This is a genomic window from Cupriavidus laharis (assembly GCF_914271435.1).
Classification (GTDB): Bacteria; Pseudomonadota; Gammaproteobacteria; order Burkholderiales; family Burkholderiaceae; genus Cupriavidus; species Cupriavidus laharis.
The window spans coordinates 282,737-398,079 of sequence record NZ_CAJZAI010000001.1 but is presented as its reverse complement, the minus strand read 5'-3'; the positions used below and the strand labels follow the sequence as shown (position 1 = coordinate 398,079).

Here is a 115,343-nt window from a genome sequence, read left to right as displayed (position 1 = left end):
TCTTCTCATCGGCGTATAGCGGCATCCTGGCGGATTCGACAGGCGTTGCCGATTCACGGGGCCAGCAGCAACCTTGCTGCAAAGTATGTAGAACGCTTGCGCAGTAGTTGCATCATGCAGTGCAATACAAATTGCGTTGCGATAGAGTTGGTGAGGGCGGTATATCAAGGAACAAGAATGCTTCATCCCGACCTGTCTCAGCAGCTTCTCGCTAGTCTTCGTATCGGCATCCAGGAACGGCGGCTCGCGCCCATGTGCCGGCTCTACCGCCGGTGGCTCAACAGCGCGCAGCCAGGTGATGTGGAGACGCTGATTTCCCGATGCCCCGGCGAGCTTCGCAACAACCTCTTGGTACTGCTTCATGACCTGTTGATGCACTTCCCGCGGGCGGTTTTCGGGGTTCCATGCCTGGTCCAGCACAGTTGGTCGGACCCACTTGAAGGTGACCTGTTTGCCGAAGGCATCATCGCTTTGCCGGTGGCCACCAGCGAAACTGCCGAGCCGGTTCCGGGGCTCGAATTTATCGGGTGGGCGAAGCCCGGCTCGAATTTCACATCGACTGGCCGGCAGCCTGTGCTCGATGCGGTTTCAGTGATGCCGGGCGGAGTAATTGGAGTTATCGCGCTCTTCAAGGCAAGCGATGAAGGCCTTGTGTATGACGAGAACGCGAGCTTGACGGATGGCGAGCAATGGCTCAGCTTACCTGACCTCTGGTGGGCGCGATTGATGGCTCAGGTACCGGGCAATCTGCTGCTGCAGACTCACCGTCTGATGCCTTACCCCGAAGCGGTCGAGGCTGCGCGCATCATGTGCGATGCTGCGGGCGTGGAACAGTTCGGCATCGGCCGACCCAACTTCGTGCGACAGCTCGAAATCGAGCAAGTTATAGACAAAGCTCGGCACTTCAACCATCTGCAAGCCCAAACCTGAACACCTGGCGCAGGCAAAAAAGAGGGCCCCACGTAGGGGCCCAACAGTACCACCGAGAGGAAAATCGGTCAGTGCAGGACTAGCGCGACTGGGACGTGTTCGCCGGCATGCCCAGGCGAGCGACTCGCCCGCGGGCACTGGGCCGGAGTTTGCTGCTCAAACTGTTCGTCATAGTCGCCGAGGTAGTCTTCGATAGTTGCCTCGAACTCTATTTCCTCGTCCCGGGACGTTTCAATGCAAGGGCTGCAGGGTTTCTGGCTCATGACTTGTTCCTTCACGTCGACTGATTCGCACAATGCGCCTAACAATGTATAGCGCTGGCTGATGATAAATATCAGTAAAGCAGGATGGCCCACAGTGATGTACCGGTGAGACGTCGGAGAGCCGTGACACCCTGCATGACTATTCTCTAACGTCGGAGAGCCCGGACACCCTACCCAATTCTGAGCCCTTCGCCACTCCTGCGTAACGCACCCAATCGGACAAGCCAGACCGCATTGCGTCCCCGAACCCTCTCCCCTGCAAGCACCTCCCGCGGCTCGCGGGCGCTGCGCCACGCCCGCTGCCATGGCTTCCCGCAGGTGTGCCGGCCTAGTGTGCGCCCCGGAGTATGACCGGGAGAAGGAGCGCTTCGCAGGCAGTGCCCCGGCCATCCCGGTTCGGGCCCTTCGCGGGAGCATGCCTATCTGCTGGCGCAGCGCCACATGGGTTTGCGGCCGGAGGTTTCGCGATGCGCCTAGGAGTGTGCGGGATTACCTCCCCTTCGGGGGTATGGAGCCGCGCCGGAGAGCAGCCTTCGAATGCCATGCTGGGCAAGGCTGGTGTCGCGTGGGCCGGGCTCAGGCCAGGCATGACCGACTCGGGTAGAGCGGTGCAGGTATGGCGACCAACAGCGTTGCTTGTGGGAGGCGCGCGCAGTGCTTTGATGGTGGCCGCCGGGCGGGCTGGCGCTGCCTGCTGGAAGCTCGCGCGGAGCCCCTAAGGCGGACATGTTCACTGCCGGCTAGCGGTAGCTCGTCCCTGGCTGCCGGCGCCGCAGACGCAACCCCGAAGGGCTGGGGGATGGATAGCGTCGCGCGCGCTGGAGCCGCTGGTGGAGCGCCCAGAGCTGTTGCCGGTCAGCACTTCGCAAGCGGACATGTCCAGGCTATGCCGGTACGGCAGCATGCACACCGGCGTGGCGCAAAGGAAGGCGGCTCGCGAGTCGGCTGGCGAGAATCCGAAATGTCATCTCGGAAGTCACCTGGAGAGACGCCGGTATGGAAGCTGAGCCGGCGAGCGCACCGCAGGCTGCAGGCTGGCGCTGAGCTGCAGCCTACACAGGAGCATCGCGTTGCGACCCCATGGCAGCCTGGTGCAGCGCTCTCAAGTGGCATCTGGCGCTGGTCTCGCTTCGCATTCGTGGGGCGCCTGGGATGGCGCTCAGGCAGCAGCACGCGCAGAGCCACGGCGGCGCTCACTTGAGCAACACTCCCGCCTTGCGTCGAGCAGCTTGGTAGGTGACTTGCCTGTTGTGCAGCGCCGTGCCAGCAAGGGGGCTTCGGCAATCCCGGCTCGGGAGCCACCCTGAACGGGGAGGCTGACGTCCCGGAATCTCGTACCACACACTATTGTGAGAGGTGTGGCGCCGCATAAATGAATCGAGCTGGGGGCGGATACCCCCGCCGCTTCGCTAACTTCGCCGCGTGGCGGCTGGTGGAGTTCAGCAATGAGTCGGTAACCATTCGGTAGGCTAAAGGCGGAATTGTGGTCAACTACACAGTGACTCAGCAATCAACTCTGGCGGCATCACCTCCCAATAGTTGTGCAGCGAGAACAACTGAGAGAATTTTTCGAGATGGGGCCAACGTGCGAGCACTTCTAGGCCATGCGGGTCCGTAAGCCGTGCTCTACATCCGCCTAGAGGATGCAACGCGTGACTGCGAGCAATTGCTTCATAGCGCTCTATGACAGCTTTCTCATCCTCAAGGACTTTGGACTGCTCTTCGACTGGGGTACTTAACGTCACCGCAAGCAACCCCATGTGACGTTTTTCGAGTTCGACCAACAGCTCGCCTACAGTATCTGGGTCGCCCTTGTCCGTGCCAGCTATAGGGGAGTGCCAGATTATTCGAATCAGTGCTGGAGCGTATTTGACGACCAACTCTTTCTCTGCTGATGTGATTTTTATGGCGCCCCGGGTTCTACGTCCAGGCCTGCGGCCCTTGTGGGGAATTACTTCTGGCGGCGGCGCATATATCTGAGCGTCAAAGAGAGTTCTGCCCACCTTTACAGTGCCCAACCAATCTGGGTCAAGGGTTCCCAGTGACGCCCTCCCAGAATACCCAAGAAAATGGCGTGGCTTTGTTGTGGCAGTATAGGTATTGGCGCTCTTCGTGGAAAAACCAGTACCGCCGACGAGCGTGAATGGATTTTTTGGTTTCATGGAAATTATTGCAGCCTGTTCTGCTGAATTTTCAATTGTGCTGCAGCATAACGGTGTGTAGCAACTTGCTGTCTTTGTAGCGGATGACCGCCACGTCGTAGGCCTAAATCCAAATTGTGTCCACGACACATGTCAGTTTTGGGTGAAGTTCCCTCCGGCGCCCGATTCGGGTCTGACATAGTTTCTGCTTGGCGCAAAAAGTCCTTTTGCCGGCACGGCAATCCTCTGTGCCATACGTTTGGTAGCTCGTTTTCCTGGCCTGCCGCCCCGGAATCTCGCACCACACAATTGCGAGAGGTGTGGCGCCGCATAAACGAATCGGGCCGGGGGCGGCTACCCCCGCCGCTTCACGAACTTCGCCGCATGGCGGCGTCACCAGAACGTCAGGCCTAGGCCAAGTGCTTTTTCAATGAGCGACCCATCGGAATCGACCAGGCTGTCATCGTCTGTTTGCCGAAAATGACGTAGCAGCGAGCCGAAATCAACCACAGGCTGCGTTCCCGGACGATGTATTGTTATTCCCATGGAGCCTTGGTTGCCAAAAGTGCAATGGGCCTCCGCCTCTCCTGGTTTGGGGCGCGTATAGACGGCGTCAACCTCTGCTACCGTCTTCGGCGGATTGCTCTCTGCAAAGCGGAACCAATGTTCATACTGCTCCCGCAGCGTCTCTGACGATGAGTCCACCGGCGTATCCATGACGATGCGCTTAACTTCTTCCCAGCGCTTCGCTTCTGCCGCAGTCAGCCCTACCGTACTCGACGGCCGAGCCCCCTTCGCGCGGCCGGTGCCAACGGCCATTAAATGTTCGATTGCAGAGCGCCCCCGGGCAGACGCAGACCACGTAGCACCTCTCAGTTCCACTAGGTCCCCCAGTGCTGATAAGTAGTCTTGCATCCGCGTTTCATCGAAACCCGTAGCACTGGCCAGGTCGCCGATTGTCTGGCCAGGATACGCAAGCAGATACGTCATCACAGCCTGCACTCCAGCATCTGTCTTCAAACTTGATTCATCAAACACCTGTAGCATTGTCTCTGCATAGGCGCTAAGCGTCATACACGCACCGACTGCCATAAGCTAACCCTCTTATCTCTTATAAGTAAAACTCATAGGCTAGCTTACCAAAGTTGGCCTAACTGCGCTTACTCGCGCGCGGACATCTGTACTTTGCACTTTGGGCTCCCTCGTAGCATTGCCCTTCGGCAAGCTCATCCTCCACGCGGAATTGTGAGAGGTGTGGTGCGGGGAAAATGAATCGTGCTGGGAGCGATAGCCCCCTTTTGCTTCGCGACAACCGCCGCGTGGCGGCGATGGTCCATCGGTAATGTTGCTACGACGATTCGGCAATCTATGCGCAGGGCTTGCGGCGAATCCGTCTAATGGGCTAATCCGTTGACACCCCCTCATCCACAGGTTCAGGCTACGCGAGAACCGCGGCACAGGCTTCACGGGATATTCGTAATACATAGAGAGCATGCGCGCGCCACCATCAATCTGCATGAGCACCAACGGCTAGTCGCCGCGCCATTCACACTGCCGAAGCCGGTCGGGCCCGGGCGGAGCATGTAAATGGCGGAGAGGAGCAGGGCAAGGTCGCCCTGTGGGGCCTGGGAAGACTTTAGAGAAACTCAGCTCGATGAGGTACCTGAATGCGCGAAGAAGTTGATTCTCTGGCGCTCATTTGGAGAGCGCATCGCGAAGTCTCTGTACGTCCGGCCGCCCTCTGAAGAGGCTACGGTGATGTTCGCTCTCGACAGGTACTGTGCTGACGCCGGCGGGTAGTGAGGCTTCAAGGGTTTGCCGTTGCGCTATGTCCATCTCCTCACCAAGCGCCACAAACGCAAGGGCTTCTGGCTCGATGACGTCCAAAACCATTACTTCAGACTGAATAAAGGTGGGTTGATTCGGTGCCAAGTTCCAGGGAATCCGAACAGCCTTCTCACCAATGAACATGCTGTCGAATGCGCTCACTGATGCCAGATTACGAAAGTTTCTCTCCCCAAGTCCGATGCCCATTCCCTTCGCCGCATTCTCTTGCAGGAACAAGGTAGGTTTCCTGATAACTGCCTCGGCGTGGAAACCAAGCACTGCCCAGCCTGAGCTCTCCCATTTGCGTTTGGAATCGAACATCGAGCTGTTTGGCGTCGTCACACTGAGGCAACTCGCCTCATATAGGCCGTCCCGACGTTGGAAATCCGTTCCCTGAATGGGGATGGGCAGGCTTTTTGCCTTCGGATGTAGCCAAGGAATCAGCCCATGCTCCAGGATTGAGGGCAGATTGGAAGCGCGGGTGAAATGTACGAAATGCTCAATGTTCCGAGCCTTAACACGGGCCAACAGCTCATCCAAGTTTCCCTGACGGACCTCCTGAACAACGGCGCAGAGCTTCTCTACTACTTCCGCCCGTGTTTGCGGCCGGGTCACCGCGGCAGTCGGCTCGGGATTATCCATCGCGTGTACTCCTGCTGTCCCCAGGCTGTGAATCTGACCGTTTAATTTGGACGGTCTCAGAAGCTCGCCCGGATGTCAACTTCGGCCGGCTATACGGGGCAGGAAGCCGTACCGCTCCCAGAAACGCGGCGGCAACAGCTAAGTGCAAGCGGCGCACCGACGCCCAACTGCTTACGCTGATTCGGCCTATCTACGCCAAGCTCAAAGGCGCCTCTGGCCCCCTTCGCATGGCCGAGGACTCGCGCACGTGAGCTCCCGGCAGCAAGACGCACGTGCGGCGTCTGATGAGCCTGAACGGCGTCGACGCGGGCGGCCTTCCTAAAGTCTCAAACGCTCATCCGTAGCAGCGACGGACTTTCACTTTCAATTGCCTCACTTCCTAGCCCTTTGCCTGTCAGGGAGCACCCTTCGCACAGTATTGTGAGAGGTATTGCTGCCGCAACTGAAAATTGCTCTCGCCGCATACGCCGCCCCGCTCCGCGACATCGACGCATAGCGGCAAGGATTCTGCAGCCCTGCCGCAAACAATACGGATACATTGTCTCAAGTCGTCTCAATCCGCCATCGCGCATCCCGCCCATCCTGGTAGAACCCGATGTCCAGCTTGGTCGCCATGGCAGTCTTCCATCGCCCGGACGGAAAGGAGAAGCGCTTCGCAGGCAACGACCCGGCTATCCCAGTTCGGGACTCTTCGCGGGGGCATGTCAATCTGCTGCGCAGCGCCACCTGGGTTTGCGGCTGGCGGTTTGGCAACGCGCCTGGGAGTGTGCGGGATTGCCCTCCCCTGCGGGGATGTAGAGCTGCGCCGGGATGGAGCCTTCGAATGCCATGCCGGAAAAACTGGTCTAGCGCTGGCCAGGCGCCAGACCAGGCATGACCGGCTCGCCTAGAGCGATGACCGATGGCGCTGCCTCATTGGAAGCTGGGCGGTGCGCTTTGGTGCGTGTTGCAGTGCTTGCAGGCACTGCTTGTGGGAAGGCTCGCGCGGCGCCACTTACGCGGACATATGCGCTGCCGACGAGCGGCATCTCGTCACTGGTTGCCGGCGGCGTCAGCCGACCACACGGACGGCTGGTACTGAACACGTCGAAGCTTCCATTGTGCATGCTTGCAATGCAGACCGAAGACGCTTCGCCGGAGCGCAATGGCCAGGATAGGCCGGCACCGCGGTATGCTGGCGCGGAAGCTTGGTGGGATGCTGGTTTGGAATTGTGGTACATGCTCGGCAAGCCGAAGGCGATGTTTCAGCAGCCGCCATGCTCCAGCGGGAGGCGGCTACGCGAGAGTATTGCGAGACGCGAAGCGGTGCCCCTCTCAAGGTTTTCGCAATGGCGTCTGGGCCCGCGTAGGCGGGCCTCCTAGAGTCCATCGCTGCACCGGCAAGAAGGTCTCGGCAATCCCGGCTTCGCTGCCATCCTGGAGGGAAGCACGGACGTGTGGCTGTCTACTCACTCAGATGGCACTGAGCATACGTTGACAGACCGGCGGCCCGCGCCCACGGCAGACTTTCAGTTGCCTCGCATCCCGGCCGTTGGCCTGTCAGTGAGCGCCCTTCACACGGAATTGTGCGAGGTGTTGTGCAGGCTACGAACCGCTATCGTCGCTTACACCACTGCCCCGCTTCGCAACATCCACGCGTAGCGACAATGACTCTGTAGCCCTGCTGCAAACTATGCGGATACCCTACAGCAAGCTTGCCATGAACTGCAAGCTGAAGGCAACGCCGCAATGGCGACATCGAACAGCAGCGCCCTTACGAGGAGCAAGTAAAGGCAGGTAGGAAAGCGGGTGCTATCCTGCAGGAAGACTCGCTCCTGCAGTCAATCACACAAACAGGGACAGGTGGGACCGGTTATGGTAAGGGCCTACCCTTCATAGCTAGCGTCCGAGGTACTCAGCAGAACCACAGACCCAGCCCAGGTGCAGCGTGACCTTACCAACCCTCTTCGCGCGATGCACGCGATTCAACTCGGCTTCGATGCCAAATAACGCAGCGAACGCTTGGTAGTCTTCAAACCAGTCATGCGTTTGACTAAATGAGTGTACGAGCATGAGTGCGTGGGCGGCATTAAAGCGCTCCGCCTCGAGAATGGCCGAAGCAGTCCTGTGCAGCAGTTGATACCGTATTGTCGACGGCATTTCACTCAAGCCGAGTGTCTTGCCGAGAAATTGAAGCCGGACATGTTTTCCAGGCGTTTCCCGCTCCAGCCACTCCGCCACCGTGCGGTCAAACGGTTCGGCTACTTTTCCCTCTACTGCGATAGAAACCAGTTCGCCATCCCGCTTGCCTAACACCCAGACGTCGTTCTGCGACTTGGTACTGCCTCCAGGAAGGGCGACTTGATGCTCGGGGATGCCAAGCAACATTGACGTTCCGCGGAGAGCTTCGCTAGTGTTCAAGACCTCGGAAACCTCTGGCGGAAACCCTTCGGCCTCTTGCCAGCAGTGGGCAAGACTTCGAGCCGAATACCCAGTTCGCCAATGCTTTACGGGTTCGGCAAGAAATTGAGCCCAGTCATCGGCACCATTGGCCGGGATATAGATTCTCTTCATTGGTTGACCGTTTTACGGAATTTACCGCTATCACCCAATAGCGAACCCCAGGTTCTGGGCGAGCATTAGAGCAACATGCTTGCAGCATGCGCCGCCAGTTCTGCAAGGTAAGTTGGGCACTCACCCTGGCAAACTGGCCGATTCGTGTACGCGCGCCACATAACCTGCCCCAAGAGCCTGCACTACCGACGGCGGCGTAATCAGTCTGACGTCTGACGTCATGAGCCAACCCGCATCGGCTGCTGCGTAGCCCGCCGGCGTCCACTTGAGAAGGAAGCTTCCGCTCCACAGGTGAGGCGTCCCTCCCCATAACACCAACACCCCAGATGGCAGGGTCCGGACTTCCCGCATGCGCGTATGGTCTTCTTCGGCCCTCGTCCGCTCTGCGTGCATCGCGAAATCAATATCGGCAATGGTCGTATTGTTCGGCCGCTTGTTGCCAAGCACCCAGGCGCGCTTGAAATTGTTGTAATCGTCCCTTCGGCACTCACCACAGGGCCGATGTCCAGCAGCGAGTGCAGTTGCCTCATCCAAGAAGAAGAGCTCCGTATAACGGCCTGGCTGCATCAGGGGCTTACGGTTGCGCCCCTTATAGGACAGTAGGCACGTTACCCAAGCCTTCCGCTGCCACGGCCGAACGATAATGCCATTTGCGTCGTGGAGTGCACCTCGATTGCCCAACCATCCTGCGGATGGGCAGATGGACTGAATCTCACCTGTCGGTAAGACACCGTTTGGCAGTGACATATGCCTCCTAGAACATTTTATATATGTTCCGCAAATTCAAAATTCTCGACTCCGAGAAAAAGCTCCTAACGAACATTTTTACGTGGTGGCATCGGGAGCAGGCTATCAGAGATAGGCGGTAACTCTATTTCACTCATATCCGAGTATAGCAGCCGCACCTCCAGTGGCAGGGTTAGGCTTTCCGAATCCCTATTACTTTTATCCCCGCAGTGTCTGCCGATAAGGCCCCGAACTTTCTGCTGAAGCAATGGGTCGGTTGGGAACCGTGATTCTTGTCGCAATACGTATTTTAGAAATTCAATTTTAGGTTGGGTATCGGCGCCCTCCCGCTGATTTCTTAACCCTATGCGACCAGTTGGGACTACGCAAGGCCAGATGAAGCCTTTTTCGAGACACCGTGACGGTACTTATGGCGCAGCGCGTATTCAAGAAAATCAAGCGCAGGGTTGTTCACGAGGTCATGCACGAGCCGGTCAGTAGCAATGATGCGCGCATCGTTCGTTCCGTCAAACACGACGGCTTCAGTCGGGATGTTCATGAAGGTCACAATATCCTCAAGCGGCGTTCCCGTACCAGTGCGAATCGCCTCGACGGCAGCAAGAACCTTAACCACCGAGCCATAGTTGACCCCCGACAGCAAGGCGATAACGTCTGCTGCGGTTGCGTCAGAGCCCGGCATGGGGCGCCCCTGCGGGATGCGTTTTCGCTTGAACATGGCAGTCTCCCATCTCCGTGAAATTAGATTTCCCAACCCTTGAAAGAAACCCAGCATTTCATAAAGAATCGCAGTGCGATTCAGGTGTTGGATGGTTAATACCCTTTTACCCCTTCTTTACACGACACGCCACGACTCTTACAGCGGACGCTCTCTTCGCAGTGAAATACGGGGATTTCTCACAATCTCATGAATCATGTCGTCAGTCGCGGCAATACGCGCTTCATGATGGCCGTCGAACTCCACAGGTTCCATTGACGCATTCTTGAATCTGACCACTTCTTCCGGCTGCTTATTCAAATGAATGCACATCGCTTCGATTGCAGCAATTATTTTTATTACACTTCCAAAATTAACACCGGAAAGCAGGGCAATCACATCAACCGCAACCACGTCTGTGCCATCCATGGGACGGCCATTTGGAATGCGCTTCTGACGCCACATAATTTCCCCGCAGGATGAACTATGAGACTACAAGGTAGCCGAGCCGCAGCGTGCAGCGAATCCACCTAATGGCCTAATCCACTGGTACCCTGCCGTGGGCTCGGCACCTGCAAATGGAGTTGGAATTCGCAAAAAAAGGGGTGACGGCGTTCTTCGCAAAAAAACTCAATGTGAAATGCCCTTGGAATGACGAGCAGTGCCGGCATTTTTCCGTTGTCGGCGCTGCGCGAACTCCTTTGCGTCAGCGTCAAAAGCTATCGCTCCTGGAAACTGGGGCGGCGCTAGCGGGCTACCTGAGTCTCAACCGTTCATCCGCAGCAGCGGCGGACTTTCATTTCCGGCTGCCTCACTTCCTGGCCTTTGTCCTGTCAGTGAGCACCTTCGCACAGAACGGTGAGAGGTGTGGTGCAACTCTCGCCGCATACACCACCGCCCCGCTTCGCGACATCGACGCGTAGCGGCAAGGATTCTGCACCCCTGCCGCAAACTATACGGATACATTATCTCAAGTCGTCGTCAATCCGCCATCGCCTTCAGCAGCGCATCCCGCCCATCCTGGTCGATGTCCAGTTTGGTCGCCATGGCAGTCTTCCATCGCCCGGACGGAAAGGAGAAGCGCTTCGCAGGCAACGACCCGGCTATCCCGGTTCGGGCCCTTCGCGGGAGCATGTCAATCTGCTGGCGCAGCGCCACATGGGTTTGTGGCTGGCGGTTTCGCGACGAGCCTGGGAGTGTGCGGGATTGCCCTCCCCTGCGGGGATGTGGAGCTGCGCCGGCGAGGCACCTTCGAATGCCATGCCGGAAAAACTGGTCTAGCGCTGGCAAGGCGCCAGACCAGGCATGACCGGCTCGCCTAGAGCGATGACCGATGGCGCTGCCTCATTGGAAGCTGGGCGGCGCGCTTTGGTGCGTGTTGCAGGGCTTGCTGGCACCGCTGACTTACGCGGACATGTGCGCTGCCGTCGAGCGGCAGTTCGTCCCTGATTGCCGGCGGCGTCAAACCTTCACTTTCGGTTGCTTCTCTGCATGACCTCTGGCTGTCAGTGAGCGCACACGGAATAGTGGGAGGTGTCGTGCAGGGCTACGAACTGTCGTCGTCGCTTATACCTCCGCCCCGCTTCGCGACATCAACGCGTAGCGGCAAGGATTCTGTAGCCCTGCTACAAATTATGTGGAGACCTTACGCGAAGATTGACCGCACCGTAAGCTGAAGGCAACGACGCAGTGGCGCGAGACATTGAACAGCGCTCTTGCGAGGAACAAGTGGAGGCGAGAGGGAATGGTGGCTTTGCTGCCGGCATTAATCGACGCGACAAAGACGCTGCAACAGCAAATGAACGGTGGCTCGCTGCATATCCCGCAGATTTGCCCCTGGACCGTTGTGTAGAACTACCGCATTGTTGAACAACACAAAGAAGAATGACATTTTCTCGTTGTGGCCGTCGGCACCCACTACCGCTGCCGTGACGGACCAGATATGAGAGGAGTAATGAACGGCGGCCCCGGAAGGGGCCTGCCTCCCGTGTTCGAATGGCTAAACTGGGACCTCGACAGTCCAACGGATACCCCGGATAATCATTCACATCATTTCGGTGGATGCCTACTTAGGACGGAGCGAAAGACTGAAAATGATTGAAATTCTCAATAATTCGGCCTCAGAGTTCTGCGCTTGGCTTCAGAAACATCTCCCAAACCTCGGCCCTGCCTGGTGGGATGAAAACGTCGTACAGCGCCTAACGTTTCAGCAACAACGTTCCGTCCAAGCTCAACGAATCACAAATCTCCAAGGTTTGGACTTAGCCGCGCTCCTTCGTGTCCTTGACCAGAACTGGCATGAATTGGCAGCGTACATACACCTGCCGAAGGAGGCGCGAACCTGGCTTAAAGAACTCCAAGCCGTGCGCAATCGGTGGGCCCATACACCTAGCGGCGGTCTTCCTCCGCAGGATGCATTTCGCGATGCGGACACGCTCAGTCGTGTGCTACAAGTAATTGGAGCCTCCGACGAAGTGTTCAGCGCCGTAGAGCGTTACAAGCAACTGGCGCTAGTCCGAATTGCCCCCTCTCCGCAGCAACCAACTTCAAGCAAGCCGTCGCCAGCAGCTGACGCAACGCCGAAATTTGCCGCTGGACAGCTCGTTCGCCTGAGGTCCAATGCAGCAGCAATCTTCCCAATTCTTGAGGTCTTGAGCTCAGCTGCTGGGGAGACGCGCTATCGTGTCTTTGAAAACGGGGTGCGTAACGTTTACTACGAGAGTCAACTGAAAGCTTTTGAGGAAAGCAGTCCAGAAAGGAAGGTCCTCGAGAAAACCGAACTCAGCGCGCTGCTGACCGCGATTCAACTCGCCTCGCCCTCGGCCTCAGCCCTGTACTCCTTTAACTCTGGCCGCATCGAGTTTGTACCGTACCAGTATCGACCGGTATTCAAGCTCATTCGCGCTGACCAGCCGCGGCTACTTGTGGCCGATGAGGTCGGCGTTGGCAAGACAATCGAAGCTGGCCTCATCCTCAAGGAGCTCCAGGCCAGAAGCGACGTTAAGTCGGTACTCATCATCTGCCCTAAACCGCTCGTCGCCGAACGAAAATGGGAGCTCGAGATGAAGCGTTTCGATGAACACTTCAGCCCCCTGGATGGGCGCCTGCTGCGACACTGCATCAACGAGACGCATTTGGACGGAGAGTGGCCTTTGCAGCACTCAAAAGCCATCCTGCCCTTCTCATTGGTTGACGCGGACCTCCTGTTCGGTAGACAGGGACGAGGGCGGGCCAGAGACATTGGGCTACTGGAACTTGGCCCACCGCCACGATTTGACCTTGTCATCGTTGACGAGGCCCACCACATCCGAAATACGGAGACTTTGCTTCACCAGGCAGTGCGCTACTTCTGCGACCACGCCGAAGCCGTGGTGTTTCTATCAGCTACCCCCGTGCAGCTTGGCCGAGAGGACCTCTTCACACTCCTCAATACACTGCGGCCTGACCTCATCATTGACCAGGCGAGCTTCAATCAGATGGCAGAGCCCAACCGCCCGATTAATGAAGCCATCAGAGTCTGCAGACGAGGCAAGGAGGGCTGGGCGGATGAGGTTCGAGGCTCCCTGCAGGAAGTCGCAGAAACGGATTGGGGCAGGAACGTCCTATCGATAAATCCGGGCTTCCAGCATATTTACGATGCGTTGGGAGCAGACGCCGGGGATGGGATTTCCCGTATCAAGACTATACAGGCGTTGGAAGACCTCTACACGTTCAGTTCACTCATCAATCGCACCCGCCGTCGGGATATTGGCGATTTCACTATCAGAAAACCAGAAACCGTTACCACCGAGTTTACTGATGGGCAGAAGAAACTACACGACGACTTGCTGGATGTGATTCAACGCATCCTACTCCGGCTCCACGGAAACGTGAACGTGCGCTTCATGATGACGACCATTAGCCGTCAGGCGGCGAGCAGCCTTTACGGCCTTGCGCCGCTGCTTGAGGACATGCTCAACGGGAAGCTTGACCGGCTAGAAGCGCTGGAGCTCTCGGATGCCGATGACCAAAATATTGACTTCGACTTCTTGGACGCGGTCAGTGAGGATATTCGGTCGCTCATTACGCGCGTAAAGACACTGGATGAGCCCGACCCCAAGGCAGAGGCGTTCGTCAAACTAGTCAAGGACAAGCAGTCTCTGCCGAATAACAAGGTGCTGGCCTTTAGCACCTTCCGGCACACGCTTGACTACCTTGTAAAGAAGTTGGATGCGGCGGGCGTGCGGTATGGTCTCGTTCACGGCGGTGTGCCAGACGAGGAGCGGGCGGAGCTGCGGCGGCGATTCCGCCTTTCCCAGGACTTGGAGGAGGCCATCGACATACTGTTGTCGTCCGAGGTCGGCTGCGAAGGCCTGGACTTCCAGTTCTGTGACTGCCTCATCAATTATGACCTGCCATGGAATCCCATGCGCATCGAGCAACGCATCGGTCGTATCGACCGTTATGGTCAGCAAAGCCCGACGGTTGCCATTTTCAACTTGGTAACGCCAGGAACTATCGATGCGGACATCTATAACCGTTGCCTCATGCGAATCGGGGTTTTCCAGCATGCGATAGGAAGCAGCGAGGAAATCCTTGGCGAAATAACAAAGGAGATTCACAGCATCTCTGAGAGCTTCAAGCTCACGGACGATGAAAGGGCAGAGCGCCTGCAGCAGCTCGCCGACAACAAGATTCGTCAGATTCAGGAAGAGCAGCAGCTCGAGGAGAAGCAAGGTGAGCTCTTCGGCCTCAATCTACCGGCTACGAGTTGGGCGGACAAACTTAACCAGGCCCGAAGCTACTGGCTCGAACCTGAAGCATTGGCAAGGGCGGCATCGACGTATCTAACTCGGCGGCTTGGTAAGGAGCAAGAATACCTGTTGGGGGACAAGGCTTTGAAGACCCTGCGCATTAACCAGGATGGCCGAAATCACCTACTCGAAGACTTCCGGAAGTTACCGAAATCAAATGATATTTCATTCCGCAATTGGGAGCGGTGGCTCAAGGGGAATGTTCCGACCCTCACTGTCACGTTCGACCAGGGCTGCGCTGTTGAAAGCCCGTCAGCGGTCCTCCTGTCCCTGGGACATCCCTTGTTGCGGCAGGCGGCTCAGTTCCTGCAAGAACCGGAGACCGTCTATACCGCTTTGATGGTTGAGGACCCGGAAATTCCACCTGGCGATTACCCGTTCGCTGTCTACCGCTGGCTCAGGCAGGGAATGAAGCAAGATGAGGAGCTTGTCGCGGTAGCCACAGAGGCTAAGGTGTCAGAGAACCTGTTTGACCTTCTCAAGACTCTCTCGCCGGGGAGCCAAAACAGCTTGCCAGAGCAGGAGGTTTTCGATGACCTCGATGCGCTTCATCACCGTCGCTGGCTTGAAGCAATTGCGGAGCACGCTGAAGCCAACCGACAGCTCGTGGGCGCTCGGGTTCAAAGCCTGACCGCTAGTCACCAAGCTCGTAGGACACTACTTGAAGGCCAACTGCGAAAAGCCAGCAACGAGAAGATTCGCATCATGAAGCGGGCGGAGCTTGACCGAGCGGAAGCGGATTTCGCCAGACGAATTGTGAAGCTCCAACAGGCGACCGAGCACGCTGATATTCGCGCCACACCTGCCATCTTCGGTGTCCTGGAAGTGCGGAGGCCAAAATGAGCGACCTTGCACAGCTGCGGCGAATGCGCGAAAACTGGGTCCAGGCAAATCGGGAAAACAAATTTGAGGAGGGCATCCTTAATCTTCTCACTGAACTTTACCCCGACAACGCCCATTTCATCTATGAGCTCCTACAGAATGCGGAGGACGCCCAAGCTAGCAAGGTGACGTTTCTACTGGACAAAGACTCCTTCGTTTGTCGTCACAACGGCAAGCGGAAGTTCACAGAGCAAAACGTCGAAGCCATTACAAGTATTGGAAAGAGTACCAAACGGGACGACGTCAATCAAATTGGCAAGTTCGGCGTTGGCTTCAAGGCTGTCTTCAGTTACACCACATGTCCTCGCGTTTATTCTGGAGATTTTGCTTTCGAAATTCGCGATTTGGTGTGTCCGGTGGAAATCGCACCAATGCCGGCACTTGGCGACGACACCGTGTTCGAGTTCCCATTCGACAAACCGGGCAAGCCTGCGAACACAGCGTTTGATGAAGTGAGGCAGGGTCTCGACGAGCTATCGGAAACGACGCTACTTTTTCTCTCCAATATTGAACAAATTTGCTGGGAGATTATTGGTGGGGAGACGGCTGTCATCACGCGCTTTGCCCCCTCTCCGCTGCATTACGAGATTGAGTACCTTCGAAATGGACGGGAGCGTAGGACTCTCGAGTGGCTAAAACTGTCGGACCAGGTCGAAGGTTTGCCACACCACCACGTATCGCTGGCGTTTGCCATGGAGCCGCTTGAAAAGACATCGAGCGGCAGCGCAAACATGGACCGCCTGAGTGACCGCTACAAAATAGTCCGAACTAACGGTCAAGTCTCAATCTACTTTCCCGCCGAAAAGGAGACATCCAAACTTCGCTTCCACATCCACGCGCCGTTTGCTTCAACAGTCGCCCGGGACAGCATTCGGACCCGCAGGGAAAACGAGCCCCTGATGGCTCAACTGGCGAAGCTATTGCGCCGTTCCCTGCACGTCATCCGAGACGAGGGGCTGCTCACGACTGAATACCTAGAGGTTCTGCCTCTTCCGGATGACGAACTGTCAGTCTTCTACAAGCCGCTCTTGGATGCTGTGCTTGACGAGATGCGAGCCCACCCGCTGACGCCCACGAACCACAAGAGGCACGCTCCGGCTTGCAGGCTAGTCCAGGGCAGTAGCGCTTTGAAGGAGTTACTGAACCAAGACGACCTCAACTTTATGCTCGGCACGGCAGGCGATAGCAGTGTGGTGTGGGCAGCGAATGCGCTGAGGAACTCTCGGGCGGAACGACTACTGCGCGCATTGCAGATTCGGGAGTTGGAGAACGAGAAGTTCGCGAACCTCATAGCCGTGAAGGCTTCTCCCAAGCTAACCTTTACGAAAAACCCAACGACCGGGAATCTTGAGAAATCACTCAATGGCCAGTTCGGCGTGTCTGCCGACTCTATCAGAGCGACCCTCTGGGGGTGGTTCGACGCACATGACGACTCATGGATGCAGCAACTTTACTGCGCACTCTATGAGTTCACGAGCCAGAAATACCCGCATTTGCGTTCGTGGAGCGACGTACCGATAGTTAAGGTCAGCGACGGGCGCTACCTTTCAGCTACCAAGACTTACTTTCCTGCCGACGGCGTCGAGGAGGACGAAGTCTTCCCCCGAGTGCGAGTGTCCGTCTTCTCTTCGGGAAAGAGCGATTCTCAGAAGGCAGCAGCGAAGTCCTTCTTGACGGGCATTGGGGTTCAGGAAGTTGGCCCACGGGAAGACGTCGAGCGGATACTGCGGACACGTTATTCGCGTGAGAGCACGTTCCCCTCCTTTGAGACACATCTCAAAGATATGGAGTTATTCCTGAAGTATTGGGAGGAGGAGCCGTACAAAGCCGACCTCTTCTCGAATTTCCTAATATTTTCATCAGAGGATGAGAAGTTCTGGTGCCCTCCTGTCGGAGTCTACCTTGATGAACCGTACCTGGAGACTGGGCTTCTTCACATTTATGGCTCGTCGGCAATTGGGAAGGACCGTATCATATTTGGGCTGTCTCGTAGGTACCATGAATACGCAAAGCTAGCCAAACGACTCGTTGCCTTTGCCAAGGCTGTCGGTGTTGTACATCGGCTTGTAATCCAACAGGTCACGACGGCCCTGCACCCTCACAGCGGTGAGCTCCGCGTTGACTGGTTGAAAAGGGGGGCTCAGAAGCGGGACACCGGCCGAGACGAGGACTTCATGATTGAGGGGCTTGAGAAATGGCTGGCTACACCTAGTGCCGGGGTTTCGAAGGCGATATGGATGACGATGCGCGGAGCGGACAAGGATGTCCTCGAGGCGCGATTTCAGGCAAATCGCAGCCAGCCGCTTCGTAGGCAGCCCTCGAGCCTGGTATTGAAGCTTCGCGAGCTGTCATGGGTGCCCTTGAAGGATGGGACCATGGCGACACCCGCCAAGACTACCGAAAGAACGCTGGCACAGGGATTCCCAGTCGACAACACGAATGGTTGGCTGACAGCAGTCGGCTTTGGTGACGAGGAACGCCGCGAGAACGAGAGCTATCGTCAGAAAGAAAATGAGGTCATCAGCGATGGATTCGCGAACCTTGAGGAGTATGAAACAGTCACCGAAATACTTCGACAGATACCCGAGTCAGAGCGCAAACAAGTCTTGGAGGAGCTGAGAGCACGATGCTCCAATCAGCGTCCCGACGAGCAGACTTTCCCCGAACGCCCAGTCAGGAATGCTGAACTCCGTACGTCCCGCGTGAAGCAGCGGGCAGAGGAGACGCCAGAGAAGGAGACGACACGGGCGACACGAGGTGTTCAGGTCGGGTATCAGGATGTCAAGGCGCAGGCAAGAGATTACTTACAAGAGCAATATACGAATGAATTCGGGGTAATGTTCTGCCAAATATGCAAGAAAGAGCTGCCGTTCAAGGTTGAAAATGGCGAGTACTACTTTGAAGCCATTGAGGTCATAGAAGACCTGCCAAAGCGCTTCCGCGAGGGCTACCTCTCACTGTGCCCGAACCATGCCGCGATGTATAGATTCGCTAATGGGGACAAAGACCGGGGCCGCTCGATGGTCGAAGTGGCTGTGGGAAGAGAAATGGAGTTGACCTTGGCCGGGAATCAACAGGCCATCTTGTTCACTGAGACGCATTTGGCCGACCTGAAAGCATCACTTCAGTCACTTGCGGATGCTGGTAGCGGAATCAAAGAACCATCTGGTCCATAAGGACTCGAGCGGCATTTCGGCATTGGAAATTGCCACAACCATAACTCCCGCTTGCGGTGGCGCACAAGTAGCTGTCATAGACCATCTTCGGAGCCTCTAGTATTTATTGTGGTGAGCTATGGATACACCGCTTGCAACTGGCACCGTCGTAAAAGTACTTTTCGCGCGTACGCCACAGACCAAATTCCTCGTTGGTGAGACGGTTGTAATCGTCGGCTTTCGTGAGCGCAGCGGGCAGTACGCTGTTTGGTTTGGCAGCCAGGCGTATGGGCCATTCCGGCGTGAGGACTTCGAAGTGCTTTAGCACGCCATCAGCGCCCGAGAAGCCCACTGCAACCCTGCTACAGACTATGCGGAAATCCTACGGCAAGTATATTCTGTGGAAACCTTACGGGAAATTGACCAGCACTGTAAGCTAAAGGCGACGACGCAGTGGCGCGAGACATCGAACAGCAGCGTTCTTGCCAGTACGTTCCGTCAAGTCTTCGCTGTCAATCCGCCATCGCCTTCAGCAGCGCATCCCGCCCATCCTGGTAGAACTCGATGTCCAGCTTGGTCGCCATCTCGTCCGACAAATCGAACAGCTGACGCCGGCACGACACGGGTAGAAGTAACGACTTAGCGCCTTTCTCAACAGCTAACTCAGCCAGGGATACTGCGTTGTGGATGGGTTCGATGGTGCCGCCGAGGGTCACTTCGCCTACCACGACCAGGCCGCCTCGAATCGACTTTTTCAGTAATGCGCTAGCCAGCGCGATGAGTGCAGCCACGCTCGTCTTGGCGCCCGATTTGGCGGCGTCGAACCCTCGTAACTGCACAGAAAACTCATGTGAACGAGGGTCTCGGTCCCCCACTAGCTGCTGCGCCCTGGCATAGAGGTTCTGCTCGGCACAGCGAATCGATTCCTTGAAAGGAGCTGGCACCGGATTGTTGAGCACTCTCACACCGCTGCCTGGCCCCTCACTGACTTCAAGGCGGAATAGCCCCGGATACTCGTCCTGGCCGCCGGGGCTCAGTGTCCAAATCTGTCCGCACTCAAGCGGCTCATCACCAATACCGCCCTGACTTTGAAGTTCGGGCGTGCTCACAAATTTCTCGACGCCTTCCGCGCCTATGGTGTAGCTGAAATGCGTGTTGCGGAACTCCGCCGCGCCGATGCGCTTCTGCTGCTCCTTCACGCGACGCCGCACCTCCAGGGCCAGCCGTACCGCCCACTCCAAGTCTTCATCGCTCACCGGCGTCTCGGGGTTCGGGTAGAGCAGCTTGAGCAAACCGCTAACCGTCTTATTGACGCCATTCAGGTCGCGGCCAGATAAGGCGCCCCCCCAATAGACGCGGCCCTGTAGCGTCGAGACACGACTCTGGTTGCGCAACTGGGTGAAACACTCGGATAGGAAATCACTCACCAACCCGAAATGCTCAGTGAATAGGCTCGGGTTGAGCTTGGGCACGTCCCAGCCAGGCAGGAAGCAGTGAATGCGGTCCATGAAGGCCGTGTCGTCGCGCATCTCGGGCGGCAGCGGGCCGAACAGGTGCCCGATACGCTGCTGGTGCTCGACGTCCACATCGAAGTTACCCACCAGGACGATGGAGCCGTCCGCACGGATGCTTTCCTTGCCGCGCGAGAACTCGCCGCTCTCCATATAGCCCTTCATGATGTTGACACCGTCCTTCTGGTCAAAGGACACGCCAGACACCTCGTCGAAGCAGACCACATCGTATTGGCACACCAAGCCACGCTGCCCATTAGCGTTATTGACGAACATGCGCGCGACAGTAGCCTTGCCGCCGGAAATCAGGTGCGCATAGGGCGAGACTTGCTGGAACAGGTGCGACTTGCCTGTGCCACGCGGCCCCAATTCGACCAGGTTATAGTTGCGCTCGACGAAAGGCACCATTCGTAGCAGCAGCGCATCCTTGGCCCGCTCGGGCAAGGTCTCCGGCTCGAAACCCACGCTACGAAGCAGTAGGTCACGCCACTCGGCAGTCGAAAAGCTCTCGCGTCCTTTGGACAGCACGTCCAGCACCTCGCGCTTGGACAATTGGATAGCACGCAGTGCGTCGACGCCAAACGGCCGACCACCCTTCTCCTGCGCAATAGATGCGTCGTAGCCTAGCGTGACCTCGGCATAGAAGCCGCCCGTCAGCATGCGCTCGTTGTCCTTAACCATCTCGGGTGTCAGCCGGACATCCGTCAGCCGCAAGCTGGGAAGTGTGGCGATGTAGGAGTCGGTCTTGGCGTCCAGGCGCGCTGTAATGATGTCGATGATTTTCACAGAACCCGACTCACGCGCCCGGGCCTTGAAAAGCTCCTCCTCGCCCGCCTTGACGGTACGGGACGCCAGCTGACGCTGGACGATGTCGAGGCCCTCTTGGATTTCTGCCTCGTCCGTTGTCGCACAATACCGGCCCAGCAAAAACTCGACAACATAGGTGGGCACGGGGAACTGACGACTGAACGTGCGCACCAGGTCCTTCCGAACTACATAACCCTCGAAGGCCGCCGTAGCTTTTTTGTCCAACTCATCGAGCTGCATCTTTTCTACCTATCTTGTGCCCTGGTCGTAACCAGAATCCTACTTTTTGTTTACCGAGTCGGGGTAACGAGGCAACATCATCCGCCGACGGTGGTTGCCTGCTTCTGCAGCACGTCGCCAGCTGGACTTAGGACCACCACCACGGCAGCAGAACCCATATGGTCGTCGTCGGCAACAGCCAGGTTCGCCTTGCCGCCATCTACCGACTTTGTACTCGCCGCCAACGAGGTGGATGCCAGAGCAGCCTTGGTGCGAATATCGACGGTCAAACCTGAGGAAGCGCTATCCACTTCGACAACGCATCTTAAGCCTTTCCAGGTCACTGTTTTGATGGCGACCGCCAGTACTGTTGAAGTCGCGCCCGTTGCCTCTAGCTCTAGTACTGGCACCAGGCACTCCTGCAGGCTGATACCGCCATGGGCGTACTCATCCCCCGCTTTGAAAGAGGCTACGCCGGGGGCGTAGGCCACCTGGACGTCCTTGCACCAATCCCAGCCGAACGTCAGCGGGGTGCCGTGGGCGGATTCCTTCAGTACCGCGCAACGGCCCCAGCGGGTTTCCGCCTGGTGCTTGGCCAGTTCGGTCTTGGGCAAGCCACCAGGAATCAGCAACCAACCGTGGTCGGTCACGATTCGCACACGCTGCCAGCCGGCCTGGCACAGCTCGCCAACCCGCTCCACCACTTGGTCCAACTGAGTCTCCAGGTCACGCGCCAAGCGTACGCCGTGCTCGTGGCCGTAGTGGTCCAGGTCGCCCACTTCGGTCCACGCACGGCCCAGCGGGTTTCCGGTCTCGTGCTTATCCAATGGCTGTACGTCATGCTCGGCCAGCAGCTTGCGGAAATTGTGGCCCGACAGCGGCTTACCGTCTGCGGCCACGCGAGGCTCGAACTCAACGTCGTCTGCCGTGCCCGACACTTGGTCTGCAACGGGGGAACACCAGGCCTTGCCGGAAGCTGTCACCGAAGGCAAGCTAGTCCAACGAGCGGAAAGGCTCGCCTCGCCCAACTTTGACAGCCGTTGACGCAAGCGCACCGCCACATCGTAGCGTAAGCCATCGACGAACAGCGTACAGGTGCCGGCGCTTTGTACCCCGACGGACTCTGCAGACAAGGGGGTCAGTCCGCCAACGACCTTGATAGCCTCCTGCAGGCGCTTGGCTGTTTCCTCGACCCAGGGCAGGTAGACCGCGCGAAGGGCCGCCGAAACGGCGTCAACATCGGCCTTCAAATGCACAGAACCCAGAGCGTGCAGTCCAGCCTCGTCTACCAGCCAACCCGACTGCTGGTAGCTTGCGGCCAGCTCAGCCGGTGTCTGGCCGATGGGGACGGTCGCGCTCAGCTCGGCAGCTTTGTTCAGATGCGCCAGTGCCGCCGCCAGCGGTGAACGGCCCATGCGGTTCCATAGCCAACTGCGCCGTATGCCATGTTCCTTTTCGGCATCGAGAATTGCCGCGCGTGCCTGTCGTGCATCCATGGTGGCGCAGCCCAACAAGGCATTTCGCAGCGCAGACTCCCTCTGCTCGTTAGCCTGCGGATAGCCGGCCAGTTGGTCGAGGTCAGGAAACAACCCCATCTGTGGTGGCTGAACCTTAGCAAGCAGCTCGAACACCTTCGGAAAGCTGGTGTACGAGTCCTTGTAAAGTTCGGCGACGGCTGCCCATTTACCTTGGGCTTTGGCCAACAACTCGGCTGCCAGAAGCGTTCCGTCGGAAACGGGGTCAACGCCAAAGTCCGACTTGCACCGCTTGGCAAACACCTCCCATCGAACGCCTTCCCACTGATTCCGAGCGCCCTCTGGGTCGTTCAACCAAACCAGCAGGTCGCGTGTAGAATTGGGCGCCAGCAGGCTATGCAGCCACTCGGCGTTGATTTGCCGCTCCTTGAGCTCTTCCACGCTGCGTTCTAGCAGGACGCCGGCCTCCAGCGCCTGGCCTAAGGCTTCCTGCGTGGCTTTGTCCTGCGCCACGTCGAGACCCAGACCACCGTGCTTCGATGCAAGAAAGGCACTCAGAGTCCAGTCCTTGGTGTTAGCCTGGCTCCAAAATGCGCCGCGGTATTGCAGTTCCGCCAGGGGCTGAAGGTCACGCGGGCAGCTTTCGATAGCGCGCAGGTCAGCGCGGCTGACGCCGTGTAGGTAGACTACGGGCACACCGTCGAGTTTGACGTCCGCAAGGACGCCGGAAATTGCACACTTCAGCCAGATGGCGGGACCGCTACGATGCTCGTGGTCATAGGGACCAAGGACGCACAGGCTGGGCAACAGCTTCCTCAATGCAGGTAACACAGATTGCCAGTGTCCGTCCTTGTCTGGCCAGAGGATAGCAGCGGCCGGTGCCGCCGTGTGCGAGTTGCCCTTGGCTGCCGACATCACTGCGGTCGCCAACGCGTCGCCAACACAGTCATGCGAAGATGGTCCAGGAAGCTCTGCGCCACTGTTTTTCCGAGACATGATTGTCCTTATTGTTCCTTGGCACCTGATTGGTCAGAAATGGTACTTCTCGCTGCGTCGCCTGAAGGCCTGCTCTGAGCCTTCCATGATGTCAAGCACCGCTTGCGCAACGTCTTTCCGGTCCAATCCGCCTTTAGAAAGTGCCTTTCCACGACCATCCCGTGCTTCCAGTGCATAGATTTTTTCGGCGTCGGCATTGACGGGCAGGTTGGCATTGTGTGTCGCCACAATCAACTGCCGCTTGCTCTTCGCCGCGCGAAGGTCCCGAACCAGCGTCCGATAAATGAAGCTCGAGTCCAATTCGTCCTCGGGCTGGTCAATCACGATTGGCCCCTCCCCACGGGCCAACATCAAGTTCAGTAGCACCGTATTGCGCTGTCCCTCCGATAACGCTCCGCTCATGGAGCCGGCTACGGTGCCGTCCTCACGCAGAAGCTGGACATCGATGCCGTCGCTCACGCGTGAGATGCGGACGTCCTCCCATAATGGGCGGACGTTGTCGCTATCAAGGTGAGTGAAGAGCAATTGGTGAAGGTCTTCGAAGCCAGCCGTGAGCAAAACCTGCAGCAGCAGTGGGTCCTGTCGTGCCGCCTCAACCGTTTCCCACGCTGAGGCATCAGCGCTTTGCTGCCACGTACGAAACAGGTCCTCGCCAATTTCGTCCCACCGCCGCGCAAGCTTTCCGCGCTTGTCTTGTGGTGCGAGTCGTGCCCAGGTCGTCCTGAAAGACGCCTCATCGGCCATGTACGCGGTAGCCAAGTGCACCGTTTGAGATGCGACAGAAGCTTGAATTGCCGTCGCTGTCGCGCTGCGAGCAGCGAACTGCGCCCTCCATACCGCGTGAAGTTCTTCCAACATCTGCGGGAACTTGTCGGCTTCCTTCTGCACATCCGTCAACCGCTTCTGACGTTCCTCGACCAGCGTCAACTTCGCCTGCCGCTTGTCCTCCAATTCTTGCATCCGCGCGATGTCATCCTCGCGAATTCCACGCTCGGCACAGGCCGCCTTGAACCGTGCCTGGACAGCATCGATGGCATCTAGCGTCGGCTGCACTGCTTCGGCACTCAGGCACGTCGCAGTAACTTGCCTATAGTCGTTCAGTGCGCGGCCGATGGCGGTGGCCAGGTCGATTCTTGCCTGCAGCATGCGTTCTGCGGTGGAAGCAAACCATTTGGCATTGGGCCACTCTCCAGCGGTCGCAAGCAATGGTTCATTCGGCTTCGCCAATTCCGCCAGAACCTGTTCAATGGTTTCGATGATGGGTGAATCGGCACCCCTCATCCTCTCGAGATTGCGTCGCGCCTCCAAAGCCAGTTGGTTCTGGCTGGAGTCGTCTTGCACGGCCTCGCGCGCCTTGAGCTGGCGCTCCAACTCCACCGCTTCCTGCTTGGTTTCGCTCAACTCAGCTTGCAGGCGCACCGCGTCCCGGGTGCTCTGGAACAAGGCCTTCAGTCGCGCCTTAAGTTCACGCTCTTGGGCGTTGAGCTCGAGCAGCGGAATGCCCACCGCAGCGTCGATGAGCGACAACACTTGGGCTTGCCCTTGCACGCCATTGGTCATCTGGCTCAGTTCGCCCTGGCTGAAGAACTGCAACTGCAATTGACGCAACACGGTCTGCAGGTCTGCAACCTCGCGCCCATCCAGCCAGCGCTGCGGTCCGTCAGCTCGACCGGGTCGATAGACCAAGGTGTCGCGGACGCCGTTGCCCACCTCGAACGTCACCCTTACTTCTGCCGCCACTGGCAGCGACTCTCTCAACTGCTTTCGCTTGCGTTGGAGCCCGCGGTCCTGCTCGTTAGCTTCAGGAACCCCTTCGTCTTGGCTCAAAGCAAACCGGATGTACTCCAGAAGCGACGATTTGCCGCTGCCGCGACCGCCGATGACGCAATTGAAGCTTTCGGAGAAGTGCACCTCTTGGTCTTCCAGGAACTTTGCTCCTGTCACCGCAACCTTCGTAATGCGTGGATGCGTCAGCGCATCGCTCGGCCGTTGGCCAACCAGTTGAATGCGCGACAACGGGTCCAGAAATGCCTGGCGCAGTGCCTCGATGGACGGCTTGGACATCTTGAGCCAGGTATGGCGGTAACCCAGCGAGTTGGCGATGGGCGCACCATGCTCGTCCTGCTTGAGAGATTTTGCATCCGACGACATTACGTAGGCTGGATGACAGTCCGACCGCGCCCAGGCCCTGTCTCTGCCCTCTATGATGTCGAGGACGCGCCTGGTGGGCGGACTGGACGTGACCTCCAATGCCAGAAGCTTGTGGTTCTTATAGTCATCCATATGACGAGGGTCATTCAATAGCCCGTCGTTCTGGTCTGAGTGCGCCGCAATCACAATGCCTTTGTGCTGCTCTTGAACCAGTTCGATGAGCTCCTTCAGGCTGACGTTTGCGCCATTCCTCCGCAGCGGCATCGGACGACCTTGCCGGAAGCGCTCGTTCTCATCCAATCCCAGCTTGCACAGCAGCCTGTTCACCCGCCACACATGGCTAGCTTTCGTTGCCGGCTCAAATAGGCAGAGCACGTGGTAGCCGATGTCGACCTCGAAGCCAGGCAGGATATAGAGCGGCCTCCGCCCTAGTTCCTTGGCAACCGACTTGTTCTGTTCAACCAGGTGGGTGAGGAACCAGTCCCGCGGGTCAGTCCTTTGGGAAAAGTTGTGGTCGGTGACTCCAATTAGCTCCAAGCCAACCGCATGGCATCGATGAAGGTAAGCGCGGGCAACTTCCTGCAGGCGCTGTTCGTCCGCTTTGACCGGACCCACCACGCCATTCGCATCGGGTGCGGGCACAATCATCGGCCGGCGCGGCTCGCCCAATCGAGTGTCGTCATCGGCCCAGTGCGCGCCGTCCTCGGGTGTCTGCACCTGAAAGTCGCACTTGAGCCACCGCATCCCTTCATAGTTAGTCACGGCTTGCCTCCCTTGCCGCCAGCTTTTCCGTTACCGTCAAATGGTGGTCATTGATGCGCTCGCCCTTGAACACTTTGAACCAAGGGGAGCTTTCAACGTCCTTGCCGCGGTCCTTGTCCCACGTGATGTTGAGCTTGGGCTTCTTGTTGTGGCGCAGCGCGTCGGCGGTCATGAAGGGGCGGATGTTCAGGCGGACGCCGTCGTTGAGGTCGGGGTTCCAACCGATGGGTTGTTCAGCCAGGGCCTTCCAGCGCACGAAGATGTCGTACGGGGCCTCGCCTTCGAGGATGAGCTCTAGGCGGCGCTTTAGGTCCTGGGCGGCGGCCAGGCGGGTCTGGGCACCATCGACACCATCGCGCACGCCAGCTTCCTGCTGGCGAATCCAGTCGCCCAGATAGGTGTGGATGAGGCGCTCCAGGTTCTTGGCATCGAGCCGGTGGTAGTTCACCAGCGCGGCAAAACCATCTTTCAGGCCGTCCCACACGTGCCAGATGAAGGGGCGATGGTGAAAGCGTTTGGCGTGTTGCTCGAAAAACTTGTCACGCAGCCAGACATCCAGGCTCTTGCCCGCGCAGTCGGCATCGGCCAGCATTTTGTCGAGAACAGCGGGCTTCCAACTGCCGGGCTGCACCGTCTCCCAGGCAGCAATCAACAGCTTTAGCAGGCGCTCGTGCGCGGGTGGCTCCCCGCGCACCGAGGGCAGGCAGACTATGCCGTCGTCGTCGGTGTGCTCACCAAGCTTCTCGCAGCCGGCAATCCAGTTGCGCGCCTCGTCGGACAGTTTCATGGATATGTCTGTCTCGGCAGGCCAACGGTAGCCGGCAATACGGGCGACCGCCACTTGCAGCGGGTCGGTGGCTGGGCGAGGGTGTCCGTGAAATGCCAGTTGAGCAGCATCCTGAGTCATCAGACCTGGCAAGCCCGAGGGAAACAGCCTTCCGGCCTCTTCCGACCATTTGACTACGTCGAATGGAATCTCGGTCAATACGCTGGTTGAGGCTGAGACTCTTGGGTCACGCTCACGTACCAGCCGCTCATATTCCGCAGACCGCAGAAACGTAAAGACTGCGGGCAGGTCTTTGTCATTGCGAGGACAGACCATGACAGCACCCTTAGTAAAGGCACCACCTATGGACATACCTGCTGAGATTCCGCGGACGCGACCAACCAAGATTCCTCGCTTCGACCAGAGTTCAGTGTTCTGAATCCGGGCCTGGGGACTTCTTGCCAGTTCGCCATTCCCGTGGTCCCACCGCAATAGTTGCTTTGCATCCGCATGCAGTGAGTCCCTGGGACCGGGTTCGATGTACGGCAGCCAGCCTTTATGGTCTTGTAGCTCCCATAGGTACAGTGCAAAGCGGTCGCCATCGCCAGTTGATGAACCCTCTCCTGATACCACCCAGCGAATCAACGGCGGCAGCGTGGACACCTCTGCAAACGAGACCTTTGTGCCGGCTTGCTTTGCAAGGCCTGACTGAAGGACTCGACGCAGGATTCTGTCATGCGATTCGGCTGACGACTGAGTTGCTGACGCGAGTACATCGACCTTCTTCTCCTGCGTGAAGATGGCCTCTCCTGGGCGTGAACCGACGTCGAGCCCAATGAAGAAATGGTTCTCAGGTGGCACGTTGCCACGCAGCGTCAACAGAACGGTATTTGGCCCACGATTGCCGAACGATTGCCATGCCTCCTCGCCAAGAACCACCGCGAATTGCCAAGTAGTAGAGAAGAGAATCCGTTTCCGGAAATCTTCGTACGATTTTCCGACCCACCAGTTTTGCGGCATCACCACGGATATGACGCCAGCCTCAGAAAGGAGACCAAGACACCTGTCCAGCATCAAAGTAGCGAGGTCAGCTGCCGCATCTGGCGCTACTCGCTCTGCGTACTTGACCAACTCGTCGTCATGACCCTCACGTCCCAAATAGGGCACGTTGGTCACCACCAATTGATATTTTCCATCTAGCAGCCTTGCCGCATCCAACAAGCCACGTGCGGTCAGCGCAAGGTCCCAGGTATCGTCGCCAAGGTCATCGCCATGACCCTGCAGCGAGCGCGAGGATTCGGTAGCCAGCGCGTGTTCCAGTAACTCTCGCAGCTTTTCGAGGCTTGAGGCGGCTAAGTCATCCTTGAAGCTACGTGCCGGGTCTAGCAAACTGCCCAGCAAGGGCGCTTGGGCAAAGCTGGCATGGAGAAGTCGCAGTTCCTGCCGCAAGTAGGCGGCGTTGGGCGCGTCGGTGGGCACCAAAGCCATCCAGTCCTCGGGCTTGGCAGCTACTTTCAGCCCGCAACAGGCCACCTGCGGTGCGGGCAAGTCCGCACGCACGCCCAGCGGGTCGCCGTTCTCGTCCGGGTAGCGCCAAGCCGCCAATGCCAACGCAAAGACAGCAATTTCCACGCAGCGAGCGTCGAGCTCCAAGCCGTGCAAATTGGTGGCAAGCACAGCGTCCACTGCATCCGTCGCGCTCAGGCCCTCGGCCTTCATGCGCATCGGCACCAGCATCAAGAAAGCCGCCACCAGGAAGTGCCCCGAGCCGCAGCAAGGGTCGAGAAGCTTGAAGTCCGCCAGTCGGTCGGGCCAGCCTTCGAACCTGCCGGCGGCGGGCGTACCATCCCCCAGGGTGCGCAGGTAGGTCAGCGGCACCGGGCAGGTCTTGCCAGGATGGCGCGTCACCCACCAAGCGCCCAGTGAGTTGTGGAGCAAGAAGTCCACCATGTAGGGCTCAGTGAAGAGTTGGGTAACGGCGGGCAGTTCGTCGGCGCCAATCTTGTCGCCTGTTGCGTTCACCTCGTCCTTGCGTTTGGCCTGCCAGAACTGGTAAACCCAGCCCAGGCTGTCGCTCGCCTTGAACACCTCCGTGGGCAGCGCGGCCAGCAGACGCTCAAGCTCGCGCTGATGCTCGGGCGCGAAGGCCAGTTCGAACACCGGGCTCTGGGGTTTGAACACTTGCGGCAACATGCGGGCGGCGAGCTTGCCAGCCAGTTCCCAATGGCTCTTGGCGCCCAAGGCCATGTCTGGGTGATTGTCCACCATGTCCCGGCAGTCATCCAGCGACACCGGAGCACCCGGCTCCCACATCAGCAGGCCGTTCTCCGCCAGGAAGCGAGCGAAGAGCATACGGTGCCAATGCTCATAGGCCACTTCCCACACCAGGTGCTGAACGCCTTGCGTTTCGTCGCTGGCTTTCATGTCACCCAGGGCGCGGCCGTGGGCACGCAGGCGGCGGCGCAGCCCCTTAAGTTCGTCAATCAGGTAGTCGGGCGCCTTGCCTTCCGCCACCGCCAGTTGAGTCAGCACGGCACGGGCGCCTTTCTCCGCAATGTCGCGGGCCGCCTTGACGGTATTCTCGAGCTGAGTGCGTAGCGTTTTGGCCAGCGGCTGATTATTGATACTGTGTGTCGGCATATGTCTATGTCTTATTTGCGACGTGACGCGGGTTCCGAGCAACAGTTACCCCGTCCTTCTGTTCTATGGGTCTCAGAGAGCCACCGGCCCCAGTTTGAGCTTCGCAGTCAACAAGGCCTCCACTTCCGCCAGCCAGGCCGCCAGTTCTGCCTCATCGTTCAGGGTCCGGCGTGGGACGGTCACATGCACAACGTTCGGCTTGAGCAATTGCACAGCTGCATGGCGGGCCGCCTCGAAGCGATTGGAGAGGGCCTGCGTCTTTGCCACCCAGTGCTCGAGGTCACACTCGTCGAGCGCATCCTGCAATTGCTCTGGCGTACCCAATGCCACCGCAATCGGCGTGGCCAAATGATGGTTCTTGGTCAACTCAGTACGTTGAGCGTCGGTGAGCTTGGCCCAATCGGCATCGGCCTGCAGTTGGGTCTGTTGGTGCGAGAAGGTCTGCTGAAACGCGTCGAGCTTGGCCTTGAGCGCCTGGCGCAGCATGTCCACAACCTTGTCCAACAGCGGCCGCACCGGGTCGGGCTCGGCCAGTAGACTCCGTTGAGTCTCGATTGCATCCACTTCAGCCTTCAGCGCAGCATAGGGGCCCAGGCCTTTGGCATGGCGCAACAGCTCAGTGAGCTGTCGCCAGATGGGCAGGCGCTTAGCGATAGCGTCCGCTGTTTGTGTCCAGGACTTGGACAGGCCAACGATTTCATCAAAACCGTCAAAAAGCGCCAGCAGTTGCGCATTCCCTGATTGGCCCTCGATGGATTCAACGACCGCCAGCTTGGGTGTTTCTGGCGCGGGTGCAGAGCCGCCAGCCTTGGCTGCCTGTTCGCGTAGCTTGGCCAACAGCACAGGCACCTTGGCCAGCTCTTCCTTAGGTTGGCACGGTACGCCCACAGTGCTGAACAGTGAGCGAATTTTGATGAGCTGTGGCGGAGTGATGTTAACGCTCTCCCGCTGAAAGCTCGTCTGCGTCAGCTTGGCCCGGTCCAAGCTCTTGGCATCGACCGACTTGGAAGTGACATCGTTGGCTTTGAGGTGGCCAGCCGCCAGCAAGGCGTAAAGCGCGCCATCAATGGCATCGCGCGGCCAGCCATAGGGCGGGGCCTCGAAGTTGTCTCGAATCTCCGCGCCCTTCTTGCCAGGACCGACGTAGCTGAGCAGCTTTTGGCATACGGGGTGCTTGTCAGCCTCCTGGCTGTGACCCACGGCCTTGAGGGCTTCCAGATTGCCTTTTCGTGCATCGTCCAGTACCTTGCTCCACTGGTCGTGGTCGGCGGCATCGAACTGGTTGTACAAGCGAATAGCAGAAGCTTTGGCGGCGCGGTTGATGCGGTCGGCCAGGTCGTTACCGTCCTGCGCTTCTTGCCCGCCAGCCTGAAAGACGCGCACGCTTCCCAAGAGCTGGTCCTGCAGCTCAGTTAGCTCCTTCTCCGCGGCGCGTTGACGGCTCTCCATTGAGCGCTGGGCGTCGCGACCTTCTTCGGTGGAGGGACTGCCCTTCTTCTGCAGCGTAGTGCGCGCGGCTTCCAGGGCCACGATAGCATTGGCGAGTTCAGTCTTGTGCTGCGCGGGCAGGAAGGCAAACAATGTTGGGTTGTCGGCTGCCTTGGCCCGGGCCTCTGCGATAATGGACTTCTCCTCCGCCTGCCAGCCGTCCTGTATCCATAGGTAGAGGTTCTGGGTGTTGTCCTTGGGCAGGGTGTCGTCGTAGGTGGGCGTGAGTCGGCGCTCAACGTTGTCTTTGCCCTGCACCACGCGTACTTTCTTCAGCACCTCACCGAAGCGAGCTTTCAGCAAGTCGGAACGCTTTTGCTCCACGCGCTGCGGCGCGGCCTTCAGTTCGGCCTCTTGAGCACGGAACTCGTCATACCAGGCACTGGATTCGCGGGTCTGCAGTCGGTACTCTGTGCCGCTCCCGCCAACCAAGGCCATGATGAGGCGGTCCTTGTTCTGTAGCTCGTCCAGCAGTGCTGGCAGCTTCTTGCGCAGCTCAGCGGAACCAGCCGCGAGGTCGGTCACCAGCAGGTCGGCCAGTGCGTCTTCAGTGGCCTTAAGGCCGATGTCCAGAGCAGCATCGGGAGGCAGCTTGTTGATGAGATAGACGAGCTTGAGTAGCCGAGCCTTGAGCTGGCTGTCAGCATTCCCAGCGGCGAAGCGCTGAACGTTTTCGAACACCTCCTTAGGCAATTGGGCGGTGGAGACTAGGTTCGCGGCAATCTGGTCGTAGAGGAAGTCGCCTGAGACCACATGTCCCAGCGGGGCTTCGGCAGTGTCCAGCACGGCCTCGTGCACCACGCGCAATTGGCTGCGCAGCTGCGACACGGTGCCTGTGGTGTCAATGGTGCGCAGCACCCGTTCCCAGAACCGGCGGCGTACCGGCAGCAGCGGGTAATCCGAGGTCATAACGTCTTCGTCGTCGGTGACGTGCTCGAGCTTGGTGCCGCGCAGGTGACGCGAGATTTCACCCAGGTTTGCCCGCCAAACGTGCTCCACCTCGGGCTGAGCGGTGGGCTTCTTGGCAAGAATTATTTGGCGAGTGACATTCTCAACGTCCCAATCGCCGAGCATCACTTGCACCGGGAAACGGCCCATCAACCGCTGCAGATTGGGCATGCCGGAGAGCGCCGACTGGCCGGTTCCGACGAAGAGCAGCTTGCCATTGAAGTGCTTGGACAGGGTCTCGGTGACCTCCTGCACTTGGAAAGCCTTCTCGGCATCGGCCCCGATGTATTGCTGAACCTCATCCAGGACAACCAGAGTTAGCGGAAACTTGCCGTCGACCGCCAGGGCGTCGGCAATCGCCGTGGTCATCTGTTCGCTGGTGACATCAGTGACTTGGGGAAACTGCTCCTTGAGCAGCTTGCGGGCATCGGCCTCGGTGTGGGCAAGGTCAGGCCGGGACTTAAGCAGCGCCTTGGCTAGGTGGCTGGACACGTACATGTGCGGCAGTTCCTGAGCCAGCGAGCGACCCGCCGCTTGGAGTTCGGCTTCCACTACGGGCAGAATGCCCTCACGCTGCATCCACAAGACGAACTGTGCCTGGTTGTATTGCTCGGGTAGTCCCTTGGACTTGAATACGATGCCGAGCAATGCTAGCCGCACTTTGTCGCCAGCACCAGCTCCGAGCTTGCCTGCTGCGGCGTGCAAGGCTCCATGGCGTTTGCCCTGGGTGCTGAGTTCCTTCAGATGCTCGAATACGCCGGTGGGCAGCTTGGCTAAGCTGCGGGCAGTGGCGCCATCTGCGAACTGGTAGTCGGTCCAGAGCGTGCGCAGCATTTTGGCCAAGTGCGACTTACCGCTACCGTAAAAGCCGGAAATCCAGACGCCTGGCTGTTCAGTACCCGCGTCCAGATTGAGAAGGAATTTGTCGAGGATGGTCTCCAGACCTTTCTCGTACTGGCCGTCGCAGACGAAGGTCTCAAGCTCGTAGCGCAGGATGGCTTGGGCAGCATCGGAGTGGTCTTCGGAGACTTCCGCAACGCCGTTGTTAACGAGGCGGTTTTCCTTCGGGGGCTTGTTGTAAATGTCCCTATTCAGCATGGCGGTCCTTAATCTTGTTCTTGGTGTCAGATTGTCAGTCTTGGGCGAGGAGCGGTACCGCGAGGTAGTTCCAGCCGTCGCGAGCATCCAGCAGACGATAGGTGTGGTTCTCGGGGTGGTGCTCACCAGGGAAGAACACCAAAAGCCGTCCCTGAACAGCTTCTTTGATGCCTTCGACCACTGACGAAACTCGTGCCAGACCGAAAAGCGTGCCGACCCCCAACAGTGCCACGACGGTATCGGGCCCCGCTTCGGCGGCGATACGCGTCTTCAGCTTGGTATTCAGGTCGACCACGAATTCGGTGAGTTCGCCGGTTTGGTAGCCCGCCAAGTCCTCGGGCGACTCGAAGTAGGCGTCGCGGTATTCTTGCGCCGCCATCCATTCGGGAAAGGCGTTACTTACGTCCAACAGCAGCCATTGCTTGCCAGCTTGCTGTGTGGCGAGCTCGAACTCGCCGACATTGGCGCGTAGGCGCAACTCATCGGTCTTGTCATAGACCGCGAAGATGACGCGCTGGATGGCCGCAAGCCCTGCCTGCCAGGGCACGGTGAGGTGTTGGCGATAGGCAGACACCAATTTGGCGACCTTAGACGACATGCGAAGCCTCCTGACGAATCTGTTCTTCTTCGGGGGTGAGGTAACCAGGAAAGCGCACTTCCTTCACGCCGCCCGCATTCATAAAAACGAGCAGCCCTCGGTGAGATGCCGAACTCGCAAGCACCTCCAACTCGTCTGGCGAGCCATCCAGCAGGGCCATCCACTCGGATGAGAAAAGCCGCTGGCCAGTGCGCCCTTCGAGGTAGCCCAGGAACAACAGCAGCGCGATGGATTCCGGGTGCAACTGAGGCTTGGCTCGCACCTTGCGTACACGCCCATTCAGCATGCCGGCGGCGGTCCAGGTGCCGGCGATGTTCTGTGCGAACGATTTCAGCGATGCAGCGCTGAATCGGTCCGGGTGACTGACGCGGAGAAAGTCCTCGACAGCTTCGCGTGTGACTGCCGCACCCGGAGATTGCGACAGCACGAACGACTGCGTGCCACGCAGCAGCGGGTCGCGCGCCAATGCAACGGCCAGCGCAAGCAGCGGCTGCGCGCCTTCCTCCAACGGCCACAGTCGGCGCAGTGCACGAAAAATAGGATTGATGGGGTCCAGCGCGTAAAGCGTCGCAAGGTGACGCAGAGCGAGCTCTCGCGCCTTGCGAGTGGGCTTGCCCAATACATTGTCGTCGACCACCGCGGCGACGTAGTCCGCCCGCGTGGCCTGCTGCGGGGTGTGCGACAGCAGTAGGCGCAGGTCATCCAGCATCATGGTCCGAGCAGCATGTGGACCATTAATGCCAAACCGGAAGCCTAATTTCAAGAGAATAGACTCGTGGTACTCAGTCACGGTGCGACTCTCTCGCCATCGTGTTCGGTAGGGCGTCGTCGGGAACCCCGTCCAGCGGGTAGCCCTGCATGCGGCAATAGGCCACCACCATGACTTCAACCATGTTTGCCAGGCTACGCATCTCCCGCTCGGCGGCCGACTGTAGCGCCGCCTTGATGTGCGGCTCCACCCTGACACTGACCACTTGAGATTTGACAACGGCCATTGCGCTTTTCCGCTAGCAGAACGCTAGCAGAACGCTAGCAATTCGCCATCTTATCATGGGGTCACGGCATCGGCACTTGGCAGACGAGAAAAAAACCCGCACAAGGCGGGTGTGAGTTACTGCAGTGCGAATCGCAGAACCTCAAGGCGCAACAACTGGTAGTAACGTTCTTCATCCTTCGGCTCAGTCAGCCGGAAGGCCAAGGACTGCTCTCCCTTTCGCAGCAGAACGATGAGCCGCTGCGCGTCGAGCCGACCCTCCCATCCTCTGAGCCTGAACTGACCCAGCGCCCCCTCTGCTCTTATCAGCTGCAGGACGTGGCGCTCCCACTCTGCCGTTGGTACCTCGCCAGGCGGAAGCAGCAGCCGCCCATCCGGGTCCTGCTCGATGTCACACAGCGAACGCTTCTGGCCGGTCCACGGATTGAATTCCCAGACCGTGTGTCGATGCCGCTCACGCCATGCTGCAGCGGTATTTGGCACCGGGCCGCGCGTGCCCGTTATCGGGCAATAAAGCATCTCGGTTGTTTGCACCTCACCTTCTCCTATGTCCTTGCGCAGGAATGCCTCCTGCACTGACGTATAGCCTCGGCGAGTCAGGATGATTTTCGTCGTGGCGGCGCGGGCCTTAGTTAGGCATCCAGGTCCGAGTGCTGTGCATGCGCAATGGCAGGTGCGGCGCTCACGATGACACCACTGCGGAACGCATGGCCGGAGCATCTTCCAGCTCAGCTCTCCGATAATCGAGGAGGAAATGAGGCCGCCTTCCCCGGTCGGCGTGGACCTATAGCATTGCAACTCGCGTTTTTGACGCCTTTCCAGCGACCCATCGTCTTCTGAATGCAGCGGAATGCGCCTCCTGTGGCGGGTGTTTGGCTCTTGCTAAGAGGTCAGACTTCCCATAATATTTCTTCGCTGCATTTTTGATTTTGATGGATGGGTTGATAAGCTTCTTGGCTGCGTGAAATAGAAAATATATAAATCGGGAGTAATAATGAACAGTAAGATGCTGGCAGTTGGCATTATGACAGCAGCGTTCTCGCACACTTCGATGGCCGAAGATAACTCCAAGGTTGCAAAAGCCCTTGCGGAGCGATATATCGGAACCCTCGGATGCTCTGTGGAAAAAGTCGGCCCTAGGAACATCGCTAGAATCACAGATTCCGGCTCCAATTCCGAAAGTAATCTCAACTCATATTACGTGGCTGCAGTCGAGTCGGATTTGCAGTGCGCGGGGGGCTCGGGAACCTCTGCAGCACATCTGGTCGTTGTCGGGAATGCGGAAATGGACTATAGGTCTATGGACGGCGCCCAGCGAGCAGAGGATTTGCGAGTTCGCCCTGAGCTCTCAGCACCAGCTGTCGCAACGGTGGGAGCTCCTCGTGCCATCACGAGCTTGTATATCAAGGATGGGCAGTTGCAGGCGACGGGTCTGGAATATAGCAGCAGCGATGCGAACTGCTGCCCGAGCCTGAAGACCATTTATAAAGTACAACTTGTAAAGAAGGACGTTCAAGTCGGCAAGGATGACAAACGCCCTGCCAACACTTGGCTGTTCACGAAAATTAAGAACTACCAGTAAGTTATCGCTTCCTGGACTTGCCTTGGACCGCTTGAGTGGATGCCTGCCTCCCCTGCAGGCTTTCACATCAAGCGCCTACGCAGCCGTCGCTGAGTCGGTTAGCGGGGGTTGCCTGACGCTTGCATCATCGCTTGCCCGACTAGGAAATCCCCCAGTTCACGGAGTCAGGAACACCTACGCTCCTTCACGCGGGTTGGGCCATCGAGCAAGGGAATTGCGTTATTCTGGAAGCCCAATCTCAATTTCCTCGAGCGATGTCAACCCCAAGACTTGTAGCCAAAATCGAAGCCGAAGAACCGACTCTGCGCTTGGCCGTCCTCATCGACGCGGACAATGCACAGGCTGCCGTCATCGAGGGGATTCTTGGTGAGGTCGCCCGGTTCGGCGAGGCCACTGTGAAGCGAATCTACGGCGACTTCACTTCGTCCAACAGCGCATCGTGGAAGAAGGTGCTTCACAAGTACGCCATCAAGCCGGTGCAGCAGTTTGCCTACAGCACAGGCAAGAACGCCACTGATAGCACTCTCATCATCGACGCGATGGACTTGCTCTACACTCGTCGCTTCGATGGGTTCTGCTTGGTAACCAGTGACAGTGACTTTACGGGCCTCGCAACCCGGCTTCGGGAAGAGGGCTTGGTTGTGATGGGCTTTGGAGAGAATAAGACGCCGGACGCGTTCCGCAATGCGTGCCACAAGTTCATCCTCACCGAGGTTCTGCGGCCAACACAGCCGGAACCTGAAAAAGTATCCGACCCAAAGACCGAAGCGGCTGGGGTCGCCGCAGCCTCCGGTACGACAATCCGGGTGACAACCGCCGCGACACCAGAGAAGCCGCAGCTCCCGCGGAAGTTCATGCTTTCGGCGCTGGAACAATCATCCGACGAAAGTGGGTGGGCGCATCTGGGTACGTTCGGTAGCTACCTCACAAAGCTGCAGCCCGACTTTGATTCCCGCGTGTATGGTTTCAAGAAGCTGTCCGACCTAGTTAAGTCGCGGCAGGACATATTCATGACTGATGAGCGGACTGTGCCAGGCCGTGAGCAGAAGCAGCTCTACCTGAAGCCGAGATAAACACAGGCTGTGCGGGCTAAGTGACGGAGCCCGGCGGCAGACCACTTCCCTCAGACCAAGTTCGTCTTGGTCGGAAGGAATTTTTCGCAGTTGCGGGTAGATGCTCCCAACGTACAGGCTTTGCTGGCCAAGGTGGGCAGCTACAGTGTCAGACCTTCCAGCACCTGGCCGCAGAGCCTGACAGCTGTCTCGGTTGACCAAAGATGAAGCAAGTTCCGGGGCTGCTGTAGTGGTACAATTCCTGGTCCACATGGCTGGTACACAGAGCGTTTCGAGCATCGTTGAAACTCCTTGAGTTAGAACGACTTTTTACTTCAGACGCCGAATCTCACCGCTTCCGCCATTCCCTTCCCTGCATCGTTGTTTCGATGGCCCTGAACATTGGCGCGCTTGCCCTTTGGAGAGCATAGGGTTCGGGCCGCGGATCAGAGAATCCGATCCCGATCCGCACCCGCGTGGCCTCGGGCACTACTCCGCATTGCGCTCTACGGCCTGCAGAACCCCTCCGGCATGTACACCGCTACCGGCATGCCCATTGGCCAGTTCCGGTGTCGCGGCGTGCGGCGGTGCCGCGAACCTTCCGGCCTCCCGCTTGAATCGCCCGCCGATATGGCGTGCCACACGTGGCACGGCGCAGCGGGCACCGTAGATGAAGCGCAGCGCCGGGCCAAAGCTCATCGCAGCCGCAGGCCCGAGCACATACAGGTCCCGCACGCTGGTTTCGAAATTCGATGTCAGGTCCGGCGAGCCGTCAATGAGGGAAAGAGAGCTCAGGATTTCCGACGAAATAAAGGCGTGCCTCGCCATATCCACCTTGAAGCCGGTCGCAAGCACGACATGATCGGCACTGATGGCGGATGTACCGTTGCCGGAATCGACCTCCAGCACGACCCGGCCACTCCTGACTTCAGCGTGACTCACCTCGGTCCGCGTCGAGATCTCGATCTTTCCCTCGACACGATCGCGCAGCCACCACGCACCGGATGGCCCCCATGACGTCTCCAGGATCCTTTGTCGATGTTGAAGGCTCAACTTGTGGAACGAGGCGGGATACTCGGACAACATGTAGGACATCGCGAGCAACCACGGCTTGTTCGAATCCCATCCACGCCCCAGGCCGACACGCGCCCGGAGCAACCGGGACATGATTCCGCTGGAAGTCCGCGGTTCCTTGCTCCAGTTCACCGCCTCGCCGCGTACGAGCAGGCGTACCCGCGCCCCGACCTGCCCCATCAGCGCCGCCAGCCCGATTGCCGACTGTCCTCCGCCGACGATGACGATCTCCTTGCCCCTCGCCCACATTGCGTCGCCAAAGTCCCCGGAATGCAGCACGTAGGGTTTTGGCACGCCACGCAGCGCCGAAGGCGCCTGCCCGAACGCCTTCAGGCCCAGCGAAAGAACGACGCGCCTGGCCACCAGCGAACTTCCATCGCTCAGGCCCAGCCGGAAGTACCCGTCCTTGCGGCACATGTCTTGCACTTCAACCGGCCGGATGTGCGCGACCAGTTCCGACTGGAACCATTGCCCGTAATCCACGAACATTTCCACCGGAAGATGCAAGCCAACCGGCTTGTATTCCATATGAATGTGCCGGCAATAGTCTTCGACCGTGTATCCACCGCCAGGGGCATAGAGATTCGAGGCAAATGCCTCGGAGCGCAAAAGCATCCCGGGCGGCGTGAAATTCTTCCAGGCGTGCATGGGGAGCCCGAGGACCTGATGGGGCACGCCAGCTTCTGTCAGATAGGCCGAGGTCGACAATCCATAGGGACCAGCCCCGACAATGACAGTATCCGTGGAGGAGATCATTATTGCTCTTCCCGTTAAGTTCGCCCGGCAATCACGTCGCCGCGTGGGGCGGGCCACTGCCTGGACAAGCCGGACAGTGGATTCAAGTGCTCAGGTCACGTCACGCAGCCTGGATTGCCGCAGTCTGGAACCGGCTCGCCATGCCGTCCGTACGGGTGCGCACACTCCATTTCCGGATCCCATTTCCGGACCCTCTTCATTGGCCAGCCATACCGCTTGCGCAAGCACCGACACGCGCAAACCGGAGACGCAACGCTGCACGGCCAGCGCTGCCAACGTGGGCCTGGCCACATTGGCCGCTTCACAGGCATGCCGCGCCTTGGTTAGATAGACTCTGGCGAAATTCGGGATCAGTCAGCGCACGTCCGCAAATTCCGCTATCTCATGCTCCGGACGGATCGACCATGAAGCGCTTGTTCGACATAGTTTTCTCGGCCATAGTCCTGCTGGTACTGGCCATCCCGTTGCTGATCCTGGCAGGCGCAGTGCGCTGGAAGCTGGGAAAGCCGGTGCTGTTCCGGCCTACGCGCGTGGGCCTCGACTGCAAGCCATTCAAGGTCGTGAAGTTCCGAACCATGACCGACGAGCGAGGCCCTGATGGTGAACTCTTGCCGGATGAAGACAGGCTGACGCCGTTTGGCAGCTTCCTGCGCCGCTCCAGCCTGGATGAATTGCCGCAGTTCTGGTGCGTCCTGATCGGGACCATGAGCGTAATTGGACCGCGGCCATTGCCCCTGAAGTACCTGCCTTTCTATTCCCCGGACCAGGCGCGCCGCCATCTGGTCCGACCGGGGATTTCAGGCTGGGCCCAGATAAACGGGAGAAACTCGCTAACGTGGGAGGAAAAATTTCGGCTGGACACCTGGTATGTGGATCACCGTTCGTTGTGGCTGGACCTGAAGATCATCTGGCTTACGGTCGGCACCGTCATACGACGACAGGGTATCAATGCCGCTGGCGATGTAACGGTTCCCGACTTCACTGGCAGCCCAGGCTCCCAACCCGAGGCCAGCGAATCCGCACCGGCATCGGCCCAGCACATTGCGGCCACTTCGGTGCTGTGAGCAACGGCAGTCGCCGAACCAATGACATAGGGTCAATACAAGGTCCCAGGCTCGGTGAACCAACGCACATATCGAGCTTTTTTCCCACCGGCCGTTCTGATTAGATGACACCTGTTATTCGTTAGGCGTGCAAGAAGGCGGTCGCAACCGGACCGCACAGTTCCGCAGCGATCGGAGCCCCCCTTTAACCAAGGTAGCAGGAGAAGCATGCCCCACATCCAGTTGCCGGGCCGAAACCCCGTCCAAGCGAAGCGCCGGGGGAAATACAAGACGGACCTGCCTCAAGCAGACAGGATCATTGTGATCAAAATGGCACTGGGGCATTCATGAACGTGCTGCTGACGTGCGTTGGTAGAAGGCGCTACCTGGTCGAGTACCTGAAGTCGGAACTGAACGGGACCGGCATGGTGCTTGGTGTGGACAATCAGCGCAGCGCGCCCGCTGCGAATGTGTGCGACATGTTCCTGGTCGCGCCGGAAATCTATGCCAAGAGCTACATCGATTTCCTGGTTGATGTGTGCAGGACCCGTCGGATTTCCGCCCTGCTTTCGCTGAACGATCTTGAACTTCCGCTCATCGCGGAACATGCGCGCAGGTTTCGCGAGGTCGGGACCGTACCGGTTGTCTCGTCGGCGGAGGTCGTTCATCTTTGCGCGGACAAGCTGATGACGGCCCGCTTCGCCGAGTCAATCGGCGTATCGACCCCTCGCAGCTATGCGACCCTGCAAAGCGCCGAGGATGCACTTGCGGCTGGAGACATCACCTTTCCGCTGGTCGTCAAGCCGCGATGGGGCAGCGCAAGCTTCGGCATCTTCTGCGTCGAGAACCTCGATGAGCTTCGCTTTGCCCATGCCTATTGCGCGCGTATCTGGCTGCAGTCAAAGTTTGCCCGGATGGGACAGCAAGATGCGCTGGTCCTGATCCAGGAGATGATCTCCGGCCAGGAGTACGGTCTCGATATTTTCAACGACCTCGAGGCCAGGCCCGTCGGGCTGGCCGTGCGAAAGAAACTGTCGATGCGGGCCGGCGAGACCGACCGCGCCATCACGGTAGAAAGCGAGCCGTTCAGCGACATGGCCTCGCGCATCAGCCATGGACTGCGGCATATCGGGAACGTCGACTGCGATGTCATCGTCCGCGACGGGCGCCAATACCTGCTGGAAATGAATCCGAGGTTCGGAGGCGGCTATCCCTTTACCCACAATGCCGGCGCCAACCTGATCCGGGTGCTGCTGAACTGCCTGCGCGGCACGCACCAGGGTGAGGCAATCCGCTATCAGGCCGGGCTCGAATTCGCCAAGTGCGACTTCCTGGCCAGCGTGGAGCCGCCAGCCGGCCAGGGATGAAAGCCGCCGCAGCGGCTTTCACCGGCAGTCAGGGATAGGCCTGGAACACCTTCGCCTTGCCGTCCCGCATCACCAGCAGCACGTCATACGGCGTCCTGCGTCCGCCATATTCCGGCCCGTCCATGCCCGGCGATCCCAGCGGCATGCCCGGCACCGCCAGTCCGACAGCGGCCGGACGCTCGCGCAGCAGGCGGCGGATCTCGCGCGCCGGCACATGGCCTTCGAGCGCGTAGCCTTCGACCACCGCGGTATGGCAGGACCCGTAGCGGTCAGGCATGCCCGCCTTGCCGCGTGCGGCGGGCAGATCATCCACCTCGTACGTCGTGACCAGGAAGCCGTTCGCCTGCAAATGCGCCACCCAGTCCTTGCAGCAACCGCACGTGGGAGATTTCCACACTTTGACCGCGGTCGCGGGCTGGGAAGCGCCAGCCCAGGCAGCCGCGGGCAACAGCGCCAGCGCGGCGAGAACAGTCCGGCGGAGGGAATTGGTAGCAACAGGTTCGGCTCTCATGGATCGGAATGGATTGCGGGTTCAGGGAATGGGATGGGCCGGCATGATCAGTGACTGGGAGACAGCGTCCCAAGCCAGGCCACGAGCAACAGCAGGATCATGGCACAGGCCGACTCGCACCGCAGGCTTCGGCGCAGCGCAACCACGGCGGTGCCATCGTCGCGCGTGCGCACGGCTCGCGCCAGCCGCGGCGCCAGGCGGTAGCGATTGATGGCAGCCAGCCCCAGCATCGCGCTAAACAACGCCAGCTTGGCAAGCAACAACCCGCCGTAGCGCGTGGACAGCAAACCGGACAGGGTCGGCCCGGCGATCAGGATGTAGTTGCCAGCCCCGGTTACCGCCAGCGCGACGACGATGCCGGCACCGATGTGGGCGAATCCGCTCGCTGCGCGGCTCAGCGCAGCCACGCTGCCGCTTGTCACAGCCTGGTTCGGCAATGACATCCACACGAAGACCGCCAGCGCACCGACCCAGGCCCCTGCCGCCAGCAGGTGCACGATATCGCCGGGAAGATGGATGGCGCGCCGCAGGCCTTCGTTCATGACCGCGTGCCCGCCCCAGGCCAGCGTGGCCAATGCAACGGCCGCTGCCAGCGGCAGGACAACGCGAGTCGACCGCCAATGGCGCGGGGCCAGTGTTGCAAGCAGGCAAACCAGCAGCGCCAGCATCCGCACCTGCCACGCAACGCCAATGCCAGTCTCGGCCACGATCATCCGGACGGTTGCGCCGTCGATGGCCAGGTATGACTCCGCACCCGTCATGGTCGTAGCCGTGACCAGCAGGCCGATGGCGGAAAGCACCATGCCGGCCGCCGCCGCGAATGCGGTGACGCGCGCCCAGTGCGTGGCGAGGTGTTCGTCGACACGCAATAACCACATCGTCGAGAGCGGCACGCCGAACAGCAGCGTCAGATCGGCATACAGCGCATAGCGCAGAGCAACGGTTGCCCAGTCAGCGTCCATCGGCCTATTTCACGGTGAACGAGAGCTTGCCGGTGACCGGATGCGTGTCGGCCGCTACCGCTCGCCAGTCCACGCGGTAGGTACCCGGCACAAGCGGGCTGGCGGGAGTGATCACCATCGTCTTCGGGTCGTCGCCGGCCGATACGCGGGTGGCCACGTTCATCGGTGCATGGTCCGCCATGCCGGGCATGCCCGTCATGACCAGCATGGCGCCCGAAACGCGGGCGACGAGGCTTTCCGAGAACTGCAGTTCGATCCGCGCCGGCACGGCGATTTCGGCGCTGTCGGCTGGTGTTGACGCAAGCAATTGCGGATGGGCGAAGGCCTGGCCTCCGGCAAGCAGGGCCGATACGGCAAGCACCGATTTTGCGGTGGTACGGATGTCGAACATGGGGGCACCTTTGATGACGATTTGATGATTGGCTTGCGAGAGCACGCCTCAGAACCACAGCCGCACGCCGGCCACGAAGCGGGTCTCGCCACTGCGGCCGCCAGCGGCCCTGACCATGTCCGAGGTATTGCCGAACGTCTGGTACCGCTCTACACCGATATAAGGCGCGAACTGGCGGTTGATCTCATAACGCAGGCGCAGCCCGATGGCACCGTTGGACAGCCCGCTGCCGGTGCCGGTCTCCGGATCGTTCCTGCCATACAGATTGGCCTCGATACGCGGCTGCAGGATCAGGCGCTGCGTGATCAGCAGTTCGTACTCCGCCGACAGGCGCAGCGCAGTGCGTCCGCTGTCGCCCACATAAGCAGTGGCATCGACTTCGAACCAGTATGGCGCCAGGCCCTGCACACCGAATGCCAGCCAGTTGCGTGCCGGGCGCCCGCTGCCGGCATCGTTGCGCCAGCCAAGCTGCGTGTCCCAGTAAGGAGCAATCGCGTGGCCCCACAGCAGTTCGGTGCGGGCGTCATGCACCTTGCCGTCCGCGGCTTCGCCTTCGGTCTTGATGACAAGCCGGTTGTAGGTGCCGCCGAACCATGCCTGCGCTTCCCAGTTCGCGGCGTTGGCACCGTTGGCATGCGCCCATTCCAGCCTGTCGACCAGCACTGCGGCGAACGTGTGCTCGTCGGCCATGTGAAGATGGCGCGTGGTGCCCAGCGCGTATTGGCCCGTGCCAAGCTGATAGCCGCCGGAGTACGCATGCGGGTCGCGAGCATCGGGCGGCGCGCTGCCGCCCTGCATCTTCATGTCGCCATGGTCCATGGCAGGCGCGGCATTGGGCTGAGGCGTTGGCACGGCGGGCGCGGGGCTCTCTTCCATACCCTGCATCCCCTCCATGCCATCTTCTTCCGCAACTGGCGCCGCAGCCCCCGAGTTGCTGGATGGGTGCTGGTGCTGATGTCCGGCATGCGGATCCTGCGCCCATGCCGACCCGATTCCCGCCGCGGCAAGGATCGCGGCGAGCAGCTTCCTGGCGTGCGCGTGCACGGTCGTGTTGCGTGCGAATCGTGCCATCACGACACCACCACTTCGCGGAACATGCCCGCATCCATATGCAGCATCAGGTGGCAATGCCAGGCCCAGCGGCCAAGCGCGTCCGCCGTGACCAGGAAGCTGATGCGCTGTGCCGGCTGCACCGGGATCGTGTGACGGCGCGCCAGGAACGTGCCGTCCGGCGCTTCCAGATCGCTCCACATGCCGTGCATGTGCATCGGGTGGGTCATCATGGTGTCGTTGTGGAGAATGACGCGCAGCCGCTCACCATGGCGGAAATGCACGGGCGTCGATTTGCCGAACTCGACGCTGTCGAACGACCATGTGTAGCGCTCCATGTTGCCGGTCAGGTGCAGTTCGATTTCGCGCCCCGGCCCGCGCGGATCCGGTGGGCCGCCGAGCGTGTGCATATCAGCGAGCGTCAGCACGCGCCGTCCGTTGTTGCGCAGCCCGATGCCGGGGTCGTCGAGGTTCGTGCGCGGCGTGTCCACGCGCATGTCGGTGCCCGCCCCGTATTCCGTGCGTGCGTGGCGCACCGTCTTGCCCGGGACCTTGAGCGGGTTGTCAGCGGCCGCGCCGTGCATGGCGTGCTGGCTGTGATCCATGGCCATGCTGCCGTGGTCCATGCCCGCCATGTCACCCATCATGTCGCCCATCGTCAGCCACTCGGCCTTGTCCAGTGCGGGCACCGGTGCCTGGAGGCCATCGCGCACGCTCAGCGTGCCCCTGGCATAGCCGGTGCGATCCATCGACTGGGCAAAGATGGTGTAGGCCTCGTCGCGCGGCTCGACCACGACGTCGCAGGTCTCGCCGGGCCCGAAGCGGAATTCGTCGACCGTCACGGGTTCGATGTTGATCCCGTCGACCTGCACCACCCTCAGCTTCAGGCCCGGGATACGCACGTCGAAGAAGGTATTGCCGGCGCCGTTGATCAGCCGCAGTCTCACCTTCTCGCCGGGCCGGAACTGCCCCGTCCAGTTGCCGGCCGGCGTCAGGCCATTGGCCAAGTAGGTCAGCGTGGCGCCCGACAGGTCCGCAAGGTCTGTCGGGCTCATACGCATCTGGTTCCACATGCGGCGCTTGTCGAGCGCGGCCTTCAGGCCGTCGTTCGACACGTCGCGGAAGAAATCGACCACCGTCGGCTGGTTGTAGTTGTAGTAGTCGCTCCGGACCTTCAGCTTCGACAGCACGCGCATCGGGTCCTCGTCGGTCCAGTCGGACAGCAGCACGGTGTAATCGCGGTCGGCCCGCACCGGGTCCTCACCGGCGGGATCGATGATGATGCCGCCGTACAACCCGGTCATCTCCTGGAAGCCGGAATGCGAGTGGTACCAGTAGCTGCCGCTTTGCGCGACCTTGAACCGGTACGTGAAGGTCTCGCCCGGGGCAATGCCGCCAAAGCTGATGCCGGGCACGCCATCCATCTGGTACGGCAGGATGATGCCGTGCCAGTGGATCGACGTCTGTTCGCGCAGGCGGTTGGTCACGCGGATGGTGACGGTGTCGCCTTCGCGCCAGCGCAACGTCGGGCCGGGCAGCATGCCGTTGATGGTGGTGGCCACGCCGGGGCTGCCGGTAAAGTTGACCACGGATTCGGCGACCACGAGGTCGAACTCGGTGCCGCGCAGCACCGGCGCCGTGCCGAAAGCCGTCGCGGCCGGCTGCGCCCACGCGGCGCCCTGCCAGGCCGGCAGGCCCGCCAGCACGCCGCCGGCCGCCAGGCCCTGCACGAAGCGCCGGCGGGACAGGTTGGGCAGCAGCAGGCCGGTGGAGGGGTCGCGTCGCATGGAAGATCAGTCCTTGGAGAGTCGATAGCCGCACTTGTGGGCGGCAGACAAAGCATACGGAAGGCCAGGGAACGTGCACATGACCCCGAAATTACATTCCGGTAATCTTGGCGTCATCTTGATGTTCATTGCCTTGGGCTACAGTCGCCGGTCGCTGGCGGCACGCATCGGGCAACGAGGAAAGCGCAGATGAAACTGCTTGTAGTGGAAGACGAGGCCAAAACCGGCGAGTACCTGCGGCAAGGCCTGACCGAGGCCGGCTTCGTGGTGGACCTGGCCGCCAACGGCCTGGACGGCCACCACCTGGCCATGAGCGAGGCCTACGACCTCATCATCCTGGACGTGATGCTGCCCGACGTGGACGGCTGGCGCATCCTGCAGACGCTGCGCGCGGCCGACAACCGCGTGCCGGTGCTGTTCCTGACCGCGCGCGACAGCGTGGCCGACCGCGTCAAGGGGCTGGAGCTCGGTGCGGACGACTACCTGGTCAAGCCGTTTGCCTTTGCCGAGTTGCTGGCACGCGTACGCACGCTGCTGCGCCGTGGCAGCGCGCAGGTGAGCGTGGACCGCGTGCAGGTCGGCGATCTGGTGCTGGATCTGGCGCGCCGGCGCGCGTCTCGCGGCGGGCGCCGCATCGTGCTGACCAGCAAGGAGTTCTCGCTGCTCGAGCTGCTGGTGCGCCGGCGCGGCGAGGTGTTGCCGCGCTCGCTGATCGCCTCGCAGGTGTGGGACATGAATTTCGATAGCGACAGCAATGTCATCGACGTCGCCATCCGCCGGCTGCGCGCCAAGATCGACGACGATTTCGACACCAAGCTGATCCAGACCGTGCGCGGCATGGGCTACGTGCTCGAAGACCCCAAGGACACGGCGTGATGCGGCGCTTCTCCCTGACGACACGCCTGACCGCCCTGTTCTGCCTGTCGTCGGCCGGCGTGCTGCTGGGCCTCGGCATCCTGATCGCGACGGCCATGGACCGGCATTTCGCGGAAGAGGACTTTGCGAGCCTTGGCGACAACATCCGGCTGATCCAGCGGATCGCCGCCGAAAGCGCCGCGGCGCCGGTGCCCGAGCGGCTTGCCGTGGCGCTGGAGCACCATCCCGGATTCATCGCCCATGTCAGCACGGCCGAAGGCCAGACCCTGTACGCGAGCGAAGGCTTCGATTTCCGCGCTGCGCTCGGCACGGCGTCGGTATTGCCGGCCGGCCGCGATCATTTTGTATGGGAACAGGATGGCAAGAGCTACCGCGGCATGCGCGCCGCTGTGCCGGCACCGGCGCCACTGACCATCGTGGTCGGCATGGACACGGAAATCCACGCCCATTTCATGCGCGCGTTCCGCCATTCGCTGGTGTTCTACGTCGCACTGGCCGCGCTGGCCAGCGGCCTGCTTGGCTGGTGGGCTGCCCGGCGCGGGTTGGCACCGCTGCGCACCATGGCCGCGCGTGCGCGCGCCGTGACCGCGCACAAGCTCGACGAGCGCATGCCGGTGGAAGCGGTACCGGTGGAAATGGCTGACCTGGCCGGCACGCTCAACGCCATGTTCGAGCGCTTGCAGCGCGACTTCGAGCGGCTGTCCGAGTTCTCGTCCGACCTGGCGCATGAGCTGCGTACGCCGCTCACCAACCTGATGACGCAGACGCAGGTTGTGCTCTCGCAGCCGCGTGCTGCCGAAAAATACCGCGATGTGCTGGCGTCGAATGCCGAAGAACTCCAGCGCCTGACACGCATGGTGTCGGACATGCTCTACCTGGCCCAGATGGAACACGGCCTCACCCTGCCCTGTGCAGAGCCGATCGACGCGGCGGTCGAAGTCCACGCCTTGTTCGAGTTCTATGACGCACTGGCCGAGGACAAGGGCGTGCACCTGCAGTTGCGCGGCGAGGGACACATCGTGGGCGACCGCCTGATGCTGCGCCGCGCGCTCAGCAACCTGCTGTCCAACGCGCTGCGCTATACGCCGCCCGGCGGCAATATCGTGATCGAGGTTGGCAACAGTGCCGACGCAGTCACCATTGCCGTGGAAAACGACGGGCAGGAGATCCGTTCGGACTTGCTGCCGGTAATCTTCGAGCGCTTCTCGCGTGGCGACAAATCTCGCGTACGCCCGGATTCGGACAGCGTGGGGTTGGGATTGTCGATCACGCGCGCCATCATGGCCGCGCATGGCGGCACCATTGCCGTGCAATCGGCAGGCGGCAAGACGCGCTTTACGCTCACCTTCCGGCGGCAGGCGCTGCCCACCGCCGTGGCGGCCTGAGCTGTCACTCGTTCGCAGTCAGCAGGCGGTACGCGTCGTCTTCCGTGATCTTGAGCCGGTATTTGTGTGCCAGCACGCGCGCCAACGCGCGCGCGGCGCTCGGCGGGCTGTGCTGCAATTGCTCTCGGTAGGCCTCCACCTCGTAGCGCAGCCGCCAGCGAGGGCTCAGCAGGTAGAGCACGCCCATCAAGCCCCAACTGCGCCAGAACTGGCGCACATGCACCTTCTCATGCTCGATCAGCGCCTGGCTGGCGCCGGGGCGCAGCAGGATCAGCGGCCCCGGTGTGAAGCCGTCAAACCCGCGTGGCACGAGCCAGCGGGTTTCGATCACCAGGCACAGCGGGGAGCGGCAGTAGCGGACATTGCGGACCATGGCGCCAGCATAGCGCGAACCGCGCCAGGCCTCACGCCGCGGCGCGCAAGGCTTCCTGCGGGCGCTGGATGACCGGCGCGCTGCCGCGCGATCTGCCAGAGCTGAGATAGCCCGCGATCGAATCCTGCGTCACTTCGCCAAGGTACGCGCCGTCGGCATCCACCACCGGGAGCCAGCTCGTGTTGTGCTGGTACATGCGCGACAGCACGATGCGCAGGTGCTCGTCGGCCGTGGCCGTGGCGGGGAACGCACGCATCACGTCGCTGCAGCGGCCGTTGCCCGCGCGGGCATCGCGCCGCGTGACGTAGCCAAGCGCGCGCTGCGCATCGTCGACCACCGGCAGGTGGCGCACATCGGCGTCGTCCATCACGCCGAGTGCCTCGGACAACGCCATGTCGGGCCGGCAGCTCGGCGGCATGGTGGCCGCATCGCCGGCACTCACGAGCAGCAGGCGCTTGAGCGTGTTGTCGTGACCGACGAAGGCCTGCACGAACTCGTCGGCCGGGTGTGCCAGCAAAGCGTCCGGATGATCGAACTGCACCAGCTTGCCGCGCCGGAACACTGCCACCTTGTCGGCCAGCTTGATGGCCTCGTCGATATCGTGCGAGACCATGATCACGGTCTTGCCGAGCTGGCGCTGCATCTGCAGGAATTCGTTCTGGATGCTTTCGCGGTTGATCGGATCGACCGCGCCGAAGGGCTCGTCCATCAGCAGCACCGGTGCGTCGGCCGCGAGCGCGCGGATCACGCCGATGCGCTGCTGCTGCCCGCCCGAGAGTTCGCGCGGATGGCGCGACAGCATGCGATTGGGGTCGAGCTGCACCATCGACATCAGCTCGCGCGCGCGCTCGTGGCAGCGGCGCTTGTCCCAGCCGAGCATGCGCGGCACGACCATGATGTTCTCTTCGATGGTCATGTTCGGGAACAGGCCGATCTGCTGGATCACATAGCCGATCTTGCGGCGCAGCGCCACGCCGTCGATGCCGACGGTGTCCTCGCCATCGATGCGCACCGTGCCCGAGGTCGGCTCGATCAGCCGGTTGATCATCTTCAGCGTGGTGGTCTTGCCGCAGCCGGACGGCCCCAGGAACACGCAGATTTCCCCACGCGGCACTGTCAGCGAGACAGCATCCACAGCCCGCACTTCGGTGCCGTCCTTCTGCGGGAAGGCCTTGGTGAGTCGGTCGAGTTCGATCATAGTCGGATTCCTTTCGGCGTCAGTACCTTCTGCAGCCACTGCAGGAAGGCATCCGCCACGATGGCGAGCACGCTGACCAGGACCGCGCCCACGGCCAGCTTGCTCATATTGCTCTGGCTGATCGCCTGCAGGATCAGCACGCCGAGGCCGCCCGCGCCGATGATGGCGGCAATGGTGGCCACGCCGATGTTCATCACCACGGCCGTGCGCACGCCGCCGAGGATCACCGGCACGGCCAGCGGCAAGTCGACGCGGCGCATGCGCTGCCACGTCGTCATGCCGATGCCGCGCCCGGCTTCCTGGATGCCCGGGTCGACGTTGACCAGCGCGGTATAGGTGTTGCGCATGATCGGCAGCAGCGAGTACAGGAACACCGCGGTAACGGCCGGCACGTAGCCGAGCGCATGCCCGAAGCGCGCGAAGATCGGGATCATCAGCCCGAACAGCGCGATCGACGGCAGCGTCAGCACAATGGTGGCCAGCGTCAGCAGCGGCGTAGCCAGCCAGCGGAAGCGCGTGATGGCGATGCCCAGCGGCACGCCGATCAGGATCGCCATGCCCACGGCCGAACCCACGAGCGCCAGGTGTTCGGCGGTGAGTTTCAGCAGCGTCGGCCAGCTATGTTGGAGATAGGTCAGCAAGTCCATGCGCGCCTCATCAGATCAGACCATGGCTGCGCAGGAAGTCTGCCGCCACCTTGTCCACCGGTTGCTGGCCGATGTCCACCTGGTAGTTCATTTCGGTCATGGTTGCGTTGTCGAGCTTCGCCGCCAGCGCGTTGAGCAGCGTGGCGAGTTCCGGGTGCTTGTCGAGCGCGGCCTGGCGCACCACGGGCACTGCGCTGTAGTCCGGGAAGAAATGCAGGTCGTCTTCAAGCAGCACGAGTTCGAAGCCCTTCACGCGGCCGTCGGTCGTGTACACCAGTCCCAGGTCGACCTGGTTGTTCTTCAGCGCCGTATAGACCAGGCCCGGATCGAGCTGGATCACGTCGCGGCGCGTGAACGGCAGCTTGTACATGGCCTTGAGCGGCTCCAGGCCGTCCGGGCGCGCGGCGAATTCCATGTCGACGGCAAACGGATGTTGCGTGTCCTCGCCGCCCTTGCGCATCTTCCCGGCATAGGCCGACAGCGTGGTCACGCCAGCCGCCTGAGCGCGCGCCTTCGGCATGGCCAGCGCATAGGTGTTGTTGATGCCCGACGGCTCCAGCCACACCAGCCCGCGCGCGGCATCCAGCGCCTTCACGCGTGCATAGCTGTCCTTGGCGTCGAGCTTTTCCTCGACCTTGTTGAAAACAATCAGCGCCGTGCCGGTGTAATCCCACACCACGTCGAGCTGGCCGTTCTCCAGCGCCTGGCGCATCAGCGTGCTGCCCAGGCCGGCGGTCAGTTCGGTGCCGATGCCTTTGGCGCGCAGGTATTGCGACGTCATCGACGACAGGATCAGCTGCTCGGTGAAATTCTTGCCGCCCACGCGCACCGGCGCGGCTTCAGCGGCGGGCGCCTGCGCCCGGGCCGGCGCGGAGCTCAGCAGCACGGCGGCCAGCACGGTGCCCACGAGCATGAAGGCCCAGAAGGCGCGGCGTTCGCGGTCTCGTTTCGGTTCCATGGGTTTCTCCTCTCGGCCGGCGCTCAGCGCGCCAGGCCACGCCGGCGCAGGTACAGGTTGCCGGCGCCCGCGAACAGCGCGTCCAGCGCCAGTGCCAGCAATGCCGTGGCGGCTGCGCCGAGCAGCAGCAGCGGCTGGTTGTTCAGGTAGATGCCCGGGAAGATCAGCTCGCCCAGGCTGTTGGCGCCGATCAGGAACGACAGCGGCACCGTGCCCACGTTGATCACCAGGCTGATGCGGATGCCTGCCAGCATTACCGGCAGCGCATTCGGCAGTTCCACGCGCAACAGCCGCTGGCACGGCGTCATGCCGATGCCGCGCGCAGCTTCGAGCAGCGTGGGCGAAACGTTGCGCAGGCCCTCGTAAGTATTGCGCACGATCGGCAGCAACGACGCCAGCCACAGCGCCAGGATGGCGGGCCGCTCGCCGATGCCGAGCACGGCCAGCGCCAGCGCGAGTACCGCGAGCGACGGCACCGTGTTGCCGACGTTGAAGACCTGCATCAGCCGGTCTGCCCAGCGGCGCATGCACGGACGGCTCAGCGCGATGCCGGCCGGAATGCCGGTGGCCAGCGCAAGCGCCATCGAAAACGCAACCAGCCTCAGGTGGTCGGCCACGTCATAGAGCAGGCGATCCTGGTGCTGGCGGATGACGTCCATGCCGATCCAGGCGACCAGGCCACCCAGCGCCAGCATGGTCAGGCATCCCCAGGCAAACACACGCATGGTTTGCTTTGACATATCCCCCCTCGCCACGAACGGAAAGCGAATAGAAATCCACTTTTCGATCGCGGAAAACAATATGGGCTGGGCGGCCGTGAAGTGGGGAGCCGCCGTCCCGATTCAGATTGCATTGCCGCCATGACCGGCACGATTGCCAGCGGACGGGCTTTTGGACCTCCACACCGTGGGCGGAAAGTCCGATTGACGGGATGCCGGGGGCGTTGTGCCCGCGGGGTCCCTGAAGCAGCGCACCCGGGCCGGTCGATCACCGGAAGCCAGGTGGCCAGGGCAGCGCTGAAAGTGAAGAGGTCGACGCGCCGCCGAATTCATTGGCCGTTGCCAGGCAAGGCCTGGCGGGTGCGCCAGGCGAGTCAATCCACGGCAACGGATGACAAAGAGAGCGCTATCATACGCATCTTCATCGATTTTGTCATCTTCGCCTATCTCACGGCTTTTCGTATGGGTTTTTCGCGCAGTTCTCGTGGCCTCTGGAGACCAGTCGAACCGGCTCGAAAAAGCGACTCCGACCGTTGCCACCGCTAGCTCGAATCGAAGCGCATTGCGTGTATGGATGGAACAATCTGTTGCCCACCCGCCCTCTACTCTTTCCCCGCCAAACCTCTACATTGTCGGTGTAGCTGAACACGACGGACCGAAGGATCGGGGCAGCGATGCCCCGCCAGCCGGCCCGCCAACCGGAGAAAGAATCATGGACACCCGCAACCTTATCGCCACCATTCCGGCCACCGCGCAGGAATCCGTGCAGCGTTCGCGCACGGTGGACCGTGTCGTGCGCGGCATCGCCACGTCGGACGGCGCCGGCGTCAAGCTGACGCGCGTGCTGACGCAGAACCTGCAGCGCCGGCTGGACCCGTTCCTGATGCTTGATGCCTTCGGCACCGACAGCAAGGACGACTACATCGGCGGCTTCCCCGATCACCCGCACCGCGGTTTCGAGACCATCACGTATATGCTGGCCGGCCGCATGCGCCATCGCGACAGCGCCGGTAATGAAGGCCTGCTGGAAAACGGCGGCGCCCAGTGGATGGTCGCAGGCGCCGGCGTGGTGCACTCGGAAATGCCCGAGCAGGAAGACGGCCGCATGGAAGGCTTCCAGCTCTGGCTGAACCTGCCCGCTGCCGACAAGATGACTGCGCCGTGGTACCGCGACATGCCTGCTGCCGCCATCCCGACGGTGGCGCTGGACAACGGCGGCACGGTGCGCGTGCTGGCTGGCGCTTCGCATGGCGTGGCCGGCGCGGTGACGCGGCCGGTGACCGAGCCGATCTACCTTGACGTGCACCTGCCTGCCGGCCAGCAGTTCCGGCAGGCACTGCCGGCCAGGCATAACGCCTTCGTCTATGTGTACCGGGGCGAGGTGTCGATCGGTGAAGGCAGCGAGAAGGCGGTGGTCGAGTCGCAGCGCATGGGCGTGCTCGACGACGCGGGAAAGGCTGACGGCGTCATCGTCAACGCCGAGTCCGATGCGCGCTTCCTGCTCATCGCGGGCCAGCCGCTGGGCGAGCCGATTGCGCAGTACGGGCCGTTCGTGATGAACACGCAGGAGCAGATCTACCAGACGCTGGCGGATTTCCGCGACGGGCGTTTTGCGACGATCCCGGCCGCCACAGGGGCCTGAGCCCGGCCTGCCCCGGCGATAGTGCCGGGGCCCGCAGCCGCACCACACCGCCGCCCTCCGCAAGGAGGGCGGCGGTTTTTCATTGCATTTCCCGGCATGCGACTTGCAACCACCCGCCAACCGTTGCGGCGCTTGGACAAACCCCGGAAACCGGCCGCCACGGGGTCGCGCACTTATATAATTCGTAATCAATATCGTGCATCACGAAATCATGATGAATGCTGCAATGCGTCGCGGCGATGCTGCGCCACGCACTGCCCGCTGACTGCCCCGCCTTCCACGTTGCTGCCATAACAACCCGAGCCGCCTCAGTGACACCACAACTTCCCCCCAGGCTGGCGCTAGCCCATATCAGCAAGCGCTATCCCGGCGTCATCGCGAACGATGACATCAGCCTCAGCGTCGCCCCCGGCGAAATCCACGCCGTTCTCGGCGAGAACGGTGCCGGCAAATCCACCCTGATGAAGATCATCTTTGGTGCGGTCCGCCCCGACGCTGGCGAGATGCACTTCAACGGGGCGCCGGTCACGATCAACAGCCCGCATGACGCCCGCAACCTGGGCATCGCCATGGTGTTCCAGCACTTCTCGCTGTTCGACACCCTGACCGTGACCGAGAACATCGCGCTGGGCCTGCCCGGCGGACACAAGGGCGCGGCCAGCAGCATGAAGCAACTGGCCGAGCGCATCCGCGCCACCGCCGAACGTTATGGCCTTCCGCTGGAACCCAACCGCCATGTCCACACGCTGTCGGTCGGCGAGCGGCAGCGCGTGGAAATCGTGCGTGCGCTGCTGGCCAACCCGCAGCTGCTGATCCTGGACGAACCGACTTCGGTGCTGACGCCGCAGGCCGTGGAAACGCTGTTCGTCACGCTGCGCCAGCTTGCGGCAGAAGGCACGAGCATCCTCTACATCAGCCACAAGCTCGACGAGATCCGCGCGCTCTGCCATCACGCCACCGTGATGCGCATGGGCAAGGTCACCGGCGTGTGTGACCCGCGCCAGGAAAGCGCGGCCTCGCTGTCGCGGCTGATGATCGGCGGCGAGCCGCCGCGCGAAGCGCGCGTGGCCGCGCAGCGCGGCGAGGTGCGCCTGAGCGTGCAGGAACTGTCGCTGCCGCGCGCGCACGCCTTCGCGACCGAACTGCAGCAGATTTCGCTCGACGTGCATGCCGGCGAGATCGTCGGCATTGCCGGTGTGTCAGGCAACGGGCAGCAGGAACTGCTAGCCGCGCTGTCCGGCGAGGACATGCGCGTGGCCGGTCCGGCCGTGCGGCTGGCCGGCAAGCCCGTGGGCCGGCTCGACGCGAGACAGCGCCGGCGCGCTGGACTGGCCTTCGTGCCCGAAGAGCGGCTCGGGCGCGGCGCGGTGCCGGGCATGAGCCTGGCATCGAACACGCTGCTGTCGCACCAGGCGCCGCCGTACGTGCGCCAAGGCATGATCTCGCCGCGGGCGGCCGGCGGACTGGCGGCGGCCATCATCAACCGCTTCCGCGTCAAGGCCAGCGGCCCAGACGCGCTGGCCCGCAGCCTGTCCGGCGGCAACCTGCAGAAATTCATCGTCGGCCGCGAGATCGAAAGCGGCCCGAAGGTGCTGATCGTGGCGCAACCGACCTGGGGCGTGGACGTTGGCGCGGCCGCGCAGATCCACAACGAGATCCTGGCGCTCAAGGCCACCGGCTGCGCCATCCTGGTGGTATCGGAAGAACTCGACGAGCTGTTCGCGATCTGCAACCGGCTGCACGTGATCGCCAAGGGCCACCTGTCGCCGTCCATCCCGGCCGAGACCGCCACGCGCGAACAGATCGGGCTGTGGATGAGCGGCCTGTGGGAAGGCGGGCCGGCGCAGGCGCGCCACGCCCAGGCAGCGGAGGTGGCCAGCCATGGCTGAACTGCGCTCGCTCCTGCCCCGCTCCCCCATCACGCTCGCGCCGCGCGGCCTGCCGTCGCGGACCATGGCCTATGCTTCGCCGGTGATCGCGCTCGCGCTCACGCTGCTGTTCGGCGCGCTGCTGTTCCTGGCGCTTGGCAAGGACCCGATGGCCGCGCTCAAGGTGTTCCTGGCCGACCCGCTCAGGGACAAGCGCGCCATCGGCGAGGTGCTGCTCAAGACCGTGCCGCTGGTGCTGTGCGCGCTGGGCCTGTCGGTCTGCTACCGGGCCAATATCTGGAATATCGGCGCGGACGGCCAGTTGATTCTCGGCGGCATCTTCGCCGGCGCCACAGTCCTGTTCTTCGACGTGCCGGGCCAGACGCTGAACGGCACCGTGGTACTGGTGCTGGCATCGCTCGCCGGCGTGATCGGCGGCATGGTCTGGGCCTCGCTCACGGCGCTGCTCAAGGATCGCTTCAATGCCAACGAGATCCTGGTCTCGCTGATGCTCACCTATATCGCGCAGCAGCTGATGCTGTGGGTGGTCAACGGGCCGCTGAAAGATCCCAACGGCATGAACTTCCCGCAGTCCAAGGTGTTCTCGTCCGAATACCTGCTGCCGAACCTGATGTCCGGCTCACGCCTGCATGCGGGCTTTGCCGTGATGCTGGTGCTGGTAGCGGTGATGACGGTCTTCGTATTCCGCAGCTTTGCCGGCTATCGCCTGCAGGTGGGCGGCACCGCGCCGGCCGCGGCGCGCTATGCGGGCTTCTCGTCGCGCAGCGCGCTGTGGAGCGCACTGCTGATCTCGGGCGCCACAGCGGGCCTGGCCGGCGCGTTCGAAGTTACGGGCCCGATCGGCCAGCTGCTGCCGTCGATCTCGCCGGGCTATGGCTTCACCGCCATCATCGTGGCGTTCGTCGGGCGCCTGCACCCGGTCGGCACCGTGTTCGGCGGCATCATGATGTCGCTGTTCTATATCGGCGGCGAGATGGCGCAGTCGCGCCTCGGCCTGCCGTCGGCCATCGGCTGGGTATTCCAGGGCATGCTGCTGTTCTTCCTGCTGGCCTGCGACACCCTTATTGAAAACCGCCTGCGCTGGCGCGCCACGGCAGCCTGAGCGGAGCCACAGCAAAACATGGAACAACTCGCTCCACTCATCGCCACGGCGATCAACGCCGGCACGCCGCTGCTGCTGGCCGCGCTGGGCCTGCTCATCAATGAACGCTCCGGCGTGCTCAACCTCGGCGCCGAAGGCATGATGCTGGTCGCCGCCGTGGCCGGCTTCATGGTCGGCTACCAGACCCAGCAGCCGCTGCTCGGCTTTCTCGCCGGCGCGGTGGCCGGCATGCTGATGGCCACGCTGTTCTCATGGCTGGCGCTGGTATTGGCCACCAACCAGGTCGCCACCGGCCTGGCGCTGTCGATCTTCGGCACCGGCCTGTCGGCCTTCATGGGCCAGCGCTTCGTCGGCCATGCCATGCCGGCGCAGGCCAGGTCGATCCCGGGCCTGGCCGACATTCCCTTCATCGGCCCGGCGTTCTTCCAGCACCACTGGATGGTGTACTTCAGCCTGCTGCTGTGCTTCGCCATCATGTGGTTCCTGTTCCGCACGCGCGCCGGGCTGACGCTGCGCGCCATCGGCGAATCGCCGGAATCCGCGCATGCGCTGGGCTATCCGGTGCGCACCATCCGCTTCGGCGCGCTGCTGTTCGGCGGCGCCTGCTGCGGCCTGGCCGGCGCCTACCTGTCGCTGGTGTACACGCCGATGTGGGTCGAGAACCTGGTGGCCGGCCGCGGCTGGATCGCGCTGGCGCTGACCACGTTCGCCACCTGGCGCCCGGGCCGCGTGCTGGTCGGCGCGTGGCTGTTCGGCGGCGTGACCATCCTGCAGTTCTACCTGCAGGGCATCGGCGTCTCGGTGCCGTCGCAGTTCCTGTCGATGCTGCCGTACGCGGCCACTATCGTCGTGCTGGCGCTGATCTCGCGCAACCCGGCCTGGATCCGGCTGAACATGCCCGCGTCGCTGGGCAAGCCGTTCCGTCCGGGCAATGCCTGACCGTATTTCCCAACGAGCCTTCGATCACAAACACAATTCATCCCAAGGAGAAATCATGATCGTCACGCGCAGGAAGACCCTGGCGGCGCTGGCCGCCACCGCCCTGCTGGCCCTGGCCGGCTGCGGCAAGAAGGAAGCCGAGAAGCCGGCCGAGACGGCCGCCCCGGCTGCCGCGCCCGCCGCGGAACAGAAGGCCGAACCGCTCAAGGTCGCCTTCGTCTACATCGGCCCGGTGGGCGATGCGGGCTGGACGTATGCGCACGACGCCGGCCGCAAGGCCGTGGAAGAAAAGTTCGGCGACAAGGTCAAGACCACCTTTGTCGAGAACGTGCCCGAATCCGCCGCTGACGCCGAGCGCGTGTTCCGCGACCTGGCCAGCCAGGGCAACAAGCTGATCTTCGGCACCACCTTCGGCTACATGGAGTCGATGCTGAAGGTCGCCAAGGAATTCCCGGACGTGAAGTTCGAGCACGCCACCGGCTTCAAGACCGCCGAGAATTTGGGTCAGTACGACGTGCGCACCTATGAGGGCGCCTATCTGGCAGGCGTGGTCGCCGGCAAGATGAGCAAGTCAGGCAAGATGGGCGTGGTGGGGTCGGTGCCCATCCCCGAAGTGATCCGCAACATCGACTCGTTCACGCTCGGCGCGCGCAGTGTCAACCCGAACGCAACCGTGAAGGTGGTCTGGGTGAACAAGTGGTTCGACCCGGGCAAGGAGCGTGAAGCCGCCACTACGCTGATCGGCCAGGGCGTGGACATGCTGATGCAGAACACCGACTCCGCCGCCGTGGTGCAGACCGCGCAGGAAAAGGGCGTGTACGCCTTCGGCTGGGACAGCAACATGAGCAAGTTCGGCGAAAAGGCCCACCTGGCGGCGTCGGAAATCCAGTGGGGCGTCTACTACAACAAGGTGGTGGACGACGTGCTGAACAACCGCTGGAAGAGCGACACCACGTGGTGGGGACTGAAGGAAGCCATGATCGACCTGAAGGACTACAACACGATCGTGCCTGACGACGTGAAGGCGCTGGTCGCGGAACGCAAGAAGGGCATCGTCGACGGTTCCGCCCCGATCTGGAAGGGTCCGATCAAGGACAACACCGGCAAGGAGCAGGTCGCCAAGGATCAGGTGCCTGACGACAACTTCCTGCACGGCATCAAGTTCTACGTCGAAGGCGTGGAAGGCAAGATCCCGGGCTGATTCGGCAGCCTCGTCAGGCATGCCGTCCTGGCATGCCTGCCCGCCCCGGCTTGGCCGGGGCGCCCCTGTCGTCTCTTTCCCCTGCCCTGCCTGACTCCGGAACTTGAAGCTGCCCGAATCGGCCCAAGCTATCTTTGCATGCGCCGCTGGCTGGCGCCCGCAATGTGAAGGAGGCCTCTCATGTGGAAGCGTTTTTCGGCCCTGTGGACCTTGGTGCGCCGCGACGGCCGCCTGTTCTGGTACGCGCTGCGTCACCCGGACGCACCGCCGTGGCTGAAGCCCGCCGCCTTCGGGCTGCTGCTCTATGCCATCTCCCCGATCGACCTGATTCCTGACTTCGTTGCCGGGCTCGGCATCGTCGATGACGTTGTGCTGATTCCGCTTGCGGTCCACCTGATCCTCAAGCGCCTGCCGCCGCATATCCTGCGGCAGGCCGAGGCGCGCGCGACCGCCACCACGGTCAGGCCGCGCTGAGCGCTGCAAGAGAAAAGCCCCCGGGGCGGCCTGCCGCCCCGGGGGCTTTTTCCATCGGCAACCACGGCCGCTCAGTACGGCAGCAGGATGGTCGACCCCGTCGTCTTGCGCGACTCCAGATCCCGATGCGCCTGCGCAACATCCGCCAACGCATACCGCTGCCGCACATCGATCTTCACCTTGCCGCTGCCGACCACATCGAACAGGTCCGCCACCATGGGCTCCAGCAATTCGCGATGAACCACATAGGTCATCAGCGTAGGCCGAGTGAGCCGCAGTGAACCCTTGTTGCCAAGTACCGAGATATCGAACGGCGGCACCGGCCCCGAAGCATTGCCAAAGCTCACCATGGTGCCGCGCGGCGCCAGGCAGTCGAGCGAACCACGGAAGGTGTCCGCGCCGATCGAGTCGTACACGGCCGGCACGCCCTTGCAGCCGGTGATTTCCTTGACCCGGTCCACGAACGATTCGCGCGTATAGACGACGGTATGCGTGCAGCCATGCGCGCGCGCCAGTTCCGCCTTCTCGTCGCTGCCGACCGTGCCGATCACCGTGACGCCAAGCGCCTTCAGCCACTGGCAGGCAATCAGCCCGACGCCGCCGGCGGCGGCATGCAGCAGCACGGTGTCGCCGGCCTGCACGCGGTAGCTGTCACGGATCAGGTATTGCACGGTCAGGCCCTGCAGCATCATGGCCGCGCCCTGCTCGAAGGAAATCGACTCGGGCAGGCGCACCACGATATCGGCCGGCATCACGCGTACCTGCGCATAGGCGCCGGTCGGGCGGCCCGCGTAGGCCACGCGGTCACCCGCATGCAGGTGGGTCACGCCCTCGCCTACCGCCTCGACCACGCCCGCGCCTTCCATGCCCAGCCCGCCGGGCAGCGGCTGCTTGTAGAGGCCCGTGCGGAAATAGACATCGATATAGTTCAGGCCCACCGCTTCATGGCGAACGCGGATCTCGCCCGGGCCGGGCTCGCCCACTTCCACATCCACCCACTGCATCACTTCCGGTCCGCCGGTCTGTTCGATCCGGATGGCTTTGGTCACTGGCATGTCTTCTGTCACTCGAGAAGTGGTTCGTTCAGGACTGCGCTTCCACCCGGCACAGCTCCGCAATCAGCAGGTCAGCCGTGGCGACATTGGTCGCGCACGGCACGTTATGCACGTCGCACGCGCGCACCAGTGCATTGATATCGGGTTCGTGCGGCTGCGGCGTCATCGGGTCGCGCAGGAAGATCACGGCGCGCACGCGTCCTTCCGCCAGTTGCGCGCCGATCTGCAGGTCACCGCCCCACGGCCCCGACAGCATCCGTGTCACGTCCAGCCCGACTTCATCGATCAGCCGGCCGCCGGTGGTACCGGTCGCGAGCAGCTCGCACTGCGAAAGGAATTCGCGGTGTCGCGAGGCAAAGGCAACGATGTCGTCTTTCTTGTGGTCGTGTGCAATCAGGGCGATACGTGGGCGGGTCATCAAGGGTCCTTGTTGCGGTAAGCGACTGCAGGGAAATGGTGCGGCCGGTACCGGGGCCGCGCCGGGTTCAGAACGTGCCCGGATAGGCGCCGCCGTCGAGCAGGATGTTCTGCGCCGTGATGTACGCAGCCTGGCGGCTGCACAGGAACGCGCAGGTGGCGCCAAACTCGGCCGGGTCGCCGAAGCGGCGCGAAGGGTTCTGCGCCGCACGGCGTTGCGCCACTTCGTCCACGGTCAGGTTGGTTTTCTGGGCAGCGCCTTCCATGGTCTTGTACAGGCGGTCCGTGTTGAACGGCCCCGGCAACAGGTTGTTGACGGTCACGCCGTGCTGCGCCACTTCGCGCGCCAGCCCGGCGATGAAGCCGGTCAGGCCCGAGCGCGCGCCGTTGGACAGGCCCAATACATCGATCGGCGCCTTCACCGCGCCGCTCGTGATGTTGATGATGCGGCCCCACTTGCGCGCGATCATGCCGTCGACGGTGGCCTTGATCAGTTCGATCGGGGTGAGCATGTTGGCGTCCAGGGCGGCCAGCCACGTGTCGCGGTCCCAGTCGCGGAAGTTGCCCGGGGGCGGGCCGCCCGCGTTGTTGACCAGGATATCCAGGTCGCCGAGCCTGGCCACGGCGTCCAGCGCTGCCTTGCGGCCTTCGGGCTTCGTGATGTCGGTGGCCACGGCGACCACACGGCGGCCATGGCGCGCGCGCAGGCCGGCCGCGGCCTTTTCCAGTGCCTCGGCACCACGCGCCACGATCACCACGTCAACGCCTTCCGCCGCCAGCGCGTCCGCACAGGCAAAGCCCAGGCCCTTGCTCGCGCCGCACACCAGTGCATGCTTGCCACGCAGTCCCAGATCCATTTCTCGTTCTCCTTGTTGCTTGTTGGCTTGTGTCGCTTGTGTCGCTTGTCAGGTTTGCCGTTGCCCCGCGGCCTCACGCTTGCGTGCCGACAGCAGGTACATCCCGCCCAATACCAGCGCGCTGCCCGCGAGCTGCACGCCGCTGACCGGCTCGTCGAGCAGCCAGAAGGCCAGGAACAGCGTCGATACCGGACCGACCATGCCGGCCTGCGAGGCCATCGGCGCGCCGATGCGGGCCACGGCCACCATCGTCATCGATACGGGCAGCACCGTGCAGAACACCGCGTTGACGAGTGACAGCCACATCACCGGCGCCGGCTGCGCGAGTTCGGCCACGGGGCGCCCCAGCGCCAGGTACTGCAGCACGCAGCAGGCCGTGGACACGCACATCGCATAGGCCACCAGTCGCAGCGAGCCGATGCGCTGCACCAGTTCGCCGCTCAGGATCAGGTAGATACCATACGTCAAGGCACTGCCCAGCACCAGCGCTCCGCCGAGCCAGACCTGTGACCCGCTCACATCGAGATCATGGGCGAACACCAGCACGATGCCCGCATAGGCCAGCAGCAACGATATCCACTGGCGCGCGGCAATCGGGCGGCGAAACAGCAGCGCCGTCGCCAGCAGCACGAACGACGGCGTCAGGAACAGGATCAGCCGCTCCAGCCCGGCCGTGATGTATTGCAGGCCCAGGAAATCCATGAAGCTCGACAGGTAATAGCCGATGAAGCCGAGGAATACCACGCGGGCGCGGTCGGCCCACGACAGCGCCGGCAGGCGCCGCGACTGCCACCAGCCGATCGCCATGAACAGCGGCACGGCGAACAGCATGCGCAGCGTGATCACCATGACGGCATCGACGCTGTAGCGGTACATCAGTTTGGCGACGATGGCCTTGGCGGAAAACAGCACGGCGCCAATGGCCGCGATAGCCAGGCCCGAACGCTGCTGCGACGGCAGCGCGGCGGGCATGGCAAGGGATTTTGGTGAAACTGGCACAGGGAACGGGGGGAGAGGCTGCCGCCGCAACCGTGACCGGCCGGGTCGGCAAAGACGACCAGACGATTGTATGCGAAAAGAAGCATTGGCATCGGCCTACCGCCGGGTATGCCCGAACCGTGGTTTGGCGTCTATGGCCCGGCCAACCTGCCCGCGCCCGTGGTGCAGGCACTCAACGCCGCCTTCATCGGCACGCGCCGGGCAGGTTGGCCGCGGCCGCGCGGCGGCCCGCTTCCATTACAATCCCGCTACAACGGCGCGGCGCCCTGGTCCACAAGACCCGGGCCGCCCGCTTCACCCCTCTCCCGCCGAGCCTTCGCCGCCGCCATGAAACAAGATCCGCGTTTCCCCAGCCTGTACATCCTCGACCACCCGCTGATCCAGCACAAGCTCTCGCATATGCGTGACCGGGACACGTCCACGCGCACCTTCCGCGAACTGCTGCGCGAGATCACGCTGCTGATGGGCTACGAGATCACACGCAACCTGCCGCTCACCACGCGGCATATCGAAACGCCGCTGGTGCCGCTGGACGCGCCGGTGATCGCCGGCAAGAAGCTGACCATCGTGCCGGTGCTGCGCGCCGGCGTGGGCATGAGCGACGGTCTGGTGGAACTGATCCCGTCGGCCCGCATCGGGCATATCGGCGTGTACCGGGACGAGCAGCACCGCCCGGTGGAATACCTGGTGCGCCTGCCCGACGTGGAAGACCGCAGCTTCATCCTGTGCGATCCGATGGTGGCCACCGGCTACTCGGCCGCGCATGCCGTGGATGTGCTAAAGCGCCGCGGCGTGAAGGACGAGGCCATTACCTTCGTCGCACTGGTGGCGGCGCCCGAGGGCGTCGAGGTATTCCACAAGGCGCATCCGAACGTGAAGCTATACGTGGCGTCGCTCGACAGCCACCTGGACGACCACGCGTACATCGTGCCGGGCCTCGGCGACGCGGGCGACCGCCTGTTCGGCACCAAGAACTGAGTTCCCGGCGGCATCGGACAAGCCCATGCTGGTGGCGTGGGCTTGATCCTACTCAATAGCGCATCAGGCGCGGCTCCCTACACTCGACATCGCACAGCGAATGCGTGCAACACGTCGCCATCTCACAGGGAGAACCGCATGGAAGCCTTCAAGATCCTGTTCACGACCGGCACCGGGCTGATGAGTCTCGGAGTGATCGCCTTCATTATCGGCATGGCATGGTTCTTCGCGCGAATGTTCAGCCGCAAGATGCGCGAGGATGCGGCAGCAGCAAAGGCCGCCGCTGAAAACCGGCCATCGGCGGCTCGCTCGCACTGAGGAGCTTTTACTTCTTCTTGCCGCCGCCCAGCAGGCTGCCCAGCACGCCGCGAATCAGCTCTCGCCCCACCTGCGAACCCACCGTCCGCGCCGCCGACTTGGCCATGGATTCGAGAATGGAGTCGCCGCGTCCGCTCTTGCCAGTGCCCTTGGTCAGCGTACCGAAGATCTCGCCGGCGGTGCCCAGCCAGCCGCCCGCTTCGGCCGGTGCATCGCCCGCCGGCTTCTGCGCCGTGGCACCGCCGTTACCGCCACCGTTCCCCGCCGGCGCCACGCTGCCGCGCAGCTTCTCGTAGGCCGATTCACGGTCGATTGTCTTCTCGTACGTGCCCGCCACCAGCGACGTCGCAACGAGCTGCTTGCGCTCATCGTCGGTGATCGGGCCGATGCGGCTGCCCGGCGCCAGCACCCACGCGCGTTCGGTCACGCCCGGCGTGCCCTTGGCATCGAGCAGCGACACCAGCGCCTCGCCCACACCCAGTTCGCCGATGACTTTTTCCAGGTCGAGCTTCGGGTTGGCGCGCATCGTGGTGGCGGCTACCTTGACCGCCTTCTGGTCGCGCGGCGTGAACGCCCGCAACGCATGCTGCACGCGGTTGCCAAGTTGTCCCAATACCGTGTCCGGAATATCGACCGGATTTTGCGTGACGAAGTACACGCCGACGCCCTTGGAGCGGATCAGCCGCACCACCTGCTCGATCTTGTCGAGCAGCGCCTTGGGCGCGTCGTTGAACAGCAGGTGCGCCTCGTCGAAGAAGAAGACCAGCTTGGGCTTGTCGAGGTCGCCCGCTTCGGGCAGCTTCTCGAACAGCTCGGACAGCAGCCACAGCAGGAAGGTCGCGTAGAGCTTGGGCGAATTCATCAGCTTGTCGGCTGCCAGGATATTGACCACGCCCAGGCCCTTCTCGGTCTGGATGAAGTCTTCCAGGTTGAGCATAGGCTCGCCGAAAAACACGTCCGCACCCTGCGACTCCAGCGCGACCAGACCGCGCTGGATGGCACCGATCGAGGCTGCGGAGATGTTGCCGTACTCGGTGGTGAACTGCGCGGCGTTGTCGCCCACGTACTGGAGCATCGCACGCAGGTCCTTGGCATCCAGCAGCAGCAGGCCGTTGGCATCGGCAATGCGGAACACGAGGTTGAGCACGCCCTGCTGGGTGTCGTTCAGCTCCAGCATGCGCGACAGCAGCAGCGGGCCCATGTGCGAGACGGTAGCCCGCACCGGGTGGCCTTTCTGGCCGAATACGTCCCAGAGCGTGGTCGGGCAGCCGCCCCAGGCCGGCTCGGGCAAGTTCAGGTCGGCCAGGCGCGCCTTGAGCTTGTCGGTGGGCTGCCCTGGCTGGGAAATGCCGGTCAGGTCACCTTTTACGTCAGCCATGAAGACAGGTACGCCGAGCCGGGAGAAGCCCTGCGCCAGCGTCTGCAGCGTCACGGTCTTGCCAGTGCCGGTGGCGCCGGTGATCAGTCCGTGGCGGTTGCCCATTTGCGGCAACAGGGCCAGCTCGTGCTCGGCGTTCTTGGCGATCAGGATAGGTTCAGCCATGGTGTCTCGGATCGGGAAGCGTGGCGGGTAGCCACAGGCGCGGCGCCGGCAGGGCCGCGTGATAAAATCATGGGCTGATTATAGCCAGCAGCCGGGCCTATCCGTCACCCGGCGCGCCCGTTCGTACCCCGTGTACCCCGGCGCGCGCAAGCTGCAGCCTTCCCGCACAACTTCACGTTTTCCGCTTCGGAGAGAATCATGGCCGGTCACTCGAAATGGGCCAATATCAAACACAAGAAAGCCGCCGCTGACGCCAAGCGAGGCAAGATCTGGACCCGCCTGATCAAGGAAATCACCGTGGCCGCCAAGCTCGGCGGCGGCGATGCCGACTCCAACCCGCGCCTGCGCCTGTCCATGGACAAGGCGATGGACGCCAACATGCCCAAGGACAACATCCAGCGCGCGATCCAGCGCGGCGTGGGTGGCCTGGAAGGCGTGAACTATGAAGAAATCCGCTACGAAGGCTACGGCCTGAGCGGCGCCGCGATCATTGTCGACTGCCTGACCGACAACCGTGTGCGCACCGTGGCCGAAGTGCGCCACGCGTTTTCCAAGCACGGCGGCAACATGGGCACCGAAGGCTCGGTGGCATTCATGTTCACCCATTGCGGCCAGTTCCTGTTCGCCCCTGGCACGCCGGAAGACAAGCTGATGGACGCCGCGCTGGAAGCCGGTGCCGACGACGTCGTCACCAACGACGACGGCTCGATCGAAGTCACCTGCCCGCCGAACGACTTTTCCGCGGTCAAGGCGGCACTGGAAGCCGCCGGCTTCAAGGCCGAAGTGGCCGACGTGGTGATGAAGCCGCAGAACGAAGTCGAATTTACGGGCGACGACGCGGCGAAGATGCAGAAACTGCTGGACGCCCTCGAAAACCTCGATGACGTGCAGGAAGTCTTCACCAACGCGGTCATCGAAGAGTAAGTAGACTTGATTTGCCCCCCGGGCGGCAGCGCATGAAGAGCTGCCGCCTTTTTGCATGCGTTTCTTTTCTGGCAGTGGATCATGAAAGTATTGGTTGTCGGCTCGGGTGGACGTGAACACGCGCTGGCCTGGAAATTGGCCCAATCCCCCAAGATGCAGGTGGTGTATGTGGCACCGGGCAACGGCGGCACCGCGCTCGACAAGCGCCTGCAGAATGTTCCTCTGACGGATCCGGAAGTGCTGGCCGCCTTTGCCGAGCGCGAAGGCGTGGCCTTCACCGTGGTCGGCCCCGAGGCGCCGCTGGCCGCCGGCATCGTGGACGTGTTCCGTGCCAAGGGCCTGCGCATCTTCGGGCCGACCAAGGCCGCCGCGCAGCTTGAGTCGTCCAAGGATTTCGCCAAGGCTTTCATGCACCGCCACGGCATTCCGACAGCGGCCTACCAGACTTTTTCCGATGCCGCCCAGGCCCACGCCTACATCGATGCGCAGGGCGCGCCGATCGTGATCAAGGCTGACGGCCTGGCCGCCGGCAAGGGCGTCGTCGTCGCCATGAGCCTGGAAGAAGCGCACGCTGCCGTCGACATGATGCTGGCCGACAACAAGCTCGGCGACGCCGGCGCGCGCGTGGTGGTCGAGGAGTTCCTGGACGGCGAGGAAGCCAGCTTCATCGTGCTCGTGGACGGCAAGAACGTGCTGGCACTGGCCACCAGCCAGGATCACAAGCGCCTGCTGGACGGCGACGCCGGCCCGAACACCGGCGGCATGGGTGCCTACTCGCCCGCGCCGGTGGTCACGCCTGCGCTGCATGCGCGCGCGCTGCGCGAAATCATCCTGCCGACCGTGCGCGGCATGGAGAAGGACGGCATTCCGTACACGGGCTTCCTGTACGCCGGCCTGATGATCGACAAGGATGGCAATCCGAAGACGCTGGAATTCAACTGCCGCATGGGCGACCCGGAAACCCAGCCGATCATGGCGCGCCTGAAGACCGACCTGGTCGACGTGATGGAGGCCGCCGTGTCGGGCAAGCTTGACCAGGTCGAGCTGGACTGGGACCGCCGCACCGCGCTGGGCGTCGTGATGGCGGCCTATGGCTACCCTGACGCGCCGCGCAAGGGCGATGCCATCACCGGCATCCCGGCCGAAACCGACGACAGCGTGACCTTCCACGCCGGCACCACGCTCAAGGACGGCACGCTGCTGACCACGGGCGGACGCGTGCTGTGCGTGGTGGGCCTGGCCGATACCGTCAAGGCGGCACAACGCGCTGCCTACGCCGCCGTGGAGCAGATCCACTTCGATGGCATGCAGTACCGCACCGACATCGGCTACCGCGCCATCAAGCGCTGACAGCCGAACTGGCGCCGCCACCGGGCCGGACCGGCCCCTGGCGGCCCGTCACGTTCGGACGGCGCGCGCGGGCAAGTGGCGCGCCAGCCGTTACAATCGTGACACTCCCATGACGGCCGGGCCGGCCAACCGCCAGCCCGGCCGCCCTTGCATCCGGGGCCTGCGCCCCTACACGCCATGATCGATTCCCAGGCAGTCCGTGCCTATCTGCTCGGTCTGCAAGACCGCATCACCGACGCCGTCGCCGCCATCGACGGACAGCCGTTCCTGACCGACGCCTGGGAAAAGCCGCCCACCGAGCGCCTGTGCGGCAGCGGCCGCACCCGCATCCTGGAAGGCGGCGCCGTGATGGAGCGCGCCGGCGTGGGCTTTTCGCACGTCACCGGCGACACCCTGCCCCCGTCGGCCAGCGCCAACCGGCCCGAACTGGCCGGGCGCAGCTTCGAGGCGATGGGTGTGTCGCTGGTCTTCCATCCGCGCAACCCGTACGTACCCACGGTGCACATGAACGTGCGCTGCTTCATTGCCATCAAGCCCGATGCCGATCCGGTCTGGTGGTTCGGCGGCGGCATGGACCTGACGCCGTACTACGGCAACGCCGACGACTGCGTGCATTTCCACCGCACCTGCAAGCAGTCGCTGGCGCCGTTCGGCCACGAGTTGTATCCGCGCTTCAAGCAGTGGTGCGACGAGTACTTCTTCCTCAAGCACCGTGGCGAGGCGCGTGGCATTGGCGGCATCTTCTTTGACGACTTCTCGGCGCTGGGCTTCCACCGCAGCTTCGAGATGATGCGTAGCGTGGGCGACGCTTTCCTGGACGCCTACCTGCCGATCCTGGAGCGCCGCAAGGACACGCCCTACGGCGAGCGCGAACGCGACTTCCAGGCATACCGCCGCGGCCGCTACGTTGAGTTCAACCTGGTTTTCGACCGCGGCACGCTGTTCGGACTGCAGTCCGGCGGCCGCGCCGAATCGATCCTGATGTCGATGCCGCCGCAGGTGACATGGCGCTACGACTGGCAGCCGGAAGCGGGCAGCGCGGAAAGCGCGCTGTACACCGACTTCCTGCCGGCGCGCGACTGGGCCTGACGGCAACCTTATGGCACATCCCGATCAAGACGCCGTGCCGGCCGCAGCCGGCAAAGACGCCCGCCCCTATCGCCTGGGTATCCTCGGCGGCACTTTCGACCCGCCCCATATTGGCCATCTCGCGCTGGCCAGCTTGTGCATCGACCATCTGGGGCTCGACGAACTGGTATGGATTCCGACCGGCCAGTCCTGGCAGAAGGGCGCCGACGTGACCCCTGCCGAGGACCGGTTCGCCATGACGGAGCTCGCGGCCGCCGCACTGACCGGCACCGGGACAAAGATCCGCGTAAGCCGCATGGAGGTGGACCGCGCCGGCCCGAGCTACACCATCGACACCGTGCGCCAGCTGCGTGCCGAATACGGCCCCGAAGCCTCGCTGTGCTGGCTGATGGGCGCAGACCAGCTCCTGCGCCTGCACACGTGGCACGGCTGGCAGGAATTGTTCGCGCATGTCCACTTGTGCACGGCCACGCGCCCCGGCTTCGACTTGTCGGAACTCGAAGGCCCGGTGCGCGAAGCACTGGCCGCGCGCCAGGCCGACACGCACCTGATACAATGCACGCCCTCCGGCCGGATGTGGATTGACCAGACCCTCTCTGTCGACCTGTCTTCCACCGGCCTGCGCCAGCGCCTGGCATCCGGCCTTCCACCGGCGGGTGACCAACTGCCAGCCGGCGTGGCACACTACATTGCGAGCCAGGGGCTATACCGCCCCGCCTCAGGCCAGGCCTGAACTGGCCGCCCCCAACGATTTCAGCTGAACAAGAACGCACCATGGATATTCGCAAACTGCAACGCGCCATCGTCGACGGCCTCGAGGATGTCAAAGCGCAGGACATCAAGGTGTACGACACCACCCACCTGACCGAGCTGTTCGACCGGGTGGTGATTGCCAGCGGGACATCCAATCGCCAGACCAAGGCGCTGGCGGCGTCGGTGCGTGACACGGTGAAGGAAGCCGGCGGCCATATCGTTGCGGTGGAAGGCCTGGAAACCGGTGAATGGGTGCTGGTCGACTGCGGCGACGCGGTGGTGCACATCCTGCAGCCGCAACTGCGCCTGTACTACAACCTTGAAGAGATCTGGGGCGACAAGCCGGTGCGCATGAAGCTGGCCGCCGCCAAGGGCCTGGCCAAGGCCAGCGAGCCAATGGATGACGACGAGGACGAAGCACCGGCGCCGCGCACGCGCCGCGCCAGCAACCTGCGCCCGGCCCTGGCCCGCCTGCCCGAAGGCATGAAGGAACCCTCGCCGCCGATGGGCCACGAGGACACCGATCCGGACGCCATCGCCACCATCCGCAAACCGGCCCGCAAGACTGCGGCAACAAAAACCAGCGCCACGCGCGCCGCTGCGCCGCGCAAGACGGCTGCCGGCACCCCGGCGCGCAAGACCGCCACGCGTACTGCCGCGGCCAAGACCGGTGCCGCCAAGCCGGCTGCCCGCAAGCGCACCACGCGCTCGGCCTGAGTCTGACTTCGCACGCGCGGCTCCCGCGGCGCGGTAACGCACCCCATGCAACTGGTCATCGTGGCGGTCGGCCACAAGATGCCTGGCTGGATCGAAACCGGCTTCAACGAGTATGCCAAGCGCATGCCGCCGGAGCTGCGCATCGAACTGCGCGAGGTCAAGCCCGAAGCCCGCTCCTCCTCCAACAACGCCGCCACGGTGATGCAGCGCGAAGCCGCGCGCATTGACGCGGTGCTGGCTTCGCTGTCGAGGCAATGCCGCATCGTGGCGCTGGACGAGCGCGGGCGTGATTTCACCACGGTGCAGCTCGCCGGCCAGCTTACCGACTGGCAGCGCGAAGGCGGCGATGTGGCCTTCCTGATCGGCGGGGCCGACGGCCTTGATCCGGCGCTGAAGGCCAAGGCGCAGACGCTGCTGCGCCTGTCCAGCCTCACCCTGCCCCACGGCATGGTGCGGGTGCTGCTGGCCGAACAGCTCTACCGCGCCTGGTCGGTCACGCAGAACCATCCCTATCACCGGGCCTGAGCCGGCGCCGGCAGTACAATGCGGGCCTTGGGCAGCCGCTTCCGGCTTCCCTGCTCCCGAATATCTCCGCTCCCCGCCCGCCGTGATGCACGATTACCTCTATCTCGCCTCCCAGAGCCCGCGCCGCCGTGAACTGCTGATGCAGCTTGGCGTGCGCTATGAACTGCTGCTCGCCGACGACGAAGAAGATGCGGAGGCACTGGAACTGGTGCAGCCCGGCGAGACGCCCGACGACTACGTCCAGCGCGTCTGCGCCCTCAAGGCCGAAGCCGCGCTGCGTCGCCGCGAGCGGCGTGCGCTGCCCGACGCGCCCGTGCTCACCTCCGACACCACCGTCTGCCTCGGCGGCGACATCCTCGGCAAGCCGGCCGACGGCGCCGACGCCGCGGCCATGCTGGCTGCGCTGTCCGGCACGACGCACCGCGTGCTGACGGCCGTCACCGTGGTCTCGACGCTGGGCATGCATCACGCACTGTCGATCTCCCGCGTCACATTCCGCGCGATGACCGCGCCCGAGATCGAACGCTACGTCGCCAGCGGCGAGCCGCTTGGCAAAGCCGGCGCCTACGGCATCCAGGGACGCGCCGCCGAGTTCGTCGAGCGGATCGAAGGCAGCTATTCAGGTATCATGGGACTGCCCCTGTTTGAGACGGCAGCGTTACTCAGGCAGGCCCGCCTGCGGTTCTGAACGGCACCTCCTAAGCCCGCCAGCGCGGGCAGACAATACATCGCCGGTACACCGGCAACGCGTTTCATCCGCCATGACTGAAGACATCCTCGTCAACATCACGCCACAAGAGACGCGCGTTGCCATCGTGCAGCAGGCCGCCGTCCAGGAACTGCATGTCGAGCGCACCCTGACGCGCGGACTGGTCGGGAACATCTACCTGGGCAAGGTCGTGCGCGTGCTGCCGGGCATGCAGTCGGCCTTCATCGACATTGGCCTGGAACGCGCCGCCTTCCTGCACGTGGCCGATATCTGGCATCCGCGCGATCCTGACAAGAACGGCACCCAGCTCGCCATCGAGAAGACCCTGTTCGAAGGCCAGGCGCTGATGGTGCAGGTCATCAAGGACCCGATCGGCACCAAGGGCGCGCGCCTGTCCACGCAGGTCAGCATTGCCGGGCGCACGCTCGTCTATCTGCCGCAGGATCCCCATATCGGTATTTCGCAACGCATCGAAGGCGAAGTCGACCGCGAAGCGCTGCGCAGCCGCGTGCAGGGCCTGGTGCCGGCCGACGAGCGCGGCGGCTTCATCGTGCGCACCATTGCCGAGGAAGCCAGCGACGAAGAGCTCGGCAACGACATCGCCTACCTGCGCAAGATCTGGGCCGCGATCCGCCAGAACGCCACCACGCAGCCGGCGCCGAGCCTGCTCTACCAGGACCTGGACCTGGCCCAGCGTGTGCTGCGCGACTTCATCAACGACGCCACCGGCGTGATCCAGATCGACTCGCGCGAGAACTATCAGCGCCTCGTGGAGTTCGCGCAGGAATACACGCCGGCGGTGCTGCCGCGCCTGTCGCACTACACCGGCGAGCGGCCGATCTTCGACCTGTTCAATATCGACGCCGAGATCGAGAAGGCACTATCGCGGCGTGTCGACCTGAAGTCTGGCGGCTATCTGATGATCGACCAGACCGAGGCGATGACGACGATCGACGTCAATACCGGCGGCTACGTCGGCGCGCGCAACTTCGACGACACGATCTTCAAGACCAACCTGGAGGCAGCGCACACCATCGCGCGCCAACTGCGCCTGCGCAACCTGGGCGGGATCATCATCATCGACTTCATCGACATGGAGAATGTCGAGCACCGCGAAGCGGTGTTGTCGGAACTCAAGCGCGCGCTGTCGCGCGACCGCACGCGCATTACCGTCAACAACTTCTCGCAGTTGGGGCTGGTCGAGATGACGCGCAAGCGCACGCGCGAATCGCTCGCGCACGTGCTGTGCGAGCAATGCCCGGTGTGCCAGGGCAAGGGCCAGGTCAAGACGCCGCGCACGGTGTGCTACGACATCCTGCGCGAGATCATGCGCGAATCGCGCCAGTTCAACCCGCGCGAGTTCCGCATCCTCGCGTCGCAGGAAGTCATCGACCTGTTCCTGGAAGAAGAAAGCCAGCACCTGGCGATGCTGGGCGACTTCATCGGCAAGCCGATCTCGCTGCAGGTGGAATCGACGTTCCACCAGGAACAGTACGACATCATCCTGATGTAGTTCTCATCCGCGGCCGCCAGGCAAGACCGGCCGCATCTCAGGAAAGAACGCGCCAGATCGCGTTCCTTCAATCAGCCACGACAACCGGGACGCGCGGTGCCACCGCGCACATCAGCTCGTAGCCGCCTGTTCAGCGACGCCTTTCTGCGTATCCGCGTCCGAGAAATGGCTCATGTGGGTCACCGACCGCACCGCGGCGATGTCGCTCAAGCGCCGCCACGCGGCACCATATTCGTCGAGACTGAAGCCGAGCCGGTTCATGCCGGAGTTCAGCTTCAGGCAAACATCGAGCGACTGCGGCGGCAACCGGCCACCGTGCGACGCGACCTCGAGCATGCGCAACTGCTCCTCGCCATGCACCGCCGTGGTCAGGCGCAGCGATGCGAGCAGCGCAATATCGCTTTCGTCGAAAAAGCCTTCGAGCAGCAGGATGGGCCCGGTCCAGCCGAGATCCCGCAACTGAGCGGCCTCATGCAGATCCAGCAGCGCGAAACCGTCCGCCGACGCGAGACGCCGTGCAATGGCCAGGTTGGTGGCGAGCGCGGCCCGGTGGATGGTCATGGAGATGGGGCGTGGCATGTCATTGTCGGTATTGCCCCAAAAAAAAAGCGGAGAAGCGCGCTGCAGCCTGGCCGCCAGAGGAATGGCTGGCGATCCACTCTCATCCGAGAGCAGCAACTATCGTATCGACCCTGTGGCAGGCTTTGTTGCTGAAATTCCTGTATTTTTCAGCAACAGCCCCCAAGCCCGGACATAAGCGGCAGCGCTCAACGAGCTGTTCCGGCCGGCACATCTGCATGACGCAACGGTCTGGTGTTTCTACCTATGCGCGGGCGCCCGTAGTGGACATGCGCGTTCGCAGCGATCCGCTATAACTCAGTTAACGCCATCCGATCCGCAAACGCGGAGCGGCAGCCCGCATGCCGCAGGCGTTCCGTAGTGAGGTACCCGCATGAAAGCCGCGCCCCTGGCCCCATGCTTCCTGGCCATACTCTTGTGCACTGCCTGCGAGCAGTTGCCGATCGCCCGTCGGGCACCCCCACCACTTCCATCGGCACCAACCGCCGCAACGCCCGCCCCTGAAAAGCCCCGTGCCACGCCGATCGCGGCGCACGACATCAGCCTGGCCGGCACCTGCCGCAGGACCGAGGATGACGGCTTCCGCGAAGATGCGGTGATGCGTGTGGTCTCGAACGACGTGAAGACCCTGAAATGGAAGCTGTGGGTATCCAAGCGCGGCAGTTGCCAGTTCGACCTGGCGGATTTCAAGCAAGTCCAGAAGACACCGCACATCGTGCTGGAAGCCACCGACGGCACCCAGTGCAAGCTGCTGATCTGGCAGGACCCGCGGCGCGTCACGCTCGCGCATGCCAATTGCCAGCAGCGCTGCACGCCGGGCATCTATGAGCAGGCCTGGCCGGTGCTGTTCAACCCGAGGAACGGGGATTGCGCCGAGGTCCGCTGAGCACGCGCCCCGGGGCATAAGGATGGGCTTACTTGCCCTTGGGCACGCGCCCCATCAGGAAGAACTCGTCGTTCGGGCGCATGCTGATCGTGTTGGCCATGCGGTTCGACAAGCCGAAGAACGCGGTGATGGCGGCGATATCCCATGCATCTTCATCGCTGAAGCCGTGCTCGCGCAGTGCAGCAAAATCGGCATCGCCGATCTCATGCGAGGCCTTGCAGACCTTCAGCGCGAAATCGAGCATGGCGCGCTGGCGTGGCGGGATATCGGCCTTCAGGTAGTTCACCGCGACCTGGTCGGCCACCAGCGGCTTTTTCTCGTAGATGCGCAGGATGGCGCCGTGCGCCACCACGCAGTACAGGCACTGGTTGGCCGCTGATGTGGCGACCACGATCATCTCGCGCTCGCCCTTGGTCAGGCCGCCGTCCTTGAGCATCAGGGCGTCGTGGTAGGCGAAGAAGGCGCGGAATTCGTCAGGCCGGTGGGCCAGCGTCAGGAAGACGTTGGGGACGAAACCGGCCTTTTCCTGGACTTCGAGGATGCGCCGCCGGATGTCCTCGGGCAGCGCTTTCAGTTCGGGTACCGGGTAACGGCTGATGGGAAGGGCCGGGCTGGTCATGGCTGTCTCTCTCACGGTCGTTGTTGTCGCCCCATTGTAGCGAAGGCGCAACCCGCAAGCCGGCAGCCCCGGCCAGGATCAGTGTGTAGCGAACTGGATGCGGTGCAGCCCGGCGTACAGGCCGTTGGCGGCCAGCAGTTCGTCATGGCTTCCCTGCTCCGCCACGCGGCCATGGTCCAGCACGACGATGCGGTCGGCATTCTCGATAGTCGACAGGCGGTGCGCGATCACCAGCGTCGTGCGGCCGACCATCAGTGCTTCGAGCGCGGCCTGCACCTGGCGTTCGGATTCCGAATCGAGTGCCGACGTGGCTTCGTCCAGGATCAGGATCGGCGCATCCTTGTAGATCGCACGGGCAATGGCCAGGCGCTGGCGCTGGCCGCCGGAGAGCTTCATGCCGTTGTCGCCAATGTTGGTGTTGACGCCTTCGGGCAGGTTTTTCACCACATCGGTCAGGTAGGCGGCCTTCAGGGCCCGCTCGACGCGCGCCATGTCGATCTCGTCTTCGGATCGTGCCCCGTATGCCACATTGGCGGCAACCGTGTCGTTGAAGAGCACGACATCCTGGCTGACGAAGGCGATCTGGTTGCGCAGCTCGCGCAGTGCGATGTCGCCGATGGCATGGCCGTCCAGCAGGATGCGGCCGTCGGTCGGGTCGAAGAAGCGCGGCACCAGGTTGACCAGCGTGGTCTTGCCGCTGCCCGAAGGACCGACCAGCGCCACCACCTCGCCGGCAGGTACGCGGATATCGATGCCCTCCAGCGCCGGCCGCATGCCTTCGCCGTAGCGGAAGCCGACGCGCTCGAACACCAGGTCGCCCTTGGCACGTTCGATGCGGACACCGCCGTCCTGCGGCTCCACCGGTTCATCGATCAGCCGGAAAATCATCTCAGCCGCGGTCAGGCCGCGCGTGAGCGGCTGGTTGATGTCGGTGAGGTGCTTGAGCGGCGAGATCAGCAGCAGCATGGCCATCACGAAACCGGTGAAGCCACCGATCGTGGTCTGGTTGCCCTGCGCCTGGATCATGGCGATGGTAATGATCACCGACAGCGCCAGCGCGGCCAGGAAAGCCGTCACCGGCTGGTTCAGGCCACCGGCCACAGCCATGCGCATCGAGTAGTTCTTCAGCCGCTCAGCCATATTGCGGAACCGGCTCATCTCGTAAGCCTCGCCGCCATGCAGCTTCACGACCTTGAAGCCGCCAGCGGCCTCCTCGACCACGTACGCAGCGCTGTTGGTCAGTGTCTGGTGGTCCCGGTTGAGACGGCGCAGGCGCCGGTTGATCTTCGACATCAGGTAGCCGATCACGGGCAGGATCACGGCCACGATCAGCGTCAGGCGCCAGTTCGTATAAAACAGATAGATCAGCAGCGCCACCACGGTCAGCGAATCCCGCACGAGCGTGATGAACACGCTGGTCAGGATCGACAGCACCTGGTTCACTTCGAAGATCACCGCGTTGATCAGCGACGCCGCGGTATTGCGGTGATAGAACTGGGCCGGCGCGTGCAGCATGCGGTCGAACATCTGCATGCGCATCTTCAGCAGCACGCGGTTCGAGATCAGGCTCAGCAAGTAGCCCGACGCGAACTGGGCCACGCCGCGGATCAGCGCCACGCCCGTCAGGATGGCGGGGACATGCCACAGCTTGCCGGCGTATTCGCCGCCAAAACCCTTGTCGAGCAGGTCGTTGACGACCTTCGGGATCACGCCCTCGCTGGCCGCGACCACGGCCATGGCCAGAACGGCGGCAATGAAAACGCGCAACTCGGGCCGCAGATAGCCCATCAGGCGCTTGCCTACCTTTACGTCATGTCCGGCCGATTGTTCGGACTTAGCTGGATTACTCACTACCGCCCTTAATTTGAAAGATGCGACGCGCACCCGTCGGACGGGTGGCACGAGAAACGCCGAAGGATCACCGGAGCGCGCTGTCCGGCATGGCGAAAACGCCACAAACGAGCGCAAAAAACGCAGCCATTGTAACCGCATTCCCCGGCATGGCAGACGTGGCGGAAGGCGCGCAAAGCAGCGTGGCGACAGCCTCGTGCGCCACGCCCGGACCTCAATACATCAGTTCGACCGCGTCGTTGCCGAGCCACTGCCGCAATTCACCGAGCAGGGCTTCGTCCGGCTCCACGCGCCAGTTCTGGCCAAGGTGGATATCGCAGGCGGCGCTGGTATTGCGGTAGTGCACCAGCAAGCCGAGGCCCGCCGGACCGGCATCGCGCGGCTTGGCGCGGTATTGCGTGAGTACCGTGCGCAGGCGCTCGATGGTCGAGTCTTCCGGCGCCAGCGCAATGCTGAGCGCGCTGGCATAGGCGCTGCGCGCCATCGGCAGGTCCATCACCGACTCGGCCGTGAACCGCACCCCACCCGTAAACGTATCGTGCCGCGCATTGCCGGTCGCGATCAGCAACTCGTCCTCACGGAACAAGTGCCGGTTAGCATCGAAGACCTCGTTGAAGACGGTCATCTCCACCACGCCGGTGCCGTCGTCGAGCTGCACGATGATCATCTTGCCGCGCTGCGTCATCTGCGTGCGCACACCTGCGATCACGCCGGCGATGGTCTTGCCGCGCACGTCGCGGCCAAAGCCGCCGCCATTGCCCTGCACCTCCTTCTCGAGCCCGGCCAGCGTGCCCTTCACGAAGCGGCGCACCTCGTCGCGGCACGCGTCGAACAGGTGTCCGGAGAAGTAGTACCCAAGGGCCTGCTTTTCTTCCTGCAGCGTGCGCTTCGGAGTCCAGCGCGGTTCATCGATCAACTCGGGCCGATGGGCGTCGCCGGCATCGCCCATCAGGTCGAACAGCGAGACCTGGTTGGCCGATTCGGCTTTCTGCTCGGCTGCCTCCATGGCGATCGATACCGATGCCAGCAGTTGCGCGCGGTTGTCGTTGAGGCTATCAAACGCGCCGGCGCGGATCAGCGCCTCGATGGTGCGCCGGTTCACCTGGCGGCGATCGACACGCTCGCAGAAGTCGAACAGGTCCGTGAACGGCCGTTCCTCGCGCGCGCGCAGGATGTCTTCGATCGCGCCCTGGCCCGAGCCCTTGATGCCGCCCAGTCCGTAGCGGATGGTCTTCGCATCGGTCGGCGCGAAGCGGTATTCGCTGGCGTTGACGTCCGGCGGCAGCACCGCGATCTTGTTGAGCTTGCAATCCTCGTAAAGAATCTTGACCTTGTCGGTGTCGTCCATGGCCAGCGACATGTTGGCTGCCATGAATTCGGCCGGATGGTGCGCCTTGAGCCAGGCGGTGTAGTACGCCAGCAGCGCGTATGCGGCCGCGTGCGACTTGTTGAAGCCGTAGCCTGCGAACTTCTCCATCAGGTCGAAGATGTCGTCGGCCTGCTCGGCGGAGAGCCCGTTCTTGTCGGCGCCTTCGCGGAACATCACGCGGTGCTGCGCCATCTCCTCGGGCTTCTTCTTGCCCATGGCGCGGCGCAGCAGGTCGGCGCCGCCCAGCGAGTAGCCGCCGATAATCTGCGCCATCTGCATCACCTGCTCCTGGTAGACCATGATGCCGTAGGTCTCCTTGAGCACCGGCTCGACGCGCGGATCCGGGTACTCCACCTTCTCGCGGCCGTGCTTGCGCGCGCAGAAGCTGGGAATCAGGTCCATCGGGCCCGGGCGGTAGAGCGCCACCAGCGCGATGATGTCCTCGAAACGGTCAGGCTTGGCGTCCTTCAGCATGCCCTGCATGCCGCGGCTTTCCAGCTGGAACACGGCCACCGTGTTGGCGGTCTTCAGGATGTCGAATGCCGGGCCGTCATCCAGTGGGATCTGGCTGCAGTTCCAGTCCGCCTTGCTCGGGTCCAGCCGGCGGATATAGCGTTCGGCCCAGTCCAGGATGGTCAGCGTGGTCAGGCCCAGAAAGTCGAACTTGACCAGGCCGGCCGCTTCCACGTCGTCCTTGTCATACTGGCTGACGACACCGCTCATGCCGTCGTTCTGTGCGCCCTGCGTGTAGAGCGGGCAGAAATCGGTCAGGCGGCCCGGCGCGATCAGCACGCCGCCGGCGTGCATGCCCACGTTGCGGGTCATGCCTTCGACACGCTGCGCCAGCTCCAGCAGCTGGCGCACTTCTTCCTCGTTGTTCTCGCGCTCGGTGAGCAGCGGCTCTTCCTTCTTGGCCTCTTCGATCGTGACGAGCTTGCCGGGCTTGAACGGAATCAGCTTGGCAATGCCATCCACGAAGCCGTAGCCCAGGTCAAGCACGCGGCCCACGTCGCGCACTGCGGCCTTGGCCGCCATGGTGCCGAACGTGGCAATCTGCGACACCGCGTCCTTGCCGTACTTTTCCTTCACGTACGTGATCACGCGGTCGCGGCCGTGCTGGCAGAAGTCGATGTCGAAGTCGGGCATGGACACCCGCTCCGGGTTCAGGAAACGCTCGAACAGCAGCGCGTACTTGAGCGGATCCAGGTCGGTAATGCCCAACGCATAGGCCACCAGCGAGCCAGCACCCGAACCACGGCCCGGACCCACCGGGACGCCATTGTTCTTGGCCCAGTTGATAAAGTCCGCCACGATCAGGAAGTAGCCCGGGAAGCCCATCTTGATGATGGTGCCGGTCTCGAACTCCAGCCGGGCGTAGTACTCGGGCCGCTTCGCCTCGCGCTCGGCCTCATCGGGGAACAGCACGGCCAGGCGCTTCTCCAGGCCATCCTTGGCCATGAAGATCAGGTAGTCGTCGAGCGACATGCCGTCGGGCGTGGGGAACAGCGGCAGGCGCGGCTTGCCCAGCTCCAGCGTCAGGTTGCAGCGCTTTGCGATCTCGACGGCGTTCTCGAGCGCGGACGGGATGTCGGCAAACAGCGCGCACATCTCGTCCTGCGTCTTGAAATACTGGTCCGTGGTGAAACGGCGCGTGCGGCGCGGGTTGGCCAGCAGTTCGCCTTCGGCGATGCAGACGCGCGCCTCGTGCGCGGTGAAGTCGTCCTGCGTCATGAACTGCACCGGATGCGTGGCCACCACGGGCAGCTTCATCTCGGCCGCCAGGTGCACGGCCTGCTGCACATAGGCGTCCGTGCCGGGGTGGCCGGCGCGCTGCAGTTCGATATAGAAGCGCTGCGGAAACACAGCCGCCCAGTGCGCGGCGGCGCGGCGGGCCGCGTCGACGTTGCCGTTGGCCAGCGCCATGCCGACGTCACCGCCCATCGCGCCCGACAACGCGATCAGCCCTGTCGCCAGCGGCTGGCCCTCCTCGCCGGGCTCTTCGAACCAGCCGGGATCGATCTCGGCACGGCCACGGTGCTGGTTCGACAGCCACGCGCGGGACAGCAGCGCGCACAGGTTCAGGTAGCCAATGCGGTCCTGCACGAGCAGTAGCAGCCGTGCGGGCTTGTCACGATCGTCGGCGTTGGAGAGCCAGACGTCGGCGCCGACTACGGGCTTGACGCCGCCGCCGCGCGCTTCCTTGTAGAAGCGGATCAGGCCGAAGGCGTTGGCGAGGTCGGTGAGAGCAAGCGCGCCCATGCCGTCGTTGGCCGCAGCCTTGACGGCATCATCCAGGCGGACGATGCCATCGACGACGGAATACTCGGAATGGACGCGAAGGTGTACGAAACGGGGGGCAGACATGGGCGACATTGTACCGGCTCGGCATGCCATGCGGCCCGCGCGTCGAACAGCGCGCGGGCCCGGCGATAGCTGACGGCAGCACTGGGAAATACCTGCTGACCCGGAGCCGTCGCGCTATAATTTCGCCTTTCCAATCAGGCAGTTATCGCGCGCATTTGCGCGCGTCCGCAGCGCAGCCCTCCCATGCAGATCGTCAACATCTCCGCTTACAAGTTCGTCTCGCTCAACGACATCGAGACGTTGCGGCAGGAAATGCGCTCGCGCTGCGAAGCCGCGGGCCTGAAGGGCACCATCCTGCTCGCGCCGGAGGGCATCAACATGTTCCTCGCCGGGTCGCGTGAAGCCATCGACAGCTTCATGGCCTGGCTGCATGCCGACGCGCGCTTCGCCGACATCTCGCCCAAGGAAAGCCTGTCGGACAACCAGCCCTTCAAGCGCATGCTGGTGCGTGCCAAGAAGGAGATCATCACGATGAAGCGCCCGCTGATCCGGCCCGAGGAAGGGCGTGCGCCGTCGGTGCGGCCGGTCGACCTCAAGCGCTGGCTGGACCAGGGCCACGATGACGAGGGCCGCCCGGTGGTGATGCTCGATACGCGCAACGATTTCGAAGTGGCGGTCGGGACGTTCGACACTGTGGTGGAATACAACCTCGCCAAGTTCAGCGAGTTCCCCGACGCAGTGGAAGCCCACAAGGCGGACTTCGAGGGCAAGACAGTGGTTTCGTTCTGCACCGGCGGCATCCGCTGCGAGAAGGCCGCGATCCACATGCAGGAAGTCGGCATCGACCATGTCTACCAGCTCGAAGGCGGCATCCTGAAGTATTTCGAGGAAGTCGGCGGCAGCCACTACCGCGGTGACTGCTTCGTCTTCGACTACCGCACCGCGCTCAACCCGACCCTGGAACCGGCGGGCCCGAAGCAGTGCTTTGCCTGCCGCGCCGTGGTAACGCCGGAAGAGCAGCAGAGCCCGCACTACGTCATCGGCAAGAGCTGCCCGCATTGCATCGGGCAGCGCGGCCAGGCTGCCGCCTGACCGTCACGGGCCTCAGGCGGCCAGCAGGTGGTAGAGATTGCGCAGCATGCCCGCCGTCGCGCCCCAGATGAAGCGGTGGCCACCGCCCTCGCGCGGGAATGGCATCGCGTAGAACATCCGTTCGCCATCGACCCAGCGGAACAACCGCCGCTCGTGGTGCGAAGGGTCCATCAGGAAGGCCAGCGGCACCTCGAACACGTCTGCCACTTCTGACGCGTCAGGCCGCAGGGTAAAGCCGTCGCGCACCAGGCCCACGACCGGGCTGACGTGGAAACCGGTGCCGGTGATGTAGTCCGGCAGCGCCCCCAGCACCTCCACAAAGTCGCGCACCAGCCCGACTTCCTCCTCCGTTTCCCGCAAGGCCGTATCGATGCGGCTGAGGTCATAGCTTTCCTGGCTGCCGCCGGGAAAGCTGATCTGCCCCGCGTGCGCGCTCAGGTTGGCATTGCGCTCGGTGAGCAGCACCGTCAGGCCATCCTGGCGCTCGACGATCGGCACCAGCACAGCGGCCTGGCGCAGGCTGCGGCTGCGGTCGTACACACGGGATTCATCGGTCAGCTCCGGGGCCCAGGCCGGCGGCACCTGCAGCCGGTGGCGGATGAAATCCGCCCGCAGGCGCGGCGCGCTCAGTGCCGGTCGGCGCGTGTCGGTATCGATGATGGGGAGGGATTCGGGGTCAAAGGCGGGGCGCATAACAGGTTCAAGTATGACAGATGCGCGTCTTCCGGCAGCGCAGCAATCCGGCACAGTTGCCAAAACGCAAAAAGGGCACCTTGCGGTGCCCTTCCTGAGGAAACGTCCGGCCGGTAAGCCCGGCCAGCATGTCCGGCTTACTGGGCAGCCTTGGCTGCCTTCGAAACCAGCTTTTCCTTGATACGTGCGGACTTGCCCGAGCGCTCACGCAGGTAGTACAGCTTCGCACGACGCACGTCGCCGCGACGCTTCACTTCGATGCCAGCGATCAGCGGCGAGTACAGCTGGAACGTACGCTCCACGCCTTCACCCGACGAGATCTTGCGCACGATGAAGGACGAATTCAGGCCACGGTTACGCTTGGCAATCACCACGCCTTCGTAAGCCTGCACGCGCTTGCGGTTGCCTTCCACCACGTTCACGTTGACGATCACGGTGTCGCCAGGTGCGAATGCGGGGATGGTCTTGTTCGCGGTCAGACGCGCGATCTCTTCCTTCTCGATCTGCTCGATGATGTTCATCGTTTCTTCTCCGTAACCATCGTGCCAGCGTTGTATGCCCCAGGCATTGCCCGGGCCCCGGCAGAGGATGGGGTTTTACCTGGCGGGAGAATTCTCCCGCCCTTCCTTCGCCACCCACTCCGACAGGAACTTCTCGTCGGCACGGGTCAGCAAACCTTGTTCGCGAGCCGCCTCGATCAGGTCGGGACGCTTTCTCGCGGTATTGGCCAGCGCCTGCTGGCGCCGCCACTTTTCAATCTCGGCGTGATGGCCCCCGAGCAGGATCTCGGGTACCCGCACACCTTCATACTCTTCGGGCCGCGTGTAATGCGGACAATCGAGCAGCCCGTTGACGAAGCTGTCCTGCACCGCCGACTGCGCGTCGCCCAGCACACCGGGCAGATGGCGCACCACGGCATCGATCAGCGCCATGGCGGGCAGTTCTCCGCCGGACAACACGAAATCGCCAAGGCTGATTTCCTCGTGTACACGGCGGTCAATCAGGCGTTGGTCGATGGCCTCATAGCGGCCACACAACAACACCAAACCCGGCCGCTGTGCCAGCGACATGACCTTCTCATGCGTCAGCGGCGCACCCTGAGGCGACATCAGTACAACGTGCGGTGCCGCCACGCCAGCCTGCGACTGCGCCGCCGAGGCAGCATCGATCGCATCTTCCAGCGGCCTGGCCAGCATGACCATGCCGGGACCACCACCATACGGACGATCATCGATGGTCCGGTAGTTGTCGGTAGTGAAATCCCGCGGATTCCAGGTACGCAGCGCGTACCGCTGCTGCTTGGCTGCCCGGCTGGTGATGCCCCAGTCAGTCAGCGCGCGAAACATTTCGGGAAACAGCGTGATTACATCGAACTGCATCCGCCCTCCCCCTCCGAACCGCGCCGGCTTCGGCACAAGCTCAGTAGTCGAGCCCCCAGTCCACCACGATGCGCTTGCCCGCGGTGTCGACCATGCGCAGGAACGCATCGACAAACGGAATGAGCCGCTCACCGGCCTTGCCGTCGGGCAATGCGTAAGCCACCTGCAGGATCTGGTGGGCCCCGTTATCGATCAGACCGGACACCTCGCCCAGCAACTCGCCCTGCTCGTTGCTGACGATGCAGCCGATCAGATCTACCCAGTAAAACTCATTCTCGTCCGGCGCCGGAAAATCCGCACGCCGGATCCACACGCGACGCCCCCTGAGCGCTTCCGCCAGGTTGCGGTCCGACACGCCGGTTGCCTGCGCCACGACAGTGCCGCTGTGCTCGCGCGATTGCGCGACCTTGACGCAGACCGCCTGGGCACGCGAAGCTTCCGCCGTGGCTACCAGGCCAGCCTGCGGAGGCGCGAGCAGCCACCAGCGGCGCGCATGCAGCAAGGCAGATGCATCGTCGGCATGGGGCTGGACCTTGATCCAACCGCGGATGCCGTAGGCGGCACCGACATAGCCGACCTCTACCAGATCGTCCGGCAGCGGATCGGCATACAGGAGCGTCGCCGGCAGCTTGACCGCCTTTGGCGACTCGCCTTGGGGCCGGTTCAACGGCCTCGGCGCAGCGGCGCCCTGCTTTCGTTCAGTCACGTGTGCAATGAAAAACGCGCCCGACAGGGGACGCGCTGCAGACTGCTATCAGGCAACGGCCTTGGCGGCGTTCTGCTTGACCAGGCGGGCAACGGTCGGCGACAGCTGAGCGCCAACGCCTTGCCAGTAGGCCAGACGATCCTGCACAACGCGCAGGCCTTCTTCGCCTTCCGAAGCCAGCGGATTGTAGAAGCCAACGCGCTCGATGAAGCGGCCATCGCGACGGTTGCGCGAATCGGTGGCGACGATGTTGAAGAAAGGGCGCTTCTTGCTGCCGCCGCGAGCCAGACGGATAACGACCATGAGATGGTTCCTCAGAAAACTTGGTGTTCGAACACGAAACGCAAGAGTATAGCCCAATATCCGTGGTCAAACAAACACTTAGGTAGTTGACGCGATGCGCAGGCGCGGGCATCGTGGCGGAATCCGCGACTGGAGGTACGCCATGGGGATCGTCCGGCACTTCATCGATCGCGCCGCGCGCTGTGCGGCATTGGCCTGCATCACCCTGCTGACCGCGCCGGCCACCACATTCGCGGCCTTGCCGCTGGCGCAGATCCAGTTGCCGCCGGGATTCCGTGTCGAAGTCCTGAGCGATGCCGTCCCCGAAGCCCGGGGCATGGTGCTCACACCATCCGGTACATTGTTCGTCGGCTCACGCGGGGAGGGCAAGGTCTATGCACTGTCCGCAGCGCTAAGCGGCAAACCGGTAGTGCACGTCGTGGCGAACGGCCTGGTCAGGCCGGCGGGCGTAGCGTTCCGCGATGGCAGCCTGTACGCGTCGTCTACTTCCCGCATCGTCCGGCTCGATGACATCGAGGCGCGGCTGGACAACCCGCCGACGCCGGTCGTCGTCACCGACCGGTTTCCCAAGGAAACGACCCACGGCTGGAAGTTCATCGCCTTCGGCCCGGATGGCTTTCTCTACGTTCCAGTCGGCGCACCCTGCAATATCTGCGCGCCGGACGAGAACCGCTACGCCAACATCATGAAGATGAGACCCGACGGCTCGGGCCTGCAGGTGGTGGCGCGCGGCGTGCGCAACTCAGTCGGATTCGACTGGCATCCCGTGACGCACGAACTGTGGTTCACCGACAACGGGCGCGACTACCTCGGCGACGACCAGCCTGACGACGAACTCAACCACGCCACGCAGGCCGGTCAGCATTTCGGCTATCCGTTCTGCCATGCGGGCAACATCCCCGACCCCGAATTCGGCAAGCAGCGCGCCTGCTCCGAGTTCGTGCCGCCCGTCGCCAGGCTAGGTGCGCACGTTGCCGCACTCGGCATGCGCTTCTACACCGGCACGCAGTTTCCGGCCGAGTATCGCAACAACGTCTTCATTGCCGAGCACGGCAGCTGGAATCGCAGCGAGCGTGTCGGTTACCGGATCGTGCGGGTGGTACTGGGCACAGACGGCAAGGCATTGCGCCAGGAGGTGTTTGCGCAAGGCTGGCTACAGCGCGGCACACCCTGGGGCCGGCCGGTCGATGTACTGGTAGCACCGGACGGGTCGCTGCTTGTCAGTGATGACCTCGCGGGCGCCATTTACCGGATACGCTACGCGCCCTGAAACCCGCTGCGGAACCCGCCAAAATGCAACGAAACAATCCGTTACACCGGTAACGCGATTGGCATAGGCGGGCTGATACCCCATGCGTACCATGAACCCAACTTTGAAACTACAACGCTGCGCGTCAGGACCCTGGGATTCCGCATGTTCACCCGCTCACTCCTGCGCGACTTGGCGGCTGGCATCCTCGCAGCTGCGGGCTTGATCGGCGCCGTTGCCGCAAGCCATGCACAAGTCACGTTCTGGCCTCGCCTGAATGCCGAGGCCCGCGCCCCGCGCGTGCAGGCTGCGGGTGGCTGGCAGATGGCCAGCGTGCGCGCCGAGAGCCGAGACCATGTGCAGGCACAGATCGATCGCATGGAAGCGCGTGCGCGCGCCGATGACCGCCTGAGCGGCCGGCCGAACGCCCCTCAAGGCCGCGAAGACAACCGCTCCCGCCAGCCGGAACGCACCAGCCAGAACGAAACCAACCGCAACGACACCCGCCCGGTCAGCATTGGCCCGGGCTGGCAGGCGCGCGGCCGCGACGGCAGCCGCTGAGCACAGCGGAACTCGTCCGGCTGATTGCTGTCACTATTTGAGTGCGCCTCCAACGCGCGCACAGGCTGTCGCCCGACGCTGCCCGGAACCCCGCAGCGTACCGCCCTGTGCAGACGGCATACCAAACTGACTTGCCTCTGCCCGGCACCTCCTGCAAGGCCGGGAAAACAGCCGGGCGCAGCCTCCACAGCAAGACCCAGCAAACTGCCGAGGCCTGTCATGACCCGCCTGTTGAGCGACTTGGCCGAGCACGCCGGACAACTGTCGCTATCGATACTTTTCATGCTGTTATTGACGCTTGTGCTGTATGGCGAGACTCGCATCAGCGTGCATGCAAGCGCCCTCTTCCATAGCCTCTTCCCTTCGGGCTGGCGTTAGCTGGCCTGCGCTGTAATCTCACGCTGCGCAAGGTAACCGGGCGGCATCGTACAATGTGTCCCGGCTGGCACCCGCTGCCGGTCGAGTCCCATTGAACCGCTGCCGGCGGCATCCGCCGGCATCCCTTCGCCACATTGCCCCATGCCTGCAGCCAGCCAAGCATCACAAGCATCCCGGCCCACCGCCGCGTCCTCCACGCGGTCCAGATCGAAGCTGCTGACGGTGACGCTTGCCTTCCTGCTGGGCAGCGTCGGCGCGCACCGGTTCTACCTTGGCGGATGGCGCGACCAGTATGGCTGGCTGCACCTGCTGGCTACGCTGGCCGGCGCAATCGGCGTTGCCTCGATGGTGACGGAGGCAGGCTCCCCCGCATGGAACTGGACGTTTGCCGTGGCCGGCGGCACATCGGTGATCAGCGCCTTCCTGGCCGCGATCGTCTATGGCCTGCGTCCGGACGACAAATGGGATGCCCGTTTCAACCCGGGCGGCATGCCCACGCGTTCGGGTTGGCCTGTGGTGATCCTGGTGATCCTGTCGCTGCTGATCGGCACCGGCCTGCTGATGGCCGGGCTTGCCATCAGCTTCCAGACCTTCTTCGAATCGCAGGTGGAAGCGGCGCGCGCCCTGTCGCAGTAAGCACAAGAAGGCGCACAGGCGCCACACGGGCTGCTGCGCGTAACCGCGCCAGGCTCCGGCACTGGCCGGAGACCAGTCCGCACCCGACTTGTCCGCGCGCAAAACGTGGCCGATGACGGGTTTCCCTTCTGAGCAAATCGCCCATACTGGAAAAACCGCCGGGCCTCCGGCGGCAATCCGCCCGGCCGGCCATGACACCGTCCGCGCAAAGGAGCAAGACTGACATGCCTACTTATGAAGAAGGACGCCTGGCGGCCATCGCAGTCCGGCTCGCGCTGTCCTCGGGGCTCCCCGCGGCCCGCGCCAGGGCCGCACTGGAGTTGGCAAGCAGCATGATCGGCGACCAGGAAGCGGCCGCCGGCACTCAGAACAAGGTGCCCTGCGCGTCGTCCGCGCCGGCTGCCCAACTCGGCGGCACGCGGAATCGCGAAGTATCGAGCTCGAATCGGTTGTAACGGTATCCCAGCCGGTCTGCCGCCTTGTAGAAACGCTGGCGCATCAGATCGGCCCACACCCCTGTCCCGCGCATGCGTGTGGCAAAGCTGGCGTCATAGGCTTTGCCCGCGCGCATGTCACGCACGCGGTTCATCACCCGCTCGGCACGGTCCGGAAAATGGGCCTGCAGCCACTCCTCGAACAGCGGGCGGACCTCCCACGGCAGCCTCAGCACGATGTAGTTGGCGTAGACCGCGCCAGCTTCACGCGCGGCTTCCAGCACGCGCTCCATGTCGGGTTCGGTGATGAAAGGAATCACCGGCGCAATGCTGACGCCAACCGGGATGCCAGCCTCGGACAAGGCGCGGATCGTGCGCAGGCGGCGCGACGGCGTGGCGGCTCGCGGCTCCAGCGTGCGGGCGATGGCAGCATCAAGCGTGGTTAGCGTCACGGCTGCAACGGCCAGCCCCTTGGCCGCCATGGGCGCCAACAGGTCGATATCGCGCTCGATCAGCGAAGACTTCGTGATCAGCGCCACCGGATGATCGCAGGCACTGAGTACCTCGAGGATGCCACGCGTCACGCCATACTTACGCTCGATCGGCTGGTACGCGTCGGTGTTGACGCCGAGCGCAATCGTCTGGCAACGGTAGGATGGCCGGCTCAGGGCCTCGCGCAGCCGTTCGGCGGCATTGGTCTTGGCATACAGGCGGGTTTCGAAATCCAGCCCGGGCGAGAGGTCCAGGTAGGCGTGCGTAGGCCGGGCAAAGCAATAAATGCAGCCGTGCTCACAGCCGCGGTACGGATTCAGCGAAACATCGAACGGAATATCCGGCGACGCATTGCGCGTGAGGATGGAGCGTGCCCGCTCGATGGTGACCTCAGTACGCAGCGGAGCGAGCGGCCCTGTGTCAGCCGGGTCAGCCGGGACGATCGGAATGACGGACTTGCGGGTCGCCGCCACGGCGCCGGCGTCGTTGACACTGGTGCCCTCGTCGTTACCCGGCGCCCCCCAGCCGTCGTCAAACGGCTCGCGCTGGTCCCGTTCGTACCGGCCCTGGATATTGCTGACCGCGCCGCGCCCCTTGCGCACCACCAACGGACGAACGCTTTCCGCGGCACCGGTATCGCCGGCATCGCCTTCGCGGTGCAGCGCACCGTGCGGATCGGGGGCGGAATCCGGCAGGAAACGTCTCATCGTCAGGCTGGCTGCGCCTTCTCCTCCACGGAGATGGCCAGCGTCTCCTTGATCTCCTCCATCACCACATAGCTCTTCGACTGCGCGGCGCCCGGCAACTGCAGCAGGATGTCGCCGAGCAGACGCCGGTACTCGCCGATCTCGCGGATACGGGCCTTGATCAGGTAGTCGAAGTCCCCCGAGACCAAGTGGCACTCGAGCACTTCGGGAATCCGCAGGACTTCGCGGCGGAACTGCTCGAACATATTGCCCGACTTGTTCCCCAGCGAGATCTCCACGAACACCAGCAGCGCGCTGCCGAGCAGGGTCGGGTTGAGCCTTGCGTAGTACCCCATGATGACACCATCGCGCTCCATGCGCTTGACCCGCTCGATGCATGGCGTGATGGTCAGCCCGACCGCCTCGGCCAGGTCCTTCATCGACATCCGGCCGTCCGCCTGCAGCAGCATCAGGATCTTGCGGTCGAGCCGGTCAAGGGCACGCACGGGCTGGCGACTCGTTCTCATGATTTATTCCTGTTTTCCTGAGAAATTCGAAAACTATGACTGGATTAGTTTCAATAGTATAGAGACAAATCCTTCAATCCCCTGACATCCTGGTTAGGAGCCCCTGAAACATGCGCGTTCTCGTACTTGGCAGTGGCGTCATCGGCGTCACCAGTGCGTGGTATCTGGCCAAGGCCGGTCATGAAGTGACCGTTGTCGACCGCGAGGCTGGCCCCGCGCTTGGCACCAGCTTTGCCAACGCCGGGCAGATCTCGCCCGGCTACGCGTCGCCATGGGCGGCTCCGGGCGTACCGCTGAAAGCCATCAAGTGGATGTTCCAGGAACACGCGCCGCTGAGCATCCGCCCCGACGGCACCCTGTTCCAGCTGCAATGGATGTGGCAGATGCTGCAGAACTGCAGCGCCGAGCGCTATGCCGTCAACAAGGAGCGCATGGTGCGGCTGGCGGAATACAGCCGCGACTGCATCCGTGCCCTGCGCACCGAGACCGGCATCGCCTATGAAGGGCGCCAGCAAGGCACATTGCAGGTGTTCCGCACGCAGGACCAACTCGACGGCGCGGCCAAGGACATCGCCGTGCTCGAGGAAGCCGGCGTGCCCTACCAGTTGCTTTCGCGCGAAGAACTCGCCGCGAGCGAACCGGCGCTGGCCGCTGTCAGCCACAAGCTGACTGGCGGCCTGCGCCTGCCTAACGATGAAACCGGCGACTGCCAGCTGTTTACCCGACAGCTGGCAGCCATGGCCGAGGCGCTGGGCGTCAAGTTCCTGTACAGCCGCTCGATCAACAACCTGATGACGCAGGGCAACGCCGTGACAGGCGCCGTGGTAGACGGCGAGCCGATGGCGGCCGACCTCGTCGTGGTGGCGTTGGGGAGCTGGTCGACGCAGCTCGTCAAGCCGTTCCTGCACGGCATGTCGAACCTGCCGGTCTATCCGCTCAAGGGCTTCTCGATCACCGTGCCGATGACCGACGCTACGCGCAGCCCTGTATCGACTGTCCTTGACGAAACCTACAAGGTCGCGATCACGCGTTTCGAGGACCGCATCCGCGTGGGCGGCATGGCGCAGATCGTCGGCTATGACCGTTCGCTTGATCCGGCCAAGCGCCGCACGCTGGAGCACGTCGTGACCGACCTGTTTCCGGGCGCCGGCGACGTCAGCGAGGCCACCTTCTGGACCGGCCTGCGCCCGATGACCCCGGACGGTACGCCGATCGTCGGCCCGACGCAGGTGCGCGGCCTGTGGCTCAACACCGGCCATGGCACGCTTGGCTGGACCATGGCCTGCGGCTCCGGCAAGCTGCTGTCCGACCTGGTGTCGGGCAAGTCGCCGGCGATCCGCGCGGACGACCTGTCGGTCGGGCGCTATCTGAAGCCGCAGCGCACGCACGGCGTGCCGCGCCCCGCGACGGCCTGATCCGCCGGCCGCAACGGCCTGCTCAGCAAAAAGGGCGACCCCACGGGCCGCCCTTTTTGTTTGCCGGAAACCGCCCGATCAGAACTGCTCGGGCGAGACGGCGTTCACCGGCGCGGAACCCGCGACGACGGCATCGCGCAGCGCCGACGCCTGCGACAGGATGTGCTCCGCGAAAAAGTGCGCCGTCGCGATCTTGGCGTCATGGAAGCCAGGATCCTCCGCACGCTTCGCATCCGCGGCCAGCATCGCGCGGCCAAACTGCCAGCCCGAGAACACGATGCCGCACAGCTTCAGGTAAGGCACGCTACCGGCAAACACTGCGTTCGGGTCCGACTTTGCATTGGCGACGACGAACTTGACGACGGCCTCCAGCGCGGCGCGGCCCTTGGCCAGTTGCGCCTGCACGGCCGTGAAAGCGGCACCGCCGTGCTTGCCCAGGGCGGTTTCGGTTTCGGCAATGCTGGCGCAGATGGCGCGCGCCACCGCGCCGCCGTCACGCACCGTCTTGCGACCAACCAGGTCGTTCGCCTGGATGGCGGTGGTGCCTTCGTAGATCGGCAGGATGCGCGCATCGCGGTAGTGCTGGGCCGCGCCGGTTTCCTCGATAAAGCCCATGCCGCCGTGCACCTGCACGCCAAGGCTGGTCACATCGATCGACAGCTCCGTGCTCCAGCCCTTCACGATGGGCACCAGGAACTCGTAGACCGCCTGCTTCTGCTTGCGCACGGCCTCGTCCGGGTGATTGTGCGCGGCATCGCAAGTGGCTGCGGCCACATAGGCCACCGAACGGGCGCCCTCGATCAGGCCGCGCATCGTCATCAGCATGCGCTTGACGTCGGGGTGATGGATGATCGTCACCGCCTCGCGCGCCGAACCATCGACCGGGCGGCTCTGCACACGCTCGCGCGCATAGACCACGGCCTGCTGGTAGGCGCGCTCGGAGACCGCGATGCCCTGCATGCCGACCGCGAAGCGCGCCGAGTTCATCATGATGAACATGTACTCCAGGCCGCGATTCTCTTCTCCCACCAGCGTACCGATGGCGCCGCCGTGGTCACCGAACTGCAGCACTGCGGTCGGGCTGGCCTTGATGCCCAGCTTGTGCTCGATCGACACGCAATGCACGTCGTTGCGCGCGCCGGTGGAGCCGTCCGCATTGACCAAGAACTTGGGCACGATGAAAAGCGAGATGCCCTTCACGCCTTCCGGCGCATTCGGCGTGCGCGCCAGCACGAGGTGGACGATGTTGTCCACCATGTCGTGCTCGCCGTAGGTGATGAAGATCTTGGTGCCAAAGACCTTGTAGGTGCCGTCGCCCTGCGGCTCGGCACGCGTGCGCACCGCAGCCAGGTCCGAACCGGCCTGCGGCTCGGTCAGGTTCATGGTGCCGGTCCACTCGCCGGAGATCAGCTTCGGCAGGAAAGTGGCCTTCTGCTCGTCGGAGCCAGCCGTCAGCAGCGCCTCGATGGCGCCGTCGGTCAGCAACGGGCACAGCGCGAACGACAGGTTTGCACTGTTGAGCATTTCGTTGCAGGCCGTGGCAACCAGCTTGGGCAGGCCCTGACCCTCGAATTCCTGAGGATGCAGCACGCCTTGCCAGCCGCCCTCGCCGAACTGGCGGAACGCCTCCTTGAAGCCCGGCGTGGTGGTGACCACGCCATCCTTCCAGCTGCTGGGGTCGAGGTCGCCCGCGCGGTTGAGCGGTGCCACCACCTGTTCGTTGAACTTGGCCGCCTCTTCCAGTACGGCCTGGGCTGTTTCCGGCGTGGCTTCCTCAAAGCCTGGCAACTGGCTCACGGCTTCCAGCCCCGCCAGCTCGTTCATCACGAACAGCATGTCCTTGAGCGGTGCGCGGTAGGTCATCGATGTCTCCAAACGTGTATGAAAAAGCCGTTCGCGGGACACGCCCGGAACGGCTTATGCAGCATCTCTGCGGGGCCGGCCGCAAGGGCCGGCGATATATCAGCCCAGTGCCGCAACCAGCTCCGGCACCACGGTGTTCAGGTCACCCACCAGGCCGTAGTCGGCCACCGAGAAGATCGGGGCTTCGGCGTCCTTGTTGATCGCGACGATCACCTTGGAATCCTTCATGCCGGCCAGATGCTGGATCGCGCCCGAGATACCGACGGCGATGTACAACTGCGGCGCGACGATCTTGCCGGTCTGGCCGACCTGGTAGTCGTTCGGCACGAAGCCAGCGTCCACGGCCGCGCGCGAAGCGCCCAGCGCGGCGCCCAGCTTGTCGGCCAGCGGGGTCAGCACCTTGGTGTAGTTCTCGCCCGAACCCACGCCGCGGCCACCCGAGACGATGATCTTGGCGGCGGTCAGTTCCGGACGGTCGCTCTTGGCAACTTCGCGCGAAACAAACTGCGACACACCGGCGTCGGCCACGGCCGGCAGGTTTTCCACGGCAGCCGAACCGCCTTCGGCGGCAGCGGCGTCAAACGCGGTGCCGCGCACGGTGATGACCTTGACCTTGTCCGAGGACTTCACGGTCGCGATGGCGTTGCCGGCGTAGATCGGACGCTCGAAGGTGTCCGGGGCATCGACCTTGGAGATTTCCGAGATCTGGGCCACGTCCAGCTTGGCGGCCACGCGCGGCAGGATGTTCTTGCCGTACGGGGTAGCCGGAGCCAGGATGTGGCTGTAGTCGCTGGCGATGGCCAGCGCCTGCTCGGCGATGTTCTCGGCCAGGCCGTCGCCGAAGTAGGCGGCGTCGGCCAGCAGCACCTTCGACACGCCGGCGATCTTCGCGGCGGCGGCTGCAGCGGCAGCGGCGTTGGCGCCAGCCACCAGCACGTGGACATCGCCGCCGCATTGGGCAGCTGCCGTCACGGTGTTCAGCGTGGCGGCCTTGATCGATTGATTGTCGTGTTCAGCAATGACGAGTGCAGTCATGTTCTATCTCCCCCGCGCTCAGATAACCTTGGCTTCGTTCTTCAGCTTCTGCACCAGCGTCGCGACGTCCGGCACCATCACACCCGCGCTGCGCTTGGCAGGCTCGACCACCTTCACGGTCGACAGGCGCGGCTTGACGTCCACGCCGAGGTCTTCCGGCTTGACGGTATCGAGCGGCTTCTTCTTGGCCTTCATGATGTTCGGCAGCGTGACGTAGCGCGGCTCGTTCAGGCGCAGGTCGGTCGTTACCACGGCCGGCAGCTTCAGCGACAGGGTTTCCAGGCCGCCATCGACTTCACGGGTCACCGACGCCTTGCCGTCGGCCACGACCACCTTCGAGGCGAAGGTCGCCTGCGGCAGGCCGGCCAGCGCAGCCACCATCTGGCCGGTCTGGTTCGAATCGTCGTCGATGGCCTGCTTGCCCAGGATCACCAGCTGCGGCTGTTCCTTGTCGATCAGCGCCTTCAGCAGCTTGGCCACGGCCAGCGGCTGCAGGTCCTCGTTCGACTCCACCAGGATGCCGCGGTCGGCACCGATGGCCATGGCCGTGCGCAGGGTTTCCTGGCACTGCGCCACGCCGCACGACACGGCGATGACTTCGGTCACAACACCCGCTTCCTTCAGGCGGACGGCCTCTTCGACGGCGATTTCGTCGAACGGGTTCATGCTCATCTTGACGTTGGCCAGATCCACGCCGGTGCCGTCGGCCTTGACCCGCACCTTCACGTTGTAATCCACCACCCGCTTGACTGCGACGAGTACTTTCATGCGCTCACTCCACTGATAGCTGATAGTCAGAAATTTGTCCGCTCGTCATTATAACCACCGGGTTGGCGGCTCTCATATTTTTCGAACGATCGTACTATTTTATAGGCAAAATTTTGCCGGGCATAGCCCGGCAGGCTTCTTGCACTCTGGTGATTGTGCCGCAACACGGGCGGCACGCACATCGTCGAATTGGATGAGATCCTCGACCTACCAGGCGGTGATCACCGAATCCTTGAACGTAGAAGTGATGTATTGCTTGATTTCCGGCGACTGGTACGCCTTCACCAGCTTGGCGACCCAAGGCTTGTTCTTGTCGGCCTCGCGGACGGCGATCAGGTTCGCGTAGGGGCCCTTGGGGCCTTCCATGGCGATTGCATCACGTGTGGGCGACAGGCCAGCCGATTCGGCGTAGTTGCCGTTGATCGCTGCGGCGTCCAGGTCATCGAGCGAGCGCGGCAGTTGCGCGGCATCCAGTTCGACGATGCGGATCTTCTTCGGGTTCTCGACGATGTCCAGCGGCGTTGCCTTCAGGCCGGCATTCGGCTTGAGCTTGATCAGCCCCTTGCTCTGCAGCAGCAGCAAGCCACGGCCGCCGTTGGTCGGGTCGTTCGGCACACCGACGCGCGCACCCGGCTTGAGCTGGTCGAGCGACTTGATCTTCTTGGAATACACGCCCATCGGGAACGTGACCGTGAAGGCGACATGCGCGAACTTGTAGCCACGGTCCTTCATCTGGGCTTCCAGGTACGGCAGGTGCTGGTAGCTGTTGGCATCCAGGTCGCCAGCGGCCAGCGCGGCATTGGGCTGCACGTAGTCGCTGAACTCCACCACCTGGATGTTCAGGCCATCCTTGGCCGCGACCTTCTTCACCTGTTCCATGATCTGGGCGTGCGGGCCGCCGGTGACGCCGATCTTGATCGGCTTGTCCTGGGCCACCGCGCCGGTAGCCAGCGTGGCGCCAAGCGCGGCGCCGAGAATCCATTGCAGCAGGTTGCGACGTTGCATGTCTTGCTTTCTCTCTTTCAGTAGCCGGCTTGCCGCGCGTGCGGCACAGCCTGATTCGTTGCTTATGTCCAGTGATCAGTCAGCGGGTCAGCGGTGGCTGATGCGCCGGACCAGCCAGTCGCCAAAGCTCTGCACGGCCTGCACGAAAATGATCAGGATCACCACCACCGCGACCATCACCTCGGTGATGTAGCGCTGGTAGCCATAGCGGATGCCCAGGTCGCCCAGGCCACCGCCGCCGATCGCGCCCGCCATGGCCGAATAGCCGACCAGGCTCACGAAGGTGATGGTCAGGCCGGCTACGATGCCAGGCATCGCCTCGGGCAGCAGCACCTTCCAGACGATCTGGCCGGTGGTGGCGCCCATCGACTGTGCGGCCTCGACCAGGCCCTTGTCGACCTCGCGCAGCGCGCTTTCCACAAGACGCGCGATAAACGGGATCGCCGCGATGGTCAGCGGGACGATCGCCGCGGTGGTACCGATCGACGAACCCACGATGAAACGCGTGAACGGGATCACCACCACCAGCAGGATGATGAACGGGACCGAGCGCACCGCATTCACCACCACGCCGATGGCGCGGTTGAACAGCGGATGCGACAGCACGCCACCGCGATTGGTCAGGTGCAGCAGCACGCCCAGCGGCACGCCCAGCAGCGAACCGACCACGCCCGAGATCGCCACCATCAGCAGCGTCTCGTTGAACGACGTCAGGAACAGGTCAAACATTTCAGACCACATGTTCGATCTCCTCCACCACCACGCCCTGTTGCTGCAGGAATTCCATTGCCGCCTTCACGTCGGCCAGTTCGCCGGTGGCCATGATGGCCAGCGAGCCGAACGCCTGCCCCTGGATCTCGTCGATATGGCCATGCAGGATGTTGAAATCGAGCCCGTAGCGGCGAATCGCCTGGGCCAGCACGGGCTGGTCCACGCCTTCGCCGGTGAAAGCCAGGCGGTAGACATGGTCGCGCCCGTTGCCGAGGCGGCTTTCCACGCGCTTGAGCACGCTCTCGGGCAACTCCTGCGCAATCACGTCGCCGATCATGGCGCGCGTGACTTCATGCTGCGGGCGCAGGAATACGTCGATCACGCGGCCCTCTTCCACCACGCGGCCCGCTTCGAGCACGGCGACGCGGTCGCAGACCTGTTTGATCACCTCCATCTGGTGCGTGATCATCACGATGGTCAGGCCCAGTTCGCGGTTGATCTGCTTGAGCAGGTCGAGGATAGAGCGGGTCGTTTCCGGGTCCAGCGCGGAAGTGGCCTCGTCCGACAGCAGCACCTTGGGCTTGCTGGCCAGCGCACGCGCAATACCCACGCGCTGCTTCTGGCCGCCGGAAATCTGCGCCGGATGGCGGTCCTTCAATGCCGACAGCCCGACCAGTTCCAGCAGCGGCAGCACCGTAGCCTCGATTTCCGGCTTCGGCTTGCCCGCCAGCTCCAAGGGCAGCGCCACGTTGTCGAACACCGTGCGCGACGATAGCAGGTTGAAGTGCTGGAAGATCATGCCGATGTCGCGGCGCGCCAGGCGCAGCGCGCCGTTGTCCAGCGCGGTCAGGTCCTGGCCGGCGACGATCACGCGGCCGCTGGTGGGGCGATTGAGCAGGTTGATGGCGCGCACCAGCGTGCTCTTGCCGGCGCCGCTGCGGCCGATGATGCCGAAGACCTCGCCCGCCCCGATGGACAGGCTGACGTCCCGCAAAGCATGCACTTCACCCGACCCGCCGGGGAAACGCTGCGAGAGTCCTTGCAGTTCGATCATGAAAAGTGACCAAAAGAAAACGGCAACAGGCGAGAAAGGTCTCCAGCGCTGTTGCCGCACGTTATTTTTTATGAAGCGAGTATTTTAAGCGATCCGTTTCATACCTTAAACGAATTTTTGCCGATTCCCTTATTCGATCACGGCATATAGGCCGTCAAAATATGCATCAAGAGGCACGCCAACTCGGTGGGCGTTTGTCGATGAACGCCTGGACGCCCTCCAGGGCCGAGTCGTCCATCATGTTGCAGGCCATGGTCTGGCCGGCCAGCTGGTAGGCCGCTTCAATGCCCATTTCGAGCTGGCGGTAAAACAGCCCCTTGCCCGCCGCCACAGCCGCCGCGGGCTTGGCGCAGATGCTGGCGGCCAGTTTCGCCACTTCTTCGTCAAGCTGCGCCGGGGCCACGACGCGGTTGACCAGGCCGCGGGCGCACGCGGTGGCGGCATCGATCATGTCGCCGGTCAGCAGCATCTCCATCGCCTGCTTGCGCGACAGGTTGCGTGACAGCGCCACGCCCGGCGTGGAACAGAACAGCCCGAGATTAACGCCGGATACGGCAAAGCGCGCATCGTCTGCCGCCACGGCCAGGTCGCACATCGCCACCAGTTGGCAACCCGCCGCGGTCGCAATACCATGCACCCGGGCGATGACCGGCTGCGGCATCTTCTGGATGGCCATCATCATGCGCGTACAACGGTCGAACAAGCGCCGATAGTAATCGTGCGACGGCTCGGCGCGCATTTCACGCAGGTCGTGCCCTGCGCAGAAGGCCTTGCCCGCGCCGGCCAGCACCACCACGCGCACCGTGTCGTCCGCGGCCAATCGGGCGAAGGCGGCAGCCAGTTCGTCCAGCAGGCGCTCGGACAGCGCGTTGAACGCCTCCGGGCGGTTCATGGTCAGGCGCGCCACGCCAGCGGCATCGCGCGATTCGGTCAGCAGCGGCGCGCTCACGCGCGGATCGGTGTCGGCCATGCCAGCTTGCCTCCTTATCGTTCCAGCAGCACTTTCAGGTGCGCCAGCACGCTGCGCCCCAGCGCGCTCAGGTTATAGCCGCCCTCCAGGCAGCTGACGATGCGCCCGTTCGCGTGGGCGCGAGCCACATCGACGAGCTGGCCGGTGATCCAGGCATAGTCCTGCTCCACCAGGCCCATCTGGCCCAGGTCGTCCTCGCGGTGCGCATCGAAGCCCGCCGAGATGAACAGCATCTGCGGGCGGAATTCGTTCAGGCGCGGCAGCCAGATCGTCTCGACGACCTCGCGCACCGCCAGCCCGTTGGTGTAGGCCGGCAGCGGGATGTTCGCCATATTGGTGGCGATATGCTCGGTGCCGCTGTAGGGATAGAACGGGTGCTGGAAGAAGCTGCACATCAGCACCCGCTGCTCGCCGCGGAAAGCGGCCTCGGTGCCGTTGCCGTGGTGGACGTCGAAGTCGACAATGGCCACGCGTTCCAGCCCATGGGCCTCCAGCGCATGGCGCGCCGCGACGGCCACGTTGTTGAAGAAGCAGAATCCCATGGCGCGGTCGGGCTCGGCATGGTGGCCGGGCGGGCGCACGCAGCAGAATGCGTTTTCCACCTCGCCGGCCATCACGGCGTCGGTCGCCGCCACTGCCGCGCCCGCTGCCAGCCTGGCGGCAGTCAGCGTATGGGAATTCATCGATGTATCGGGGTCGATCGGGTAGTAGCCGCTGGCGGGGCTGACGCGCTCCAGCGAATCGACATAGTCCGGCCGGTGCACGCGCTCGATCTGCTCGCGGGTGGCGGGAGTCGCCTCGCGCCGCTCAAGCAGGCCGTCCATGCCGTGGGAAATCAGTTGATCCTCGATCGCCTGCAGGCGTTCCGGGCACTCGGGATGGAAATGACCCATCTCGTGCTGCAGGAACTCCGGATGCGTGTAATAGCCCGTCGGCATGTCTTATCTTCGCTTTTTTGTCTCCAAACGTTACGTTAGCACAGGACAAGCCCGCCCAGCGCCGCGCCAGGCCTGTCGCGGCGCCGCATTCGCGGGGGAATGGCGCAGTGCCATCCGCTATACTCGCTGCGACTTGCTAAGGACACCATGACCGACACCCAGCGTTCACTGCGCCGCCCGTTGCTGGGCGCAGCGCTATCCGCTGCCGCACTGGGACTCTGCGGCCTCTCCCCGAACCTCCTCGCCGCCGGCAAGCGCCGCGTGAGCGTACGGGAAGAAGAAATCGAGCCCGGTCGCTATCGCGACAACACCCAGACGCGAGCCTTCATCGACGACATGGTGACCCGCCACGGCTTCGACCGCGGCACGCTGGAAGGCTGGTTCGGGCAGGCGGTCTATTCCGCTACCGTGGTGCGGCTGATCATGCCGCCGGCCACGCCGGGACGCAAAAGCTGGCGCGCCTACCGTTCGCGCTTCATCGAGCCGATCCGCATCAACGCGGGAGTACGCTTCTGGCAGGATAACCGCGACACCCTGCGCCGCGCCGAGGCCGAGTTCGGCGTGCCGGCCTCGGTCATCGTCGGCATCATCGGCGTGGAGACCATCTACGGGCGCGACATGGGTACGTTCCGCGTAATCGACTCGCTCTCGACGCTGGCCTTCGACTACCCCGCCACGCCCAACCGCGATGCCAGGGCTACGCTCTTCCGCAACCAACTGGCAGACTACCTGCTGTGGTGCCGCGACACCCGTACCGACGTCTTTTCGGTGGTGGGCTCCTATGCCGGCGCCATCGGCATTCCGCAATTCATGCCGACCAGCCTGCGCGAGTATGCGATCGACTACGACGGCAACGGCCGCATCGACCTGCGCAACAGCCCCACCGATGCCATCGGCAGCGTCGGCCGCTTTCTCCAGCTGCACGGCTGGGAGGCCAACCGGCCCGTGGTCTGGCGCCTGGCCGGGGATGACGGCAGCCGGGGCATCGCGGCAGCGGCCGCGGACGGCGAACCCTGGCCGACGCGGACACTGAACCAGTTGGCCAGGGCCGGCCTGAGGCTCGACGAACCCCTCGACCTCGCGCGCGAAGGCGAAACCGGCGTCCTGGTAGTCGACCTGCCGACGCCGGACCAGCCCACCGAGTACATGATCGGCCTGCGCAACTTCTATGTGCTGACCCGCTACAACCGCAGCTTTTTCTACGCGCTGGCGGTGTACCAGCTCGGCGAAGCGGTCAGGGCTGCGATGGGCTGACGCCTGACGCCACTGCAATTGCTGCGCACATCACCGCCTGCCAGCCCCTCGCTGGCAGGCCGAATCACCGTGCTCGCCGATTGTGCGTCGCACGCCACAGCAATTTCCGGGCCAGTCGGCGCCCTCCCTTACAATAGCGGCCTGACACCACGTGACTTCCCGCGAGCCATTCGTGCCACAAACCCAGACCCTGATTCCCGCAGACTTGCTGAAGCAGTCAAAAAAGATACTGTTCATCGCCCATCTTGCGCTGGGCGACTTCACCTATCTGCAGAATTTCTTCAAGGCCTTCGCACAGGCGAACCCGCAGCTGGAAATCCATCTCTGGGTCGATGAAGTGCGCCGCACCAGCGACGCCAAGGCCTGGGAATACCTCCGCAAGTACTCGCTTTACGACTGGGTCGCGGCGTGCCCGTTTTTCAGCAAGGTCTATACGCGCACGTACAGCCCGGAACTCTACGAGGCATCGATCCGCGAGGCACAGCAGGAGCACTACCCGATCGTGGTGTCGCTGGCGACACTGCGCCCGCACCAGTATGCGAACCTCGCGCGCACGATCAGTCCGGACGGTTTCGTGGTCGGCATGACGCGGCCGGCCCGCTTCTATCAGCCGCACCACCTGCTTGCCTACCGCAAGCTCGACGCATCGATTCCGCCTTACAAGGTCGACAGGGCGGCGCCGCAGCATATCAGCGACGTGTACGCCCACTGGTTCCGACAGATCAGCGGGCTGGAAGTCGGCGCGGCGGAGCGCTTCCCGTTTGTCGACATTCCCGCGCAATGGCAACAGTATGCGCAGGGCACGCTGGCGGCCTGGGGATTTGCCCCCCGCCAGGGCAAGCTCGTCTTCATCAATCCGTACGCCAAGACGAAGAAGCGCTGCTGGACGCTGGAACAGGTCGCCGCGCTGATCCAGGGCATGCAGCAGCAGCCGCGCTGGCGCGACAGCTGCTTCATTGTCAATGCCGTGCCGCAGGAGCTGGCGCACGCCCGGGAAGTCATCAGCGGATACGGCCTCGCGCGCACCGAGCTGTTCAGCGCCGAAGACAACTTCTTCCAGCTGCCGGCCGTCCTTGCGCAATGCGACCTGATCATCTCGGTGGAAACGGCAGTAATGCACCTGGCCAATGCCGTGCATGTACCGGTCATTGCGCTGATGCGTCAGAAAAATCCGGAGTGGGTGCCGATCGACAGCCAGAACAGCACGGTCATCACCGCCGCGAACCGGCGCGACTGGGTCAAGGCCATTCCTGTCGAACAAGTCATGAAGGTCATCCAATGAACCAGCCCTCGCCCACCAACGCACTCGCCCCGATGACCGGCAGCAACGGCAAGCCCTCGTTCCACATCGCCTTCTGCGTCGATGACAACTATTTCCGCGCGATGGGCGCGACGATTGCGTCGATCATCGACAACAATCCCGGGCAGCATTTCACGTTCCACGTGCTGACGTTCTCGGCGCTGGAAGAAAACCAGCGCCGCCTGAAGCAACTGGAAGCAATGTACCCGGTCAGCACCCAGCTGCATTTGCTCGATCTGGCGTCTTTCACGCAGTTCTCGCATTTCCTCGGGCACTCGCACTATTCGCTGTCGATTTTCACGCGCCTGGTAATCCCCGAGGTCCTGCGCGGCCAGACCGAGCGGGTCCTGTACCTGGACGCCGATATCCTGTGCGTCGGCCGCCTCGACGAAATGGTCGACATGGACATCGGCAACGATATCGCCGTCGTGGTGCCGGACGCGCCCGTCACGCTGCGCCGCCGCGTTGCCGCGCTTGGCCTGGCCCATGCCGAATACTTCAATGGCGGCGTGCTGTTCATCAACATCGAGAAGTGGCTGGCCGAAAACATCACGCCGCAAACCCTGGAAGCCTTGCTCGACACCAGCACCGACATGCGCTTCAACGACCAGGACGCGCTCAATAAAGTGCTCAATGGCCGCGCCAGGTACATCTCGCCCCGCTGGAACTACCTGTACGATCTGATCCACGACCTGAACGTCAACAGCTTTGCGATGCGTCCCGTTGGCAAGGCCGTCTTCATCCATTTTGCGGGCTCGGTCAAGCCGTGGGCCGAGTGGAGCGGCCATGAGGCCCGGGCGCTGTTCCGCAAGTACCTGGCATTGTCACCGTGGCGCGACATGCCGCTCGATCGGGAACCGAGGAATACCAAGGAAATGCGCATGCATTCGCGCTTCATGTTCCGCCAGGGCAAGCCTGTGGAAAGCCTGAAGTGGTATTTGCGGTATTTGCGCAAGCGGGCGCGACGGTAATGCCCGGACGGCATGACACCACCCTGCTCTCACATCGAAGATAAATGGCAATCCGAAGCACCCACATACTGGTCAGCCGCACCGACAATATCGGCGACATAGTACTGACTTTGCCGATGGTCGCTCGACTGAGGCAATTGAACCCCAAAGCGAAGATCAGCTTCCTTTGCCGCGCCTATGCGGCGCCGCTGGTCCGCTTCTGCACCGATATTGACGAAGTCATCGAACTGGAAAGCATTGCCGATGCGCCGGCCGACTTTCTGAAGAAGTCGGGGATCGATACCGTGATCCTGGCGCAGCCGGATCGCAAGCTGGCGCTGGCCGCCTTTCGCGCCGGAATCCGTCACCGTATCGGCAATGCCCGCCAGAAGCTCTATCTCCTGTTCTATTGCAACCGGAGGGTGCGTTTCAGCAAGAGAACCACGGAAGATCACGAGGCACAGATCAACTTTCGTTTCCTGAGCCCGTATGGAAGCCGCGGCATTCCCTCCCGCGAGGAAATCCCCGACCTGTATCACTTCGATATCCCGGCGGACGAACGCATTACGAAAATGCAGGCCCCCTATGCGTTCAATCTGGTTCTCCACACCAAGTCGAACGGTCACGGCCGCGAATGGCCGATCGAATACTACGCTGCGCTCGCGAAGCTGCTGTCAGTGAGGGAAGATGTCCATCTTTGGCTGACGGGTAGCGCCAAGGAAGGAGAATGGCTGAAGGCCAATGGCAGCGCACTGCTGTCAATGCCGAACGTCACGAGCCTGTGCGGCACGCAGACGCTCGGCGAGCTGACAACTTTTGTCCGGCAGGCAGATGGCCTGATTGCGAGCGGCACCGGACCGCTGCACCTGTCGGCGGCAATTGGCCAGCGCACACTGGGACTGTTCCCGCCCACGCGTCCGATGCATCCGGGCAGGTGGGCAGCGCTGGGCAGAAGGGCTCAGAACCTGGTCGAGGATAGGAGTTGCTCCGACTGCGCGAAGCTGGAGACAGTGACTTGCGATTGCATGTACCGGCTCAGTCCGGAAGCCGTCCACGGGATTGTCCAGGACTGGATTCGGGACAAGGCCACGACATAGGCTAACGCATCAGCATTCTGCGACCGGCAAGACCAGCCGCAGAATGCTTCGATGTACGGAAACTGCTTGCACATCGCCCGGCACAGGCACGTTACCTCGCTGGCGTCGATGCCGCACTTCAGGCGGGGAATACCCCGGTGGACAGATACCGGTCACCCCGGTCGCAGACTACGAAAACGATCGTCGCGTTTTTCACCTCTTCTGCAACGCGCAGGGCAACGCACAGGGCGCCGGCAGCCGAGATACCGCAAAAGATGCCTTCCTCGCTCGCCATCCTCCGCGCCATATGCTCGGCATCGGCCTGACTGACAGGCTCGGTGCGATCCACATACTTCGAGTCGTAGATCTTCGGCAGATAGGCTTCCGGCCATTTGCGAATGCCAGGGATACGCGAACCTTCCGCTGGCTGCGCGCCGATGATCTCGATGGCAGGATTCTGCTCTTTGAGGTAACGCGAGACACCCGTAATGGTGCCGGTCGTACCCATGGCCGAAACGAAATGCGTGATCCGGCCCTCCGTATCGCGCCAGATCTCCGGACCGGTCGTTTCGTAGTGGGCCAGCGGATTATCCGGATTGGCAAACTGGTCCAGGATGACGCCCTTGCCATCGCGTTCCATGGCATCCGCCAGGTCGCGCGCATACTCCATGCCCCCTTTCACCGGGGTCAGGATGATCTCGGCGCCATAGGCGGCCATGCTCTGGCGGCGCTCCAGGCTGAGGTCTTCCGGCATGATCAGCACCATCTTGTAGCCGCGAATTGCCGCAGCCATGGCGAGCGCGATGCCCGTGTTGCCGGACGTGGCTTCGATCAGCGTGTCGCCGGGCTTGATGCGGCCACGCGCCTCCGCGCGGGCGATCATCGACACGGCCGGGCGATCCTTGACCGACCCGGCCGGGTTGTTGCCCTCTAGCTTGCCCAGAATGACGTTGCCGCGTGCGTCGTTGGCGGCACCGGGAATGCGCTGCAGTCTGACCAGCGGCGTATTGCCGATGGTGTCTTCGATTGTCTTGTAGGCCATGGTGCGGGGTGGAAATTGTCCCGCACATTGTAAACCAGGCCCTCGCCCCGCGCCGGCGGCGGCCGGTTAGGCCCACTGCCGGTATGGACGTGCTGGCTTACTCCTCTTTATTGCCCTCGCCCAGCAGGTGATAGAGCAGGATGCAGCCGAAGGTTGCGGTACCGATACCGCCCAGGGTCATGCCACCGAGCTTCAGCGTCAGGTCTCCGGCGGCCACGGTCAAGGTAGCGCCCACCGTGATGAGGTTGCGCGAACTGGAGAAGTCCACATGATTCTGGACCCAGATACGGCCTGCCGTAGCGGCAATCAGGCCGAACACCACGATGGTCAGTCCGCCGATGACCGGGCCCGGAATGGTCAGGATCAGCGCACCGAACTTCGGCGAGAATCCGAGCAAGATGGCGACCGCCGCGGCGACGACAAAGATCAGCGTCGAATAGATCTTGGTGACCGCCATCACCCCCATGTTTTCGGCATACGTGGTGACGCCCGTGCCGCCGCCGCTGGCCGACAGCATGGTCGCGACACCGTCGCCAATGAAGGCGCGGCCAATGTACGGGTCAAGGTTGCGTCCCGTCATCACCCCGATGGCCTTGATGTGCCCCAGGTTCTCCGCCACCAGCACGATGGCCACCGGTGCGATCAGCAGCATGGCGCTGGCTTCGAACACCGGTGAGGTGAACGACGGCAGGCCAAACCAGCTCGCCGCCGCCACGCCCGCGAAATCGATCGGCTTGCCCAGCCCCATCAGATTCGCGCCGGCATAGTAGATCAGGTAGCCGAACAGGCCGCCGATCAGCACCGGAAGACGCCCGATCATGCCCGGCGCGCGAACTGCCACGAGCCCGACTGCCAGCACGGTGAGAAGGCCTACCCAGGTGTCGAACGACGAGCCGCTCACAGCCTTCACTGCCACGGGTGCCAGGTTCAGGCCGATGGCCGCGACGATCGCGCCGGTGACTACCGGCGGCATCAGCTTTTCCACCCAGCCATAGCCCACCGCTTGCACGATCAGGCCAATCACCGTGTACAGCGCGCCCGCGGCAATGATGCCACCCAGCGCTACCGGGATATTGGCATTGGGCCCGCTTCCGGCGTAGCCCGTGGCTGCGATCACGACGGCGATGAACGCGAAGCTGGAGCCGAGATAGCTGGGCACGCGGCCGCGCACGCACAGGAAAAAGATCAGCGTGCCGATACCGGAGAAAAGGATGGCAATGTTCGGGTTGAATCCCATCAGGATCGGTGCGATCGCCGTGGAACCGAACATCGCCACCACATGCTGGATGCCGGCGAGCAGCGTCTGCCCCGCAGGCAGGCGCTCGTCCGGACCGATGACCCCTTCCGTCTTCAACCGCCACTTCGGCAGGAACCCTGCGTCCTCGCCATTCGTCATTGTTATGCTCCCTGTCGTTCTGCCCGGCTCTCCTTGCCCACGGGAAAGGGCGAGGCCCGGCCTGGTTTTACTGGTTGTGCGCGGCCAACGGAATGACCATGGCCGGTGCTGGCTGCCGCATGATACTCCGCTGCCGTCGGCAAGCGAAGGACAGTGCGCCTGAGTAGCACAAGCCATACCAACGGCACAACATGGAACCTGGCAGATCGGACTGGATGGCATAGGACCATAGCGCCCCGGTGCCCCCTCGCACCGGGGATGCCACGCAATGTCAGCGCTTGGCGGGGCGCTGGGCAGCCGTCGCGCCGGCGGGGGCCGCGGCCGGCGCGGCCTTGGCACCAATCGTCAGCCCGGCCTCCTGCATGCGGGCCACAGATTTGGTCCCCACGCCGCTGACGCGTTCGGCAAGATCGGCCGCACTCTTGTAGGGCCCATGTTTGGTGCGTTCGTCAATGATGTTCTTGGCGGTTGCAGGCCCGATGCCCTTCACCGAAGTCAGGGCGGATGCGTCGGCCGTGTTGACATCCACAGCGGCCATCGCGGCTCCGGTGAGCGACATCCAGACCGCTGCGGCCACGCAGCCGCGCCTGAGTAATGTCTTGAACATTTGTGAGTTCCTTTTTCCGTTTGCGTTGCCTTGCCGGGATTGGCAAGGTGCGCTCAGGATAGGACCGGCCGCGTGCGCCGGCGCACGCGGCAACAAACGTTCACGTGGATTGCACGGAGATGTTTCCGGACACGAAGGTGCCGCCTGGCGCGTTCAATGGCAGCGGTCGAGCAACCACTGGCAATAGCGCGCCACGCCTTCCTCCATGGGAACAAAGGGCGTGGCATAGCCCGCAGCGCGCAAGCGCGACATATCCGATTGCGTGAAGCTCTGGTACCGGCCGCGCAGCGCATCCGGGAACCGGATGTATTCCAGCAGCCCTTCCTGCACCAGTTCCTCGAGCGCCAGCGGTGGTTTGCCCTCCGCAGCGCGCAGCGTATTGACCACGACACAGGCGACATCGTTAAACGAGCGCGCCTGGCCGGTACCCACATTGAAGATGCCGGATTGACGCGGATGATCCAGGAAGAACAGGTTGATCCTGACCACGTCCTCGATCGAGACGAAATCGTGGCTCTGGCAGCCCGGCCCATGGCCAGCGTGTTCGCCGAACAGCTTGACCGTGCCCTCGGCGCGGAACTGCTCGAATTGCTGCCAGACGATCGAGGCCATCCGGTTCTTGTGAGCCTCGCCCGCGCCATACACGTTGAAATAGCGCAGGCCGACCACCTGCGACAGCGCACCCTCCAGCCTGCCGCGCACGACCTGGTCGAACAGGAACTTGGAGTAGCCGTAGATGCTCAGCGGCCGCTCGCAATCGCGCACTTCGCGGAAGGTCTGCGACTCGCCGTAGACCGCCGCCGACGATGCATAGATGAACTGCGTGTCCTGCGCGAGGCAGGACTCCATCAGCACCTTGCTGTAGCGGTAGTTGTTCTCCATCAGGTAGCGCCCGTCCTGCTCCATCGTGTCGGTGCAAGCCCCGAGATGGAACACCGCGCGCACCCTGTCGAACTCCCCGCGCTCGAAGCGGGACAGGAAGTCGTCCTTGTCGAGGTAGTCGCGAATCTCGCAATCCACCAGGTTGTGGAACTTGTCAGCACGATGGAGATTGTCGACAGCGACAATATGGTCCTCGCCGTGCGCATTCAATCCCTTGACAAGGTTGCTGCCGATGAATCCCGCAGCGCCGGTGACGATGATGGTCATGATCGGTCCGACAGTGAGTTCAACAGAGGCGCCGGAAGACGTACGCGCTCAACCAGCCGAGCCGAACAGCTCCGGATAGCTGACAACAGCGGTACCCAGCTTGCCCACGACGATGCCGCCTGCGCGGTTGGCGAACTGCACCGCCTGCTTCAGCGGCACCCCCGCTGCCAGCATGGTCGCCAGCGTGGCGATCACGGTATCGCCGGCACCAGATACATCATAGACTTCGCGCGCCTGTGCCGAGACATGCAGGACCTCTGCCTCCGTGTACAGGGTCATGCCCTCTTCCGAACGGGTAAGGAGCAACGCTTCGAGCTGCAGGTCCCGACGCAGGTTCTGGGCGCGCGCAGTGAGGTCCTGTTCGCTTTTCCAGGCCCCCACGACCCGGCGGATCTCGGAGCGATTGGGAGTGATCAGCGTGGCACCACGGTACCGCGAATAGTCGTCGCCCTTGGGATCGACCAGGACCATCCGGCCCGCTGCGCGGCCGGCCTCGACCATGCGGCCGACATGCGTCAGCCCGCCCTTGCCATAGTCGGACAGCACCAGCACCTCGTACTGATTCAGGAGCTCCTGGAAACCATCCAGCACGGACAGCAGGACTTCATGCGCGGGTGGATTCTCGAAGTCCACGCGCAACAACTGCTGCTGGTGGGCCAGCACGCGCAGCTTGATCGTCGTGTTGACACTGGCGTCACGGTGCAGGTACGGCTGGACCTTGCACGCGGACAGCAACGATTCGATGGTCCGGCCGGGCTCGTCCTCGCCCACGACGCCGAGCATGCCGACTTGCGCGCCCAGCGCGGCCGAGTTGCGGGCCACGTTGGCCGCGCCGCCCAGGCGCTCGTCACTGCGCTTGATCTGGACGACCGGCACCGGCGCTTCCGGCGAAATACGCTCGACGTCGCCGAACCAGTAGCGGTCCAGCATCATGTCGCCGACCACCAGGATGCGTGCCTGGCGGATCTGATCCTGCGAAATTTGATTCATACCCATGGTTCCTCCGGCATACCGATCCTACTGGGACACGGCCGCCTGCTGATGCGTTCAGCGCTTCGCGCCCGAACGCCCGATCGCGTGGTATTCGAGACCGGCCTGCGCCATGGCTTCCGGCTCGTACAGGTTTCTGCCATCGAAGATCACCGGTGCCTTCAGGCGCCGCTTGATCTGCTCGAAATCCGGGCTGCGGAAGACCTTCCACTCCGTCACGATCACGAGCGCGTCGGCACCGTCCAGCGTCTCCATCTGGCCGGTGTGGAAGCTGATCCTGTCCAGGCCGCCCGGGATGTCGGCGAGATCCGCCTCCAGCACGCGCCTGGCCTCGTCCATGGACACCGGATCGTGCATGCGCAGCGACGCGCCACGCGACACCAGTTCACGTGCGAGCACGCGGGAAGGCGCTTCGCGCATGTCGTCGGTATTGGGCTTGAAGGCCAACCCCCAGAGCGCGAAAGTGCGCCCGCTCAGGTCATCGCCAAAGCGGCGCACCACCTTTTCACCCAACACCAGCTTCTGGGCGCCGTTGACAGCCTCCACGGCCTCCAGCACGCGCATGGGCTTGCCGTGGTCAGCCGCAGTGCGCATCAGCGCCTGCACGTCCTTGGGAAAACAGGAACCGCCGTAGCCAGCGCCGGCATACAGGAAACTGTAGCCGATACGTGGATCTGATCCGATCCCCATGCGTACCAGCTCGATATCGGCACCGACCTCGTCGGCAAGATTGGCCAGCTCGTTCATGAACGAAATACGGGTGGCCAGCATGGAATTGGCCGCGTACTTGGTGAACTCGGCCGAGCGCACGTCCATGTAGAAGGTGCGCTCGTGGTTGCGGTTGAACGGTGCATAGAGCTGGCGCATGGTGGCCTGCGCGTGGCGCCCGGCGGCATCGGCGCCGCAGCCAAGCACGATGCGGTCAGGACGCATGAAGTCTTCCACCGCAGCACCTTCCTTGAGGAATTCCGGGTTCGACACCACGGAATACTGCAGGTCTTCCAGGCCGCGCGCGGCAAGCTCCTCTCGAATCACTGCCGAGACGCGGTCGCCCGTGCCCACCGGCACGGTGGACTTGTCCACCACGACCTTGAAGCCAGTCATGTGGCGGCCGATATTGCGTGCCGCTGCGAGCACATACCTGAGATCGGCGGAGCCGTCTTCGTCAGGAGGCGTCCCCACTGCGATGAACTGTACGTCGGCATGCTCGACGCTGGCTGCGACGTCGGTCGAGAAAGTCAGCCGCCCCGCGGCACGGTTGCGCTGGATGATCTCCTGCAAGCCCGGCTCGTAGATCGGCACGCCGCCGGCGTTGAGCAGGGCAATCTTCTTCTCGTCGACGTCGAGGCAGAACACGTCGTTGCCGAGTTCGGCCAGGCACGCGCCGGTGACAAGGCCGACATAGCCACTGCCAATAATGGTGACTTTCATAGCATGTACTTGAAATGGTTTCGCATGGTGGCGTGATCAGCCGAGTGCTTCCGATCGCCGGGGCGCATAGGTCTCCCAGCGGTTGCAGCCGGGACACTGCCAGTAAAAGAGGCGCGCGCGAAAGCCGCATTCGCGGCAGGTGTAGCGGGCCAGGTTACGCGTACGCAACTGCAGCAGGTCACGGATCGCCGTGGTTTCCTTTGCCTTGTCGCTGTCAGCGGACTCGTCGGTGCCGGCCAGAGTTTCGCCTCCGTTGCCCGCAACCGCGTCGGCCGGCACCATGCCGGCAGCCTGGGCCTCGAAATATTTGGTCAGCGCAAGCAGCGTCGGCTGGCGGCGCAGTTGCTCGCGCATGAGCCGCGTCGCCGCTTCAGGCCCGTTCAATTCCAGCTCGGTCTTGAATGCAACGTCGAGCAGTTCGGGCGCGAGATTGCCCTTGAGCAGGCCCCGCAGCCAGTCCAGCGCGACGCCTTGTTCCCCGAGCCCGGCATAGGCTTTCACCACGCGCTCGGCCACCAGCGGCAGGAACGAGGCATCCTGCCGCTCGATGCCAAGCCAGTGCCCCAGCGCTGCGCGGGCATCGCCGGCGGCAAAAGCCACGTCGCCCAGCAGGATCGGGGCGCGCACATTGGCGGGGTTCTCCTCGACGGCCTGGTGCAGCCATTTGACGGCGTCTTCCGGGCGCTTGCGTTGCAGCGCATCCTGCGCGAGTTCGCAGCAGAACTGGGCAATCTGAAGGCTGTAGTCTTTTTTATCGAGAGCCTGCAGTTCGCGGGCAGCATCGATGGCCTTCTGCCACTCCTTCTCCACTTCATAGAGTTCGAGCAGCACGCGCTTGGCCGAGGCCGCATACGGGCCGGACATCAGTCGGCGCAACGACTCTTCGGCCCGGTCGAGCAGGCCGGCACGCAGGAAATCCTGCCCCAGTTCATACAGGGCGTGCTCGCGCTCCGGCTCGGGCAGGTCCGGGCGTGTGGCCAGGTTCTGGTGCACGCGAATGGCACGCTCGGTTTCACCGCGGCGCCGGAACAGCGCGGCCAGCGCGAAGTGGAGCTCGGTTGTCTCCGGATCCAGCCTGGCCACTTCGATAAAGGCATCGATGGCCTGGTCCGGCTGCTCGTTGAGCAGGAAATTCAAGCCCTTGAAATACGAGCGCGGCAAGGCGCCCTGCTCGCTGATGAGCTGGCGCACATCGAGGCGCGCCGCCATCCATCCAAGGCCAAAGACAAGTGGCAGCGCCAGCAGCCACCAGGTTTCAAACATCATGGATCAGACTTTCGGGCCAACTACGTTGTAAGGAGCACCCTTGCCGTCACGTTCCGCATTGGCGGGCGCCGGCTGTCGGCCGGCATCGCCAAGCGCACGGCGCAGCCGCGCCACCTCCATACGCTGGCGCATCAGGCCTGGCGCAACCGCGGCCAGGGCCGCTACAGCGCCCAGGACAAAGGCCACGAACAGGATCAGGATCAGCGGAGCACGCCAGACGGCGTCGAAGAAAAGCTGCAGGGAAGCGTCCGCGGTATTGCGCAGCGCCAGCACGAACAGCAGCGCGAACAGGACAATGCGGATAATCCAGGCGACGAGTTTCATGCGGTATTGGCAGGCGTGACGTTGCGGGAGCGCAGATGCGCATCGCTGGAGTGCGGCAGACCCCGGCATTGTAGCGGAATCACTTCCAGCAATCGAAAACGGCACGTCCTTGGCGGACTGCCCTAAATGAAAAGCGCCCCGCGTGGGGCGCTTTTTTCATTCGAGACAACACAGTGCCGGCCGACACGCGGCATCAGGAGCGGGCCAGGTTCAGCCCGCTTCCTTCATGCAGCACTGTCGAACTGCCCGGCGCAGCACCCTGGGGGCTCTTGCCGGACGGCGTACCAGCCAGGTGTCCGTTACCCGAGCCGCCCGAAGACGGCGCGATGTTCCGGTCCACCCGTTCGCGCAACTCCTTGCCCGCCTTGAAGTGCGGCACCCGTTTCTCGGGCACCAGCACGCGTTCGCCGGACTTGGGGTTGCGCCCAACGCGCGGCGGACGCCGGTTCAGACCAAAACTGCCGAATCCGCGGATCTCGATGCGATGGCCATCGGCCAGCGCATCGGACATCGCGTCGAGTATCGTTTTCACCGAGATGTCCGCATCCCGCAGCAACAACTGCGGAAAGCGGGCAGCCAGCTTTTCGACAAGCTCCGACTTGGTCATGGGCGTTCGCGCGGGCGTCAGGGCCTGCGATTACTGGTTGTCCTGGCCGAGCTTGGCCTTCAGCAGGGCGCCCAGGTTGGTCGTGCCAGCGGTGCTGGTATCGGCCTGGAACTTCTGCATGGCTTCCTGCTGCTCGGCGCTGTCCTTGGCCTTGATCGACAGGTTGATGTTGCGCGACTTGCGATCGACGTTCACCACCAGTGCCGTGATCTGTTCGCCTTCCTTCAGCACGTTGCGGGCGTCTTCCACGCGGTCAGCGGAGATTTCCGATGCGCGCAGGTAGCCTTCCACGTCGTCAGCCAGCTGGACCACGGCGCCCTTGGCGTCAACGGCCTTGATGGTGCCGGTAACGATCGAGCCCTTGTCGTTGGCCGAGATGAAGTTGTTGAACGGATCGCCCGACAGCTGCTTGATGCCCAGCGAGATGCGTTCCTTGTCGACGTCGATGCCCAGGACCACGGCTTCGACTTCGTCGCCCTTCTTGTACTTGCGCACGGCCTCTTCGCCGGTCTCTTGCCACGACAGGTCGGACAGGTGCACCAGACCGTCGATACCGCCCGGCAGGCCGATGAACACGCCGAAGTCGGTGATCGACTTGATCTGGCCGCTCAGCTTGTCGCCCTTCTTGTGGTTGCGCGAGAAATCGTCCCACGGATTGGCCTTGCACTGCTTCATGCCCAGGCTGATACGACGCTTGTCTTCGTCGATATCCAGGACCATGACTTCCACTTCGTCGCCCAGCTGGACAACCTTCGACGGAGCCACGTTCTTGTTGGTCCAGTCCATTTCGGAGACGTGCACCAGGCCTTCGATGCCGGCTTCGATCTCGACGAACGCGCCGTAGTCGGTCAGGTTGGTCACCTTGCCGAACAGGCGGGTGCCTTGCGGGTAGCGGCGCGAGATGCCGACCCACGGATCTTCGCCCAGCTGCTTCACGCCCAGCGAGACGCGGTTCTTTTCCTGGTCGAACTTGAGGATCTTGGCGGTGATTTCCTGACCAACCGACAGCACTTCGCTCGGGTGGCGGACACGGCGCCAGGCCAGGTCGGTGATGTGCAGCAGGCCGTCGATGCCGCCCAGGTCAACGAACGCACCGTAGTCGGTGATGTTCTTGACGATACCGTTGACGATGGCGCCTTCCTTCAGGGTTTCCATCAGCTTCTGGCGCTCTTCGCCCAGCGTGGCTTCCACCACGGCGCGGCGCGACAGCACAACGTTGTTGCGCTTGCGGTCCAGCTTGATGACCTTGAATTCCAGGGTCTTGCCTTCGTACGGGGTGGTGTCCTTGATCGGACGCACGTCAACCAGCGAGCCCGGCAGGAACGCGCGGATGCCGTTGACCATGACGGTCAGGCCGCCCTTGACCTTGCCGGTCACGGTACCCGAGATGATTTCGCCGTCTTCCAGCGCCTTCTCGAGGTTCAGCCACGATGCCAGGCGTTTGGCCTTGTCGCGGGACAGAATGGTGTCGCCATAGCCGTTCTCGAGCGCATCGATGGCCACGGAGACATAGTCGCCGGCCTGCACTTCGAGTTCGCCCTGGTCGTTCAGGAACTCCTCCACCGGCACGAAAGCCTCGGACTTGAGGCCGGCATTGACGACCACGAAGTTGTGGTCGATGCGCACGACTTCAGCGGAGATCA

At 62.9% G+C, this 115,343-nt stretch carries 96 protein-coding genes and 2 pseudogenes (1 of these 98 cut by a window edge); 38 read left to right on the top strand and 60 right to left on the bottom strand.

What is annotated here, in order from left to right; all coding sequences use genetic code 11:
* Positions 1-177: 177 nt before the first annotated feature.
* Positions 178-930 (top strand): hypothetical protein, encoded by a 753-nt coding sequence (locus tag LDO29_RS01765; protein WP_224078075.1) that lies wholly within the window; start codon positions 178-180, stop codon positions 928-930.
* A 1,750-nt stretch (positions 931-2,680) separates the two neighbouring features.
* Here LDO29_RS01765 and LDO29_RS01760 read toward each other — a convergent pair.
* The 3 genes from LDO29_RS01760 to LDO29_RS01750 all read right to left on the bottom strand — a co-directional run bounded on the left by LDO29_RS01760 (position 2,681) and on the right by LDO29_RS01750 (position 5,803).
* On the bottom strand, positions 2,681-3,355 hold the full coding sequence (locus LDO29_RS01760; RefSeq protein WP_224078074.1) for a hypothetical protein: 675 nt from the start codon (positions 3,353-3,355) through the stop codon (positions 2,681-2,683).
* A 372-nt stretch (positions 3,356-3,727) separates the two neighbouring features.
* On the bottom strand, positions 3,728-4,408 hold the full coding sequence (locus tag LDO29_RS01755) for a hypothetical protein (protein ID WP_224078073.1): 681 nt from the start codon (positions 4,406-4,408) through the stop codon (positions 3,728-3,730).
* A gap of 621 nt (positions 4,409-5,029) precedes the next feature.
* Positions 5,030-5,803 (bottom strand): DarT ssDNA thymidine ADP-ribosyltransferase family protein, encoded by a 774-nt coding sequence (locus tag LDO29_RS01750; RefSeq protein WP_224078072.1) that lies wholly within the window; start codon positions 5,801-5,803, stop codon positions 5,030-5,032.
* Positions 5,804-5,912: 109 nt separating this feature from the next.
* On the opposite strand from LDO29_RS01750, the pseudogene LDO29_RS28300 reads away from it, so the two are divergent.
* Positions 5,913-6,051: pseudogene (locus LDO29_RS28300) on the top strand (IS3 family transposase); the annotation flags it as partial.
* A 1,630-nt stretch (positions 6,052-7,681) separates the two neighbouring features.
* Here LDO29_RS28300 and LDO29_RS01745 read toward each other — a convergent pair.
* The 3 genes from LDO29_RS01745 to LDO29_RS01735 form a co-directional block, all read right to left on the bottom strand.
* Positions 7,682-8,356 carry a DUF6946 family protein gene (locus LDO29_RS01745; protein ID WP_224078071.1) on the bottom strand — a complete coding sequence of 225 codons (675 nt, stop codon included), beginning with the start codon at positions 8,354-8,356 and terminating at the stop codon, positions 7,682-7,684.
* A 1,108-nt stretch (positions 8,357-9,464) separates the two neighbouring features.
* Positions 9,465-9,818 carry a hypothetical protein gene (locus tag LDO29_RS01740; protein ID WP_224078070.1) on the bottom strand — a complete coding sequence of 118 codons (354 nt, stop codon included), beginning with the start codon at positions 9,816-9,818 and terminating at the stop codon, positions 9,465-9,467.
* Between the two features lie 138 nt (positions 9,819-9,956).
* Positions 9,957-10,262: a hypothetical protein gene (locus LDO29_RS01735; protein WP_224078069.1), complete on the bottom strand. Its 306-nt coding sequence runs from the start codon at positions 10,260-10,262 to the stop codon at positions 9,957-9,959.
* A gap of 113 nt (positions 10,263-10,375) precedes the next feature.
* Between LDO29_RS01735 and LDO29_RS01730 the strand changes: the two genes are divergently transcribed.
* From LDO29_RS01730 to LDO29_RS01720, 3 genes are all read left to right on the top strand, one after another.
* Entirely contained in the window at positions 10,376-10,720 is a 345-nt protein-coding gene (locus LDO29_RS01730; RefSeq protein WP_224078068.1) for a hypothetical protein, read from the top strand.
* A gap of 1,170 nt (positions 10,721-11,890) precedes the next feature.
* A complete protein-coding gene (locus LDO29_RS01725; protein WP_224078067.1) occupies positions 11,891-15,433 on the top strand; it encodes a DEAD/DEAH box helicase in 3,543 nt (1,180 codons plus the stop codon).
* Positions 15,430-18,648: a sacsin N-terminal ATP-binding-like domain-containing protein gene (locus tag LDO29_RS01720; RefSeq protein ID WP_224078066.1), complete on the top strand. Its 3,219-nt coding sequence runs from the start codon at positions 15,430-15,432 to the stop codon at positions 18,646-18,648. The genes LDO29_RS01725 and LDO29_RS01720 overlap by 4 nt, the downstream gene beginning before the upstream one ends.
* A 491-nt stretch (positions 18,649-19,139) precedes the next feature.
* Here LDO29_RS01720 and brxL read toward each other — a convergent pair whose 3' ends face one another.
* The 9 genes from brxL to LDO29_RS01675 all read right to left on the bottom strand — a co-directional run bounded on the left by brxL (position 19,140) and on the right by LDO29_RS01675 (position 35,614).
* Positions 19,140-21,185 (bottom strand): protease Lon-related BREX system protein BrxL, encoded by a 2,046-nt coding sequence (brxL, locus tag LDO29_RS01715; RefSeq protein ID WP_224078065.1) that lies wholly within the window; start codon positions 21,183-21,185, stop codon positions 19,140-19,142.
* 77 nt (positions 21,186-21,262) lie between these two features.
* A complete protein-coding gene (gene pglZ, locus LDO29_RS01710; protein WP_224078064.1) occupies positions 21,263-23,635 on the bottom strand; it encodes a BREX-1 system phosphatase PglZ type B in 2,373 nt (790 codons plus the stop codon).
* Positions 23,636-23,668: 33 nt separating this feature from the next.
* Complete coding sequence (locus LDO29_RS01705) at positions 23,669-26,548, bottom strand: TrlF family AAA-like ATPase (RefSeq protein ID WP_224078063.1); 2,880 nt, start codon at positions 26,546-26,548, stop codon at positions 23,669-23,671.
* Positions 26,541-29,954: a BREX-1 system adenine-specific DNA-methyltransferase PglX gene (locus LDO29_RS01700; protein WP_224078062.1), complete on the bottom strand. Its 3,414-nt coding sequence runs from the start codon at positions 29,952-29,954 to the stop codon at positions 26,541-26,543. The genes LDO29_RS01705 and LDO29_RS01700 overlap by 8 nt, the downstream gene beginning before the upstream one ends.
* Before the next feature lie 72 nt (positions 29,955-30,026).
* On the bottom strand, positions 30,027-33,488 hold the full coding sequence (gene brxC / locus LDO29_RS01695) for a BREX system P-loop protein BrxC (RefSeq protein ID WP_224078061.1): 3,462 nt from the start codon (positions 33,486-33,488) through the stop codon (positions 30,027-30,029).
* Between the two features lie 34 nt (positions 33,489-33,522).
* Positions 33,523-34,086 (bottom strand): BREX protein BrxB domain-containing protein, encoded by a 564-nt coding sequence (locus LDO29_RS01690; protein ID WP_224078060.1) that lies wholly within the window; start codon positions 34,084-34,086, stop codon positions 33,523-33,525.
* Positions 34,076-34,798, bottom strand: coding sequence for a hypothetical protein (locus LDO29_RS01685; protein ID WP_224078059.1), 723 nt, complete (start codon positions 34,796-34,798; stop codon positions 34,076-34,078). Before LDO29_RS01685 ends, LDO29_RS01690 begins: the two co-directional genes overlap by 11 nt.
* 70 nt (positions 34,799-34,868) lie before the next feature.
* Complete coding sequence (locus tag LDO29_RS01680; protein WP_224078058.1) at positions 34,869-35,081, bottom strand: hypothetical protein; 213 nt, start codon at positions 35,079-35,081, stop codon at positions 34,869-34,871.
* 116 nt (positions 35,082-35,197) lie between these two features.
* Positions 35,198-35,614: a hypothetical protein gene (locus LDO29_RS01675; RefSeq protein WP_224078057.1), complete on the bottom strand. Its 417-nt coding sequence runs from the start codon at positions 35,612-35,614 to the stop codon at positions 35,198-35,200.
* A gap of 460 nt (positions 35,615-36,074) precedes the next feature.
* Between LDO29_RS01675 and LDO29_RS01670 the strand changes: the two genes are divergently transcribed.
* Both LDO29_RS01670 and LDO29_RS01665 read left to right on the top strand, forming a co-directional pair.
* Entirely contained in the window at positions 36,075-36,662 is a 588-nt protein-coding gene (locus tag LDO29_RS01670; RefSeq protein ID WP_224078056.1) for a hypothetical protein, read from the top strand.
* 308 nt (positions 36,663-36,970) lie between these two features.
* Positions 36,971-37,735 (top strand): NYN domain-containing protein, encoded by a 765-nt coding sequence (locus LDO29_RS01665; RefSeq protein WP_253074099.1) that lies wholly within the window; start codon positions 36,971-36,973, stop codon positions 37,733-37,735.
* Positions 37,736-38,203: 468 nt separating this feature from the next.
* Here LDO29_RS01665 and LDO29_RS01660 read toward each other — a convergent pair whose 3' ends face one another.
* Complete coding sequence (locus LDO29_RS01660) at positions 38,204-39,544, bottom strand: NAD(P)-binding domain-containing protein (RefSeq protein ID WP_224078054.1); 1,341 nt, start codon at positions 39,542-39,544, stop codon at positions 38,204-38,206.
* Positions 39,545-39,948: 404 nt separating this feature from the next.
* Here LDO29_RS01660 and LDO29_RS01655 point away from each other — a divergent pair, with 404 nt between their 5' ends.
* Together LDO29_RS01655 and LDO29_RS01650 are read left to right on the top strand one after the other, a co-directional pair.
* Positions 39,949-40,608, top strand: a complete 660-nt coding sequence (locus tag LDO29_RS01655; protein WP_224078053.1) for a sugar transferase — start codon at positions 39,949-39,951, stop codon at positions 40,606-40,608.
* 326 nt (positions 40,609-40,934) lie between these two features.
* The gene (locus LDO29_RS01650; RefSeq protein WP_224078052.1) at positions 40,935-41,954 is read left to right on the top strand and encodes an ATP-grasp domain-containing protein; all 1,020 of its coding nucleotides are present in this window, start codon (positions 40,935-40,937) and stop codon (positions 41,952-41,954) included.
* A gap of 28 nt (positions 41,955-41,982) precedes the next feature.
* On the opposite strand, the gene LDO29_RS01645 is transcribed toward LDO29_RS01650, so the two are convergent.
* From LDO29_RS01645 to LDO29_RS01625, 5 genes are read right to left on the bottom strand one after another with little or no spacing between them, the layout of a single operon-like run.
* Positions 41,983-42,465: a DUF411 domain-containing protein gene (locus LDO29_RS01645; protein WP_224078051.1), complete on the bottom strand. Its 483-nt coding sequence runs from the start codon at positions 42,463-42,465 to the stop codon at positions 41,983-41,985.
* Positions 42,466-42,512: 47 nt separating this feature from the next.
* A complete protein-coding gene (gene copD, locus LDO29_RS01640; protein ID WP_224078050.1) occupies positions 42,513-43,427 on the bottom strand; it encodes a copper homeostasis membrane protein CopD in 915 nt (304 codons plus the stop codon).
* Between the two features lie 4 nt (positions 43,428-43,431).
* A complete protein-coding gene (copC, locus tag LDO29_RS01635; protein WP_224078049.1) occupies positions 43,432-43,818 on the bottom strand; it encodes a copper homeostasis periplasmic binding protein CopC in 387 nt (128 codons plus the stop codon).
* A gap of 48 nt (positions 43,819-43,866) precedes the next feature.
* Positions 43,867-44,889, bottom strand: coding sequence for a copper resistance protein B (locus LDO29_RS01630; protein ID WP_224078048.1), 1,023 nt, complete (start codon positions 44,887-44,889; stop codon positions 43,867-43,869).
* Entirely contained in the window at positions 44,889-46,655 is a 1,767-nt protein-coding gene (locus tag LDO29_RS01625; protein ID WP_224078047.1) for a copper resistance system multicopper oxidase, read from the bottom strand. Before LDO29_RS01625 ends, LDO29_RS01630 begins: the two co-directional genes overlap by 1 nt.
* 189 nt (positions 46,656-46,844) lie before the next feature.
* On the opposite strand from LDO29_RS01625, the gene LDO29_RS01620 reads away from it, so the two are divergent.
* Entirely contained in the window at positions 46,845-47,531 is a 687-nt protein-coding gene (locus LDO29_RS01620) for a heavy metal response regulator transcription factor (protein WP_224078046.1), read from the top strand.
* A complete protein-coding gene (locus LDO29_RS01615; RefSeq protein ID WP_396022612.1) occupies positions 47,531-48,916 on the top strand; it encodes a heavy metal sensor histidine kinase in 1,386 nt (461 codons plus the stop codon). The genes LDO29_RS01620 and LDO29_RS01615 overlap by 1 nt, the downstream gene beginning before the upstream one ends.
* Positions 48,917-48,920: 4 nt before the next feature.
* Here the strand turns inward: LDO29_RS01615 and LDO29_RS01610 are convergent, their stop codons facing one another.
* From LDO29_RS01610 to LDO29_RS01590, 5 genes are read right to left on the bottom strand one after another with little or no spacing between them, the layout of a single operon-like run.
* Complete coding sequence (locus tag LDO29_RS01610) at positions 48,921-49,289, bottom strand: hypothetical protein (protein ID WP_224078044.1); 369 nt, start codon at positions 49,287-49,289, stop codon at positions 48,921-48,923.
* Positions 49,290-49,320: 31 nt separating this feature from the next.
* Positions 49,321-50,487, bottom strand: coding sequence for an osmoprotectant ABC transporter ATP-binding protein OsmV (locus LDO29_RS01605; protein WP_224078043.1), 1,167 nt, complete (start codon positions 50,485-50,487; stop codon positions 49,321-49,323).
* Positions 50,484-51,134 (bottom strand): ABC transporter permease, encoded by a 651-nt coding sequence (locus LDO29_RS01600; RefSeq protein WP_224078042.1) that lies wholly within the window; start codon positions 51,132-51,134, stop codon positions 50,484-50,486. Before LDO29_RS01600 ends, LDO29_RS01605 begins: the two co-directional genes overlap by 4 nt.
* Positions 51,135-51,144: 10 nt before the next feature.
* Positions 51,145-52,092, bottom strand: a complete 948-nt coding sequence (locus tag LDO29_RS01595; protein ID WP_224078041.1) for a glycine betaine ABC transporter substrate-binding protein — start codon at positions 52,090-52,092, stop codon at positions 51,145-51,147.
* Between the two features lie 23 nt (positions 52,093-52,115).
* Positions 52,116-52,832 (bottom strand): ABC transporter permease, encoded by a 717-nt coding sequence (locus LDO29_RS01590; protein WP_290369496.1) that lies wholly within the window; start codon positions 52,830-52,832, stop codon positions 52,116-52,118.
* Between the two features lie 691 nt (positions 52,833-53,523).
* On the opposite strand from LDO29_RS01590, the gene LDO29_RS01585 reads away from it, so the two are divergent.
* The 6 genes from LDO29_RS01585 to LDO29_RS01560 all read left to right on the top strand — a co-directional run bounded on the left by LDO29_RS01585 (position 53,524) and on the right by LDO29_RS01560 (position 60,058).
* Positions 53,524-54,453 carry a pirin family protein gene (locus tag LDO29_RS01585; RefSeq protein WP_224078040.1) on the top strand — a complete coding sequence of 310 codons (930 nt, stop codon included), beginning with the start codon at positions 53,524-53,526 and terminating at the stop codon, positions 54,451-54,453.
* A 311-nt stretch (positions 54,454-54,764) separates the two neighbouring features.
* Complete coding sequence (locus LDO29_RS01580; RefSeq protein ID WP_224078039.1) at positions 54,765-56,342, top strand: ABC transporter ATP-binding protein; 1,578 nt, start codon at positions 54,765-54,767, stop codon at positions 56,340-56,342.
* Entirely contained in the window at positions 56,335-57,444 is a 1,110-nt protein-coding gene (locus LDO29_RS01575; RefSeq protein WP_224078038.1) for an ABC transporter permease, read from the top strand. The genes LDO29_RS01580 and LDO29_RS01575 overlap by 8 nt, the downstream gene beginning before the upstream one ends.
* Before the next feature lie 18 nt (positions 57,445-57,462).
* Positions 57,463-58,383, top strand: a complete 921-nt coding sequence (locus tag LDO29_RS01570; protein WP_224078037.1) for an ABC transporter permease — start codon at positions 57,463-57,465, stop codon at positions 58,381-58,383.
* Positions 58,384-58,438: 55 nt separating this feature from the next.
* Complete coding sequence (locus LDO29_RS01565; protein WP_224078036.1) at positions 58,439-59,584, top strand: BMP family ABC transporter substrate-binding protein; 1,146 nt, start codon at positions 58,439-58,441, stop codon at positions 59,582-59,584.
* A 180-nt stretch (positions 59,585-59,764) separates the two neighbouring features.
* Positions 59,765-60,058, top strand: a complete 294-nt coding sequence (locus tag LDO29_RS01560; protein ID WP_224078035.1) for a YkvA family protein — start codon at positions 59,765-59,767, stop codon at positions 60,056-60,058.
* A gap of 71 nt (positions 60,059-60,129) precedes the next feature.
* On the opposite strand, the gene LDO29_RS01555 is transcribed toward LDO29_RS01560, so the two are convergent.
* The 4 genes from LDO29_RS01555 to LDO29_RS01540 form a co-directional block, all read right to left on the bottom strand.
* Complete coding sequence (locus LDO29_RS01555) at positions 60,130-61,107, bottom strand: quinone oxidoreductase family protein (protein WP_224078439.1); 978 nt, start codon at positions 61,105-61,107, stop codon at positions 60,130-60,132.
* 34 nt (positions 61,108-61,141) lie between these two features.
* Complete coding sequence (locus tag LDO29_RS01550) at positions 61,142-61,531, bottom strand: methylglyoxal synthase (RefSeq protein ID WP_224078034.1); 390 nt, start codon at positions 61,529-61,531, stop codon at positions 61,142-61,144.
* Positions 61,532-61,598: 67 nt separating this feature from the next.
* A complete protein-coding gene (locus tag LDO29_RS01545; RefSeq protein WP_224078033.1) occupies positions 61,599-62,387 on the bottom strand; it encodes an SDR family oxidoreductase in 789 nt (262 codons plus the stop codon).
* Between the two features lie 48 nt (positions 62,388-62,435).
* The gene (locus LDO29_RS01540; RefSeq protein ID WP_224078032.1) at positions 62,436-63,359 is read right to left on the bottom strand and encodes a DMT family transporter; all 924 of its coding nucleotides are present in this window, start codon (positions 63,357-63,359) and stop codon (positions 62,436-62,438) included.
* 354 nt (positions 63,360-63,713) lie between these two features.
* Here LDO29_RS01540 and upp point away from each other — a divergent pair, with 354 nt between their 5' ends.
* Positions 63,714-64,364 carry a uracil phosphoribosyltransferase gene (gene upp / locus LDO29_RS01535; protein ID WP_224078031.1) on the top strand — a complete coding sequence of 217 codons (651 nt, stop codon included), beginning with the start codon at positions 63,714-63,716 and terminating at the stop codon, positions 64,362-64,364.
* Between the two features lie 138 nt (positions 64,365-64,502).
* Positions 64,503-64,682: a DUF3149 domain-containing protein gene (locus LDO29_RS01530; protein ID WP_224078030.1), complete on the top strand. Its 180-nt coding sequence runs from the start codon at positions 64,503-64,505 to the stop codon at positions 64,680-64,682.
* Between the two features lie 7 nt (positions 64,683-64,689).
* On the opposite strand, the gene LDO29_RS01525 is transcribed toward LDO29_RS01530, so the two are convergent.
* Positions 64,690-66,225 carry a helicase HerA-like C-terminal domain-containing protein gene (locus tag LDO29_RS01525; RefSeq protein ID WP_224078029.1) on the bottom strand — a complete coding sequence of 512 codons (1,536 nt, stop codon included), beginning with the start codon at positions 66,223-66,225 and terminating at the stop codon, positions 64,690-64,692.
* Positions 66,226-66,423: 198 nt separating this feature from the next.
* On the opposite strand from LDO29_RS01525, the gene LDO29_RS01520 reads away from it, so the two are divergent.
* From LDO29_RS01520 to rng, 8 genes are all read left to right on the top strand, one after another.
* Positions 66,424-67,149: a YebC/PmpR family DNA-binding transcriptional regulator gene (locus LDO29_RS01520; RefSeq protein ID WP_224078028.1), complete on the top strand. Its 726-nt coding sequence runs from the start codon at positions 66,424-66,426 to the stop codon at positions 67,147-67,149.
* An 81-nt stretch (positions 67,150-67,230) separates the two neighbouring features.
* Positions 67,231-68,499: a phosphoribosylamine--glycine ligase gene (purD, locus tag LDO29_RS01515; RefSeq protein WP_224078027.1), complete on the top strand. Its 1,269-nt coding sequence runs from the start codon at positions 67,231-67,233 to the stop codon at positions 68,497-68,499.
* A gap of 177 nt (positions 68,500-68,676) precedes the next feature.
* Positions 68,677-69,588, top strand: a complete 912-nt coding sequence (gene hemF, locus LDO29_RS01510; protein WP_224078026.1) for an oxygen-dependent coproporphyrinogen oxidase — start codon at positions 68,677-68,679, stop codon at positions 69,586-69,588.
* A 10-nt stretch (positions 69,589-69,598) separates the two neighbouring features.
* On the top strand, positions 69,599-70,321 hold the full coding sequence (locus tag LDO29_RS01505) for a nicotinate-nucleotide adenylyltransferase (protein ID WP_224078025.1): 723 nt from the start codon (positions 69,599-69,601) through the stop codon (positions 70,319-70,321).
* A gap of 41 nt (positions 70,322-70,362) precedes the next feature.
* Positions 70,363-71,058, top strand: a complete 696-nt coding sequence (gene rsfS / locus LDO29_RS01500) for a ribosome silencing factor (protein ID WP_224078024.1) — start codon at positions 70,363-70,365, stop codon at positions 71,056-71,058.
* A gap of 45 nt (positions 71,059-71,103) precedes the next feature.
* Complete coding sequence (rlmH, locus tag LDO29_RS01495; RefSeq protein ID WP_224078023.1) at positions 71,104-71,583, top strand: 23S rRNA (pseudouridine(1915)-N(3))-methyltransferase RlmH; 480 nt, start codon at positions 71,104-71,106, stop codon at positions 71,581-71,583.
* 85 nt (positions 71,584-71,668) lie between these two features.
* Complete coding sequence (locus tag LDO29_RS01490) at positions 71,669-72,271, top strand: Maf family protein (protein WP_224078022.1); 603 nt, start codon at positions 71,669-71,671, stop codon at positions 72,269-72,271.
* Between the two features lie 73 nt (positions 72,272-72,344).
* The gene (rng, locus tag LDO29_RS01485; protein WP_224078021.1) at positions 72,345-73,805 is read left to right on the top strand and encodes a ribonuclease G; all 1,461 of its coding nucleotides are present in this window, start codon (positions 72,345-72,347) and stop codon (positions 73,803-73,805) included.
* Between the two features lie 126 nt (positions 73,806-73,931).
* On the opposite strand, the pseudogene LDO29_RS01480 reads toward rng, so the two are convergent.
* Positions 73,932-74,384, bottom strand: a pseudogene (locus LDO29_RS01480) (alanine racemase); the annotation flags it as partial.
* Between the two features lie 373 nt (positions 74,385-74,757).
* Between LDO29_RS01480 and LDO29_RS01475 the strand changes: the two are divergent.
* Positions 74,758-75,270 (top strand): hypothetical protein, encoded by a 513-nt coding sequence (locus LDO29_RS01475; RefSeq protein WP_224078020.1) that lies wholly within the window; start codon positions 74,758-74,760, stop codon positions 75,268-75,270.
* Positions 75,271-75,298: 28 nt separating this feature from the next.
* On the opposite strand, the gene LDO29_RS01470 is transcribed toward LDO29_RS01475, so the two are convergent.
* The 3 genes from LDO29_RS01470 to dnaE all read right to left on the bottom strand — a co-directional run bounded on the left by LDO29_RS01470 (position 75,299) and on the right by dnaE (position 81,473).
* On the bottom strand, positions 75,299-75,889 hold the full coding sequence (locus tag LDO29_RS01470; protein ID WP_224078019.1) for a peroxidase-related enzyme: 591 nt from the start codon (positions 75,887-75,889) through the stop codon (positions 75,299-75,301).
* Between the two features lie 78 nt (positions 75,890-75,967).
* A complete protein-coding gene (msbA, locus tag LDO29_RS01465; protein WP_224078438.1) occupies positions 75,968-77,677 on the bottom strand; it encodes a lipid A export permease/ATP-binding protein MsbA in 1,710 nt (569 codons plus the stop codon).
* A 277-nt stretch (positions 77,678-77,954) separates the two neighbouring features.
* Positions 77,955-81,473 carry a DNA polymerase III subunit alpha gene (dnaE, locus tag LDO29_RS01460; RefSeq protein ID WP_224078018.1) on the bottom strand — a complete coding sequence of 1,173 codons (3,519 nt, stop codon included), beginning with the start codon at positions 81,471-81,473 and terminating at the stop codon, positions 77,955-77,957.
* Between the two features lie 183 nt (positions 81,474-81,656).
* Here dnaE and LDO29_RS01455 point away from each other — a divergent pair, with 183 nt between their 5' ends.
* The gene (locus LDO29_RS01455) at positions 81,657-82,505 is read left to right on the top strand and encodes a sulfurtransferase (protein WP_224078017.1); all 849 of its coding nucleotides are present in this window, start codon (positions 81,657-81,659) and stop codon (positions 82,503-82,505) included.
* A 12-nt stretch (positions 82,506-82,517) separates the two neighbouring features.
* Here LDO29_RS01455 and LDO29_RS01450 read toward each other — a convergent pair whose 3' ends face one another.
* The 5 genes from LDO29_RS01450 to rpsP all read right to left on the bottom strand — a co-directional run bounded on the left by LDO29_RS01450 (position 82,518) and on the right by rpsP (position 85,586).
* Positions 82,518-83,198 (bottom strand): CoA pyrophosphatase, encoded by a 681-nt coding sequence (locus LDO29_RS01450; RefSeq protein ID WP_224078016.1) that lies wholly within the window; start codon positions 83,196-83,198, stop codon positions 82,518-82,520.
* Positions 83,199-83,335: 137 nt separating this feature from the next.
* Positions 83,336-83,719, bottom strand: coding sequence for a 50S ribosomal protein L19 (rplS, locus tag LDO29_RS01445; RefSeq protein WP_011298686.1), 384 nt, complete (start codon positions 83,717-83,719; stop codon positions 83,336-83,338).
* Between the two features lie 75 nt (positions 83,720-83,794).
* Positions 83,795-84,577: a tRNA (guanosine(37)-N1)-methyltransferase TrmD gene (trmD, locus tag LDO29_RS01440; RefSeq protein ID WP_224078015.1), complete on the bottom strand. Its 783-nt coding sequence runs from the start codon at positions 84,575-84,577 to the stop codon at positions 83,795-83,797.
* A 40-nt stretch (positions 84,578-84,617) separates the two neighbouring features.
* Positions 84,618-85,283: a ribosome maturation factor RimM gene (gene rimM, locus LDO29_RS01435; RefSeq protein ID WP_396022611.1), complete on the bottom strand. Its 666-nt coding sequence runs from the start codon at positions 85,281-85,283 to the stop codon at positions 84,618-84,620.
* Between the two features lie 48 nt (positions 85,284-85,331).
* Positions 85,332-85,586, bottom strand: a complete 255-nt coding sequence (gene rpsP, locus LDO29_RS01430; protein ID WP_224078013.1) for a 30S ribosomal protein S16 — start codon at positions 85,584-85,586, stop codon at positions 85,332-85,334.
* Between the two features lie 142 nt (positions 85,587-85,728).
* Here rpsP and LDO29_RS01425 point away from each other — a divergent pair, with 142 nt between their 5' ends.
* From LDO29_RS01425 to LDO29_RS01410, 4 genes are all read left to right on the top strand, one after another.
* A complete protein-coding gene (locus LDO29_RS01425) occupies positions 85,729-86,856 on the top strand; it encodes a PQQ-dependent sugar dehydrogenase (protein WP_224078012.1) in 1,128 nt (375 codons plus the stop codon).
* A 144-nt stretch (positions 86,857-87,000) separates the two neighbouring features.
* Positions 87,001-87,396, top strand: a complete 396-nt coding sequence (locus LDO29_RS01420; RefSeq protein WP_224078011.1) for a hypothetical protein — start codon at positions 87,001-87,003, stop codon at positions 87,394-87,396.
* A gap of 219 nt (positions 87,397-87,615) precedes the next feature.
* On the top strand, positions 87,616-87,774 hold the full coding sequence (locus LDO29_RS01415) for a hypothetical protein (RefSeq protein ID WP_224078010.1): 159 nt from the start codon (positions 87,616-87,618) through the stop codon (positions 87,772-87,774).
* 141 nt (positions 87,775-87,915) lie between these two features.
* Positions 87,916-88,410, top strand: a complete 495-nt coding sequence (locus LDO29_RS01410) for a TM2 domain-containing protein (RefSeq protein ID WP_224078009.1) — start codon at positions 87,916-87,918, stop codon at positions 88,408-88,410.
* A 364-nt stretch (positions 88,411-88,774) separates the two neighbouring features.
* On the opposite strand, the gene LDO29_RS01405 is transcribed toward LDO29_RS01410, so the two are convergent.
* Positions 88,775-90,043: a PA0069 family radical SAM protein gene (locus LDO29_RS01405; protein WP_224078008.1), complete on the bottom strand. Its 1,269-nt coding sequence runs from the start codon at positions 90,041-90,043 to the stop codon at positions 88,775-88,777.
* A 2-nt stretch (positions 90,044-90,045) separates the two neighbouring features.
* Positions 90,046-90,549 carry an Lrp/AsnC ligand binding domain-containing protein gene (locus LDO29_RS01400; protein WP_224078007.1) on the bottom strand — a complete coding sequence of 168 codons (504 nt, stop codon included), beginning with the start codon at positions 90,547-90,549 and terminating at the stop codon, positions 90,046-90,048.
* A gap of 110 nt (positions 90,550-90,659) precedes the next feature.
* Between LDO29_RS01400 and LDO29_RS01395 the strand changes: the two genes are divergently transcribed.
* The gene (locus LDO29_RS01395; RefSeq protein ID WP_224078006.1) at positions 90,660-91,964 is read left to right on the top strand and encodes a D-amino acid dehydrogenase; all 1,305 of its coding nucleotides are present in this window, start codon (positions 90,660-90,662) and stop codon (positions 91,962-91,964) included.
* 78 nt (positions 91,965-92,042) lie between these two features.
* Here the strand turns inward: LDO29_RS01395 and LDO29_RS01390 are convergent, their stop codons facing one another.
* The 8 genes from LDO29_RS01390 to LDO29_RS01355 all read right to left on the bottom strand — a co-directional run bounded on the left by LDO29_RS01390 (position 92,043) and on the right by LDO29_RS01355 (position 100,308).
* Entirely contained in the window at positions 92,043-93,827 is a 1,785-nt protein-coding gene (locus LDO29_RS01390) for an acyl-CoA dehydrogenase (RefSeq protein WP_224078005.1), read from the bottom strand.
* 99 nt (positions 93,828-93,926) lie between these two features.
* Positions 93,927-94,862, bottom strand: coding sequence for an electron transfer flavoprotein subunit alpha/FixB family protein (locus LDO29_RS01385; protein WP_224078004.1), 936 nt, complete (start codon positions 94,860-94,862; stop codon positions 93,927-93,929).
* 18 nt (positions 94,863-94,880) lie between these two features.
* Positions 94,881-95,630 (bottom strand): electron transfer flavoprotein subunit beta/FixA family protein, encoded by a 750-nt coding sequence (locus LDO29_RS01380; RefSeq protein ID WP_224078003.1) that lies wholly within the window; start codon positions 95,628-95,630, stop codon positions 94,881-94,883.
* A 207-nt stretch (positions 95,631-95,837) separates the two neighbouring features.
* Complete coding sequence (locus tag LDO29_RS01375; protein WP_224078002.1) at positions 95,838-96,635, bottom strand: MetQ/NlpA family ABC transporter substrate-binding protein; 798 nt, start codon at positions 96,633-96,635, stop codon at positions 95,838-95,840.
* Between the two features lie 87 nt (positions 96,636-96,722).
* Positions 96,723-97,376, bottom strand: a complete 654-nt coding sequence (locus LDO29_RS01370; protein ID WP_224078001.1) for a methionine ABC transporter permease — start codon at positions 97,374-97,376, stop codon at positions 96,723-96,725.
* Positions 97,366-98,400: a methionine ABC transporter ATP-binding protein gene (locus LDO29_RS01365; RefSeq protein ID WP_224078000.1), complete on the bottom strand. Its 1,035-nt coding sequence runs from the start codon at positions 98,398-98,400 to the stop codon at positions 97,366-97,368. The genes LDO29_RS01370 and LDO29_RS01365 overlap by 11 nt, the downstream gene beginning before the upstream one ends.
* A 166-nt stretch (positions 98,401-98,566) precedes the next feature.
* Positions 98,567-99,370 (bottom strand): enoyl-CoA hydratase, encoded by an 804-nt coding sequence (locus LDO29_RS01360; RefSeq protein ID WP_224077999.1) that lies wholly within the window; start codon positions 99,368-99,370, stop codon positions 98,567-98,569.
* Positions 99,371-99,384: 14 nt separating this feature from the next.
* Entirely contained in the window at positions 99,385-100,308 is a 924-nt protein-coding gene (locus LDO29_RS01355; protein ID WP_224077998.1) for a histone deacetylase family protein, read from the bottom strand.
* Positions 100,309-100,455: 147 nt separating this feature from the next.
* Here LDO29_RS01355 and mltB point away from each other — a divergent pair, with 147 nt between their 5' ends.
* From mltB to LDO29_RS01335, 4 genes are all read left to right on the top strand, one after another.
* Complete coding sequence (gene mltB, locus LDO29_RS01350; RefSeq protein ID WP_224077997.1) at positions 100,456-101,562, top strand: lytic murein transglycosylase B; 1,107 nt, start codon at positions 100,456-100,458, stop codon at positions 101,560-101,562.
* Between the two features lie 172 nt (positions 101,563-101,734).
* Complete coding sequence (locus LDO29_RS01345; RefSeq protein ID WP_224077996.1) at positions 101,735-102,844, top strand: glycosyltransferase family 9 protein; 1,110 nt, start codon at positions 101,735-101,737, stop codon at positions 102,842-102,844.
* On the top strand, positions 102,841-103,833 hold the full coding sequence (locus LDO29_RS01340; protein ID WP_224077995.1) for a glycosyltransferase family 8 protein: 993 nt from the start codon (positions 102,841-102,843) through the stop codon (positions 103,831-103,833). The genes LDO29_RS01345 and LDO29_RS01340 overlap by 4 nt, the downstream gene beginning before the upstream one ends.
* Before the next feature lie 44 nt (positions 103,834-103,877).
* Positions 103,878-104,909 (top strand): glycosyltransferase family 9 protein, encoded by a 1,032-nt coding sequence (locus LDO29_RS01335; RefSeq protein ID WP_224077994.1) that lies wholly within the window; start codon positions 103,878-103,880, stop codon positions 104,907-104,909.
* A gap of 118 nt (positions 104,910-105,027) precedes the next feature.
* Here LDO29_RS01335 and cysM read toward each other — a convergent pair whose 3' ends face one another.
* The 10 genes from cysM to rpsA form a co-directional block, all read right to left on the bottom strand.
* Positions 105,028-105,930 carry a cysteine synthase CysM gene (gene cysM / locus LDO29_RS01330; protein ID WP_224077993.1) on the bottom strand — a complete coding sequence of 301 codons (903 nt, stop codon included), beginning with the start codon at positions 105,928-105,930 and terminating at the stop codon, positions 105,028-105,030.
* A gap of 97 nt (positions 105,931-106,027) precedes the next feature.
* Complete coding sequence (locus LDO29_RS01325; RefSeq protein ID WP_224077992.1) at positions 106,028-107,326, bottom strand: solute carrier family 23 protein; 1,299 nt, start codon at positions 107,324-107,326, stop codon at positions 106,028-106,030.
* A gap of 271 nt (positions 107,327-107,597) precedes the next feature.
* A complete protein-coding gene (locus LDO29_RS01320) occupies positions 107,598-107,933 on the bottom strand; it encodes a ComEA family DNA-binding protein (protein ID WP_224077991.1) in 336 nt (111 codons plus the stop codon).
* A gap of 153 nt (positions 107,934-108,086) precedes the next feature.
* Positions 108,087-109,082, bottom strand: a complete 996-nt coding sequence (gene rfaD, locus LDO29_RS01315; RefSeq protein WP_224077990.1) for an ADP-glyceromanno-heptose 6-epimerase — start codon at positions 109,080-109,082, stop codon at positions 108,087-108,089.
* A gap of 48 nt (positions 109,083-109,130) precedes the next feature.
* Entirely contained in the window at positions 109,131-110,078 is a 948-nt protein-coding gene (gene rfaE1 / locus LDO29_RS01310; RefSeq protein WP_224077989.1) for a D-glycero-beta-D-manno-heptose-7-phosphate kinase, read from the bottom strand.
* Positions 110,079-110,129: 51 nt separating this feature from the next.
* The gene (locus LDO29_RS01305; RefSeq protein WP_224077988.1) at positions 110,130-111,503 is read right to left on the bottom strand and encodes a UDP-glucose dehydrogenase family protein; all 1,374 of its coding nucleotides are present in this window, start codon (positions 111,501-111,503) and stop codon (positions 110,130-110,132) included.
* 36 nt (positions 111,504-111,539) lie between these two features.
* Positions 111,540-112,769, bottom strand: coding sequence for a lipopolysaccharide assembly protein LapB (gene lapB, locus LDO29_RS01300; protein WP_224077987.1), 1,230 nt, complete (start codon positions 112,767-112,769; stop codon positions 111,540-111,542).
* Positions 112,770-112,772: 3 nt separating this feature from the next.
* Complete coding sequence (locus LDO29_RS01295; protein ID WP_224077986.1) at positions 112,773-113,093, bottom strand: lipopolysaccharide assembly protein LapA domain-containing protein; 321 nt, start codon at positions 113,091-113,093, stop codon at positions 112,773-112,775.
* Between the two features lie 193 nt (positions 113,094-113,286).
* A complete protein-coding gene (locus LDO29_RS01290) occupies positions 113,287-113,700 on the bottom strand; it encodes an integration host factor subunit beta (RefSeq protein WP_224077985.1) in 414 nt (137 codons plus the stop codon).
* Between the two features lie 30 nt (positions 113,701-113,730).
* Positions 113,731-115,343, bottom strand: the 3' portion of a protein-coding gene (gene rpsA, locus LDO29_RS01285; protein ID WP_224077984.1) for a 30S ribosomal protein S1. Its footprint extends 82 nt past the window's final position; only the last 1,613 of its 1,695 coding nucleotides appear in the window; its start codon lies beyond the right edge, outside the window; it ends in the stop codon at positions 113,731-113,733.

Coding starts and splice junctions, on each gene's coding strand:
- LDO29_RS01765 (WP_224078075.1), top strand. CDS start 178: ATGCTTCATCCCGACCTGTCTCAGCAGCTTCTCGCTAGTCTTCGTATC.
- LDO29_RS01760 (WP_224078074.1), bottom strand. CDS start 3,355: ATGAAACCAAAAAATCCATTCACGCTCGTCGGCGGTACTGGTTTTTCC.
- LDO29_RS01755 (WP_224078073.1), bottom strand. CDS start 4,408: ATGACGCTTAGCGCCTATGCAGAGACAATGCTACAGGTGTTTGATGAA.
- LDO29_RS01750 (WP_224078072.1), bottom strand. CDS start 5,803: ATGGATAATCCCGAGCCGACTGCCGCGGTGACCCGGCCGCAAACACGG.
- LDO29_RS01745 (WP_224078071.1), bottom strand. CDS start 8,356: ATGAAGAGAATCTATATCCCGGCCAATGGTGCCGATGACTGGGCTCAA.
- LDO29_RS01740 (WP_224078070.1), bottom strand. CDS start 9,818: ATGTTCAAGCGAAAACGCATCCCGCAGGGGCGCCCCATGCCGGGCTCT.
- LDO29_RS01735 (WP_224078069.1), bottom strand. CDS start 10,262: ATGTGGCGTCAGAAGCGCATTCCAAATGGCCGTCCCATGGATGGCACA.
- LDO29_RS01730 (WP_224078068.1), top strand. CDS start 10,376: ATGGAGTTGGAATTCGCAAAAAAAGGGGTGACGGCGTTCTTCGCAAAA.
- LDO29_RS01725 (WP_224078067.1), top strand. CDS start 11,891: ATGATTGAAATTCTCAATAATTCGGCCTCAGAGTTCTGCGCTTGGCTT.
- LDO29_RS01720 (WP_224078066.1), top strand. CDS start 15,430: ATGAGCGACCTTGCACAGCTGCGGCGAATGCGCGAAAACTGGGTCCAG.
- brxL (WP_224078065.1), bottom strand. CDS start 21,185: ATGCAGCTCGATGAGTTGGACAAAAAAGCTACGGCGGCCTTCGAGGGT.
- pglZ (WP_224078064.1), bottom strand. CDS start 23,635: ATGTCTCGGAAAAACAGTGGCGCAGAGCTTCCTGGACCATCTTCGCAT.
- LDO29_RS01700 (WP_224078062.1), bottom strand. CDS start 29,954: ATGCCGACACACAGTATCAATAATCAGCCGCTGGCCAAAACGCTACGC.
- brxC (WP_224078061.1), bottom strand. CDS start 33,488: ATGCTGAATAGGGACATTTACAACAAGCCCCCGAAGGAAAACCGCCTC.
- LDO29_RS01690 (WP_224078060.1), bottom strand. CDS start 34,086: ATGTCGTCTAAGGTCGCCAAATTGGTGTCTGCCTATCGCCAACACCTC.
- LDO29_RS01685 (WP_224078059.1), bottom strand. CDS start 34,798: ATGATGCTGGATGACCTGCGCCTACTGCTGTCGCACACCCCGCAGCAG.
- LDO29_RS01680 (WP_224078058.1), bottom strand. CDS start 35,081: ATGGCCGTTGTCAAATCTCAAGTGGTCAGTGTCAGGGTGGAGCCGCAC.
- LDO29_RS01670 (WP_224078056.1), top strand. CDS start 36,075: ATGAACAGTAAGATGCTGGCAGTTGGCATTATGACAGCAGCGTTCTCG.
- LDO29_RS01660 (WP_224078054.1), bottom strand. CDS start 39,544: ATGATCTCCTCCACGGATACTGTCATTGTCGGGGCTGGTCCCTATGGA.
- LDO29_RS01655 (WP_224078053.1), top strand. CDS start 39,949: ATGAAGCGCTTGTTCGACATAGTTTTCTCGGCCATAGTCCTGCTGGTA.
- LDO29_RS01650 (WP_224078052.1), top strand. CDS start 40,935: ATGAACGTGCTGCTGACGTGCGTTGGTAGAAGGCGCTACCTGGTCGAG.
- LDO29_RS01645 (WP_224078051.1), bottom strand. CDS start 42,465: ATGAGAGCCGAACCTGTTGCTACCAATTCCCTCCGCCGGACTGTTCTC.
- copD (WP_224078050.1), bottom strand. CDS start 43,427: ATGGACGCTGACTGGGCAACCGTTGCTCTGCGCTATGCGCTGTATGCC.
- copC (WP_224078049.1), bottom strand. CDS start 43,818: ATGTTCGACATCCGTACCACCGCAAAATCGGTGCTTGCCGTATCGGCC.
- LDO29_RS01630 (WP_224078048.1), bottom strand. CDS start 44,889: ATGGCACGATTCGCACGCAACACGACCGTGCACGCGCACGCCAGGAAG.
- LDO29_RS01625 (WP_224078047.1), bottom strand. CDS start 46,655: ATGCGACGCGACCCCTCCACCGGCCTGCTGCTGCCCAACCTGTCCCGC.
- LDO29_RS01620 (WP_224078046.1), top strand. CDS start 46,845: ATGAAACTGCTTGTAGTGGAAGACGAGGCCAAAACCGGCGAGTACCTG.
- LDO29_RS01615 (WP_396022612.1), top strand. CDS start 47,531: ATGCGGCGCTTCTCCCTGACGACACGCCTGACCGCCCTGTTCTGCCTG.
- LDO29_RS01610 (WP_224078044.1), bottom strand. CDS start 49,289: ATGGTCCGCAATGTCCGCTACTGCCGCTCCCCGCTGTGCCTGGTGATC.
- LDO29_RS01605 (WP_224078043.1), bottom strand. CDS start 50,487: ATGATCGAACTCGACCGACTCACCAAGGCCTTCCCGCAGAAGGACGGC.
- LDO29_RS01600 (WP_224078042.1), bottom strand. CDS start 51,134: ATGGACTTGCTGACCTATCTCCAACATAGCTGGCCGACGCTGCTGAAA.
- LDO29_RS01595 (WP_224078041.1), bottom strand. CDS start 52,092: ATGGAACCGAAACGAGACCGCGAACGCCGCGCCTTCTGGGCCTTCATG.
- LDO29_RS01590 (WP_290369496.1), bottom strand. CDS start 52,832: ATGTCAAAGCAAACCATGCGTGTGTTTGCCTGGGGATGCCTGACCATG.
- LDO29_RS01585 (WP_224078040.1), top strand. CDS start 53,524: ATGGACACCCGCAACCTTATCGCCACCATTCCGGCCACCGCGCAGGAA.
- LDO29_RS01575 (WP_224078038.1), top strand. CDS start 56,335: ATGGCTGAACTGCGCTCGCTCCTGCCCCGCTCCCCCATCACGCTCGCG.
- LDO29_RS01570 (WP_224078037.1), top strand. CDS start 57,463: ATGGAACAACTCGCTCCACTCATCGCCACGGCGATCAACGCCGGCACG.
- LDO29_RS01565 (WP_224078036.1), top strand. CDS start 58,439: ATGATCGTCACGCGCAGGAAGACCCTGGCGGCGCTGGCCGCCACCGCC.
- LDO29_RS01560 (WP_224078035.1), top strand. CDS start 59,765: ATGTGGAAGCGTTTTTCGGCCCTGTGGACCTTGGTGCGCCGCGACGGC.
- LDO29_RS01550 (WP_224078034.1), bottom strand. CDS start 61,531: ATGACCCGCCCACGTATCGCCCTGATTGCACACGACCACAAGAAAGAC.
- LDO29_RS01545 (WP_224078033.1), bottom strand. CDS start 62,387: ATGGATCTGGGACTGCGTGGCAAGCATGCACTGGTGTGCGGCGCGAGC.
- LDO29_RS01540 (WP_224078032.1), bottom strand. CDS start 63,359: ATGCCCGCCGCGCTGCCGTCGCAGCAGCGTTCGGGCCTGGCTATCGCG.
- upp (WP_224078031.1), top strand. CDS start 63,714: ATGAAACAAGATCCGCGTTTCCCCAGCCTGTACATCCTCGACCACCCG.
- LDO29_RS01530 (WP_224078030.1), top strand. CDS start 64,503: ATGGAAGCCTTCAAGATCCTGTTCACGACCGGCACCGGGCTGATGAGT.
- LDO29_RS01525 (WP_224078029.1), bottom strand. CDS start 66,225: ATGGCTGAACCTATCCTGATCGCCAAGAACGCCGAGCACGAGCTGGCC.
- LDO29_RS01520 (WP_224078028.1), top strand. CDS start 66,424: ATGGCCGGTCACTCGAAATGGGCCAATATCAAACACAAGAAAGCCGCC.
- purD (WP_224078027.1), top strand. CDS start 67,231: ATGAAAGTATTGGTTGTCGGCTCGGGTGGACGTGAACACGCGCTGGCC.
- hemF (WP_224078026.1), top strand. CDS start 68,677: ATGATCGATTCCCAGGCAGTCCGTGCCTATCTGCTCGGTCTGCAAGAC.
- LDO29_RS01505 (WP_224078025.1), top strand. CDS start 69,599: ATGGCACATCCCGATCAAGACGCCGTGCCGGCCGCAGCCGGCAAAGAC.
- rsfS (WP_224078024.1), top strand. CDS start 70,363: ATGGATATTCGCAAACTGCAACGCGCCATCGTCGACGGCCTCGAGGAT.
- rlmH (WP_224078023.1), top strand. CDS start 71,104: ATGCAACTGGTCATCGTGGCGGTCGGCCACAAGATGCCTGGCTGGATC.
- LDO29_RS01490 (WP_224078022.1), top strand. CDS start 71,669: ATGCACGATTACCTCTATCTCGCCTCCCAGAGCCCGCGCCGCCGTGAA.
- rng (WP_224078021.1), top strand. CDS start 72,345: ATGACTGAAGACATCCTCGTCAACATCACGCCACAAGAGACGCGCGTT.
- LDO29_RS01475 (WP_224078020.1), top strand. CDS start 74,758: ATGAAAGCCGCGCCCCTGGCCCCATGCTTCCTGGCCATACTCTTGTGC.
- LDO29_RS01470 (WP_224078019.1), bottom strand. CDS start 75,889: ATGACCAGCCCGGCCCTTCCCATCAGCCGTTACCCGGTACCCGAACTG.
- msbA (WP_224078438.1), bottom strand. CDS start 77,677: ATGGGCTATCTGCGGCCCGAGTTGCGCGTTTTCATTGCCGCCGTTCTG.
- dnaE (WP_224078018.1), bottom strand. CDS start 81,473: ATGTCTGCCCCCCGTTTCGTACACCTTCGCGTCCATTCCGAGTATTCC.
- LDO29_RS01455 (WP_224078017.1), top strand. CDS start 81,657: ATGCAGATCGTCAACATCTCCGCTTACAAGTTCGTCTCGCTCAACGAC.
- LDO29_RS01450 (WP_224078016.1), bottom strand. CDS start 83,198: ATGCGCCCCGCCTTTGACCCCGAATCCCTCCCCATCATCGATACCGAC.
- rplS (WP_011298686.1), bottom strand. CDS start 83,719: ATGAACATCATCGAGCAGATCGAGAAGGAAGAGATCGCGCGTCTGACC.
- trmD (WP_224078015.1), bottom strand. CDS start 84,577: ATGCAGTTCGATGTAATCACGCTGTTTCCCGAAATGTTTCGCGCGCTG.
- rpsP (WP_224078013.1), bottom strand. CDS start 85,586: ATGGTCGTTATCCGTCTGGCTCGCGGCGGCAGCAAGAAGCGCCCTTTC.
- LDO29_RS01425 (WP_224078012.1), top strand. CDS start 85,729: ATGGGGATCGTCCGGCACTTCATCGATCGCGCCGCGCGCTGTGCGGCA.
- LDO29_RS01420 (WP_224078011.1), top strand. CDS start 87,001: ATGTTCACCCGCTCACTCCTGCGCGACTTGGCGGCTGGCATCCTCGCA.
- LDO29_RS01415 (WP_224078010.1), top strand. CDS start 87,616: ATGACCCGCCTGTTGAGCGACTTGGCCGAGCACGCCGGACAACTGTCG.
- LDO29_RS01410 (WP_224078009.1), top strand. CDS start 87,916: ATGCCTGCAGCCAGCCAAGCATCACAAGCATCCCGGCCCACCGCCGCG.
- LDO29_RS01405 (WP_224078008.1), bottom strand. CDS start 90,043: ATGAGACGTTTCCTGCCGGATTCCGCCCCCGATCCGCACGGTGCGCTG.
- LDO29_RS01400 (WP_224078007.1), bottom strand. CDS start 90,549: ATGAGAACGAGTCGCCAGCCCGTGCGTGCCCTTGACCGGCTCGACCGC.
- LDO29_RS01395 (WP_224078006.1), top strand. CDS start 90,660: ATGCGCGTTCTCGTACTTGGCAGTGGCGTCATCGGCGTCACCAGTGCG.
- LDO29_RS01390 (WP_224078005.1), bottom strand. CDS start 93,827: ATGACCTACCGCGCACCGCTCAAGGACATGCTGTTCGTGATGAACGAG.
- LDO29_RS01385 (WP_224078004.1), bottom strand. CDS start 94,862: ATGACTGCACTCGTCATTGCTGAACACGACAATCAATCGATCAAGGCC.
- LDO29_RS01380 (WP_224078003.1), bottom strand. CDS start 95,630: ATGAAAGTACTCGTCGCAGTCAAGCGGGTGGTGGATTACAACGTGAAG.
- LDO29_RS01375 (WP_224078002.1), bottom strand. CDS start 96,635: ATGCAACGTCGCAACCTGCTGCAATGGATTCTCGGCGCCGCGCTTGGC.
- LDO29_RS01370 (WP_224078001.1), bottom strand. CDS start 97,376: ATGTGGTCTGAAATGTTTGACCTGTTCCTGACGTCGTTCAACGAGACG.
- LDO29_RS01365 (WP_224078000.1), bottom strand. CDS start 98,400: ATGATCGAACTGCAAGGACTCTCGCAGCGTTTCCCCGGCGGGTCGGGT.
- LDO29_RS01360 (WP_224077999.1), bottom strand. CDS start 99,370: ATGGCCGACACCGATCCGCGCGTGAGCGCGCCGCTGCTGACCGAATCG.
- LDO29_RS01355 (WP_224077998.1), bottom strand. CDS start 100,308: ATGCCGACGGGCTATTACACGCATCCGGAGTTCCTGCAGCACGAGATG.
- mltB (WP_224077997.1), top strand. CDS start 100,456: ATGACCGACACCCAGCGTTCACTGCGCCGCCCGTTGCTGGGCGCAGCG.
- LDO29_RS01340 (WP_224077995.1), top strand. CDS start 102,841: ATGAACCAGCCCTCGCCCACCAACGCACTCGCCCCGATGACCGGCAGC.
- LDO29_RS01335 (WP_224077994.1), top strand. CDS start 103,878: ATGGCAATCCGAAGCACCCACATACTGGTCAGCCGCACCGACAATATC.
- cysM (WP_224077993.1), bottom strand. CDS start 105,930: ATGGCCTACAAGACAATCGAAGACACCATCGGCAATACGCCGCTGGTC.
- LDO29_RS01325 (WP_224077992.1), bottom strand. CDS start 107,326: ATGACGAATGGCGAGGACGCAGGGTTCCTGCCGAAGTGGCGGTTGAAG.
- LDO29_RS01320 (WP_224077991.1), bottom strand. CDS start 107,933: ATGTTCAAGACATTACTCAGGCGCGGCTGCGTGGCCGCAGCGGTCTGG.
- rfaD (WP_224077990.1), bottom strand. CDS start 109,082: ATGACCATCATCGTCACCGGCGCTGCGGGATTCATCGGCAGCAACCTT.
- rfaE1 (WP_224077989.1), bottom strand. CDS start 110,078: ATGGGTATGAATCAAATTTCGCAGGATCAGATCCGCCAGGCACGCATC.
- LDO29_RS01305 (WP_224077988.1), bottom strand. CDS start 111,503: ATGAAAGTCACCATTATTGGCAGTGGCTATGTCGGCCTTGTCACCGGC.
- lapB (WP_224077987.1), bottom strand. CDS start 112,769: ATGATGTTTGAAACCTGGTGGCTGCTGGCGCTGCCACTTGTCTTTGGC.
- LDO29_RS01295 (WP_224077986.1), bottom strand. CDS start 113,093: ATGAAACTCGTCGCCTGGATTATCCGCATTGTCCTGTTCGCGCTGCTG.
- LDO29_RS01290 (WP_224077985.1), bottom strand. CDS start 113,700: ATGACCAAGTCGGAGCTTGTCGAAAAGCTGGCTGCCCGCTTTCCGCAG.